We start from the raw sequence: 115,343 nt of genomic DNA on the forward strand, positions 1-115,343 counted from the left end.
CCGGGGTTATTCCGGTCTTACAGGTAGGTTGCCCACGTGTTACTCACCCGTCCGCCGCTCGTTCCACGAGCGTCCGCCCCGAAGGGCTTCAGCTCGCTTCCCGCGCTCGACTTGCATGTATTAGGCACGCCGCCAGCGTTCGTCCTGAGCCAGGATCAAACTCTCCATAAGAGTATTGATTAGCTCAATAGTAATTTTAAAAAAATTGACGCATGGCATAAAACATTGTTCAGTTTTCAAAGATCTACCGTGTCGCTCTCAAAACAGCGACTTAATTAATATATCATGTTGGCGGGCTTTCCGTCAACAACTTTTTATATTCTTTTTCGCTTTCGGTTTGCCGTGAATGGCTTTCCTTAACGCGACAAATAATAATATACCATCCTCATAAATATATTGCAAGGGATAAAACGAAAAAAATAAAAAAACTGCAAAAAACGCAGTTTTTCTGTTAGATCACCCAAGCTTGTATAGCGATGAGAGTTGCCAACCCGGGGATGCCGAGTAGCGCCGTCACCGTTGTAGTGAAAAGGTTGATCGGCACGTGCAATCCGAAAGAGCCTCCGAATAAGTTTACAAAGAACAAGAACAATACGGCAATAATACCTTTTGTAAGTACATGACCTGTCCACTTGGCAGGCGTCGTCTTCTTCGCAAACAGAAACATCGGTATCACCAAAAGTAGAAAAAGAAGTGCGAGACCGGGATCCATCCTCGTCCCTCCTCTAAACGTTTACTCATTTATATGCGGAAGGGAGATAGTTTATGAAAGAGCATGGATTCCCCGGATACGCGCTTCTCTTAACAAATAGAAGTATTTCGCTTTGGCCACCGTCAGTTCCCTGTATCCTTCTTCGCTCGGATCAATGCTTTGGCTCATGATTCTCTCGAGCGTTCTCCATTCTTCATGAGCCCGGCGAATGCTTTCGACGAGTCGTTCTTCTTCTCTTCTTTTTCTCTTTTTCTTCCTATTGAACATAAGACCTTCTCACCCTTACAGTTCTCTTCTTCCTTCAAGTGCTTTAGAAAGAGTCACTTCATCTGCGTATTCAAGGTCCCCGCCAACAGGAAGACCATGAGCAATACGGGTAATGCGGATACCGGCCGGTTTCACGAGACGTGAGATATACATCGCCGTCGCTTCCCCTTCGACGTTAGGGTTCGTAGCAAGAATCAATTCTTCCACCCCTTCATCCTTCAACCGTTTAATAAGACTTTCTACATTAATATCCTCCGGTCCAATTCCGTCCATCGGTGAAATAGCACCGTGCAACACATGATACTTTCCACTGAATTCCTTCATCTTTTCCATAGCGATGACATCCTTCGGATCCTGCACCACACAGATCAGTGTCCCGTTCCGTGATTCATCCTGACAGATGCTGCAGGGATCCCGGTCCGTAATATGACCGCAATTGGAACAATGAGTGAGTTCGCGTTTGGCATTCACCAATGCTTTCCCGAACTCAAGCACATCATCTTCCTCCATCTCTAAAACATAAAAAGCCAGACGGACCGCCGTTTTCGGACCGATCCCTGGCAATTTAGTAAAGCTGTCGATCAGCTTTGAAATCGGTTCTGGATAGTACACTAGAACATTCCTCCACCAGGCATGCCTTTCGTAAATTCACCCATAGTATCGTTCGTCTTATCATCGATCTGTTTCAATACATCGTTCGTCGCTGCGATGATCAGATCCTGAAGCATCTCTACGTCATCAGGGTCTACCGCTTCTTCATCTATCTGAACATCCGTGATCTCTTTTTTCCCGTTCGCGATCACTTTGATCATTCCGCCACCGGCTGTAGCTTCAAAGCTCATTTCATATAGTTCTTCCTGAGCTTTCATCATTTTCTTCTGCATTTTCTGCATCTGTTTCATCATATTGTTCATGTTTCCACCGCCACGCATAGGGATTCCTCCTTAAAATTAATCGTGAATTTCAATTATATCATCACCGGCGAGTTTTTTCGCTTCTGAAATGAAATCTTCTTCTTCCTCTTCGGCTTTCTCTTCTTCCGGCGCTTCATCTTTCTGTTTCTGAACGTACTCTTCGCGGAGCTTCTGCCACTTCGGTTCCGGTACAGGGATAACGGTAAGTGTCTTCCCTGTAAATTCCTCGAGTAATGGTTCAATGGTCGTCTTATGGTCAAGAGCAAGGGAACAGTGAATATCATAACGGAAAGCAAGGACCAGAGCACTGTCGGAAGCCGCCCTCGGTTTACTGTTCAACAATGTTGCGTGAGCCGGGGCATTTCTCTGCTTCAATGCTTCCATGAAATCAGCCCATACCCGCTGCACTCCCGTAATCGCTTCTTTCGATGCTTCCTGGAGTGTACGATGAATCCTTTCGTGCGGGACCTGGTAGTTGTTCTTCGCTCCTTTGGAAGGTGTGCGCTTCTGAGGAGCTGCCTGCTGCGCGTTTCCGCCAGCAGGGGGCTGTTCTTCCAGTTTCGCCAGTTTCTTCTCAAGAACGTCTATCTTTTTGGATAGACGCTCCACCGCCTCCGTATCGGCTGAAGCAGCAGGAGCCTTCTTCTGATCAGCGATCGTCAGCAGGGCTATTTCAATGAAGACTTTCGGACTCGTCGTCCACTTCATCTCCTGCTGGCACTGATTCAATGCACGGATCGATTCCTGGATCCAAGAAGCCTCAAGGTTCTCTGAAAGATCCCGAAAGCTGTCATCCACTACAGCCCGCTCTAAATGCTGCTCGAGAGCCGGGGCACTTTGATACATAAGCACATCCCGCAAATAATAGATGAAATCGAAAACGAACCGCCCCGGGTCTTTTCCTTCTTGGATCAGATGATCGACGGTTTCAAGCGCTTCTTTTACCGCTCCCTCATGCAAATACTTCAAAAGGGAAGCGAGCTGCCTCTGGGAGATCGATCCGGTGACTGCCAGTACGTCCTCAGAGCTTACGCTGTCTTCACTGTAGGAAATCGCCTGATCCAACAGACTCAAGGCATCCCTCATTCCACCCTCGGCACTGAGAGCGACAATATCGAGCGCCTCTTTTTCTACAGCGATTCCTTCTTCTTCTACAATGGAAGACATCCGGTCCACCATAGCTTTCTGCGAGATGCGCTTGAAGTCGAAGCGTTGGCAACGGGAAATGATGGTAAGAGGGATTTTATGAGGTTCCGTCGTAGCCAGAATGAAGATCACATGCGACGGAGGTTCCTCAAGTGTTTTCAATAGGGCGTTGAAAGCTCCTATCGAAAGCATGTGCACCTCATCGATGATGTAAACCTTGTAGGGAACGGAAGTCGGAGCATACTTCACCTTGTCCCGGATATCCCTGATCTGTTCCACTCCGTTGTTGGAAGCAGCATCGATTTCAATTACATCCGATATCGACCCGTCCTGAATACCAAGGCAGGCATCACAGGCGTTGCAGGGCTCTTTGGTCGGTGATTGTTCACAGTTCACCGTTTTCGCAAAAATCTTCGCTGCACTTGTCTTCCCTGTACCACGAGGCCCGGAAAACAAATAAGCATGAGAAAATTTCTGCTGGACAATAGCATTTTGTAACGTACGTGTTATATGTGTCTGGCCTACCACATCCTCGAATAAGGAAGGACGCCATACCCGGTACAGGGCTTGATAGCTCATAGTCATTGTTCCCCTTTTTCAGTCTTGTCCCTATTATATCGAATCTTCACCCTTCCTGTGAAGCTTCCGAGATATTTAAAAAAAGCCGCTATGGCAGATTTGCCACAACGACTTCTGTAAGTTATGTAATGCCGTGCACCTGCTGTCGATGACACAGCCCCAAGCGTTACTCACAATTACAGCTCGATCCAGGCACTCCCGCGGCACACGAGAGGTACAGCTTACTGCTGCTTCCTTCCGGACCTGACAGGGTTCACTGCTTCTCGTTGCGCAGGACCTGGATGTCAACACTGCTTTCGTGAGGCAGACCTTGAAACCGTATCACCTCGAGCAAGAATTCGGCCTCGCTATAGCGGATTGCGAGTACAGGGCACCGCTACCTCCCCGCTTAGCACGACAGCCTTAAGTATATCTGTTCACTCCGAAAAATGCAATAGAAAGCTATTTCTTCTTTTTCTTTTCCCGTAAGTTTCTGAAAAAAGACGAAAGCATTTCTCTGCACTCTTCTTCCATGACGCCGGATTGAATAGAAGTCCGATGATTGAAACGTTCATCATCGAGAAGGTTCATAAGCGTACCCGCACATCCCGCTTTCGGATCATACGCCCCGTACACAAGATGTGGAATTCTGGATTGCAAAATCGCTCCGGCACACATCGGGCAAGGTTCAAGGGTCACGTACAGCGTACACTCTTCCAGACGCCAACTTCCTATTTTTTCATTTGCCTGATCGATGACGATACACTCTGCATGAGATGTGGTTTTCTGGGTCGTCTCCCGGAGATTATGTCCTCGGGCGATAACCTCACCCTTATGGACAAGGACAGCACCTATAGGGACTTCTCCCAGCTCCTGCGCTTTCTCCGCTTCTTCTATCGCCACCTTCATGAAATGACGCTCTTCTTCCATGTCTTCACATCCTAATCAAAAGTTACGAAGTAATCCCGTTCCTCCGCTTCCTGATAAGCTTCCGCCAAGCCGATTTCCCCGATCCTTGCTTTAGTCACGAAACGATAAGGTACGGAAGCCGTCCACTCTCCGGCAAATGGAAAAGGGGTCAGGATTACAGATGATTCATTTTTCCAATAGGACTGGATGCCTCCGGGAGCGATGTCGAAGCGCTGAGGAAACCCATCCTTGAACCAGGGAATTTCTCTTTCCTTGGAAGCACCCGGCTCGTTCATGCATATGTACAAAGACAAGTTGTCACAGAACTGAAGGCGATCGAAGTGCAACTGCCGCAATTCCATAGGAACCTCCACTTTCATCCGGGAAAGGTAGTCTTCCTGGACCCGGGTCTGCTCTTCATAAAAATCCTTCATACGTGTATCGTCCTGATTATTTTCGAAAAAAGACTGATAATGCATACTCGTAAGAATACCTGCGTACAAGGATTCTTTCGCGGTTGCTTCAATACCGTTGCGATAAGCCTGTAACTTTTCTTCCAGAGGATAATCGACAAACGTATAGGGCCGTTGCTGTTCTTCATTCCACAGCGGTTCCTGATCAAGAGGGATCCACGCCCGGTCGTGCACCTCGACCGCCCAATCCGCTTCTGACCTGATCCGCGATGTCAACAAAAAGTCTTTCTTCCAGTTACGCGCCATCTCCCCGGAAATGACAGCATGATCATGTTGCCTGATCATGACAAACCCTTCTTCATACTCCCGAACAATCATCTTCCACCCCTCCACTCCCTATTCTTTCGTATCTTTAATCATAGCAATATTTTGAAAACAATAAAAGTGCAAGCACCTCGCTCATCTTCTCTAAGTATAAGCCTGGATTCTCAATGAGGGGCAGTTTCCTTATTAGAATACAGGCTTATATCTTACGGGAAGATAGGTGCTGGAACCGGATATGATAAAAGTGCAAGCATCTCGTTCATATTCACATAAAAAACCTCCCGCTATCGCTAACGGGAGGTTCTCCTTTGTTTATTTGCTCAGAATACGAGTCATTTCTTTATTGAAAGCAGGAATGTCATCCGGCTGACGACTTGTTACAAGCTGGTCGTGACACACGACAACTTCTTCGTCTTTCACTTTCGCGCCGGCATATTCCATATCCACCTGGATGGATTTGAATCCTGTAGCCTGACGACCTTCGAGCGTCTTCGCAGTAATCAGGAGCTGCGGCCCATGACAAATTGCAAATACAGGCTTGTCGTTGTCCATGAAGTGCTTAGCGAATTTCACGAACTTTTCATCGCCACGAAGCTGGTCCGGAGAAAAGCCGCCGGGAATAAACAAAGCATCGAAGTCTTCAGCGTTCACATCATCGATCGATTTATCGATGGTAACCGTGGCTTCTCCCTGTTTCCCGGTCACTTCTTTGCCAGCTTCCCATTCGATATTGGTAACCTCATGACCATCTTTTTTCAGATCGTTGACCGGTTGAGTGAATTCCACATCTTCAAACATATCGGTAAGTACACATGCTACTTTACTCATTGTGTTCTCATCTCCTTCGTAAGATTGTTTCCACTGTAAATGTTTCCCGGTCTTTGATTTGTTAAACCTATCCATTCAGAGATCCTTCACCGAAAACGTCTGGAACGCAGGGTTCTCCTGGTTCCGATAAACTTCCTTACCGGCAATCGCATTCAGGATGTGTACATTTCTGTGCACCGCCAGCCCAAGGTTGGTTGCACCCGTACCATGGGAATGGGTAAGCCCTGTCGCAGTGAAGAATTGATGAGAACGCTCTTCTTTGAAAACCAGCTTATAATCTCTCGTTACTTTGTACTGCTTTTCTTCCTCCCATTCGATTTTATCCTCGAAGTTCTGCAGGAACCAGTCGGGGAAACTGGGTTCATAACCGGTGGCCAGCACAACCTTCTTCGTCGAATGAACATATGGTTCTTCTTCCTGCCACTGGTAGCAATCCAGATGATACCTTCCATTTTCAAAAGCTATGTTATTCACTTCGGTCATGGGCTGGATGAACACATTGCTGTCCTCTCCACCTGCCGTCCGGTGATACAACTTCCTATATAAACGCGTCAACGTATCAGGATCGATTCCTTTCCTTAAAGGTTTCAACGTGCCCAATGCTTCCGTACGTTTCTCTTCACTCAGGGCATGAAAATAATCGATATACTCAGGAGTGAACATTTCCTGGGCGAATTTGGCCTGGTCAAGCTGAAAGAGACCCCCTGATCTCGTAAGCAGTGTCAGATTCATATCCTGACGTTCCTGCTCTTCAAGAAGATCCAGAAATATCTCCAAAGCACTCTGCCCGGAACCGACGACTGTCACATCCTTCGATTTAAGTAGCTGCTCCTTTTCAAAGAGATAGCGACTCGAGTGGAGAACATCCTCATTCGGAAAATGCTCCATACCATCCAATACCAGCGGTTCCGTACCGGTAGCCATTACGATATGCTTAGTATCGTAATCTGTGATTTCTCCTGTCATTTTATCTTCCACCCTAACGGTATAATACTCTTCTTCTTTGCGATCCAAAACATCTACAACCGTAGAACCGAAAGAAAGATTGTCCAGAAGACCGGCGACCCACTGAAGGTAATCATTATATTCCTGACGTGGTATTTTGACATTCTGATAAAGGTAAAAAGCGAACATTCTATTGTTTTCATATAAGTAATTCATAAACGTGTATGGACTTTTAGGATCGGCAAAGGTAGCCAAATCAGCCATAAAAGGAACCTGTAAGTCCATTTTTTCTACAAGCATCCCTGGATGCCATTCGAACTTCGGCGTATCGTCGAAGAATATCCCGTCCACTTCATCCGTCTGATCTATAAGTCCGGCCAGCCCAAGATTATAAGGACCGATCCCGATTCCAATCACATCATACATATCTCTTCCCCCTTCTCATCTACAGAATCATTCCCATTTTTCTCCTCCCCTAACCCTTCGACCGGAAACCAAACTTCTACAAATCACTACCTGATTCGGAATGTTTCACGTGGAACAAAGAAAAACGGAGGCATCCTGCTTAGAGCAAGAGCACCCTTCCCCATATAAAAACCCCTCCGTCCTGAAGACGAAGGGGAATGATTATTGTTATTCTTCAAGCGTGGAAGTATCTCCTGTAGGAAGACCAAGCTCCCAGGATTTAAGAAGACGGCGCATAATCTTACCACTTCTCGTTTTCGGGATCGTATCTTTCACTTCGATTTCACGAGGGGCAGCGTGAGCGCTCAAGCCTTTCTTCACAAACTGACGGATGTCTTCAAGCAAGTCATCAGACTCGGAGTATCCATCATTAAGCGTGATGAAGGCTTTGATGATTTCTCCGCGTTCAGGGTCCGGTTTCCCGATGACACCCGCTTCCGCTACTGCCTCATGTTCGATCAGTTTACTTTCCACTTCGAACGGTCCGACACGTTCCCCGGATGTATTGATGACATCATCCAGACGTCCCTGGAACCAGAAGTACCCGTCTTCATCACGGTACGCACTATCTCCGGATACATACCATCCATTGATGAAGTAGCTCTCGAACTTACCAGGGTTCTTCCAAATCGCACGCATCTGCGATGGCCATCCTTCTTTGATCGCCAGATTCCCCATCTGGTTCGGTGGAAGTTCATTCCCTTCATTATCTACGATGGAAGCTTCGACACCCGGAATCGGTTTACCCATCGATCCTGGACGGATTTCCATGGATGGATAGTTACAGATCAGCTGTGCTCCTGTCTCGGTCATCCACCACGTATCATGGATACGAAGATCGAATGCTTTCAGCCCCCATGTAATAACCTCAGGGTTCAATGGTTCCCCTACGCTCAATACGTGACGAAGGGAAGACATGTCGTGTTTCTTCGCTACGTCCGCTCCCGCGCTCATCAGCTTACGGAAGGCCGTAGGAGCCGAGTACCATACGCTGATATCTTTCTCACCGATCATGGCGTACCAGTCGTCCGCACTGAAGCGTCCTCCACGAATTACGTTCGTGACGCCATTCAACCATGGAGCGAAGATACCGTAACTTGTACCTGTTACCCAGCCCGGATCGGCTGTACACCAGTACACGTCACCCTCCTGCAGGTCAAGCACCCATTTTCCTGTCTGGTAATGCTGGATCATGGCGTTATGCACATGATAGACACCTTTAGGTTTTCCGGTAGAACCGGATGTATAGTGAAGCAGCATGCCGTCTTCGAGGTCGACCCATTCGATGTCGAAATCCTCGGAAGCACCTTTCATTTCTTCTTCATAGCTGATGTAATCACCAGAACCTTCCCCACCTACAAGCACCACTTGCTTAAGATCAGGAAGATCATTCTCAGGAACACGCTCCAGAAGTTCTGGAGTCGTGATCAGCATTTTCGCTTCACTATCCTCCAGACGATCGCGTACCGCCTGTTCCATGAACGCTTCAAAAAGAGGTCCCGCAATAGCTCCGGTTTTCAGGATTCCAAGGAACGCCGCGTAAAATTCCGGACTTCTCGGAAGGAACAAAAACACACGGTCTCCTTTTTCTATATTATGTTTTTTCAATACGTTCGCGAATTTATCACTTTCACGCTTCAAGTCAGCGAACGTCAGGGTCTCTTCGCGTTCAGGAGCTGAGTAGATAAGCGCGGCCTGGTCCTTCTTATTCGGGTCTTCCGCATGCTTATCGATGGTTTCATAAGCAATGTTCACTTTACCTGTATCATTCCAGGTAAAATTCTTTTTCGCTTCATCCCAATCGAAGGAATTGTAGACTTTTTCGTAGTTTTCAAGATTGTGAGATCCTGATTGTGCTGGAATTGGTTTCATATCCATGCTTATTTCACACTCCTTATCAAAATTAACTCACTGTATTGAACAGAGGTTCCTTAGATGTATGTACATCTTTCAAAAAATTCCGTTAATTACATTGTATGCGATTTCAAAATAATTTTAAAGTAATATAAGTAAATTATCTTCCTTACTTTGGTAACTGCACGTTTGATTCAACTATCTCCCCTCTATATAATATATTTTAGAAAGGTGAGGAATTATGACTAAAGAAAATAAGCTTTTTTGGATTCTAGGAATCATTGGTATCACGAACATCATCGTCTCTATCGTGCTTTTAGCCACCATCAATAATACGATGATTTCTCTTATGATCTTCACTTCCGGAATCTTCCTCATCATCGGAGGAATTGCAGACCGGAAAGAAAAAGACAGACGACGTCACCGGGATTCCTGAGGAGGAGTCCTGGGGCGTTTTTTTACTTTCGTCGTGAAGTAAATACCCGTTAAGACAATCAATCCTCCTATAATTTGCGAAACCGTAATGATTTCCTGAAGAAATAGCAGAGAAAGAATAGCAGTCGCAAACGGCATGAAATTCATGAATACGGTCGCTTTCGCCGGTCCTATCTCCGCCACAGCCATGTTCCAGGATAAAAGCGCGAGGAAGGAAGGGAACACACCGGTATAAAGAATGCTGAACACAATAGGGCCTGACCATTCAGATACGAAGCGCCCCTGGGACCATTCAAAAAGAAAGGCCGCAAACATAATGATGAAATTTCCGATCAACAACATAGCGAACAGGCTCCCATATAAAGGGATGCGGTAGCCAAACTTATTGACGAACGTAGAATAAGTCGCCCAGCAGATGACGGCTCCCATCATAATCAGATCCCCACTATTGAAACTGAGCGAAAGAAGCGTCTCCAAAGAACCGTCACTTATAATGTACATAACTCCGACTAATGAAAGGCCAACCCCGGCAATTTGACGTTTCCCATATGTTTCCCTCAAAAAGAAAAAACCCAGAATAATGGTTACAGCCGGAGTAAGAGACTCCATGATCGAAGCATTGATGGTGGACGTATAATGAAGAGCTAAATAAGAAAGAGAAGGGAAAAAGGCGATACCCGTAACCGCCATCCCAAGGATTGGACGCCACTCTTTTATCAGCTGGCGCCGAACGAGCATGATTTTCTTCCGGTAAAAGGCGAAAACGAGGATAAGACCAAGGAGCGTACGCATCCATGTCAACGTAAGCGGCGGAACCACATCAGCTGCTACTTTACCTACAATATAATTTCCTGCAAATAAAAAAACAGTAACCATGACAAGAGCATAGGCGCGCATTCCACCTCTCCTCCTTTCTCCAGTAAAAAAAGACCCTCCTTTATAGAGGCTCTTTTTACCATTCGAGAATGTATCCTTTCACCCCGATCGGTTCCTTATCCGGCGCCTGCTGGGTAGCAGTGAAATAAGGATCTTCATGGTCGAGATGATATTCGATAGAATCCGGATCCAGATACAGTTTGTATTCCAAGTCCGTCACTTTGTGAAGACTTATATTCGATACCGTCTCCTGGTTCTTCTCGTCATCAATAAGAAAAATATCAATGTTATCAAAACCATAGGTGAGCAAACGATCTTTCAGTTCCATACCTATCCCCCTTTTCTTCGTTGTTTATTTGATTCAGCCTTTCCCTATCTCTACATACGTAGTCTTAGACAGAAAAAAAGAGAACTATTCTTTTTCTTACTATGGTAGGAATGGACAGTCGGCTTTACTTATCTGTAATACTATGTAACATACCCCACAATCCTCTCCGGAAAACAGGTGCAATTATTTTCGTAGGAAAAGAATTCTCTTTCTGCTATCCTTGTAGATAGAAAAAATAGGAAAGGACGGATCGAAATGAAGAAATGGACAGCTTTGCTGCTCACCCTTATGTTGACACTGATCGCCTTCCCTCTTTCCGCAGAGGAGAATACTCACAAAGAAATCCTCTCTAAGATTGTAGAGGTTGCTAATGAGAATGAGATACCTGCAGAAATCATGATCGCAATCGCCTCTAAAGAATCAGGTGCGAAAGGAGAGTACTTTCGCCATTACGACGAAAACGGTGATGTGATCGAAACAGACGACGGTGGTATTGGTCTAATGCAGATTACCGAACTGAAAGAAACTAGTTATAGCAAAAAGGAACTCGAAGATATCGAAAACAATATCCGCGCTGCAGCTGAAGTTTTGAATGCGAAATGGGGCTACATAGGCAAACGCATCCCCGAAATGAAAACTTGGAGTTACGAGGCTGGTAAGGTATCCTACAAAAACGATGAAGAAGACCCGAAACAGGTAATTGAAAACTGGTACTTCCCTGTGATGGCTTACAACGGGCTTGTTGAACAAAACATTCCGAAACACAGTGAAGAAACTGCTTACCAAGACGAGGTATTCAAGTCTATGGCAGATCAAGGACAACTGTTCACTGCGTCTCATGCCGAACAGATTGAAAGCGAATTGAGCGAGTATTTCGTTAAGGGAGATACTTATAACACGGATGGTGTGAAAGGAATTGTTAGTTTTCCTTCTGACGACGATTCTGGAGAAGAGATTGAACCGGTAAAACTCGAAATGGAAGGAACATACACCCGCATGAATCAGTTTGAAGAAGAGCAGTTAATCACTTTCAATCGTAACTCCCCTTCTTTCTCATACGTCAACGTTTATGATTCTGATCAACTCACTAATCACAGTGATACTATTGGTTTCTACAACAATTTTTCGTTAACTTCCCAGCCTTTTCTCTTCAACGACAATGATGCCAGTCACTACGGATATTATACAGTGAATAGAAATGGAGAAGAAGAGTTCATTGCATCTTCGAACCTGATCTCCACGTCCCACCCTTATGCCAACAGTGACTTCTCAGAATTCGGTTCCGACCAAGAAGATGAGAACGGTGTCGTAACGACTGAGAACGGATATGTCACAGTGAAATTTGATGAGAAAATCGCGGATGACTACGTCAGCGAGCGTAATTTTTATTTAAAAGATGAGAACGACACAGGTATAGAAGCAAGCTTAATGAAAGAAGGAGTAGAAGTGCGGGTCACCCCGAGTACAGTGGAAAAAGGTGAAGTATACACCCTTTACGTCCACAAAGTCCGGGACGAAGAAGGTAACATGGCGAAACCCGTAAAGCAAAAAGTGAAATTCGAATAATGATTTGCCCCCGCTTTCTTAAAGGGAGAGCGGGGTTTTTTATCTTCGAAATCAAAACTACGGACTAAGCACTCTTCTTTCAAAGTGACTCAGGTATAAAGAATTAGGTCGTATTAAGGATTTTAGAATGAGGACGTGTGATTAGATATTCCGCTGAAAAAGTTGGCACATCAATGGATATCAGTATCTTTTCGCCTTGTTAACAACAAGATTCGTCAAAAAATCTTCTTGAAAGCTTCTTCGCCTGTGGTATCATGAAAAACAATTAAAGAAACCGCTTTCTAAATATTCTGTCTACATAGTCATCACGAGCATCCATATTTTTTTACGCATTTACGAAACCGGTTTCCTTAAATTAAATTCCTGCTAGGAGGACCTTTGTACATGAGAAAACTATTGGTGGTTTGTCTGGTTCTGATCTTCTCATTTGTCGGAACGTCTCTTGTTTTTGGTGAGAAAAAAGAAGAAGAAACTCCTGCATGGCTTGAGGAGAAATCGTTCCATCCCCCTCAGTCCAATGCAGCGATGTCGAAGCTGGCTTTTGTTGATTTTATGAACCAATGGATTGGTGTAACTGGTGAAGACGCGATGGAGACTGCTGAGTCCATCGGTTACTTGCCTGACTTTAAAGCCAATGAAAGATCTGCCATAAAGAAGGAAGAGGCTGAAGCTATTCTTTCTCACCTGTTCCCGATGGCAGATTGGCCGGAAGCATCGAATGGAAACAAACCTGTGAAGTTGAAAGATGCCATTCAGTATGTGGAGTCTTTAGCAGACCAAACATACACAACCGGAACCTACAGCAATCAAACGGTTGAGGGCAATGCTTTGATCAACCAGCCGGGAGTCACGCTTGAAGATACAACGATTGAAGGAGACTTGTATATTACGCGTGGAATCGGGACAGAGCAAACGATTCTTGATTCTGTCACGGTCCATGGGACGGTCTATGTAGAGAAATCTGTACAAAATGCAGTAAAACTCAAGGATTCCGACATCGGACTCGTGTCCGTGTATACCCTTGGTGGCGAAAAGTCTGACTGGTCCCTCGTTTGGGGAGATGAATTTCTTACAGAAGAAATCGACTCCAGCAAATGGAAGCATGATATCGGAAACTGGATCGTAGACGAAGATGGTGAAGGTATTTCACCTGGATGGGGAAACAATGAACTGGAGTACTATACGGACTCCGAGGAAAACTCTTATATTGAAGACGGGAATCTTGTAATCAAAGCGAAAGAAGAACAGAAATCCGATGAGTTCGGTTCTTATGACTATACGTCTGCGAAGCTGAAAACGGAATGATTATTCAGCAAGAAATACGGGAAGTTCGAAGCACGTATGAAACTTCCTGAAGGACAAGGGTACTGGCCGGCATTCTGGATGATGCCTGAAGATAGTGTTTACGGAGACTGGCCGGCATCCGGGGAAATCGACATCATGGAAGCGGCCGGTAAAGATACGAACACGATCGGCGGTACGATTCACTACGGAGAAGAATACCCGAATAACACCTATCGCGGAACAGAATACCACTTTCCGGAGGATAGTGATTATAAAGGATACCACACCTACTCCATCGAATGGGAGCCTGGGGAAATCCGCTGGTATGTCGATGGTGAACTTTATCAGACACTGAATAACTGGTTCAGTCAAGGGCCGAACGAAGCGGCGAACTATACCTTCCCTGCCCCGTTCGATCAGGAATTCCATCTGATTCTGAACCTGGCAGTCGGTGGCTGGTACGGCGGTGATCCGGATGAGACGACAGAATTTCCTGGTCAAATGGAAGTCGATTACGTAAGGGTTTATGAATTGACAGGCCGCGATTACCAGGAGCCGGTGGAACCGACGCAGGAACTCGAAACATTGCCTGAAGATGCTAAGCAACCTTTGGAAGACGGAAACCTGATTTATGATCAGGATTATGAGCAAGGGTTTACGATCGTTGATGAAAACAGTGACACCCCTGATGACACGTACTGGAACTTCCTAACACTACCTGACTTTGCAGGTGAAGGAAGCATTTCCACTGACACGATTGATGGCACGACTTATGCCAAAACCGATATTACGAATGCCGGAAACGCGCTATGGTCTCTGCAACTGATCCAGCACCTGGCAATCGTGGAAGGCCATACGTATGAAGTTACGTTTGATGCGAAGTCGAACACGAGCCGTTCATTGATGACGAAAGTATCCGGAGGTGCTGAGCGTGGCTACGCCAACTATTCCGGTGAGAAGACGTTCGACCTGACGAGTGATGCACAATCGTATTCCTACACGTTCACACATAATCAGGAAACGGACCTTGCTGCGCGTCTTGAATTCAACATGGGTACTGATGCAAACCCTGTGTGGATCGGGAATGTCCGTGTAGAGGATATCACCGGCCAGCAAGAAGGGTCGACTCAGAAAGAACCTTTGGCAGATGGAAACCACGTCTATAATGGGACATTTGACCAGGGCGACTTCTCCCGCCTCGTATACTGGGACACGCTGGTTCAAAATGGTGCTGAAGCAGAAGCAGTAGTCAATGCGGACGACCGCGTGATGCACATGGACATTACCGAACAAGGTTCCGCTCCAGAAGATATCCAACTGAAGCAAACAGGCATTCAGTTGCTGAAAGGAAACACTTACGAGCTGACATTCGCTGCCCGTGCCGATGAAGCCAGTGATATCTCTGTCGGATTCGCCGGGGAGGATGGAGTGAGCTACGCCGATGCGAAACCGGTTTCCCTGGACGAAGAATGGAACACATACACCGTACCATTCGAAATGACGACGGAAACCTCCGATCTTGAAAGCCAGCTTATCTTCTACATGGGTGAAGCCAATGCAGATGTCTATATGGATAATGTGAAACTGATGCAGACTTCCAACTATGTGGATTATGATGATATCGATCTCAACCCTCTTTCGGAAGACTTCTCCGAGGGTATGGCTGACTGGGCACCGTACATTCACTTCGATGCGAATGCTACCGTTGATGTACAAAATGAAGCACTGACCGTTGATATTACACAAGGTGGGAATGAAGCATGGAGTGTGTTGCCGGAATATCCTGGTCTTGAGCTGGCGAAAGGTGTGACGTATCAGCTTTCGTTTGATGCTAAGTCTTCCGTCGCTCGTGATATAGAAGTGACAATGGAAAACGCAAGCTATCAACGTTTCCTTGGCGAAACCGCATCGTTGACGAATGAATTCGAGACCTTCACGTATGAATTCGAAATGCCGCAAAATGATACGGTTTCCCTGAAATATCTGATGGGTAACTTTGCTGATGCTCATATGATTACGTTGGACAATGTACAATTAGAAGTGAAGCAGGATTAATCAAAAGAAGGCTGTCCGAATGGGCAGCCTTCTTTGCTTTTGCGAAGAACTTGAATAGGCGGCTCCGCTTTTCTTTCATGATCCAGCTGCACCACCCAGAAACCCGAGCCATAAGCAGCCTCGCCTTTTTTGGGAAAAGTTACCTAAAATAAGCCAAGGCTGCTTATGACTGAGGTTTCTAAGCGGGGTGGTTCCGCTTTTCATTCAAAACACACGTTTCCAAGCCTGGATCGCGAAGTAGAACGCCTGGAGGAAGAAGCCGGTCCCCCACACGAGTGCAGGAATTTTCGTCGCTCTTGCCAGGTTTGCGGCATCCCCCGCCTGTCCAGGGGCAATAACACTCAACCACATGATATTGAAGGCACTGATCACAGACTCTACTAGCACAAGTGCAGCGATAAAGGTCAGGGAATAAACGATGAGCGTCTGATGTCCTGAACGGATAAGCCAAATAAATAGAGCTCCGAACGTAACAATCCAGAACACCCCATACAGATTACGTACCCAGAACAATAAATTGATGGAAAGAAGTCCCATTAATAAAACCACGATCCACGTGTACTTTCCTTTGGATAACAAATAGAAAAGAAAGAAAGCGAACCAGGAGGCGAAAATATAGCCTGATAAGCTCGTCAGTACATGACTGAACCACGACGTGTGACCGGTCATGGTGACTCCTGAGGTGTTAGGAAAAAGGGAAATGTTACGTACTTCCCCGCCTGTCACGAGCGCCATCAAGGAGTGTCCGGTCTCATGTACCATCGTATTGATCATAGCGAAATACTTTCCGACAAGCGGCATCTGCGTCAGCAGAAGTGCCACGACAAGACTGATAATAATTTGTGTTTTCATTGAGGCTCCTCCCCCACTTTCCCAGTTGTTCTATCTTTACGAATGGGCACGTGGAAATGTTTCACGCATAATGTCCTCCTACCTTCTTGCTTCGTTCCAACGTAATGCCGCCCCGTTTATAGCTGCTTGCCCTCAATAATGAGGTAGACCCGTGTCGTCCTCTTATATCATCCATCGCTCGACTCAACTGACGCTGTTTTTCCCGTTGGTCAAAGAAATCGAGTTGCAGCGCCCCATCGTACTCCAGATTCGTCAGGGACACATAGACACGACGGATCGAATTGTTTTTTTCATAATGACGATGAAAGAGAGAAACGACTGCTTTGTACATATCCATCGTCAGATTCGTCGGCAAATGCAGAGACGTGGATCTCGAGAATCCACCTCCCGTTTCTTTTGTATACCCGATTCCGATATGAACAGTCCTGCCGACATGGTAGGATTCACGTGCTCGGCGACATACTTCCTCACATAAATCCAGAATACAGGGATATATATCTTTCTCCTCATAATCCTGCAACAACGTGATCCCATGCCCGAAGCTTTTCTGTTCGGACCTGGTGAAATCACCATAGACCGGACTCAAATCGATTCCCCTGGAATGCCAATAGAGCTGCTCCCCCATAATTCCGAAACGTTTTTTCAGGAAACGAAGCGGATGAGTAGCAAGGTCTCCCAACTTGATGATACCCATATTATTCAAGCGACGCATCATCCTTTTCCCGATTCCCCAGATATCTTCGACCGGGACAGGCCACAACAAACGCTCCACGTCTTCATAATGACAAACCGCTATTCCATCTTTCTGTTTTTTAGCGTGGATATCGAGGACCACTTTCGCCAAAAATTTATTATCTCCTATCCCGATGGCACACTCAATGCCGAACTGATCCATAATTCTTTTCTGAAAAAGCTCAGCTATTGCCCGGGGAGATCCATACAGGGAAGTGAGTCCATCCACGGTCACCCAAAGCTCATCTACGGAATAGACATGAATCGCTTCCATAGGAGCGTACTGATGAATCAGTTTCGTTATTTCCACCGAAACATCCAAGTAATCCTGCATGCTTGCTTTCGCTATAATAATTTCCGGGTCTTCCGGTAGTTCGAAAAAACGCGAAACATTGCTTATTCCATGTTTTTTCTTCAGAGCTGGGGAAGCGGCCAAAACGATACTCCCCTTCCGTTCAGGGTCACCGACGACGGCCATCAGGGTCCGAGAAGGATCGAGTCCACGCTTTATACACTCAACACTTGCATAAAACGATCGCATATCCAAACAAAGAACATCATGTCTCGGATACTGATCATACTCCATTTTCATCACCTCATTTCCCGGGAAATAGTAAAACGAAAAGTGGCAGCCTCCCGCTTAGAAGCTTTATCATAAGTGGGCAGACTTGGCTTCGGATGCTCTTCTCCGAAACACGGCTGACCGCTTATGATACCAGCTTCTGGAGGCTGGAACTAGACAAAACGAAAAGCGGAGAAGAACGTTTAGAAGCTATAATATAAGCAGACGAGCCTGATTTCGGGTAGCTCTTTCCCGAAACAGGATTGGCTGCTTATATTACGGGCTTCTGTTCTTCGCAGCTAGACCGTAAAGAGAAAAGCGGAGAAGCCCTGTTTAGAACCCTTACTCATGTTATTCGTATATCGCCAGGCAATACGCAATCAGCATCAGTGGTTATGGGATACTTTTTCAAAATTGAACCGTTACTATATCGCTTAAACACTTATATCCGATACGATTTCGTTCCAATCAATCAGGAATAGTTGGATAATACCTTCTTGCGATAGGATTCCTGATATCCGACTTGAAAGCATCTCATAAACGAAGCCCCTTCCTTGAAAATCATAGCTTCTTCCCTTTGTTGAGTTTTCCTCTACAAGTATACATTATACGAACATTTGTTCTTATAATACCCCATCCACCCTCATTTGTAAACAAAAGAGGCGCTTGTCCCCGGACAACCGTTCAGACGAGTCCGATATTTCTACATAAGATGACAGTACAAAGGAGGTGAGCATATGTCGTGCTATGACAAATATAAAGCCATTCAGGACCTAGAAGCGGAAGTTGAGAACTTACAGAAGCAGTTACAAAAGCAGAAACAGAAACAGCAACAAAGGCAGCATCAACACCAGGATGCCGATCAGTCCCAGTTCGAATTCGAAACAACAGAGTTCAAAAATAACGGTAACCCGGTCATCAACATCCACAACAGCCAGGACATCTGGATTGTTCTAGTTCTGGTTCTTGTCCTCGTTTCTGATGAAGAAAACAACGCTCCAGTCGCTGATCTGCTATCAAGCCTCATGAACAACAACACTACAGAAGCATAATCAACGAAAAAAGCCGCTTCGCTTAATGCGAAGCGGCTCTTCTATTTCATAAATTACGAACTCGGCAAATGACTGGCTCTCCATTTACGCGCCTGTTGTATAAAATGACCGATTTTCTCCAGAATAGGTTCCACACTATCTTCATCATTCAAAAGATCATAGTCGGCGATATTCAGACGAAGGACCGGACAAGCATTGAAATCATCGATCCAGTCTTCATAACGGTTGTACATTTCCTCCCAGTACTCGATCGGGGTTTCCTGTTCCATCGGACGGCCCCGCTCCTTGATACGACCGACGACATCGTCGAAAGATCCTTCCAGATAAATCAGAAGATCCGGATGAGGGAAATAGGGAGTCATGACCATCGCATCGAAAAGACTCGTGTACGTGTCATAGTCCGTCGGAGACATCGTCCCTTTATCGTAGTGCATTTTTGCGAAAATGCCTGTGTCTTCATAGATGGACCGGTCCTGAATGAACCCGCCTCCATATTCGAATATTTTCTTTTGCTCCTTGAACCGCTCTGCCAGGAAATAGATCTGAAGATGGAAACTCCACCGTTCGAAATTTTTATAAAAACTGTCCAGATAAGGATTCTTCTCCACTTTTTCAAAAGACGTGCGGAAATTGAGGGCCTGGGACAGAGAGTTGGTCATTGTCGACTTGCCGACTCCCACTGTACCGGCTATAGTGATGACACTATCATGCGGGATTCCGAACTTTTCCCGTGCGTTCATTTGATCACTTCTCCTTTGTTGAGGTAAGCATTGACTTCACTGATGATATAATCAAGGTCGCTCTGGTGTTTAACAAAATCGATATGATCTCCATTCAGACGAATGACTGGAATATCAGGGTGGGTCGTTTCAAAATGATCCATAAACGTCTCATAATCATCCGATAGCTGCTTCAAATACTCGGGCTGGATATTCGCTTCCACGTCACGGTTCCGCATACGAATGCGTTCGAGCAGTGTATCCAGACCTGCATGCAGGTAGATGACCATGTTCGGGCGAGGCATATCGCCGGTAAGAATATCGAAAATACGGGAATACTTGCGGAACTGATCTTCTTTCAGTGTCCGCTGAGCAAAAATCATGTTTTTGGAGATATGATAATCGGCGACTACGGGCTTTCCTTCCTGCAAGAACTTCTTATCGATATCTTCAAGCTGCTTGTACCGATTGCAAAGGAAAAACATCTCCGTCTGAAAACTCCACTCTTCGATATCATCGTAGAACTTGCCGAGAAACGGGTTTTCTTCCACGATTTCCTTCAACAGGTGAAATTCGAAATGAGCGGCTAATTTTTTGGACAGAGAGGTTTTTCCCACTCCAATCGGTCCTTCTACAGCGATAAAGGGTAGTTGGGACATTGGTGTTCCTCCTTCGTTTACATCCGTTCGGACAGACAAACTACATTTTATCACAGACGCCTTTTAGAAGTCATGGGGTGAATCATTTTGTCTTTGCAGAATTAAAAAAGAATAGTATAATAGCGATTGTGCCCCCGTAGCTCAGGGGATAGAGCATTGGTTTCCTAAACCATGTGTCGCAGGTTCGAATCCTGCCGGGGGCGTTCGAAAAAATTTGTATAAAATCACAAGAAAGAACGAATTCTCTCAATCGAATTCGTTCTTTTTGTTTTGGCCTCCCTTAATATAAGTACCCTTACTTCATCCTCTCCTTTAAGAATCACTAAGAAATTGTGGTAAAATATAAGTAAAAGATTGATAAGTAGCGAGGGATGGTGTGAGATGAGAATACGAAAACGCAATAACGTACAAATATACGGAAATGGAACGACTCCCATCATGTTCGCCCACGGCTTCGGTTGTGACCAGCAAGTATGGGAATACGTGATACCGGAATTCTTCGATACGTATCAGGTTATTCTATTCGACTATGTAGGCTCAGGTCGTGCCAGTGTGGATGCCTATTCCAGGGACAGGTACGGTTTTCTCGACGGATACGCTCAGGATGTTATCGAAATTCTCGATGAACTGAATATCAGTGATTGCATTTTTGTAGGACATTCCGTAAGCGGGATGATTGGGCTCGAAGTCGCTCTCAAACGCCCTGATCTCCTTAGCTCCACTATTATGATCAGCTCTTCTCCTCACTTTCTTAACGATGGTTCCTATCAAGGAGGTTACGAAGAGAAAGACATCCAGGAACTGCTCTGCATGATCGATCGGGATTACCGCGAATGGACTAACTACATGGCACCGATTTCCATGAAGAATATAAACGATCCTAAATTGACGGAGGAACTGGAAGAAATGTATGCCGATCAGAATCCCGAAGTCATCCGCCAGTTCGCAGAAGTAACGTTTTTCCTCGATATGCGGGACAAATTAGAGAAGAATACAATCCCTTCTCTCCTTCTCCAGACAAAGGAAGATAACTTTGTTACGAAAGAAGCGGAAATCTATCTCCATGAACATCTCCCGTACAGTGAATACGTCGAACTGGATGCAGAAGGACATAACCCCCATATCAGCAACCCAGATGAGGTGACAGAACAAATCATGGGTTATTTACAAGCGAAATTATGGAAGAGCAGTTGAATTATATTCCATCAAGGTAAGAGTTTTTCTATGAAAATAATTTTGTCCATAAAAAAATCGTTACGGCTGACGTAACGATTTCTTTTCGGACTTCTCCGAATATATATGCGCGAGTTGTTTAAATAATATGGCGGAGGAGGAGGGATTCGAACCCCCGCGGGGCGTAAACCCCCTGGCGGTTTTCAAGACCGCTCCCTTCAGCCGGACTTGGGTACTCCTCCGTGTGACCGACAATTAGTAATATACCACGCCCACAAAAATCCGTCAATAGAATGCAGCATTTTTTATTAAGAAAAGTGGAACCCCCATTCAGAAACACGCATCATAGGTTCTCCGAAATCTCTCCCCAGTCTCTTTACAGCAAAAAAGAATGGCTACCGCAGCATCGCAGTAGCCACTCCTATTCTCATTAGTTGATGACTTCTTTGCCACCCATATAAGGACGCAGTACTTCAGGAACCACAATCGTTCCGTCTTCCTGCTGGTAATTCTCCAAAATCGCTGCTACCGTACGTCCGATAGCAAGTCCGGATCCATTCAACGTATGCACATATTCAGGCTTCCCGTTCTTCTCTCTGCGGAAGCGGATGCCGGAACGGCGGGCCTGGAACGCTTCGAAGTTAGAGCAGGAGCTGATTTCCCGATATGTTTCGTAGCTCGGGATCCATACTTCAATGTCATACTTTTTAGCAGCTGTGAAGCCGAGGTCTCCCGTACACATGCTCATGACACGGTATGGAAGTTCCAGAAGCTGCAGAATCTTTTCGGCATGACCGGTCAATTCCTCAAGCTTTTCGTAAGATTCTTCTGGCTTCGCCAGTTGTACGAGCTCGACTTTGTTGAACTGGTGCTGGCGAATGAGTCCACGTGTGTCGCGACCCGCAGATCCTGCCTCAGACCGGAAGTTTGTGCTGAAAGCTACCATCCGTTTCGGAAGGTCCTCAGCAGACAGGATTTCGTCACGATGATAGTTCGTCACCGGAACTTCTGCCGTCGGGATCATGAAGTAATCCCAGTCTTCCACTTTGAATGCGTCCTCTTCGAACTTTGGAAGCTGACCCGTACCAGTCATGGAATCACGGTTCACCATTTGCGGTGGCAGCACTTCTTCATAACCATGATAATCTGCGTGATAGTCCATCATAAGATTCAAAAGGGCGCGCTCGAGGCGGGCACCCGCGCCTTTATAAAACACGAAGCGGCTTCCAGTAACTTTGGCCGCCCTTTCGAAATCCAAAATCCCGAGCTCATCTGCAAGGTCCCAGTGGGCTTTCGGATCGAAATCGAAGTCTTTGACGTCTCCCCATTCCCGTACGGTCACGTTGTCGTCTTCGTCACTGCCGACTGGTGTGCTGTCATGAGGAATGTTCGGAATGGACAACAATAATGTCTGCAGACGTTCCTCTGTCGCTTTCAGTTCCGTATCCAGCGTTTTGACACGCTCCCCGACCTCTCTCATCTCTTTGATTTTATCGTCCGCGTCCTGCTTGTCTTTCTTCAGCTGAGAGATTTCTTTCGATACTTCATTCCTCTTTGCCTTGAGCTCTTCACTTTCCTGGATGAGCTTCCTGCGATTCTCATCCAGCTCTTCGAAAGAATCAAGTTCGGAGAGATCTTCCCCTCTATCTTTCAACTTCTCTCTCACTTCCTGAAAGTTCTGTCTTACGTATTTCAAATCAAGCATATGTCTTCCTCCTTTTCAAAATTTAACTCGGTTCTATGAACTCATTTCCCGGGAAATCGTAAGGAAAAGTTTCCCTAAGTCCGAAATTATCTTCCTGAGGTCCGCAAATACTAGGTCGAACCTGCCGAACGTCCGCAAAAATCGTCTAAAGGTCCGCATATAACTTCAGTAAGTCCGTATATAGATCCATCCGGCTGACCAATAGAAAAACTCCCGCCCCTAAAGAAGGGACGAGAGTCTAATTCCCGCGATACCACCCAGATTGAAGAGTACCTACTCTTCCGGCTCGACCTCCATAACGGGGAGGAACCGTGCTGATTCATCATCAGCCGCTCCGGGATGGATTCTCATAAAGCCCCCGTCAGTTTCCACCAGCCACTGACTCTCTAAGGGTGGGCTTCCATGATACTAGTTCCGTTCGTCGCGTTTTTCTTTTCACTTATCTTTAAGATTAGCCGATTCTCACTCAGGATGCAAGCGTCCGTTTCGACTTTTCCACCATTTTCACGAAATGTGCCGTCAATCGATGATCATCCGTAAGTTCCGGATGGAAGGAACAGGTGAGAAGATGGTCCTGCTGAGCAGCCACGATATGCCCATCATACCGTGCGAGGACTTGTACATCTTCTCCTACACGTTCGATATAAGGAGCGCGGATAAACACAGCATTGTATCCTTCCGCAACCCCTTCGATATCAAGGTCCGCTTCGAAGCTTTCCCGCTGGCGACCGAACGCGTTTCTCCTTACACTCATGTCCATGACTCCGAGGTGCACATCATAAGAACCGTCAATTTCAGAAGCCAATAGAATCAGACCGGCACAGGTACCGAAAACGGGCTTTCCGGCTTGGGCGAAAGCACGGATCGGTTCAAGGAACTCATACTTATCGATGAGTCGTCGAATCGTCGTACTTTCTCCCCCAGGAATAATCAGACCATCAATCGTCTCTAGCTGTTCTTTACGTTTCACTGTCACTGCCGTTGCTCCAGAAGCTTCTACCGAGCGGATATGCTCCCGGAAAGCTCCCTGCAGCGCCAGCACACCGATAGTAGTCATGATGCATGTCTCCTTTGTTTATTCGCTGCGCTCCTGCATGCGGTCTGTCTCTTCGTTCATCTCTTCGCCTTTCATGGCTGTACCGAGACCTTTCGACAGTTCCCCTATCAATTTATGATCGTCGTAATGCGTCGTCGCTTCAACGATCGAGCGTGCGAATTCTTTCGGGTTGTTCGATTTGAAAATACCGGAACCTACGAATACGCCGTCTGCGCCGAGCTGCATCATAAGTGCAGCATCTGCCGGTGTCGCAATACCACCTGCTGCGAAGTTTACGACCGGAAGACGTCCTTCTTCACGGATCTGAAGCAGAAGCTCATATGGAGCTCCATTTTCTTTGGCATATACCATGACTTCATCTTCCTGCATGGACTGAAGACGACGGATCTGGCTTTGTACTTCACGCATGTGACGGACCGCTTCTACGATGTTCCCTGTACCAGGTTCGCCTTTCGTACGTAGCATGGAAGCACCTTCACCGATACGACGAGTCGCTTCCCCGATGTTACGGCAGCCGCATACGAATGGAACCGTGTAATCATCTTTTTTGATGTGGAATACTTCGTCCGCTGGTGTCAGAACTTCACTTTCATCAATATAATCCACGCCCATCGCTTCGAGCACGCGAGCTTCTGAGATATGACCGATTCTCGCTTTTGCCATGACCGGAATAGAAACAGCATTCATTACTTCCTCAACGATTGTCGGATCCGCCATACGTGCAACTCCACCCGCCGCACGGATATCCGCTGGAACACGTTCGAGTGCCATAACGGCTACTGCTCCCGCTTCCTCAGCGATCTTCGCCTGTTCTGCATTCACAACGTCCATGATGACGCCGCCCTTCTGCATTTCTGCCATTCCACGTTTTACGCGCTCTGTACCTGTTTGAGCCATCATAATTCCTCCCTGTCCTCTATCTATATACCTAGATTGATCTAATTTTCTTTTACTATTCTAACGCATTTTCACGGTAAATCCTATCCTCAACCTCACTGTTTTCTGAAAAATTGATCAGAACCAGCCTTTCACCATATCGACAGCACCTGTAAATATATTTCCGAAGAAGCTTCCGATGTTACCAAGCGTCAACATGAACCAGTTGGATTTCTCCACGGCCGAAGCTGCGACTACCGGTACCGTATGCGGATTCTCCTTCACTATATTTTCCTGAGGTACTTCCCCTTCATAGACAAGGGTAGCTTCTCCGACCTGTTGTCCGGCCTCGACCGGTGCCGTAAGTTCTTCTTCCTTCAACTTGTATTCGATGGAATAGGCTTCTTCCTCGCCTTGTTTGATCATTCTCGAGAGAGCTTCTCCGGTTTCGATCGCAACTTGATCTTCTTTTCCTTTGGTTACCGGAAGCGTTTCTTTATCTTCCATCTGATAGCCGCTCCCGAAGAGTTCCTGCTTCTCGAACTGCTCGAATCCATAGTTGAACAATTTACGCGTCTCTTCAAAGCGTTGTTCCCGGCTTGAGGTCTTCATGACGACGGAGATGAGACGTTGGCCGTCCCTTTCCACTGTACCGGTGAAAGTGTTACCGGCAAGTTCTGTATAACCGGTTTTCAGACCGTCGACGCCTTCATATCCGAAATCGGATAAATACCCCGGCATCCCCGGAATCATCCAGTTCCAGTTCTGGATGGTCTGTCCATCGAACTCTGTCGTAGGCGTACCTGAAATCTCCAGCGCCTCCGGATAATCATTCACAAGGTGATAAGCGAGTGTCGCCGCTGCACGTGCCGACATCAGGTTCGTATCTTCTGCGCTCGTCCCCTCCGGAACATTACCTCCAAGGTCACTGTTCGAAAGCCCCGTACTGTTTACGAACTTATAATCTTCCATACCGAGTTCCGCAGCTTTTTCGTTCATCATTTTCACGAATTCGCCTTCCGATCCTGCGATCAGTTCTGCGAGCGCAATGGAAGTCGCGTTATCTGAGTTGATCGCCATCGCTTCATACAGGGAACGGACGGTATAATCCTGGTTCTGCGTCAAACCCACTCCTGAAAAAGAAGGGTTCGCTGAAATGCTGTAAGGATAATCAGAAATCTGAGTCGTCGTATCCCAGCTGATCTCTCCTTCTTCTATCGCTTCCATCACTAAGTATTCCGTCATCATCTTCGTCATACTCGCCGGTGGCAATGTCAGGTCCGCTTCTTTTTTGAAAAGAACATCCCCTGTATTGGCATCCACGAGTATCGCGGATTTCGCTTCCGTTTCCACTTCCTGTGCCAGACTGCTGACAGGAAAGAGTAGACTGCTTGCTATTAAAAGTACAGCGAGAATAATCGCTGATTTCCATCGTTCCATCAACTTTCTCAACCTCCACCCTTTATAATTCATGCCTTTAATATTTTACCATAGGCACCTGCAAAAAAATAGACAGGGAAAAGTCCCTGTCTCGAGTAGAAAGAAGCAGGTCAAACGGAGTAGTTCGGTGCTTCTTTCGTAATTTGTACGTCATGAGGATGGCTTTCACGAAGTCCCGCTCCGGTGATCTTCGTAAAGTAAGCATCATTTCTGAGTTCTTCTATGGTTTTCGTTCCGCAATATCCCATGCCTGAACGAAGACCTCCAAGAAGCTGGTGGATCGTATCAGCCAGTGGTCCTTTGAAAGGGATACGTCCTTCGATACCCTCCGGAACCAGTTTCTTCGCTTCGTTTCCGCTTTGGAAATAACGGTCTTTGGATCCTGCTTCCATCGCTCCGACGGATCCCATACCGCGATATACTTTGAACTGACGTCCCTGGAAGATTTCCGTGTCTCCCGGACTTTCTTTCACACCAGCGAGCATGCTGCCGAGCATAACGGCGGACCCTCCGGCTGCCAGAGCTTTGACGATTTCCCCGGAGTATTTGATTCCACCATCCGCGATGACGGAAATGCCATGCTTCTCCGCTTCTTCCGCACAATCGTACACAGCAGTGATTTGTGGAACACCTACACCGGCAACAACACGGGTCGTACAAATCGATCCCGGTCCGATACCGACTTTCACGACATCAACTCCGGCTTCGATAAGTTCGCGTGTCGCTTCTTTCGTCCCTACGTTACCAGCGATGATATTCACAGATGGGTATGCCTGACGGATTCGCTTGACTTGTTCGATGACACCCTGGGAATGTCCATGAGCAGTATCTACGACGAGCGCATCCACTCCTGCTTCTACAAGTTTATCGATACGGGTCATGGCATCTGCAGTAACTCCTACGGCAGCAGCCACAAGGAGACGCCCCTCAGCGTCTTTAGCTGCATGAGGGAATTCGATGACCTTTTCGATATCTTTGATAGTAATCAGGCCTTTGAGTACGTTGTCTTCATCCACGAGAGGAAGTTTTTCGATTTTATGCTTCTGAAGCGCGTGTTCCGCTTCTTCAAGCGTCGTCCCTACAGGAGCCGTAACGAGGTTTGTACTCGTCATTACTTCAGAAACACGAAGAGAATAGTTCTCTATAAAACGGAGGTCACGGTTCGTAATGATCCCCACGAGCTTGCGGGAATCTTCATTATCAACGATCGGCACTCCTGAGATTCTATATTTACCCATCAGGTGCTCGGCATCGTAGACCTGGTTCTCCGGTGTAAGGAAGAATGGATTCGTGATGACTCCACGTTCAGAACGTTTAACCATGTCGACCTGTTCCGCCTGATCTTCGATAGACATGTTTTTATGGACGACACCCAGTCCTCCCTGACGCGCCATTGCGATGGCCATGGATGCTTCTGTCACTGTATCCATCCCTGCACTTATAATCGGTACGTTCAATTTCAAGCTAGGGGTGAGGTCTACAGACAGTGATACGTCCCTTGGAAGTACCTCTGATTTTCGGGGCATGAGCAGTACATCATCGAACGTCAGTGATTCTTTTTGAAATTTATCTGTTCTCAACGTTTTTCTCTCCTTTTCCGTAGATGAATACTTTATATTATATTGTTATTTACAATAAGACATCTAACGACGTTTTTCAACCGGAAAATAGCGGAGAACTTAATATACTTCTTTTACATTCAACCCTTCGTCTTTCAGAGAAATCAGGACATCACTGTGATGTAAGCGCACCATCGGATGCGTCGGCGTGGCCGAATCGATAAAAACGATATCGGCGAATTCATCATTGGACAGTTTGACCGTTGTACCTATCGAAATGTTAGTCAGATCATTGGTCAGTACTTTCGTGACTCTTAAGTCGTATTTGCCGAATTGTTCTTTCTGGATTTCTTCGATCACTTTAAAAGGAGACTGCTTCTTGCGATAAGGTCGTTCTGAGGTCATCGCGTGATACACGTCACTGACAGCGATGATCTGACTGTAGAATTGGATCTTATCCTGACGTACACCCAGAGGGTATCCTGATCCGTCCAGACGCTCATGGTGCTGCAGGACCGCGAGTTTCACTTTTTTGTTCATCGCAGTCAAATCCTCGACCATTCGATAAGAATAGACCGGATGCTGATAGATTTCCTTCAATTCCCTTTCCGTAAGCGCACCTGTCTTATGGAGAGTATCCCACGGAAGCGAAGACATACCACAATCACTCAGCAGTCCCCCAAGAGCTACCTGAATCCATTCTCCCTGCTGCAACCCGAGGCGTTGCCCGAGATACCCTGCTATCAACCCCATGGAAACGCTATGGTGATGCATGTATTCATCCTGGCGGGTGTAGTGATGGAGACGGAGAATTTCCTGTTTGGTAGCTGTAGCCTTGAATAGTAAAGGCAGGAACCATTCCCTTATAGCTGGAAGGTCGATACCGAAGCCGTTCCTCCAGCGCTTGAACATCTGCTGATGCTTGTAGACCCCGTCCAGGTATTGTTCACGGAATTCATCATCGATCCGCACTTCCACTTGTTCCTGCTCGTATTCTTTCGCCGCTTCTTCCACGTTTTCTCCGTTCGCCATCTTACTTGAAATATGTACCTCTTTGACTCGAAATGCCTGGAGCACGTCGATATGCGTCCGATAAATAACAGTATCCTTCGGGATGATCGGACGAGACGTTTTCCCTTCTACATCCTTTGTAAGAATACACCCCGGTATCAGTTCATTCACATTGATCTGCACTACCTTCTTCCCCCTATCTTCCTTTGAACGTAAGTACACTTCTATTATCGTCGTGAAGTGCCAGAAGTTTCAGTGACCCTCTCCATCGACTAGCGGTTCTTTTGATTCGAAAAAAAGGTGTCATCCGACCACCGCATCGTTTCCAGAAGACGTCGCGGTTCTTCTGCAAAGATAGTGTCAGATAACACCTTACATATTTTCATTCTATTTTAAATAACGTCACTCTTCTTCCGGTACAGGAGCTTCTATGGTCACTTCTTCGTTCTCCTCTGCTTCTACCTCAAGGCGCGCTACCGTGGATACCTCTTCGCCTTCCTGAAGACGGATGAGGCGCACTCCCTGGGTGTTACGTCCCGTCAGAGAAATACTTCCTGCTGCCATTCGGATAAGGACGCCGCTGGCTGTCATAATCATCAGATCCTCTTCACCTGTGACGGCTTTCGTCGAAACGACCTTGCCGTTCCGCTCGGTGAGATTACAGGTAAGAATCCCTTTTCCGCCACGGTTGGTGATCCGGTATTCGGATGCAGGTGTACGTTTTCCGAATCCTTTATCCGTCACGGTGAGCACCTCTCTCGTATCATCTATGATTTCCATCGATACGACACGATCGTCTCCGCGAAGAGAAATACCTTTCACACCAGCCGCGGATCGTCCCATGGAGCGGATCTGATCTTCAGGGAAACGGATGAGATATCCGTTCTGCGTTCCGATCATAACGTCTTGCTCTCCATCGGTCAGACGTACGGAGATCAGTTCATCGTCTTCACGCAGGGTAAGCGCGATAAGACCGCCTCTTCGGATATTCGCAAACTTCGAAAGACTCGTCCGCTTCGTAATGCCGTGTTTGGTCGTAAAGATGAAGTACCAGTCTTCGACGAATTCTTCTACGGCAATCACATCATTGATCCACTCGTCGTTCTCGATATTGAGGAGGTTGATGATCGGGAGACCCTTAGCCGTACGGCTGAATTCAGGGATTTCATACCCTTTGATCTTGTAAACTTTCCCTTTGTTCGAGAAGAATAGGAGCGTGCTATGCGTGGAAGTGGAAAGTAGATGCTCGACGAAGTCTTCATCATTGGTTCCCATCCCCTGGATACCACGACCGCCTCTACGCTGGGCACGGTACGTATCTGCCGGAAGGCGCTTCACGTATCCCTGGTGCGTCAGTGTGATGACGACTGTTTCTTCAGGAATCAGATCTTCATCCTCGATCATATCGATGCCGCCCATGACGATTTCCGTACGACGCTCATCGTTATAGCGCTCTTTCAAATCAAGCAGCTCCTCACGGATGATTTCGAGAACACGTTCTTCATCTGCAAGAATAGCCTTCAGTTCGGCGATTTTTTTGATGAGTTCGTCATATTCTGAATCGATCTTCTCCCGTTCGAGTCCTGTGAGACGCTGGAGACGCATGTCCAAAATCGCCTGGGACTGCTTCTCTGACAGATCGAAACGGCTCATCAATTCATCTCTTGCGATATCCGTAGTCTGAGACTGACGGATGAGCGTGATCACTTCATCGAGATGATCAAGGGCAACTTTCAACCCTTCTAAAATATGAGCTCTCGCTTCCGCTTTCTTCAGCTCGTAAGCGGTACGGCGACGGATAACCACTTTCTGGTGTTCGAGATAATGTTCGAGACACTGCTTCAGGTTCAACACCTTGGGACGTCCATCGACCAGGGCGAGCATGTTGATGCCGAAGGATGTTTGCAGAGCCGTCATTTTGTACAGATTGTTCAAGACGACATTCGCATTCACATCTTTCCGCAGTTCAATGACGATACGCATACCTTCCCTGTCCGATTCATCACGAAGGTCCGTGATCCCGTCGATTTTCTTATCACGGGCAAGGTCGGCGATTTTTTCGACGAGACGAGCCTTGTTCACCTGATAAGGAAGTTCGGTGACGATGATGTCATTCTTGCCATTCGCCCGTTCTTCAATATTGACGCGTGAACGGATCAGGATGGAACCTTTTCCGGTTTCGTATGCTTTACGGATTCCACTCAGTCCGAGAATTTGGCCGGACGTAGGGAAGTCAGGCCCGAAAATATAATCATCCATCAGTTCCTGGATAGTGATATCTTTATCTTTACTGACGGCAAGTACCGCATCGATGACTTCACCGAGCTGGTGAGGGGGAACGTTCGTCGCCATCCCGACTGCAATCCCCGACCCTCCATTCACGAGGAAGTTAGGGAAGCGAGCCGGAAGTACAACCGGTTCCTTCTCCGTCCCGTCATAGTTCTCCTGGTAATCGATTGTATCTTTCTGGATGTCTCTAAGCATCTCCATAGAAATCTTGGACATCCGTGCTTCCGTGTAACGCATAGCTGCCGCAGAATCACCATCTACCGATCCGAAGTTCCCGTGTCCATCCACGAGCTCGTAGCGATAACTGAAATCCTGTGCCATCCTTACCATAGCTTCATACACAGCTGAATCCCCGTGCGGGTGATATTTACCGATAACATCCCCGACGATACGGGCGGATTTCTTATAAGCTTTGTCTGCAGTTATTCCGAGGTCATTCATGGCATAAAGAATACGTCTGTGTACCGGTTTCAGTCCGTCCCGGACATCCGGCAGAGCACGTGCCACGATGACACTCATCGCATAATCCAAAAATGAGGTCCGCATTTCGTTGCTGATATTTATTTCGTGAACGCGCGAACTGTCTGGTTGATCCACCATATTGTAAACCTCCTAGAGAAAACGAACTCTTATCCTTGCCTACTATTACACATCCAAGTTTTGGACGTAATGCGCATTTTCCTGTATGAAATTTCTTCGTGGTTCGACGGCATCGCCCATAAGCATACTGAACGTCTCATCCGCTCCGATCGCATCTTCAAGACTGACTTGAAGCATCGTCCGACCTTCCGGATTCATCGTCGTCTCCCATAGCTGTTCCGGATTCATTTCTCCGAGACCTTTGTAACGCTGAATGCCGGGCTTCGGCGAATCAGGAAGCTCCTGCAGTTTCGCATCAAGCTCCCGGTCGGAGAAGGTGTAATATACTTTTTTCCCCTGCTTGATCTGATAGAGCGGAGGCTGGGCGATATAGACATAGCCATGATCAAGAAGCGGCCTCATATAGCGATAAAAGAACGTGAGTAGAAGGGTCCGGATATGGGCACCATCTACGTCGGCATCGGTCATGATTACCACTTTATGATAACGGGCTTTGGAAATATCGAATTCCTCTCCGATCCCCGTACCGAGGGCTGTAATCATCGAGCGTACTTCGTTGTTGGATAGAATCTTATCCAGACGTGCTTTCTCTACGTTGATGATTTTCCCGCGCAGCGGCAAAATCGCCTGGAAATGTCGGTCCCGGCCCTGCTTGGCGGAGCCTCCTGCTGAATCACCCTCCACGATATAAAGCTCAGAGATCGAAGGGTCTTTTGAAGAACAATCCGAAAGTTTCCCGGGAAGATTGGAAACTTCAAGCGCACTTTTTCTTCTCGTAAGTTCCCGGGCCTTTTTCGCAGCCATTCTTGCTCTGGAAGCCATAAGCCCTTTCTCTACGATGATCTTGGCCACATTCGGGTTCTCCAGCAGAAACTTGCCGAAATGCTCGGAGAATAACGCATCTGTGACCGTACGGGCTTCACTGTTCCCGAGCTTCGTCTTCGTCTGTCCTTCAAACTGAGGATCCGGATGTTTGATGGAAATGATGACGGTCAATCCTTCACGTACATCATCACCCGTCAGGTTCGGATCATTCTCACGAAACATATTATTCTTACGGGCATAGTCGTTGATGACACGCGTCAGACCGGTCTTGAACCCGGACTCATGCGTTCCGCCTTCATACGTATGGATGTTGTTCGCATAGGAATAAATATTGCTTGCGAACCCGTCGTTATACTGAAGAGCCAGTTCAATGGAGATCCCATCCTGCTCCGCTTCCGCATAAATAGCTTCATGAAGCACTCCCCGACTGCTATTCAAGTGTTCGACATAGGATACAATGCCACCTTCATAGTAGAATTCCTTTTTATCATTCTCAGAATCCGTCCGCTTGTCTTCAATCGTAATCGTCAGTCCCCGGTTAAGAAACGCAAGTTCACGCAGACGATTGGCAAGCGTATCGAAGTTATATTCCTGTGTTTCATTGAAAATCTCATGATCCGGGCGGAAGTGGATTCTCGTCCCGTTCTTATCCGTCGTTCCTATTTCTTCGACGTCTTTCTGCGGCACCCCGTGTCTGTAATCCTGATGATACAATTTTCCATCCCGATGCACGTACACTTCGAGGTAATCGGATAGAGCATTCACTACCGATGCTCCGACACCATGAAGTCCACCGGAGACTTTATATCCGCCTCCTCCGAACTTACCACCTGCGTGCAGAACGGTCATGATCACCTCGACGGCCGGGCGTCCTGTTTTCTCCTGAATACCGACAGGAATACCGCGTCCGTTGTCGGTGACGGTAATACTATTATCCTCTTCAATGATCACCTGGATTTGGTCACAATGACCGGCCATCGCTTCATCGATACTGTTATCGACGATTTCCCAGACGAGGTGATGCAATCCTTTCTCATTCGTAGAACCGATGTACATTCCCGGACGTTTCCGAACCGCTTCAAGCCCTTCTAAGACCTGTATCTGATTCTCATCATAAGCCTGTTCTTTCCCTCTTTGAATTTCATCACTCATAGTTTCACCCACAGTCCTTGTTTCTTTTGATTATTCATCCAGCGTGCTTTCCATTTCATCAGAAAAGTCATCGAGCTTATTAAGTGTCGTCTGCATGTTCCCACGTTTCTTCAGCGTTGCAACAGATAACGGGCTGAAATAAATCGCCTCTTCCGTGATAATCATAGCTTTCGGCTCATATTCTTCTGTCTCCACGACCTGCTTTTCCTTGCGACGGTTAAAAACCATTTCTTCTGTGATAGACGAAGAGCTGATCAGGTCGCAATCAATGATTGCAATGACTTCATCCGATTTCACTACGTTTCCTTCTCCGATATGAATGAACAAAAGGACACCTCATTTCTTTCTCATTCCTTCTTCGATATAAAAGAGTTCTGCGTTTCTCAATGCTTCGTGTTCTATTCCATCTATACTCGTCGTCGATACGAACGTCTGCACCTTTCCACGAATCGTATGCAACAGATGCGACTGCCGGTGGTCATCAAGTTCACTGAGTACATCATCAAGCAACAATACCGGATATTCGCCGGTTTCTTTATGGATCAATTCTATCTCTGCGAGTTTCAAAGATAGAGCCGTTGTCCGCTGCTGACCTTGCGAACCATAGGTCTGTACATCTTTACCGTTCACATAAAAGACGAGATCGTCTCGATGAGGACCGGCAAGAGTCGTGCCCCGTTCTATCTCTTTCGTTTCGATCTCGTTAAATTTCGTAACGTATCTGTCTTTAATTGTGGTCAAATCCATAGATTCTGATACATCGAGACTCGGACGGTAAAAGATCTCAAGCTTCTCAAGCTCTCTGCTGATCCCTTCATGTATCACAGAGGCCCATCCACGAAGCAATTTCAGGAATTGAAAACGTCTTTCGACAATGATGGAAGCATGTTCCACCAGCTGATCCGTCAATACCTGAAGCATCGTTACGTCCTCTGTTCTCCGACGCTGCAAATCTTTCAACAGATGATTCCGCTGCCTGAGAACTTTCTGATACTGGCCGAGATGATAAATATACTTCGGTTGGATCTGTCCGATTTCCATGTCAATAAACCTACGACGCACCTGAGGATTCCCTTTCACCAGATTCAGATCCTCAGGTGCAAACATAACAACATTCAAGGCTCCGATATAATCACTGAGCCGTTTTTGTTCTATGTGATTGAGTTTTGCTTTCTTCCCTTTTTTGGAAAGTACAATCTCCATCGGGTAACGATTCGTCCTTTTTTCAATCGTACCTTTTATTTTAGCATACTCTCGCTCCCATTGGATTAATTCTTTATCCCTCGGGGTACGATGCGATTTCGTGAAAGCGAGTAGATAAATAGCTTCCATGAGATTGGTCTTTCCTTGTGCATTCTCTCCGATGATGACATTTATCGTGTCATCGAACTGAAGAGACAGCTTATCGTAATTTCTATACGTAGTCAGGGCTATGTCTTTTATGTGCATCAGATCGCTTCTCCATTTTACTGTTCGGAGACGACTTCATATGCTCCGAATTCTTCGATTTCCACTACATCACCAAGGTGAAGTTTACGTCCACGTCTCGTTTCCGGTTCTCCGTTCACCATCACTTCAAATTCAGCCAGAAATACTTTCACCATTCCGCCTGATTCCACAACGTTCGCCAGTTTCAAAAACTGACCCAACTGGATTTGCTCTGTCGCAATTTCTATTTTTTCGCTCATGTACGTCCCCTTATTTCCTAAAAGTATTGTGTACTTATTATTTTACTAAAGATAACCGTTTATGAAAAGCAAAGGGGGACGGATTCATCAAGGTACAATTTTCCCTGTGGCTCAGCAGATCAGGAATCTGAGAATCATCTTCTCAAGTTCTTCGTGATCTGACTCATCCCGATCAAAAATTCCTGAACAGGCTATAACGAAAAAAAGAGTTATCCACAGTGGATAACTCTTTAGTAGGTCCGTACCGGTAGAATCAGCTGTAAAATCGAGTCGTCTTCAACGGGAGTGATCAGAAACGGTCTCATAGCCCCAGTAAATTCGATTTTTACTTGAGTCTCATCAATCGCTCTCAGGGCATCCATCATATATTTCGCACTGAAAGAAATTTTCAGCTCTTCGCCTTCGATACTTTCAGCTGTCACTTCTTCCGTAACGTTTCCTACCTCAGGAGAATTCCCGTGGATTTCGATTTGGTTATTTCCTTTCGTCAAGAGGCGGACGACGTTGTTACGATTTTCTTTCGCGAGAAGAGAAGCGCGGTCGACGGACTGCAACAGTTCCCGGGAATCGATAAGAACGGTCGTTTTACTCTCATTCGGAATCAGCCGGGACGTTTCAGGGTAGTTGCCGTCGAGTAAGCGTGAGAGAAAGTACAGATGTTTGGTACGGAAAAGGATTTGGTTATCCGTAACACTGATCTGTACGGGATCTTCGGTATCATCCAGGATTTTGTTCAACTCACTCAAGCTCTTCCCTGGAATGACTACAGAAGGTAAAGCTATGGATTCCTCTGTTTCGAGTTTGATTTTCCTTGAAGCAAGCCGGTGACTATCAGTGGCCACGAACTGGAGTGTTTCTTCTTCTGTACTGACATGGACTCCGGTGAGAATCGGTCGTGTTTCAGAAGTTGAAACAGCGAAGCCGGTCTGTTTGATCAGTCTCTTAAGTAAATCCGTCGGTAAGTCGAAGCTGTTTTCCGTTCTAAGCTGAGGGAGTTCAGGATACTCTTCTGCATCTTGTCCATTCAGGTGGAATTCGGCACTTCCGGAGCGGATCGTTACATTTTTCGTATGATCACTTTCGATTTCCACCGTTTTCTGAGGCACTTTCCGTACGATATCAGGAAAATATTTCGCCTGGAGTACGATACTTCCCGGTTCAATGTTCTCGATATAAACGATTCCATCTTCTTCTGCAGGAATAAATGATTCGATGGATATATCAGAATCACTTCCTGTCAGTTTCACCCCTTCTTCTGTTGCTTCTAACTTCATTCCGGTCAAAATCGGAATTGCCGCTCGTGAAGAGATGGCTTTCATAACGTTTTGTACACTTTCCATCAGTTGATCACGCTGAATCGTGAATTTCATTCCTGACTCCTCCTAAGTGAATATATATATTAATTATTATTAAAAAAATCGTAGTAACAGTAATAGGGCGTGTGGATTTGTGGATAAGTGGAGTTAGCGTATAACTGGTGTCTTATCCACATGTGAATAAATTGTTTGTAAGAGTGCTCCTTCTATCCACACTATTCCCAGGGCCTACGTTTTTAATTGTTCCCTGATTTCGTCGAGCTCCTGCTGAAGCTGCTGATCCTTATCGAGCATGTTGGTGATTTTTTCATGGGCATGAATCACTGTCGTATGATCACGTCCCCCAAATTCTTCTCCTATTTTCGGGAGAGAGAAGTCCGTCAGTTCTCTAGAAAGGTACATGGCGATCTGCCTGGGGAAGGCGACGGATTTCGTCCGTTTTTTAGCCGGGAAGTCTTCGAGACGAATATTGAATCTCTCTGCCACAGCTTCCTGAATATCTTCAATAGTAATGACTTTCGGTTTCTGATTCGGAATGATGTCTTTTAGTGCTTCTGCTGCAAGCGATGCGTTGATATCACGATTGATCAGCGAAGAATAAGCGACGACGCGGATCAGGGCCCCTTCGAGCTCACGGATGTTCGTATCGATCTGATTGGCGATATAGAGCATGACCTCATTAGGTATGTCGAGTCCTTCCGCTTTCGCTTTCTTTCTCAGAATGGCGATTCTCGTCTCTAGATCAGGCGGTGTGATATCCGTGATGAGTCCCCATTCGAAGCGTGACCGAAGTCGATCTTCCAGTGTCGGGATCTCTTTTGGAGGCCGATCACTAGAGATGACGATCTGTTTGCTTTCTTCATGCAGTGTGTTGAACGTATGGAAGAATTCCTCCTGGGTCTGTTCTTTTCCTGCCAGAAACTGAATATCATCAATCAGAAGCACGTCGACATTGCGGTACTTATTACGAAAGTTAACGGCTTTATTGTCACGGATGGAATTGATGAATTCGTTCGTGAACTTCTCGGAAGTGATATAAACGACTTTTGCATTCGGGTTATGGTCGAGAACGTAATGGCCGATTGCATGCATAAGGTGTGTCTTTCCAAGGCCGACCCCTCCGTAAATGAAAAGCGGGTTATAAGCTTTTGCAGGAGCTTCTGCTACTGCGAGGGATGCGGCATGGGCGAATCGGTTCCCGCTACCGATGACAAATGTATCGAATGTATACTTTGAGTTCAGCATGCTTGTCGGCGATTCTTCTCCATCTTTCGTGTCAGGAACTTTAGATGAAAGTTTGACGTCCTCAAGCGACTCCTCTTTCGTTTCCGGGATGATGAATTTCGTTTTCAATTCAGATCCTGTCACTTCGACAAGCGTTTCTTTGATTAGTGTCTGGTACTGGTTTTCAAGCCAGTCCCTGGCAAATTCGTTCGGAGCTATAATGGTAAGCGTATCTTCATCAAGCGAATGGGCTTTCGTCGCTTTCAGCCAGGTTTCGAAACTCGGCTTACTGATCTTCTCCTTCATTTGATCCAATGTAGCATTCCATAGCTCATGGATATTTTCCAACCCTTTCACCTCTTTCCTGTAACAATAAAGAAAAGCTTTTTGTTCGTTTTACCTAACAAAAAGCTATGTTTTTTCTCTTTGATGTAAAAAATACTTTTATATCAATGTGGATGTGCGATAAAGTGTGTTGTAAGTGTTTCATAGATTTTTACCCATTATCCACATTCCTGTGAATAAGTTCGTCTACACCCTTGTGAAAAACTATCCACAAATTACCCACATTGTGTGGATAACGTGAAATGGCTTTCGATATTTTTCACGGTTAAACACAAATATAATATCAAATAAATCACCGTATTGCAATGAATCACAGAAACTTATCCACAATCTCTACAGCTTGAGGATAGATTTTATCCACACCACTATATTTTGTGGTCAACTTGTCGATAATTGTTGTGGACGGTAAAAACGGGAAGAAATGTTATGCACACTGGAGGTGGACATTCTCGATGGAGAATTTGTTATAGTACAGTCCCTGTTATAATACAAAGAAGTGATCAGGCCCATAAAGAAGTGATCAGGCCCATCTAGTTTTTATGAAAATAGTGATTGACATGTTTTTTTGAGTATGAGTATAATAATTAAGAATGCCTATGACATGAATAAAAGCATGCAAATTCCTTCAGGAGGTGTATATATAATGAAACGCACATTTCAACCAAATAATCGTAAGCGTAAAAAAGTACACGGCTTCCGCGCACGCATGAGCACGAAGAACGGTCGTAAAGTTCTTGCGCGTCGTCGTCGTAAAGGAAGAAAAACGTTATCCGCATAGGCCACTGATCGCGTCAGTGGTCTTTTTTCTGGGTTTTAGCTTTTGTGCCGGGGAGTTCAGTTCCCGGCATTTCAGTTAGAACCTTTTTCAATGTGGTAAGAGGTTGTGAATGAAATGAAAAAAGCTTATCGAATCAAGAAGAATAAGGAATTTCAAAACGTTTTCAAAAACGGGAAGTCTTTTGCTAACCGGCAGCTTGTCCTGTATTATCTTCAAAAAGACCAACCTCATTTCAGGATCGGTCTATCTGTAAGCAAGCGCATAGGCAACGCCGTAATGAGGAACCAGGTGAAACGATATCTGAGACAAGCTTTCCACGAGCTGGAGGAAGACGTGAAGGCCGATTACGACTTAGTGGTGATCGCCAGAAAACCGGTGAACACGATGGATTATCATGAAATTAAGAAGAGCCTGCAGCACGTATTGAAACGATCCGGGGTCATGAAAAAGAAATCAAAATGAAACGTTCATTAAATTGTTCATGGAATGATTCCTTAATAAGTGCTAGTATGAATAAGGAATATGGAGTTTTAGTAAGGAGGAAGGAACGTTGCGAAAAAAGCTGAGCTTATTGCTCGCAATGGCAGGGGTACTGATGTTCCTTTCCGGTTGTACGCAGATCAATCAGGATGTTTCTGCTGAGAGTACCGGTTTTTGGAATGAATTCGTAGTATGGCCTCTATCTCAAACGTTGTTGTTTTTCGCTGACTTTTTCAGCGGAAGTTATGGAATGGCGATTATTGTAGTTACCATCATTATTCGCCTTGTATTATTGCCACTGAACGTCAAACAATTGAAAAGTTCGAAATCGATGCAGGAGATTCAACCTCAACTGCAGGAATTAAGAGAAAAATATAGTTCGAAAGATGCGCAGACTCAGCAGAAGCTGCAGCAGGAAACGATGAATCTTTTCCAGAAAAACGGTGTCAATCCGCTGGCCGGTTGTTTGCCGATCATCGTGCAAATGCCGATACTGATCGGATTCTATCACGCTATTATGCGGACACCTGAAATCCAGACGCACAATTTCATGTGGCTCGAGCTCGGTTCTCCGGATCCGTTTCTTGCAATATTGACAGCCGCTACCACATTCCTTCAGCAGAAACTGATGATGGCAGGGATGTCAGGAGCAGCGGGAGCGAACCCGCAGATGCAGATGATGCTTTATATCATGCCACTCATGATCGGGACATTTGCATTCTTCTTCCCGTCCGCACTGGCGGTTTACTGGATTGTAGGTAACATCTTCATGATTTTACAGACGATTTTCATTCGTAAACCAATGATGAAGGAATCGACAGGAGGCGCAGATAAGTGAATCAACTGACTGCTACGGGAGCGACAGTGGAAGAAGCTGTTCAATCCGCATTATCAGATCTTCAAACGACAGAAGATAAAGTTGATGTGGATGTATTGGATGAAGGTAAAAAAGGATTTTTAGGTTTTGGCGCAAAACCCGCTATCGTCAAAGTGACGAAGAAGAAAGATCTGGAACAGGAAACAGCCACATACATCCAGGAAGTAGCAGCGCAGATGGGGCTTACTGTGAACGTCGAAACGAAAAGGAAAAGCCGCGATATCTATGCAGATATCTCCGGAGATGATATAGCGAGGCTCATCGGTAAAAGGGGACAAACGTTGAATGCCCTTCAATATTTGACCCAGGTAGCGATCAATAAAGAAACCGATCAGTTCATCAGCGTCATGCTTGATGCTGAAGGATATCGCGACCGTCGAAAAGACACATTGAAGCAGCTGGCAGAACGTAAGGCGATACAGGCGTTGAAGCAAAGCCGTCAGGTTAAGCTCGAACCGATGCCGTCTTACGAACGCAAAGTCATCCATTCCGCCCTTCAGACGGATGGACGAGTGGAAACGGATTCGGCAGGAAAAGAACCGAACCGTTCCGTCGTGATCCGACCGGCAGAATAATAGAATATCATCATCACCCGTCAGCCCCGGCTGGCGGGTTTTTGTGTAGAAAAGCGGAGACACCTTGCTCAGCCCTTCTCGCATAAGTGAAAATCAGCCTAAAGAAGCGCTTTTCTTCTTTATGGATGGTTTTCGCTTATGTCGCTAAGGGCTAGGTGTCGCAGCTAGACAAGAAAAGCGGAGAAGCCCCGCTTAGAAACCTCAGTGATAAGTAGAACTGTCAGACAAAAGTGCTTGTTCTTTTTTCTGATCTGTTCTACTTATCGCTCGGGGTTTCTGGACTTTGTAGCTAGACAAGAAAAGCGGAGAAGAACGCTTAGAAGCTCTGGCATAAGTGAAAGGTCTTTCCGCGACGTTCACGAAGGCAAATAATGCGCGAGCGTACCGCAAAATGATTTGCCATGCACTCACGAACCTCTCGAGACTCTGAATGGACCGCTACGAAATTAACGGACCGTTCACGCGAGTAAACGGACTCTGGACGTACCGCAAAACAGATGTCCCCTCACGTTTACACTTCGAAAATCAAAAATCTTACCTTTCCCCGTTACCACAAAAGAAACTTGATATTTATCCCCAATCCGTGCTAATCTAAACTGTTAGTAATTACAGAAGAACTTATCCACATGTGGATAGTTTCAATAGAGAAGGAGGTGCGGGCGTATGGATACCGATACGATTGCGGCTATTTCGACCCCGACAGGAGAAGGAGCGATTGCGATCGTCCGCCTGAGCGGCGATGATGCAGTGGCAAAAGCGAACGAACTGTTCCGGGGGAAAGACCTGACGGCTGTCGATTCTCATACGATGCACTATGGAAAACTGATAGATCCGGAGACGGATGAAATAGCGGAAGAAGTGATGGCTTCGGTTATGCGCGCACCGAAAACCTTCACCCGCGAAGATATTGTAGAAATCAATTGCCACGGCGGGCTCGTGTCCGTAAACCGGGTCCTTGAAATTGTTCTGGCTCAGGGAGCGCGTCTCGCTGAACCCGGAGAATTCACGAAGCGTGCTTTTCTGAACGGACGGATCGATTTGTCCCAGGCGGAAGCGGTCATGGACCTCATCCGTGCCAAAACGGACAGGGCGATGAACGTGGCGTTGAAGCAGATGGACGGACGTCTTTCGAAATTGATCCAGGACCTTCGTCAAAAGCTTTTAGAAACGCTTGCGCACGTAGAAGTGAACATCGACTACCCGGAGTATGATGACGTAGAAGAAATGACGAATGACGTCATGGAAGAGAAGACGGCAGAAGTCAGGGATGAAATTGCGCAGCTACTCCAGACCGCGAAACAGGGGAAAATTTTACGCGAAGGACTTGCGACAGCGATCATCGGACGTCCTAACGTAGGAAAATCCTCACTCATGAACACGCTTGTCCATGAAAATAAAGCGATCGTCACGGAAATCCCGGGTACGACCCGTGATGTCATCGAAGAGTATGTGAACGTCCGAGGTGTACCGCTCCGGCTCGTGGATACAGCCGGCATCAGGGAAACCGAAGACATCGTCGAACGGATCGGCGTCGAGCGATCGAGACAGGTGCTAACGGAAGCAGACCTCATCCTTCTTGTGTTAAACTATGGAGATGAGCTCACAGAAGAAGACGTGAAACTCTTCGAAGCGGCTCGTGATATGAACATGATTGTTCTTTTGAATAAGACTGATCTCGATCAGAAAATAGATATAGAACGTGTGAAAGAACTCGCAGGAGACAATCCTGTCATTTCCACTTCCCTTATTCAGGAAGAGGGGATCGATCAGCTAGAGACTGCGATTTCCTCTACATTCTTCGAAGGCGAACTTGATAGCGGAGATATGACGTACGTTTCGAACGTAAGGCACGTCCAACTGCTCAAACAGGCGAAACAGGCTTTGGAAGACGCGCGGGAAGGTATGGAAATGGGCGTACCGATCGATGTCGTTCAGATCGACGTCACGAGAACGTGGGAGATTCTTGGTGAAATCGTCGGAGATACCGTTGGAGAGAGTCTTATTGATGAATTGTTCTCGCAGTTTTGCTTAGGGAAATAACTAATTAAAGGAGAGATCTCAGGTGACTTATGATGCAGGTCATTACGACGTTATAGTTATAGGTGCCGGCCATGCAGGTGTGGAAGCAGCAGCTGCTTCTGCGAGACGCGGAGCGAAGACACTCATGCTCAGTCTGAATCTGGACATGATCGCTTTCATGCCATGCAACCCTTCCATCGGTGGACCCGCGAAAGGAATCGTCGTACGTGAAGTCGATGCCCTCGGTGGTCTGATGGGACGCGTGATTGATAAAACGCATATCCAGATGCGTCTATTGAATACAAGAAAAGGGCCTGCTGTACGCGCATTGCGGGCGCAGGCAGATAAGCCTCTGTATCTGAAAGAAATGAAACGTCTTCTGGAAAATCAGGAGAACTTGACGCTACGTCAGGGAATGGTAGAAAAAATCCTCGTAGAAGACGATCAGGTGAAAGGTGTCGTGACGGAAACGAAAGCGGCTTATTATGCACCGAGCGTTATCGTTACGACAGGTACGTTCATGCGCGGACGCGTTATTATCGGTGATCTTTCCTACGAAAGCGGACCGAACAACCAGCGTCCAAGTGTCTCACTTTCCGAGCAGCTCGAAGAACTCGGAATCGAAATGGTCCGTTTCAAGACGGGTACGCCGATGCGTGTGAACAGCCATACCATCGACTATTCCAAAACGGAAATCCAGCCAGGGGAAACAGAGCCCCGTTCATTCTCTTATGAAACGACGGAGTTCATCACCGATCAGATTCCGTGCTGGCTGACGTATACGAATGAAACGACGCACCAGGTAATCAACGATAATCTTGGATTGTCCCCGATGTATTCCGGGATGATCAAAGGGACAGGGCCGCGTTATTGCCCATCCATCGAAGACAAAGTGGTCCGTTTCAACGACAAACCACGCCACCAGATCTTCCTGGAGCCGGAAGGCCGCGATACGGAAGAAGTATACGTTCAGGGTCTTTCCACGTCTCTGCCTGAATACGTTCAGAAGCAGATGATGGAGACGGTTCCGGGACTCGAAAAAGCAGAAATCATGCGCGCCGGTTATGCGATCGAATACGATTCCGTCGTACCGACGCAATTGTGGCCGACCCTTGAAACGAAACAAATCAGCGGACTGTTCACCGCAGGTCAGATCAACGGAACGTCCGGTTATGAAGAAGCAGCCGGACAGGGACTGCTTGCCGGTACGAACGCCGCTGCGAAGACGCTTGATCTTGACCCACTCATCCTCGACCGTTCCGAAGGGTACATGGGCGTTATGATCGATGATCTCGTAACGAAGGGTACCAAAGAACCGTACCGCCTCCTTACTTCTCGTGCAGAGTTCCGTCTGATGCTTCGTCATGACAACGCCGATATTCGTCTTACGGAGAAAGGCTATGAACTTGGTCTGATTTCTGAGGAGCGTTACAACCGTTTCGTAGAGAAGCGCCGTAAGATCGAAGAAGAGAAGGCCCGTCTCGAAAAAGAAATCATCAAAGCGACGGACGAGGTGCAACAGGTTATCGAAGAATCCGGTAGTGCGCGTCTGAAGGATGCGGTACGTGCCAGTGACCTGCTTCGTCGACCGGAAATCGACTACAGTCATATTGAGCGTCTGACACCTTCTGATGTCGCTCTGACCTCAGATGAGAAAGAACAGGTCGAAATTCAGATCAAATATTCCGGTTATATTAAGAAATCACTGGAACAGATCGATAAAATGAAGAAGATGGAGTCGAAGAAAATTCCGGAAGACATCGATTATGATGCCATCCAGGGATTGGCATCGGAAGCAGCTGATCGTTTGAAATCCGTTCAGCCGCTTTCCGTCGGTCAGGCTTCAAGAGTTTCCGGAGTGAACCCGGCAGATATTTCGATTCTGCTCGTCTATATCGAGCAGGGCAATGTCGCTCGCGTTTCCGGATAAGGGAGGACGCAGGAGATGGATATTCCGACATTTCAACAAAAGCTTGAAGAACAAGGGATCGAGCTGACCGACGAACAGCTCGATCAGTTCGAGAAATATTGGGAAATTCTCGTCGAATGGAATGAGAAGATGAATCTGACGGCAATCACTGATAAGGAAGAAGTGTATGAGAAGCATTTCTATGACTCGCTGACTGCTGCTTTCTATCATGATTTCCGTGAACCGCTCCGCATCTGTGATGTCGGAGCGGGAGCAGGTTTTCCGAGTATTCCTCTGAAAATCGTGTTTCCTGAATTGAAAGTGACGATCGTCGATTCCTTGAAAAAGCGGATTTCCTTTCTGAACCATCTCGCTACAGAGCTTGGTCTCAGTGACGTCGCTTTTTACCATGATCGCGCCGAGAATTTCGGGAAGAACGGCAAGTTCCGTGAGAAATATGACCTGGTTCTTGGACGCGCGGTCGCTCGTATGTCTGTCTTGAGCGAGTTATGTCTGCCACTCGTGAAAAAAGGTGGCGTGCTCATGGCAATGAAAGGACCGAACGTCGAGGAAGAGATGGAGACAGCGGAATCTGCCATTTCTATTCTTGGAGGAGAAGTGAAGGAGACCCATACCTTCTACCTTCCCGGCGATCAGGCCGAGCGGAACATCGTATTAATCGATAAACGGAGAAAAACACCAGGCAAATATCCGAGAAAAGCAGGAACTCCTAATAAGTCTCCGCTTTCCTGATGAAGAAGCGGGACAAACGAAAGAGCGGCATCCTTTTAACGAAGGATGCCGCTCTTTTTATTAATTATAAGGATTGGCAGTAAGGACAATAGTAAAGACGCCGATTTCCGGCTTCAATCTTCTCGATTTTGGTTCCGCAGATGTGACAGGGTTGGAGAGCACGACGGAAGACCCAGTGTCGGTACTGGTTCCGAGTCTTTCCTTCTGATTTCATTCGTTCGGCTATGTCCAAATCCACGGTAATTCCTTTATGGTGGTAGGATTGCTGTATGAGAGCAATCGTCTGCCGGGCTGCCTCTTCTACTTTGTCTTCTTCTGTATCTCCTGGCCTCAAAGAAGGATGGATGCCCGAAGCGAAAAGGATTTCACTTCGTAAATAATTGCCGAGGCCGGCTACGAAACTCTGATCCAGCAGGAGAGAGGTCCATTTCCTTCTGGAGAATCGTTTGCTTTTGAATCGTTCGATCATTTCTTCTTCGGTCACCTGCTCTGAAAGGATATCCGGACCTATCTTCCGGATGAAAGGATGATCAGGCACTTCTTCGTCTTTCAGTACTTCGATATCGGACGCACTGTATAAAAGAGCGGACTTTTTTTCGTTGTGGATGGCCAGCCTCAGTTGGCGGTTCGTGTTCGGGTAGTTGTAAGCATTCCTGACCATCCATTTCCCATAAAGCTGGTTGTGGGAGTAGATGGTATAGCCATTATCGAAGCGAGTCAGCATGGCTTTTCCTTTCGTATCGACACGGGTGACGTCAGCACCTCGGAGGAGGTCTTCATACCCCTGGAGAGCTTCGAAAGCGAAAGAGATGTCGAGTACCTTTCTGTTTTGCAGAGCTTTTTCTACGGCATCTGCTGCTTTTCTAATTTCGGGTCCTTCTGGCATGAGGCCCTCCTTTCTAAGCGGTGTTTCTGTCGTCTTATGCGATAGATTTTGAGCGTAAATGCGTCGCAAAAAAGTTAGTATGCGACGGTTTTAGACTAATAGGGACGAAAAAGTGTTGAATATCATTTATTATGAGGTGCTTTTATCGCTTCATTTTGAAAAAGCACCTCATAAAAGGGAGAACCGGTTGTACTCCGGAAATTGCTAATATTTGAGCTTCTAAACGGCCTCCTCCGCTTTTCTAATCAGCTCGACATGTACAACCCACCATTGATATGAATGAACTGGCCGGTAATGTAGGTGGAGTCGTCCGATGCTAGCAATACGTAGCTGCCGACGTGCTCGACCGGCTGTCCCGGACGTCCCATTGGTGTATTGGTGCCGAATTGTTCCACTTTGTCTTCTGAGAAGGTGGAAGGGATCAGCGGAGTCCAGATCGGGCCGGGTGCTACGCCGTTCACTCGTATGCCTTTATCTACTAGCTGCTGGGCCATGGAACGGGTGAAGGCGACGACTGCCCCTTTGGAGGCCGTGTAATCTACGAGTTCGGGATTCCCGGTATAAGGGTTGATAGAAGCAGTGTTGATGATCGAACTTCCTTTTTCCATGTGGGGAATGGCTGCTTTCGTCAAATGGAACATAGAAAAAATGTTCGTCCGGAATGTCTGCTCCAACTGTTCTGCGGAAATATTAAGCAGATCATCGGTCGGGTGTTGTTCCGCCGCGTTGTTCACCAAAATGTCGAGCTTGCCGAATTCACTCATCGTCTTATCGACGAGATCCTGGCAGTGCTTTTCATCACCTACATCGCCTGGAAGGAGGAGAGCTTTTTTTCCTTCCTCTTCGACCAGTCTTGCCGTTTCTTCCGCATCTTCGTTTTCTTCAAGGTAGGAGATGGCGACATCCGCACCTTCTTTGGCGTAGCCGATAGCTACAGATCGTCCTATACCACTGTCGCCTCCTGTGATAAGTGCAACTTTCCCTTGTAATTTATTTCCGCTCTGGTAATCCTGATCGGCGTGCAGCGGTTTCGGGTCCATTTTTCCTTCGACTCCCGGCTGATGTGACTGTTCCTGTTTCGGCTGTCCTTCTGTCTGACGATCAAAACGATCCATTTATATTCATCCTCCCAGTTTCTATTAACGAATACTTCATTGTTCTCTTTGATAGTTATTCCACTTGTAAAAAAAATCAAACAACCCTTCCAAAATCTTTCCAGCTGATGTATGATGAACAGAACTTTTCAGAAGAGGGAGGAAGAGAAATGGAATTGGAAACGAAACGATTAACATTACGTCCTTACACAATTGCGGATGCAGCAGAAGTTTCTGCTCTTGCGGATGACAAGGAAATTGCAGACAGAACATTCGTCCCGCATCCTTATACGGTAGAAGACGCAAAAGCATGGATTTCCACCCATGAGGAAGCGATACAGGAAGGATCTGCTTACCCGCTTGCCATGATAGATAAGGAGAGCGGAAAGTTGACGGGGACGATGACGCTCCGTGTAAATGTAAAACATAAAAACGGCGAGCTCGCTTATTGGGTCGGCCAACCGTACTGGGGGAAAGGATTGGCCAGTGAAGCAGCTCAACGCATCACGGATTTCGCCTTCGATGATCTCGGGCTTGAACGTATCTGGGGAAGAGCGTTATCAGACAATGAACCATCACAGAAAGTCATGAAGAATGTAGGGTTGTTATATGAAGGGGTAATGCGTCATGAAATCCTTCATGACGGGAAATTCAAGGATACATACATGTACGGAATGATCCGCTCCGATCGGTGAACGGAAAAAAATACAGGAACCGAAAACTTTTCCTTTCCATTCTATGTAGTAATAGGTAGAACAGTGGAAAGGAAAGGTGAGAGGTATGTGCGGATTTGTTGGTATGGTAGGCGGGAATGTGGAGCGAATTATTGGTGAGGGAGCGACGATTGCTCACAGAGGACCGGACGAAGAAGGGTATTACGAAGACGATCAGGCAGCTTTCCTCTTCCGGCGCCTTCGGATTATTGATCTTAAAAAAGGCCATCAACCGATGCCTATCGGCGATCGTTATATATTTCTGATGAACGGAGAAATCTATAATTATCTTTCCCTCAAAGAAGAACTTCAGGAGAAAGGATATACGTTCCATACCGATACGGATACCGAGGTGGCAGGTGTCCTCTTTCAGGAAGAAGGAGTTCATGCATTTGAAAGATTCCGTGGGATGTTTGCGATTCTCGTGTGGGATAAAGAAGAATCGACTCTCTACGGTGCGAGGGATCCATTCGGTATCAAGCCTTTCTACTATAGCGAAAAGAATGGTAATATGGCGGTCGCTTCTGAGATGAAGGGGATTGCCTGTGAGGAAAAAGAGATGAACATAGAAGCACTGACTCATTATTTCAGTTTCCAGTACGTTCCGGAGCCTTTTACGATGTTCGAAGATATAAAAAAACTGGAGCCCGGTCAATATTTTGTGAAAAAGAGCGAGGAAGAAGAAGCAGTCTTCCATCAATATTTCAAACCTGAATTCAAGCCGACAGACCGTAACGAAGATAGGGTTCATCGGCTTCGGCGTGTTCTTGATGAATCCGTTCGTCTGCATATGCAGAGCGATGTCCCTGTAGGAGCATTTCTCTCCGGTGGAATCGATTCAAGTGCCATCGTGTCTTTAGCGAGCAGGTACCACTCTGATTTGCAGACGTTTTCTGTAGGATTTGAACAAGATGGATACTCTGAGGTCGATCTTGCTGAAGAGACAGCAGAGACCCTTGGAGTATCCCATCATAAGTACGTCGTCACTCCCTGGGAATTCGTCGAGAAGCTTCCGGAAATCGTTAAGCATTTGGATGATCCCCTTGCCGATGCTTCTGCGATCCCCTTGTATTTCGTCGCCCGGGAAGCAAGGAAGAAGGTGACCGTCGTTCTATCCGGGGAAGGAGCGGATGAACTGTTCGGGGGATATAACATTTACCGGGAATCCTATGATCTACGTATGTTCGGATACGTCCCGCGTACGTTGAAGAATATATTGAGGAAATTGGCTGCCAGAGTTCCGGAGGGAGTGAAAGGAAGGAGCTTCATCCTTAGGGGAACAACACCTCTGCAGGAGCGTTATATCGGGAATGCCAAGATATTCGAAGAGGAAGAGAAAGAGATATTTTTAAGGAAAGGATCTTCCGCGACCTATAAAGATTTACTGGCTGATTATTATGAAGATGTGGAGACACTCTCACCGATGAGACAAATGCAGTACATTGATATGTGTACGTGGTTGAGAGGGGATATCCTTCTGAAAGCCGACAAAATGACCATGGCGAACTCTCTGGAGTTGCGCGTCCCGTTTTTGGACCGTGAAGTTTTTGAAGAAGCACGGACCCTTCGGGAAGAGGAGATGATCACTCGAACGGCCACAAAAGATACTCTCCGGAAAGCGATGCAGGGGATTGTTCCGGATTCGGTTCTGCACCGGAAAAAACTTGGATTCCCGGTGCCGCTCGCTCACTGGTTGAGACATGAACTCTACGGCTGGGCTAAACAGATGATTGCGGAAAGCGGTACGGAAGAGTGGATTGATAAGCAGGCAGTTGCTGACATGCTGGAGAGACATAGAACGGGCGGGAAAGACTACTCGAGAAAACTTTGGACGATTCTTATGTTCATGATGTGGCACAGGGTATTTGTAGAAGAACGGAGCAGACAGAAGCGGATCGTTTCTGCTTAAATGAATGAAGCAAAAAGCCGGACTAAGTAAGCGGAGTCCGGCTTTTCGTTTATTTCAGTTGCAGGGATTCGATGATATGATCGGCGACTTCTTCTTCGCTCCATCCATCTGTCATGAACTTTTTATGATGGGCCTGGTATAAAGATTTCCTTTCTTCGAACAGTTCCCTGATTTCTTCTACTGTTTTGTTCCGGAGCACAGGCCTATCTTCCATCAGTTCATCGAGGCGCTCTCTCCAGTTCTCCCAGGAGATATCGAGAAACAGGACGAGACACTCTTCCATACATATGGTTTTGATATCTTCCTGAAGGAATGCTCCTCCTCCAAGCGAAAGGATCGTTCCCTCCTGTTTGGCGTAATGCGTGATGAACTTCTTTTCTTCTTCTCTGAACATGCTCTCTCCGTATGTAGCGAACATATCACGGATCTTCATTCCGTGATGACGTTCAATTTCTTTGTCGACGTCGATGAACGGACGGGATAACTTCTCACTGAGAAGAGATCCTACCGTCGTTTTACCGACGCCCATGAATCCGATAAGGGCGATTGGTTGTTCCATCATAGATTCTCCTTACTTATTGGTACTTGCGGATGTGTGCAATCGTTTTTTCCAGATCTTCGATAGGGATCTGTCCCGGAGCAGAAGGGTGTCCGCCTACAGCGAATGTAACGATGGAACCGAAGTACCATCCGAACATTCTCGTCACGGTACCGAGTCCGCCCATTGCCATCGTGATGACCGGAATCCCGAGCGTGCGTTCCGCTTCTTCTGTCACGGTGAGCAGGGAGAGCACGTCCTGTTTCGTTTCCGGGGTCACAGAAAGTTTTGCATAATCCGCTCCCTTGGTCTTCGCTGCCTCGAGGGTCGACATCATTTCCTCTTTCGAAGGCGTTGAGGAGAAATCGTGATAAGACAAAATGAGCTGTTTGTTATTGGCGACAGCCGCTTCTTTGACACGGTGGAGGTCCTCCTCCGACTGTTTGACTTCGAAATCGATGAGCGAGACGTGCGAATTAGCAGCTACCCGTTCGATCAGGTCTATCTTATGAGAAGAATCTATATCAAGGGATTCTCCCCCTTCATTCTGATCACGAATCGTGAATAGAAGCGGGATGTCCTTTTTGACGTCACCGATTGTCTCCAGTACGGCCAGCACTTGTTCTGTATCCGCAAGATTGCGGAAGTTATCCGCTCTCCATTCAAGAAGATCGGGTTCTTTCGGGACAATGGTGCGCAATTCTTCTTTCACTTCGTCGATTGTACGACCGACGATTGGGGTACAAATATTTACGTCGTTCTTTTTCAGCATGATGAACCTCCTCGGTGAGAATATGTATTACATTGTACTCGAATAGGAAATCAAACGACAAGAAAAAAAGACGAAAAATTATGACTCTTCCCTGACACTAAACGAAGTTATTGAAGAAATTCTTCGTCATGGACTGGCGGGAGAGTGTATAATCGAAAGAGAATGAACGAACAGATGGAGTGATTAACTATGAGTGGAAAAAAACGAGTTGGAATCGTGTTCGGAGGTAAATCGGCAGAACATGAAGTATCGTTGCAGTCGGCAAAGAACGTCGTAGATGCGATTGATAAAGACAAATATGACGTGACCCTGATCGGAATCGATAAAGCAGGGAACTGGCATGTGAACGATACGGGGAACTACCTTGAGAATGAGAATGATCCCTCGAACATACGCCTGCACCATTCTGATGAATCTGTTGCAGTGGTGCCGGGAAGAGAAGAACAACAATTCCTTCAAGTCACGGAAAGAGAGGCGTTGGAACAGCTGGATGCGATTTTCCCTATTCTTCACGGGACGCTTGGGGAAGATGGAAGCATCCAGGGCATGATGAGGATTGCGAACATCCCTTACGTCGGTCCTGATATTCTTGGATCTGCTGTCTGTATGGATAAAGATGTAGCAAAACGTCTGTTGCGGGAAGCCGGAATTGATGTAGCGAAATCACTGACGGTCCGCAAACGAAACAAAGATGACGTCACATTTACGAAGGCAGCGCGCACGCTCGGGACTCCTTTCTTTATCAAGCCTGCAAGCCAGGGGTCGTCCGTAGGTGTAAGCAAAGTGAACACGGAAGAAGAATTCGATAAAGCACTCGACGAAGCTTTTCTTTACGATAAAAAAGTACTTATCGAAGAAAACGTGGAAGGTCGTGAGCTCGAATGTGCAGTACTCGGCAATGAAGAACCGAAAGCTTCGCACGTCGGTGAGATCCTTCCGGCCGGGGATTTCTATTCCTATGAGTCGAAATATATTGATGAAAGTGGAGCCGGACTGCAACTGCCGGCGGACCTTAAAGAAGAAGAGGAAGAACGTATCAGAAAAGAAGCCGTCCGTGCTTTTGAAGTTCTTGAGTGTGAAGGGATGGCACGCGTCGATTTCTTCCTTACGAATAGCGGAAAACTCGTAATCAATGAAGTGAATACGATTCCGGGATTCACGAAAATCAGTATGTATCCGAAACTATGGGATATAAGCGGACTCCCTTATCCGAAGCTGATTGATGAACTGATTGAACTCGGTATTCAGAGACATGAGCGTGACAGCCAGTTGAAAAATACGGTTGAATGATAGACGTATCAGAAACATAAGAACCCCCGGGGCCTCCGGGGGTTCTTACTGTATTCAGTCCTTCCATGTGTTCTCCAGCACACGGACCCAATTTTTATAAGCTATCTTCTCCAGTTCTTCTTCCGTGAAACCATCTTCTGAAAGAGCCTGCATCACTTTCCTTGTTCCACTTACGTCCTGCAGGATATCGGGGATGCTCGTCCCGTCGAAATCAGATCCGAAAGCGACGTGGTCCACCCCTACAAAATCAGCGATGTATCGGAAATGGGCGATGATTTCGTCCATGGAGACGTCCGTTTCCATTTTTCCATCGGCCCTGAGCATATTCACGGCGAAATTTATGCCGATGACCCCGCCGGAATCGGCGATTTCCTGAATCTGTTCATCCGTCAGATTCCTTGAAATCGGACATATGGCGTGGACGTTCGAATGAGTGGCTACAATCGGAGCCGTCGTCGCGTGCGCCACATCCCAGAACCCTTTTTCGTTCAGATGGGTCGTATCAATCATGATACCGAGATGGTTGCAGTGTTGGATCAGTTCGATTCCCTTGTCGGTCAAACCGCCCCCCGTATCAGGCGTGGAAGGATAACAGAAAGGCACACCTTCTCCGAAATCGTTGGATCTGCTCCATACCGGACCTATAGAACGAAGTCCTGCTTCATAAAGGACATAAAGCGAATCGAAGGAAAGATCGATGCACTCCGCACCTTCTATATGAAAGATGCCTGCCATCGTTCCCTGGTCGATCGAATCTTTCAGTTCCTTCACGTTTCGTACGACACGGAACTTATCCGGATTTTCCGTTTCTATCCGGAAAAGCTGTGCTGCGAGTTTATGGGTGAATCCGAGAGCTTCCTCTTTGGTGATCCGATCCGGGAGTGGGAATTTGTAGCCATTTTCATTCATGTAATTATATCTATCCTCTTCCTGCTCCCGGCTCGGGGTATAGGCTGCAAAAAAACCTCCTGCGAACCCTGCTTCTTTTGCTCTATAATAATCTATATGTGTGTCTTTGAGTGATTCATAGAAAGAAGTCACTCCATCCTGCAAGTGCAGCAATGTATCGTTATGTCCATCAAAAACCGGAATATCTTTCTTCATCGTTATCTCCTCCTCACTGTCTTCTCTTCCCGTTAAAGAATACAATTAACTCATACTTTTCCATTTGAAATTGTGATAAAATAGAAAAAGACTCTAAAACATGCGCAACTATATCATACGTGAAAAGAGAGAATCATAGAACGTTTCACGTGGAACAACGTATGTTGGATCGCAAAAAGGTGGTGTCTGATTTTGTTACATCCATTCAGCCGCTTGTTCGGATTAGGTGACAAACCCGAATCGGAAGATAATCAGGAGGAGGACGTGGAATCTTACAATCCTGACGAAGTTATTCAAGTTCCGGTTTCTCGCATATATCCGAACCGGTATCAGCCGCGGACGATTTTCAGTGCAGAGAAGATAGCCGAGCTGGCTCAGACGATACATACGCACGGGATGATTCAGCCGATCGTTGTGCGTCAATCAGAAGAAGGAAACTACGAACTGATCGCCGGTGAACGAAGGTGGCGGGCCGTCCAGTCGCTGGAGTGGGAAACGGTTCCGGCTATCATACGAAACATGACCGATACACAGACAGCTTCTGTCGCACTTATTGAAAACCTCCAAAGGGAAGAGCTTTCCGTCATTGAAGAAGCGACGGCTTATCAGAAGCTGATAGAAATGCATGAATTGACGCAGGAAGCGCTTGCTCAACGTCTCGGGAAAAGCCAGTCGACGATAGCGAATAAGATTCGTCTGTTGAAGCTCCCGGAATCCGTGCAGCAGGCAGTACTCGATAAAAAAATCACAGAACGTCACGCCAGGGCTCTCATTGCGTTGAAAGAACCGGAAGCCATTGAGAATCTTCTCGCGGAAATTCTTGAAGAAGATTTGAACGTCAAACAGACAGAAGAGCGTATCGTTCAGATGAAGAATCCGAAAGAACCCGATACTCCTAAGAAGAAGCCGAAGATAAAGGGGATCAGCAAAGATATGAGAATCGCTATGAACACGATTCGTCAATCTTTGGATATGGTGAAAGAAACAGGATTTGAAGTGGAAACAGACGAAGAAGACTACGAGGATTACTATCAGGTGACAATCAAGATTCCGAAGAAAAAACAATAGCTGCCTGTCTTCTGCCCATCTTTATAGCCAAAAAGGTGGGTTTTTACGAAGGTGGGAGAACTTTTTAGAACGGCAGGTGTTCAAGGAATGGGAAAGGTCATTTCTATTGCTAATCAGAAAGGCGGCGTCGGAAAAACGACGACGTCTGTGAACCTGAGTGCCGCTCTGGCGCATTTGGGTCATAGCGTTCTGCTTGTTGATATCGATCCTCAGGGCAATGCGACGAGTGGCGTCGGTATTGAAAAAGGGGACGTGGATGAATGTATCTACGACGTTCTGATTGAAGATGCGAGCATTCAGGATGTATGCCGGTCGACGAATACGGAGCGGCTGGACGTGATCCCGGCGACGATCCAACTTGCCGGTGCAGAGATTGAGTTGGTGCCGACCATTTCAAGAGAAGTCCGTCTGAAAAATGCTGTCGATGAAATCAAGCAGAAATACGATTATGTCATCATCGACTGTCCTCCTTCCCTCGGTTTGCTGACGATCAATTCTCTTACGGCTTCTGACGCTGTCATCATCCCTGTCCAGTGCGAATATTATGCGCTCGAGGGGCTGAGTCAGCTTCTGAACACGGTACGGCTCGTCCAGAAACATCTGAATAAGCAACTGGTCATCGAAGGGGTATTGCTCACGATGCTTGATGCACGGACGAACCTTGGTCTTCAAGTCATCGAAGAAGTGAAGAAATACTTTCAGGACCGTGTGTATAAATCGATTGTTCCGCGAAACGTACGCCTCGGCGAAGCACCGAGTCACGGAGAACCGATCATCACCTATGATTCCCGTTCACGTGGGGCAGAAGTTTACTTAGAACTTGCAAAGGAAGTGGTTGCTAATGGCGAAAGGGTTAGGTAAAGGGCTGAATGCTTTCTTTTCGGAGGCGGAAGCAACAGAGGAAGAACAGATTCAGGAACTGTCTGTGAAGAAATGCCGTCCCAATCCTTATCAACCGAGAAAAGAATTCTCCGAGGAAGCGATCGAGGAGCTGAAATCGTCCATCGAGGAGTATGGGATTCTTCAGCCTCTCATTGTTCGGAAGAGCATCAAAGGGTATGAGATCGTTGTAGGGGAACGTCGTTTCCGTGCAGCCAAAAAGGCAGGACTAGAGAAAGTCCCTGCCGTCGTGAGAGAGATGACGGATCAGCAGATGATGGAACTCGCTCTGCTCGAAAACCTTCAGCGTGAAGATTTGAGTCCACTCGAAGAAGGGGCGGCCTATCGCAACTTGATGAAAGAGTTGCATCTTACGCAACAGGCACTCGCCGATCGTCTCGGGAAAAGTCGTTCTCATATCGCGAATCTGGTCCGACTTCTGTCTCTGCCTGCAGAGATTACACAGAAAGTGAATGACGAGGAACTATCAATGGGGCATGCCCGGGCCCTTCTTAGTCTGGAAGATGAAAGCAAGCTACTTTCCGTAGCGACCCGCATTGAAAATGAAGGGTTGAATGTAAGACAGACGGAGCAACTCGTGGCTCGTCTGAATTCTCCTGAACAGGAAGAGAAGCCGAAGCAGAAAAAGGACATTTTCCTTCAGGAGCGGGAAGACGTATTAAAGGAGCGTCTCGGAACCGGAGTAAGAATAAAAAAAGGGAAGAAGAAAGGCAAAATCGAAATCGAGTTCAGTACCAACGAAGATTTGGAGCGCCTCCTTCACTGGTTTGAGAAATAACGGCTTCTGAAACTGTCGCTCTCTTCTGCCCGTCCGGCAGAGAAGAGGGACAGTCTTTTTTACATAAGGATTTGGTTGGATAGAAGGGGAGGTAGCTATGGCGCTGTTAGGGACGTTAGTCAATGGAGCTTGTATTGTGGCCGGTACGCTGATCGGTCTTTTTTTTACGAAAATACCTGAACGATTCAAGGAAACGGTTATGAGCGGCGTGGGCTTGGCGGTTATACTCATCGGCCTGCAGATGGCGTTTGAAGTGAATAGTATCGTCATCGTTCTGCTCAGTCTGTTGTCCGGGGCTCTGGTCGGGGAGGCTTTGTATCTCGAAGATCGGCTGGAAGCGGCTGGTCACTGGATCGAAAGGAAATTTGCGAAACCGGAAGAGTCCTCAGGGATCGCCGAAGGATTCATTACAGCTTCCCTCATCTTCGTCATCGGGGCCCTATCTGTCATCGGCGCTCTCGACGGAGGACTTCGAAACGATCACGAAGTGTTGATTACAAAAGGGATCATCGATGGCTTCGTCGCCATGGTTCTCACTTCCACACTTGGGATAGGGGTCATCTTCTCCGTTATACCGGTTGTTCTTTATCAGGGGAGCATCGCGCTTTTGGCAACCCAAATCAACCGGTGGGTACCGGAAGATATGCTCGATTTATTCATCACGGAGATGACGGCAACCGGAGGTCTGATGATCGTTGCCATCGGATTGAACATATTGAATCTCACCAAAATTCGGGTGGCGAATCTGCTGCCAGCGCTTATCATGGTGGGCGTATTGCTTTATCTGCAACAATTACTTGGCTGGTTCTGAGATAAGAAAAGCCGGGGTGTGAGGGATGTCTGGGATAGACATTCTGTTACATCCCGGTTTTTATGTTTTGACCTATTTTTCTATGCGTCATTGGCCAGGCGAGTACGTTGAGCTTTTCTGATGTGAGAGAAAGCTCTGGATGGAAATGCAACCGAACGATTCTGCTTCCACTTCTCTTCAAGTCCGTGCAGAGCGGACACGGTAGCGGAAGAAAGGTCGATGACCGTTTTCAGGCGTGTATTCTGCAGAACGGCGAACTCCATGAATCCCTGGACATTCACGATTCCATTGATATGAACATCCCCCACTTTCGGTAAGTCCTTTTTGAGGGCAGCTCCTGGAGCCAGCGGACCTTTGGCGAGTGTCAGCGATCCGATATGAGAAACACTTCCGAGACAGGCATCAACGGCAATGATAAACGGATTACGGTATTTCATTTTCACTTCTTTTATTCTCTCTTCCAGGTTCACGGCATGAAGTGGTTCTTCGATCGTACCGAGTACGTGAAAGGACCCTTCCCCCTGTTCCTCGAGCATCGATCCAACAAAAGGACCGTAGGAATCTCCGGTCGAACGGTCGGTGCCGACACAAGCGATGACAATCTCACGGTTCTTCGGAAGCCACTCGTAGAGGGTGGTGATGAAGTCCTCCTGGAACAGAGGATCTCCGATATTGAAATTCTTTTCTTTGATAGGTGTTACATCAGGGGTGTTCATAGGTTCTCCTCCTCAAACATAGTAGTAAAAGTATACAAATCAGACGTCGGTTTTATACGTGAAGGGGTGGGACAGGCATGTGGAAGTCCGGGTTTCGCTGGATCGCACTTATTGTCGGGACGATGATTGGAGCAGGCTATGCCTCCGGGCGTGAGCTGTGGCAATTTTTCGGTCCGGACAGCAGTCTGGCAATATTGTTGTTTGCACTGATGTTTACGGTATCTTGTTATTCCCTTATGCATATGAGTTACGCACAAAAATCGAAACATTATGTTCCTGTCCTTGAAAAGGTAGTAGGAAGGACGTTCGTACGTATCTATGACGTTATGATCATCATTTATTTATTTACGACCACCGTGATCATGCTTGCCGGCAGTGGAGCCTCTTTTGAAGCTTTTCACCAGTCTTACCGGCTTGGTGTTGTTGTGATGGTGATCTGTCTCGTTTTCAGTTTTTTCTGGAATGTTCAGGGCATTGTAAAGGTGACGAGTATACTCTTTCCTCTGCTTCTTTCAGGGCTTGCTCTCTTGCTATTCACTTTCTTGTATGATCAGCGTATCGATCTTTTGGACGGGGTCACTGATATGGATAATTGGATGGCTGCTTTTCCGTTCACGGCGTTGAATGTTCTTCCGCTGCTCGCTGTCATAGGGGCTGTCGGATATAAGATAGAATCACGGGCTGAGATAGGCATTGCCAGTATCGGCAGCGGGGTCGTTCTGGGATCGCTTTCCTTTTTATACAACAGAAGTCTCGTCCATATAGAGAGTGAGGTACTGGTATACGAGATCCCTCTGTTCGCTATTTTGAAAGATTACCCGTATGCGATGCTTCTGTTGATGGCAGTGATTCTCTGGGCCGCAATCTTTACGACAGCGGTTACCGGTACGCTTGGACTGGCCGTCAGGTTCCAGGATAATCTTCAGCAGCCGTTGTGGGTGACTGCCTTCCTTCTGATCGCTCTCATGCTGCCTCTGACTTCCATCGGATTCTCTACGCTTATTGAGCACCTTTACCCGCTTTATGGTATATTGAATCTTTACGTGCTTATTTCTTTACTTCTATACCCGATTTTCTTACATTTAAAATAGACGACTATTGAATCGGCGAGGGAGGGTTGTTTTTGAGCGGATATGGAAGAGTGCTATTGAGTTCAAGTACAGAAGAAGCTACAAAGGAAGCTATAGGAATGTTCGAGGAGTGGAAGGACGCGGTGCTTGGTCCGGAACTCTGGAGTCAAATCGGTCTCGTCGCTTTTAAAATCTTTTTCATCCTGATATTAGCTGGTGTCATCATAAAGGTCGGGAATAAAGTGATAGACAGATTTTATTCCAGGAGAGTGAAAGGCCCCTTCCGCATTTCTGAGCGGCGGGAGACGACCCTTACGAAGCTGACGAAAAATACTTTGACCTATATCGTTTATTTCACAGCGTTCGTTATGATTTTAGAAGCTTTCGACATTAATATCGGCGCATTACTTGCAGGTGCCGGAATTGCTGGACTTGCCATCGGTTTCGGGGCGCAGAACCTGGTACGTGATATCATCAGCGGGTTTTTCATTATTTTTGAGGACCAGTTTTCTGTCGGAGATTTCATCGGTACGGCAGGCGTCGAAGGTTTCGTCATTGAAATCGGTCTGAGAACGAGCAAAGTGAAGAGTTGGGGTGGAGAAATACACATTATCCCTAACGGAAATATTACACAGGTGACGAACTATTCCGTAGATAACAGTGCCGCTATTGTGGACGTAAGCGTCGCTTATGAAAGTGATATCGAGAAAGCGGAACAGGTAATACTGGAGCTGCTCAAGGAACTCGAGGAGCGCTATGAAGAGATTGTAGCGCCACCAGAGCTTCTCGGTATCGTGAGTCTTGGTGCTTCTGATATATCTATGCGTATTTTCGCTGAAACGTTGCCGATGGAACACTGGAATATCGGCAGAGTGATAAGGAAAGAAGTGAAATTACGTCTGGATCAGGAAGGTATCGAGATTCCGTTCCCTCGTATCGTTATGTATTCCAGGGAAGAAGCAGGAGGTGCTGAGAATGGAGAAGGAATACGAACTGAATGACATTGTAGAAATGAAAAAACCCCACCCGTGCGGAGAGAACCGCTGGAAGATCATTCGTCTGGGTGCCGATATCCGCATCAAATGCGAAGGGTGTGGGCATAGCGTGATGATCCCCCGTCGCGAATTCAACAAGAAAATGAAAAAAGTTCTGGTGAAAGCGGAAAATTGAGCGTTTCACGTGGAACAATATTGAAATTTCGCGTAGCGGAATGAATGTTTTGACCGGTAGAGAGGGAAGCGTTTTTCCTTTTCTATCGGTTGTTATTTTGGATTACAATATCTATAATTGGTATGACATATGCGCTAAAGTCTCTAAGGAGGAAAACCTAAATGGCATTAACAGCAGGAATCGTAGGTTTGCCGAACGTCGGAAAATCTACGCTATTTAACGCAATAACACAAGCAGGAGCTCTCTCTGCGAACTACCCATTCGCAACGATTGACCCTAACGTCGGCATCGTCGAAGTTCCGGATTATCGTCTGGAGAAGCTGACAGAGCTTGTGAACCCGAAGAAAACAATCCCTACAGCTTTCGAATTTACGGATATCGCAGGAATCGTGGAGGGCGCGAGTAAAGGGGAAGGACTCGGCAACCAGTTTCTCTCCCATATCCGTCAGGTGGACGCAATCTGTCACGTCGTCCGTGCTTTTGACGACGATGAAGTCACGCACGTATCCGGAAAAGTCGATCCGATTTCAGACATTGAAACGATCAACCTGGAACTGATTCTCGCAGACCTCGAAACAATCAACAAGCGCCTCGAGCGTGTAGAGAAGATGGCGAGACAGAAAGACAAGGATGCCCTGGCTGAGAAGGATGTTCTTACTCGTCTGAAAGAAGCGCTTGAATCGGAACAGCCGGCCCGTACCCTTGAACTTACGAAGGAAGAGGAAAAGTACCGCAAAGGTCTTCACCTGTTGACGGCGAAACCGATTCTGTATGTAGCGAACGTCGGAGAAGATGAAATCGGCGAGCCGGATAACGATAACGTGAAGCGGATCCGCGAGTTTGCGGAAAAAGAGGGAGCAGAAGTGATCGTCGTCTGTGCCAAAATCGAATCCGAAATCGCTGAACTCGAAGGCGAAGAGAAAGCGGAGTTCCTCGAAGATCTCGGAATTGAGGAGTCCGGACTCGACCAGCTCATCAAAGCGACGTATAACCTGCTCGGTCTTGCTACGTATTTCACAGCAGGGGAACAGGAAGTGCGTGCCTGGACGTTCCGCAAAGGCATGACTGCCCCGCAGGCAGCCGGAATCATCCACACGGATTTCGAAAAAGGATTCATCAAAGCGGAAACGGTATCGTATGAGGACCTCGTCGAAGGCGGATCGATGGCCAAAGCGAAAGAGAACGGAAAAGTTCGTTTAGAAGGAAAAGAGTACATCGTCAAAGATGGGGACGTCATCCATTTCCGATTTAATGTCTAAAGAGTGGTTGTAAACAATCAGGATCTATGGTATTATACTAAGTTGTGAGTAATGATATACGATTACTCCTTGCCTTTTGATCAGCAAAAGGCCGCTAAGTCCATAAGGAGGTGAACACGGATGAGAAACTACGAAATCATGTACATCATCCGCCCGGATATCGAGGAGGACCAGAAAACGTCTGTAAAAGAGCGTTTCGACGGCATCCTTACAAATAACGGTGCGGAGATTGATGAAACAAAAGAAGTCGGTAAGCGTCGTCTTGCATACGAAATCAAAGACTATCGCGACGGCATCTACGTAACAATCAACTTCAAAGGAACAGTTGACGCGATCAACGAATTCGATCGCCAGGCTAAGTACTCTGATGACATCATTCGTCATATCGCTGTACGCGAAGACGATCAATAAGGGGTGGTCTGATGTTAAATCGTGTCGTTTTAGTCGGCAGGTTAACGAAGGATCCTGATTTACGCTATACACCGAATGGAGTAGCTGTCGCCAACTTCACGGTAGCTGTGAACCGTCCTTTCTCCAACAACCAGGGCAATAATGATGCAGACTTCATTAACTGCGTGGTATGGAGAAGAGCAGCCGAGAATCTGGCCAACTTTATGAGTAAAGGTAGTCAGGTCGGTGTAGATGGACGTTTGCAGACACGGAGCTTCGAAAACAAAGAAGGTCGCCGTGTATTTATCACGGAAGTCGTGGCAGACAGTGTGCAGTTCCTTGAATCAAAAGGTGGCTCAGGCGGTGGACAAGGTCCCCGTAATGACCAGTCTTCAGGATTCCAGGGAAATCAGAACCAACCATCTCAGGATAATTTTGGACAATCAAAAAGTAATGACCCGTTCGCAGATGACGGGGAACCTATTGATATATCGGATGACGATTTACCATTCTAAGAGTACGGTAACTCTTGGATACATTCTAAACGAAAAGGAGTGAACGCATATGGCACGTCGTGGACGTAGACGTAAGAAGGTTTGCTATTTCACTGCAAATGGCATCACTCATATCGATTACAAAGACACTGAATTGCTTAAACGTTTCATCTCTGAGCGTGGAAAGATTCTTCCTCGCCGAGTAACAGGAACTTCTGCGAAGTATCAGCGTAAATTGACGAAGGCGATTAAGCGCTCCCGTCAAATGGCTCTACTTCCTTACTCTGCTGAATAATCGGCAGGTGAATCCCCGGCTTTTATGCCGGGGATTTTTGTATAGAAAAGGAGGAGAAACGATGCCGGTTTGTGATCATTGCGGGTATGAGTGGAGACGGAGAGATGTATGGAAAAAGTTATCGGTCCAGGCCCGGGGGACTTGCCCTTCGTGTGGCCAGATGCAGTATGTAACGGCAAAATCACGGAAGCGCGGTAGTATGTATATGCTGCTTGTTTTTCTTATTCTTATCGTACAGGCTGTATTCGAGATTCCACTATGGGGTTCGATTGCGATGCTTTTTGCCCTGGCCTTTGTTCTGATGACGTTTGTTATTCCGAAAGTGTATGAACTGACAAGTGAACAGGAAGCTTTGTATTGAAACGGAGGGTGTTCCCTCCGTTTATTTTTAATTTAAATATCTTGATTTTGAGATATTTGTGTATTATAATTATCTCAGATTCAAAATACAGGAGGAATACATTATGACGACATTGGCTTTAGACAAAGTGCACAGTACACTCGATTTTCAGATCAAACACATGATGGTCTCGAAAGCGAAAGGTTCTTTCACGAACTTCGATGTGGATTTCAAAGGGGATATCGAGGATCTTCAGAATGCTTCCATTACCGTGACGATTCCGGTGACATCGATAGAGACAGGTAATGAAGATCGTGACAATCACTTGAGAACAGGTGATTTCTTCGATGCAGAGAACCATCCGAACCTTGTGTTCGACAGCAAGCAGATCGAAAAGGTTTCGGATGATGAATATAAAGTGACGGGAGACTTCACCATCAAAGGAGTAACGAACGAAGAAACGTTCACCGTAGAATACAACGGTACGTCGAAGAGTCCCATGGATGGCAGTATCGTGGCAGGTTTTGACGTGGAAGGGAAAATCAACCGCGAAGCATACGGCGTCAGTTTCAACGCGCCACTTGAAACAGGTGGGGTACTGTTAGGACGCGATGTGAAATTTACGGGTAACTTCGAGTTTACCGTAGATTAAAGAGGGGCTTGTGTTCAGCACTTTCCAGGAAGGTTTTTGTGGACGTTTAAGCTTGGAGTATATCCGCGAGCGTCCCGCAAAAATATTTGCAACCCACTCGAGGACGGAAATGTCCTCTGAACGTACCGATTTCAAAAAAATGGTACACTCAAGTGAGATTCTTTTCTCTGAGTGTACCGCAAATCAATAGAAAACAGGCACCAGGGAAACCCCCTTGAGTGCCTGTTTTTTATCGAAAAGTCTTTTTCGTCTTTTCTGTTGTGATGATGGAGTGATCGAAACGCTGCACCCATCCCATGAAATACTGGATAAAAGCTCCGCTCAAAGCCATGATGATAAGTGTTCCTATTCCTACGGCTCCGTTGAAAAACAGAGCAAGAAGGACGAGGACGACACTGATCGCAGCCCGGGAAATGGTCACGTTCCACCCCGTGAGATTCCGTATGACGAGCATCATCCGGTCGAAAGGAATCGGAGCGAAGTTGGCTTGCAGATTAATCGAAATTCCGAGAGCGGAAATGACCATGCCGAGGAAGAAAACGATACTCTCTTCCCAAATAGCAACAGGGGTCACCCATCCTTCCAGGGTGAACACCCAGAAGTCGATGCCGAGTCCGGTGATGAGGGAAGTGACAATCGCAATCATCTCAGGCCGGCGTTTTTCAGCGACGGCGTTGAAAATGATCATTGATATTCCGACCACGATTTCCCAACTTCCGATAGTCAGACCGAACGTCCGGTATAATCCTACGAGCAATGCGTCGAAAGGGGAGGTTCCGAGACCACCAAGCACGGTAAGTGCTATTCCAAGAGTTAAAATCAATAGCCCTGAAAAATAATAGCCTGCTCGTTGATAGATTCTCTTCATCGCCTGCTCCCCCTTCCTTTGCCATCCTGTTACTATACAAAAGATAAGTCTTTATTTCAATGAAAATGCGCGGTGGTATAATAAGAGAAGAGGTGATAGGATGCAGAAAATCATGATCGTGGAAGATGATCCGAAAATCGCTGAACATTTACATACATATTTGGACAAGTACGGGTATGAGGTAGCAGAAGCGACAGAATGGGAAGATATTACGGCTGAATTTCAGAAGTATCAGCCGGACCTTGTCCTTCTGGATATCAACCTTCCTAAGTTCGACGGCTTCTACTGGTGTCGACAGATCCGAAATCTGTCCCTTTGTCCGATTATTTTTCTATCTGCACGGACGGGAGGGATGGACCAGGTCATGGCCATTGAAAATGGGGGAGATGACTATATCACGAAACCTTTTGCTCCGGAAGTCGTAGTCGCGAAAGTGAGAGGGCAGCTCCGTCGTGCTTACGGGGAATACGCTGTCACCCGTGAAAAAGTGTGGGACCAGGGAGGAGTCGAGCTTTTTCCGGAGCGTATGGAACTTCATTTTGAGGGAGAGCAGGTGACGCTGACAAAGAAAGAGACGGATGTCCTCGAGGTTCTGTTCGACAGGTACCCGCGCGTTGCGGGGAGAGAAGATTTGCTGGAGAAGCTATGGGAAGAGCAGGCCTTCGTCGATGAAAATACGCTTAATGTGAACATCACCAGAGCCCGGAAGAAGCTGCAGCAGCTGGGTATTGAACATGCTATCGAAACTGTGCGAGGTGCCGGATACCGACTTGTGGCGACATGGGAGCACGGGGAATGAGTCTATTTTTCAAAGAGCACGCGTTTTTAATTTTTATTCAGATGATCCAGTTCGGAAGTATCGCCTTTCTATTGTATATGGATGGCTATTCCGATGTAAAAATGCTGGCGTACCTGCTTAGTCTCGGCTTCTTTTTTCTTGGAATCTACCTTACCTATCATTACGTCACGCGGAGAAACGTTTATCGGCGCCTGGAACGTCCGATGAATCATCTTGATGAAGCAATGGAAACAACAGGTAACACTCCGGTCGGAGAAGCGTTGGATGACTTGTTGAAGCAGCAATTCCATAAATTCCAGCAGGAAATCATGGAAACACATAGGCAGAAAGAAGAACACATGACGTTCATGGAGCGGTGGGTCCATCAGATGAAAACACCGCTCTCGGTGATCGAATTGACTGCCAAAGAGGTCGAGGAACCGGCATCTTCGAATATCAGGGAAGAGACGGACAGGATGAAAAACGGCTTGCAGAACGTGCTCTATATGGCACGTATGCGTTCCATCGAAGATGATTTCAAAATAGAGCCCGTGTCTCTCGAAGAAGGGATCCAGGAAGTGGTGGCAGAGAATAAGCGGTATTTTATACGCAGTCGTGTCTATCCCAAACTCGAGACGAGTGAGCTGTTTGTAGAAACGGATAGGAAATGGCTGGTGTTCCTGGTTCATCAGCTTCTTCAGAATGCAGTGAAGTACTCGGAAGGAAAAGCTGATCAAGTGATCGTCAGAAACTACACGAGGGAGCACCGACATATTCTTGAAGTGGAGGATTTCGGTATCGGTATTCCTCCGGAAGATGAAAAGAGAGTGTTTGATCCTTTCTTCACAGGAGTGCATGGCCGGGAATACAGAGAATCGACAGGAATGGGACTATACCTTGCAAAAGAAATAGCCGATTATCTGGAACATGACATCGATTTGGATACCGTCGCCGGGGAAGGGACGAGGGTTCGTATTGTGTTCTCAGAGCCACAATCGCTTCTTTTGTAATTGTAGACGGAGAGCCACAATTCTTTCTTTTGCGGTACACTCAGGATGAAGTTTCATGCGTGAGTGTACCGTTTTTATGAGATTGGTACATTCAGAGTTCGTTTCCGTGCTTGAGTGGATGGCAAATCATTTTGCGGTACGCTCGCGCATTACTTGCTTTCGTGAACGTCGCGGAAAGACCTTTCACTTATGCCAGAGCTTCTAAGCGGGGTGTCTCCGCTTTTCACTTTCATGATCTAGCTACACCATCCAGAAGCACATGTCATAAGTAATGATTTCTTTTTCAGGAGAGAGCACCTGAAAAGAGAAACCCTTACTTATGCCAGAGCTTCTAAGCGGGATGGCTCCGCTTTTCATTTATTACAAGAATGTAAGGTTCATGAAAGGAAAATCGATCGTTCGTAGTGGGAGTGTCCGGTATGATTTGGATAGAAGCAAGGAAAGGGGAAGAGATTATGTTAGAAATCAAAAACGCAGGCAAAGTATATGAAGGCAAAATCGCGCACCGGGCGCTTACGGATGTGAGCCTCAAGGTGGAAAATGGTGAATTTGTAGGGATCATGGGACCTTCCGGAAGCGGGAAAACGACGCTTTTGAACATGATTTCAACCATTGATCAACCTACGAGTGGGGAGATTGTCATCGATGGAGAACGTCCTCACCAGCTGAAGAAGCAGAAACTGGCGGAATTCCGCCGTCAGTCGCTCGGGTTCGTTTTCCAGGAATTCAATCTTCTCCCTACGCTGACCATCGAAGAAAATATCGTTCTCCCGCTTACGCTCGACGGGACAAAAGTGAGAGAGATGGAAACAAGGGCACTCGCTATTGCCCGGAAGCTCGGAATCGAAGACATTTTGAATAAACGGATTACAGAAGTCTCTGGAGGACAGGCACAGCGGGCGGCTATAGCCAGGGCCATGATTCACGAACCGCGCCTGTTACTTGCTGATGAACCGACAGGGAACCTTGATTCCAAGTCTTCGAAAGACGTCATGGAGATGCTCGAAACGATGAATAAAGAAGAAGGAGCGACGACACTTCTCGTCACACATGACCCTCAGGCTGCCAGCTACTGTGATCGTGTCGTTTTCATCCGGGACGGGAAACTGTATTCAGAGATTCATAAAGGGGAAAAGCGTCAGCCGTTCTTCCAGCAGATCATGGACACGTTGTCTTTTTTAGGAGGCGAGCACGATGACCTTTCGTCAGTTCGTCATTCGTAACGTCTTCCGGAACAGGCGCCTGTATGCTGCGTATTTTCTAAGCAGCATGTTCACGGTGATGGTGTTCTTTACGTTCGCCAACTTCGCTTTTCACCCCGTCTTTTATGACGGCTCGATCAACAGTAATGCCTTGAGGGGGATGGGAGTCGCCGGAGGTCTTATTTACGTGTTCTCTTTCTTTTTTGTCCTCTATTCGATGAGTGTCTTTTTGCAGTCACGGAAAAAAGAATTCGGAGTGCTGATGATCCACGGAATGTCTACAAGACAAATCCGCTCCATGGTGTTCCTTGAAAATCTGCTGATCGGCGTGGTAGCAACGATGCTCGGGATCGGTCTCGGCTTGCTGTTCTCCAAAGCGGTTCTGCTTATTGCAGAAAATGTACTGATCATCAGTGAATCTCTCTCTTTTTACATGCCGTGGAATGCCGTGGCCGTTACATTCCTCTCGTTCACTCTGTTGTTCTTCTTCATATCGCTGTTCGTCGCCTTTTTGCTGCGCACGAAGAAACTGACAAGTCTGATCAAGAGCGATCAATCTTCGAAGGGCGAACCGAAAGCTTCCAAGCTGCTCGTGGCTTTCTCTGTTCTTCTGCTGACGATCGGATATGGTCTTGCGTTGACGGCCGAAGGACTGGATGTGATCAGATTTTTCCTTCCGGTAGCAATCCTCGTCACGATAGGCACTTATTTTCTTTTCACCCAGCTGAATGTTTTCCTCGTTCACCGGTTGAAAAAAAGGAAGACTCTTTACTGGAAGAAGACGAATATGATCCTTCTGTCAGACTTGGCCTTCCGGATGAAGGATAACGCACGGGCTTTTTTCATGGTGGCGATCATTTCGACGGTTGCTTTCAGTGCCATAGGATCTCTGTACGGTGCCCAATCTTATCTGACGAAAGGCCTGATTCAGGCGAATCCTTATGATTTCACCTATAATCCTGTCGGAGAGGAAGCGGCAGATAAAAGAAAAGTTGAAAAGGTGAGCGGCGCCCTTGAAGAAGAAGGGGTGGAGTACCAAACGGAACGTGTAACGATGAGCGCCTACAATGGTATTCTTCCGGAAGAAAGTGTCTGGATCATCCCTGATTCTCTCTATAACACACTTGCTTCGATGACAGACAGTCAAAAAGTAGAGGTGGGTCAACGGGAAGCTGTCGTAATCTATGGCAATCTTCTTCAAATAAATACAGTCAATCAGAGCCGTGGTCTGATGGAGGAAGAAATCCCTCTTGTTTCAGGGGAAACGATTTCTCCTTCGTCCTCTGTCACTTCAAACGTCCTTCCTGGAGTCACGGACTACTACGTGGTAAGTGAGGAAACCTACGAATCTCTGCCGGAACCTGAGACCTCCACTACACAATATGTATGGCAGGTGGAATCCTCGGGAGACGAAGTAGTCGAGGTCGGTCTGGAATTGGCCGAATCCTTCCCTCCGGGGTCATTGACGGCGATTGATGCGGTTTTATACCAGATCAATAAGAGTTATGGTCCTGTCCTGTTCATAGGGTTATTCATCGGGATCGTCTTCTTCCTTTCCGCTGGAAGCTTCCTGTACTTCCGTCTCTATACGGATTTTGAGGAAGACCGCAAAAAATTCTCTGCCATCCGGAAAATGGGGCTGACGGATAAAGAAATGAATCGTGTCGTGACCAAGCAGACGGGATTGCTGTTCTTTGCGCCGATCATCGTAGCACTCGTCCACGGGGCTGTGGCCCTTAGTGCTCTCTCCAGCTTCTTCGATTACAATCTTGTACAGGAAGCGGCTTACGTATTGGGCGGGTTTGCTGTCATTCAGGTTGTCTACTTTGTGGTGGCACGGACGCTTTACACCCGCCAGCTCGTCAGGCAGTTATCGAGATAAAAAAAGAGGGCGACTACTCGTCGTCCTCTTCTTTGTGATGGATCTTATTTTTGTAGCGCTGGATGTCCTGGAAGTCTTTGTGGAACTCCTTGGCGAACCGGTATGGCTTACTGACAATGCGTACCGGAAGACCGAAAAGAAAGCTGGATAAGTGTTTGCGGTATTCTTCGTTGAACTGCTTCGGTTTGTTGGCGAGGTTATAGTACATGTGTTTTCCATACTCGTGAAGGATGTCTGTCTGGAATTCCATCGTACGATCGCATTCGAGACAGCGGATGTGAGAGATTTTGTCCCGTACGTAAATGATTTCGTGCGGAGACTCCTCGTGACAATTGATACAGTAAAGATCGGCCTCTACTTCGTTGATGATCAATCGGGCCACCCCCTGGTTTAGATTTGCTCGGTAACTCCTTCATCCACATGAGACATAAGTGCTGTCGCCGTTTCGTCATCCGTGATGAATGTGTTTATGATACCACTTTTCAACCCGGCATGGATACTCTTCACTTTGTTGAGTCCTTCTGCGATTGCAACGGTTTCCGGAACGTTTCTCAAGTCTTCCATCCCGAGCCCGATGACTCGTTCATTCAATGGATGGTTCAACGGCTCTCCGTTCACGTCGTAGAACTGGGAGTTCAGGTCTCCGATGGCATTCGATCGTTTCAGAGAAGCCACGTCTTCCGAGGATAAATATCCGATTTCCTCCATCGTAGAATTCTGAACCGGGTTCCCGAGACCTACGACGGCGATATCTACATTTTTCCCTTCTTCTAATACGCCGAAGATATCAAGCGAAGAAAGCAAGCGTTCTTTAAGCTCGGAGTTATCCATCATGGCAGGGGCGTACAAATAGCTGCAGGACGAGTTGATCTTTTGTGCCAACCGGAGAGAAAGGATGTTCGAATGGAGATCGAGGTGACTCTGTCCCATGCCACCGATCAATGGAACGATATGGAGGTGATCCTCCCGGCGGTAGGGGTATTCCTCCACAAAGCTGTACACGGATTTCCCCCAGCTGATTCCGATTTTCGAAATATGAGGAACCTTCTTGGAAATGTGGGACGCAGCCGCTTTCCCTAACATCTTACGCACCATTTCCGGCTGATAGTCGGATTTCGGTAAGACGATTACTTCGCGTACCCCGTAATGGCGCTCAATCTGCATCTCCAGGTCCACCGTATGCGCGCTTTCATCTTTGATGTAGATTTCTACCACATTCTCTTCCCGTGCCTGAGCGAGGAGTTTCGAGATGATGGGTCTCGATACGCCGATGATTTTTGCGATTTGTGCCTGTGTGTGTCCTTCGAAGTAATAGAGTTTCGCAACTTTCACCATGATGCGTCGGTCTTCGCCGGATTTGTACATAAGAGGACCACCTCCTTTTGAAAATTTACGTAGACAAAACTGGTACTAGTGATGGATGCCCATGTTCAGCCAGTTATTCGCTGCTTCGAACATCGCTTCGGAGAGGGTAGGGTGAGGGTGGACGGTTTGAGCCAGTTCTTCCACGGTACCTTCGAGGTTCATGAAGGCTACGCTTTCGCTGATCATCTCCGTCACATGACTGCCGACCATCGTCACTCCGAGAATCTCTCCGAATTGTTCTTCTGCTACTATTTTAACAAACCCTTCTGTGTTTCCGGAAGAAAGAGCCTTCCCGTTAGAGGAATATGGAATTTTCGAAACTTTTACGTCTTTGTAAGAAGAGCGTGCTTCCTCCTCAGTCAAGCCTACGCTCGCGATTTCCGGAAGGGTGTACACGCATTTAGGAACGGTGTGATAATCGATGGTCTGCACCGGTTTTCCTGAAGCATTGTTGACGGCAACCAACCCTTCTGCGCTGGCGGTATGAGCCAACTGGATTTTTCCGTTCACATCTCCGATTGCATACACACCAGGAAGAGATGTTTCGAGCTTCCCGTTGGTTTTTATATATCCTTTCTGTAAATCGATGGAGGTGTTCTGGATGACTTCCGTGTTCGGGTGCCGTCCGGTTGCTACCAGCAGCATATCTGTCTCCAGACTCGACTCATCGGAGAGGAGAACACGCGTACTTTTGCCGGATGCCTCTTTTGCTACAGAAGCTACAGATAGATTGACTCTTACGTCGACTCCTGATTTTTTCAGTTTATCGCGGATCACGCTGGCTGCTTCCTCATCCTCTGTTGGAATCAGACGTTCTCCGAGTTCAACAATGGTGACATGTACCCCGAGAGAAGAAAATATGGTTGCGAATTCGACGCCTATGATTCCTCCACCTACGATGACAATGGAAGAGGGAAGCTCCTCGATGGAGAAAATGGAATCCGACGTGTGGACATCGACATCATCCAGTCCTTCTATAGGAGGGAGGGACGGTTTCGATCCGGTAGCGATGATCACTTTGGCAGCTTCGATTTTTTCTTCTTCCTTGTCGGAAATAACGTTGATGGTGTGCCCCTCAGGAGCATTCTGCGGCTCGAGATATCCTTTCCCGCGAAGGACGGTCACTTTATGTTTTTTCATCAGTCCTTCGACGCCGGAGCGCAGCGTACGCACCACTTTATTCTGACGGGAGGCCATTTTGCTCCAGTCCAGCTTCAGGTCTCCAGTCTCGATCCCCCAGTCCTTCGCCTGTTTCATATCTTCAAGGATTTCAGAATGGCGGAGAAGGGTTTTGGAAGGGATGCATCCTGTGTTCAGACAAGTCCCTCCCATGTGCCCGGATTCGATCAATGCTACTTTTTTGCCGAAAGAAGAAGCGCGGATGGCCGCTTCATATCCACCCGGTCCTCCTCCAATAATTGCTATATCAAAAGTTTTCATCTCAGTCTCTCCTTTTACACCAGTAATTCATACGGTTCCTCGAGCAGATTTTTCAGTGTCGTACAGAATGCGGCTGCAGGAGCCCCGTTGATCACCCGGTGATCGAAAGAAAGACTGAACGTAGTGACGCTCGAGACTTTTACTTCTCCTTCTTTCACGACAGGCACCTCTTTCATGCGGCTGATGCCGAGAATCGCTCCCTGCGGCTTATTGATGATCGGGGTAAAGGAATCGATTGCAAACATGCCGAGGTTGCTGATGGTGAACGTACCCCCTTGCATCGAAGCGGAATCTATCCTGCCCTCTCTCGTATTGAAGATCAGTGGTTTTAGTTCGTCAGCAAGCATACTGAGAGACTTCCGTTCTGTGTTCTTCAGTACAGGGACGTAAAGATTCTCTTCTACTGCCACGGCTACGCCTACATTCACCTCATTATGATACGTGATGGTTTCTTTATCATAAGTGATGTTTATATCAGGATGCCGCTGTAGAGCTTTGCTTACAGCCAGTACAAAGATTTCGTTGTAGGAAAGTTTCTGACCGGTCGCTTTTTCGACGGAAGACTTCAATGCTTCCCGGAGCCGGATGACCTGCTCCATATCCACCTCGAAATCCATCGTGACGTGCGGGATGGTGGAGGAACTATCGGCCATACGCTCGGCTGTCACTTTGCGCACCCCTCTGAGTGATTCCGTCACATTTTCGGGTCTGTTCTCGGAAGACTCTGCAAGAAGAGCGTTGATATCATTTTTCATAACCTTGCCACCCGCTCCTGTGCCTTCCACGTTCTTTGTATCGATTCCATGGTGAGAAGCCATTTTTTCAGCAAGCGGAGTGCTTTTGCCTTGGGATCCGGAAGAGAGGACGTCCGCTTTGTGGATGCGGCCTTTCGGACCGCTTCCGGAGACGTTATGCAAAGATACGTTTTTCTCGCGGGCCGCTGCTCTTGCTGCAGGCGTAGCACGTACCTTCTCTGTAGAAACCTCTGTTTCCGGTTCCTGTGCCGGAGCAGCTGTTTCCTGCTCAGGGGAAGAGGATTCATCCGCAGAAGATTCTTCATCTGACGCCGGAGGAGTGTCCGGAACTTCTTCGCCCTGTTCACCGATGAACCCGATGACGTGGTTGACCGGGACCGTATCGTCTTTATGGAAATATTTCTTCAGCAAGATGCCATCGTGATAAGACTCCACTTCGATGTTGATTTTATCGGTCATAATTTCGAAAATGGGTTCTCCTGTTTCGATCTCGTCGCCTTCTTCTTTGAACCAGTCGAGGATGACCCCTTCTTCCATTGTACTGCTCAGTTTCGGCATGAAGATTTCGTTAGCCATGGTTCTCCCTCCACGTGTCGTAATGCACCATTTGTTTGACGCTATCGATCATATCTTCGACGGAAGGGACCGTAGCTTTTTCGAGGTTCGGATTGTACGGAATCGGAACCTCTGCTCCGCCAAGTCTCATAATCGGTGCATCGAGGAAGTCGAACGCTTCACTTTCCGCTATGGTGGAAGCTATTTCTCCGCCGAAACCACCGCGCTTCACCGCTTCATGCGCTACCAGCAGTCTTCCGGTCTTTTTCACGGATTCCACAATCGTCTCTTTATCCAAAGGAACGAGGGTGCGGGGATCGACGACCTCTGTTTCGATTCCTTCTTCAGCGAGCTTCGAGGCCGCTTCGAGGGCTTTCGGCACCATAGCGGCAGTCGCTACAATCGTGGCATCCGTCCCTTCCCGTTTGATGTCCGCTTTTCCGAGGGGAATGCTGTACGCTTCTTCAGGGACATGATCCGAAGTCTTGTACAACGTTTTATGTTCATAGAAAACGACCGGGTTATTATCATCGATCGCCGCTTTCAGAAGTCCTTTCGCATCACTGCCGCAGGAAGGCTGCACGACTTTTAGTCCGGGAACGTGGGCGACCCACGCTTCGAGGCTCTGGGAATGCTGAGCCGCTGCCCCTGTACCGGAACCGGATGGAGTACGAAGTACCATTGGGACAGACCCTTTCCCTCCATACATATAGCGGATTTTCGCTGCCTGGTTCACGAGGTTGTCCATGGCGATCGTGATGAAATCTGAGAACTGCAGCTCAAGGACCGGACGCATACCGGTGAGAGCAGCACCTACCGCTGTACCGGAGATCGCCGCTTCTGAAATAGGGGTGTTACGGATGCGTTCCGAACCGAATTCTTCGAGCATCCCCCTGGATACACCGAAAGCACCTCCGTATACGCCGATATCTTCCCCAAGCATGAATACATCTTCGTTCTCACGCATTTCCTGACTTAAAGCTTCGCGTACCGCTTCTAAATAAGTGATTTCTCTCATTTGTTTTCTCTCCTTCCGTTAATCAGCATAGACATCTGTCAAAAGCGTGGACAGGTCCGGTTCCGGGCTTTCTTTCGAGAACTCGACCGATTCTTCGATCTTCCGTTTCGCCTGTTGCTTAATTTCTTCCACTTCTTCTTCTGTCACGATTTCTTTTTCGAGCATCGCTTCTTTCATCCGTTTGATCGGATCTTTGTCGCGCCATTCTTTCTCTTCTTCGCGCGTACGGTATTTTTTCGCATCGCTCTTGGAGTGTCCCTTCCATCTGTACGTTTTACACTCGACAAGACTTGGGCCGTTCCCTTCCCGTGCATGCTCGACAGCTTCCCCTACAGCATTCATCACGTCGAAAACATCATTCCCATCTACGACTTTTCCGGGTATTCCATAGCTTCCGGATCGGCTTGCGATATGCTCGATATTGATCATGTCTTTGACAGGACCACTCATTCCGTACTGGTTGTTCTCACAAATGAAGACAACCGGCAAATCCCATATAGAAGCGAGGTTCAATGCTTCATGAAAACTTCCTTCATTAGATGCTCCGTCTCCGAAGAAGCAGAGAACGACGTATCCGAGATCTTTCATTCTTGAAGTGAGCCCGGCTCCGTTGGCAATGGCGAACCCGCCACCGACGATGCCGTTCGCGCCGAGGTTCCCTTTATCCAGATCGGCGATATGCATCGATCCGCCTTTCCCTTTGCAGTAGCCTGTTTCTCTTCCGAAGAGTTCCGCCATCATCTTATTGATATCGGCTCCTTTGGCAATGCAGTGGCCGTGACCTCTATGAGTACTCGTTATTTTGTCCTCTTCCTTTAGTACGGCACATGAACCGACGGCAGAGGCTTCCTGACCGACAGCCAGGTGGGTCGTTCCGTGGATCATCCCTTTTGCGAAGAATTCATCCACTTTTTCATCGAAGTATCTGATCAACCACATTTGTTCATAAAGGTCGAGAAGTCTTTCCTTGGATAGGTGTTCTGGAATTTGAATCATTCTATTTCCTCCTTTACATATGTTCTTTTGAATAACATTTGTTACAAGCTTAATCCAGAGATAAGGAACTGTCAACAGTTTTAACCTCTGTTTTATAAGGTTTTATGGAAATAAATGAAATTTTCAGAATAATGTTGACAAGTCGGTGAAAGCGTTTTATTATTTACATAAGTTAAGTGTTTGAACAAATGTAAAAGGGAGGGGAAGGAATGGCGACGTGGGGATTATTCTTTTTGCTGTTCGCTTTCATATGGGTTTTACAGTTCTACATGGCTCACTTTCAGATGAAGAATTACCGAAAGACAATCAGAGAAATGAGTCAGAAAGATTCCGGTTATCTCGGAGTCGGAGTGGAGAAGAAGAAATTCGGCAAGGGGGTTGTAACGGTTGTTGTATGTAATGAAGAAGGAATCATCCTTGACGCTAAGAAGATGTCCGGCGTAACCGTGTTTTCACGCTTTGAAGATTTCAGCGAGGTTCTCGGACGAAACATCCACGAGACTGCAGATCTTATTAAGGATAAACAGGTGGTCGAATCGCTCCAGAGTGCGATAGCAAAAATCGAAGAACAGAAACCGGCAACATCAATTTCATAGAAAGAGGTGGAGAGTATGGATTTTATCGTAGGTCTTGCAGAAGGTTTTATAGGAATGTTCCAGGCAGGCGGCGAAACATTCGTCGGGCTTGTAACAGGGATCATTCCCTTGCTCATTGTTCTGATTACGGCAGTCAACTCCGTCATTAAGTTTGTAGGGGAAGAAAGGATAACGATTTTCGCACAGAAACTTACGAAGAACATCATTTTGAGGTACACCTTATTTCCGGTCGTCGCAGTATTCTTCCTTACGAACCCGATGGCGTACACGTTCGGTAAGTTTCTTCCGGAGAGACAGAAACCGGCCTTTTATGATTCAGCTGTATCTTTCGTACACCCGATCACCGGACTCTTCCCGCATGCGAACCCGGCGGAGCTTTTCGTTTATACCGGGGTTGCTGCTGGACTGACAACGCTCGGAATGTCACTTGGGCCACTGGCGGTCATGTACTTCATCACAGGTATCGTAGTCATCCTCATCAGAGGAATCGTGACGGAACTGATTACCGTTAACATGATGAAAAAACAGGGGATGCTCGACTCCGATTCGAAATAACTACTACTAGTGAGGTGGGAATATGAGTAACTATAAATCGGTCAAAATCACAAAAGGATCCGGAGGTTGGGGAGGTCCCCTGACGATTCAGCCGGATGATAAAAAGAAATATGTCGTATCCGTTACCGGAGGCGGTATTCACCCGGTAGCTCAGGATATCGCTGATAAGACAGGAGCAGAGGCAGTTGATGGTTTTTCCACGTCTGTTCCCTATGATGAAATGGCTTGTGCAGTCATCGACTGTGGCGGAACGGCCAGGTGCGGGATTTATCCGAAGAATGACGTAATGACCGTCAATTTGCACGGAACGAGCCCTGCTGGACCTCTCATGCAGTTCATCAAAGAAGATAACTTCGTTTCAGGTGTCCGGGAGAAGGATGTCCACCCGCTTGATGGGAATGCGGATGTAACGAATCCTGAGGATGAATCGATCATGGAAAGTGCCGGAGAAAAGACAGCCAAAGAAGTCAAAGAAGAAGCGAAACAGAAAGCCAAAGAAAACTACCAGGAACCGAAGAAACAGAACATCATCGAGAAATTCGGCCGCGCTATGGGCGGAGTCGTCGGTGTATTCTACCAGGCGGGTCGTGAAACGATTGATCAGGTCATCAAGAACATTCTACCGTTCATGGCATTCGTTTCGATGCTGATCGGTATCATCAACTATACAGGCATCGGTGATTTGCTCGCAGAAGTAGCGACGCCGTTAGCCGGTAACATTTTCGGACTTCTCATTCTATCCCTTATTGTAGCGCTTCCTATTCTTTCCCCATTACTCGGGCCGGGTGCCGTTATTGCGCAGGTTGTCGGGGTACTTGTCGGGGTGGAAATCGGAAAAGGGAACATTCCTCCGGAGATGGCACTACCAGCACTATTCGCAATCAACCCTCAGGTAGGGGCGGACTTCGTACCGGTAGGTCTGACGCTCGGAGAAGCGAAACCGGAAACTATCGAAGTCGGAGTTCCGGCTGTACTATTTTCACGTGTGATCACCGGACCTTTGGCCGTTGTTATCGCATATCTATTCAGTTTTACCATTTATTAAAGATTGAAGGAGTTGGACTATGGTGACGAAACTATCATCCAAAGTGACAAGTGTAGGAGCAGAAAGCGGATTGATGCGGGCAGAGAACATGCTCGTACTCTTCCATGAAGACGTACCGAATGAGCTGAAAGAATTCGCAATCGTCCATGACAACAAAGAAATCAAAAAGGATGTTCAGGCAGGAGACCGCTTCATCATCAATGATGAAACATTCGAGATTCTATTTGTAGGTGGCAAAGCTAACGAAACATTGAAAGAAATGGGCCATGCAACGTTCCAGTTTAATGGAGAAAGCAACTCGGACCTTCCGGGAACGATTTGTCTTGAAGCGAAAGAGATTCCTGAAATCGAAGAAAGTCACAGTATCCAAATCATCGGTGAATAGAAAGGGTTGTAGCTATGTTAGGAGTAAACAGACAATTAGAAGAGCTGGAGAGTGAAGGAAAATATATTTCTGTCGGATTAATTGGTGCCGGGCAGATGGGGAGAGGGATGATTTCCCAGATCGAAGGTATGAAAGGCATGAAAACAGTTGTTGTCGCTGATATCAACGTAGATAACGTACTGCACGGATTTCATGCGGCAGGAATTGATGAGGGGAGTATCAGGGAAGCTTCGAGTACGGAAGAAGTGGATCGTTTCGTGAAGGATGGAAAATACGTTGCCGTCAAGGATGCGAAGCTCGTTTATGAAAATGAGAAAGTCGATGTCGTCGTAGATGCGACCGGCGTTCCTGAAATAGGGGCAGATATAGCCTGGAACTCCATCCAGAATCATAAACATATCGTGATGCTCAACGTGGAAGCGGACGTGACCGTCGGTGCCTACCTTTACGAAGAAGCGAAAAAGAAAGGGGTGACCTATACCGGGTCTGCCGGAGATGAGCCGGGGGCGATCATGGAGCTGCATGACTTCGCTGATGCTCTGGGCTTTGATATCGTAGCTCTCGGTAAAGGGAAGAACAACCCTTTGAATCAATATTCGAACCCTGACGTGACGAAAGAGGAAGCGGAGAGAAAAGGCGCCAGTCCTAAAATGCTGGCTTCTTTCCAGGATGGTACGAAGACGATGGTGGAAATGAACGCTGTAGCTAATGCGACGGGATTCACTCCGGATACACCGGGGATGCACGGGTATAGCGGCAGCGTCCAGGAACTTCCGTCCATTTTCCGTAAAGAAGAAGACGGTGGAAAGATCAAGAAGCATAAAATCGTCGATTATATCAATGGAGTAGCTCCGGGTGTGTTTGCAATCATCACTTCTGATAAAGAAGAAGTCCGGGAAGAAATGAAATACTTAAGCATGGGAGAAGGGCCCCACTATGTGCTATATCGCCCGTATCACCTGACAAGCCTTGAGACTCCGCTTTCCATAGCAAGAGCTTACCTCGACAATAAACCGACGATCGCTCCTTACCGGGGAATGGTTGCGGAAACGGTAGCTGTAGCCAAGAAGGACCTGAAAGCGGGAGACTATCTTGATGGCATAGGTGGCCACACCGTGTATGGAAAAGTAGATGAATACGAGAGTGCCAAAAGAGACAACGCATTACCGATCGGACTGGTCAGTGGGAATATTAAAATTAAGAGAGATATCGCGCAGGATCAGATTCTCACGTATGATGATGTGGAACTCGAAGGGGAATCCTTCCTGTGGGATTTGAGAAAAGCTCAGGACAATATGTGAGGGTAGAAACGGCCGGAAGATTCCGGTCGTTTTTTTCTATAGAAAAAAACCTTGCAGGGCATACCTGCAAGGTTTGAATCTTTTACTCGACGCTCGCCCATTTGAATTCGAAGTTAGGTCCCGTAGCTGTCGGGAACACGCCTTTGATGTTAGAGCGGAGCAATTGGGATTTTGCATCCTGATAAAGTGGGGCAACGGCTGCATCTTCTTCAAGAAGAAGGCGCTCTGCCTCTAAGAACGTTTCGTAACGTTGCTCAGGTTTACGTGCGAGTTCTGTATTCGCTTTGTTGATCAGACTGTCGTACTCTTCACTGGAGTAGCCCATGTTGTTGTTCTGTCCATCTGTCAGGTACATGTTCAGATACGTATTCGCATCCGCGTAGTCCGGTCCCCAGGTTGCTGCTTCGATTTCGAATTCACCTTCCTGGTCACGACGTACACGTTCTTTGAATGGTACTTCTACAACGTTGATCGTAAGGCCTTCAAGGTTCGATTCCAGCTGCTCTTTGTAGTAAGCCAAAGCGTTCTTGGAAGAACCGGTGTCATCTCCCATCAGTTCGATGGTAACGGAGTCTGTGCCGAGCTCTTCGAGAGCTGTCTGCCAGTGTTCCTGTGCTTGCTCTACGTTATGTTCTACAAGTGGTCCCTGAACTTCACGGAAGTCTTTTCCGTCTGTACCCGGAACAGTTACAAAGTTGGATGGAACGTAACCTTCTGCCGGTACAGAACCGTCATTCAGAATAACATCCGTCAGAGATTGGCGATCGATCGCCATAGAGATGGCTTTTCTTGCATTTACGTTTGCGAGTGCTTCATTCGTTTCCTGGTTGAACTTGAAGAAGTAAAGGTATGGATTTTCTACAACCTGGAAGTGGTCGGAAGAACGGTATTCGTCTACGAATTCAGCGTTCAGTTCCGCCTGGTCGAGTTCACCGGTCTGGAATAGGTTCACGGCTGTCGATGTCTCTTTGATGACTTTCACATCGATTTCTTCCAGCTGTACGGATTCCGCATCCCAGTAAGTTTCGTTCTTCTCTACTTTCCATCCTTCTCCGTGTGTCCATTCCGTCAATTTGAAAGGACCGTTTGCCATTGTATTGTCAGCTTCCGTGGAGAAATCGTCTCCCTGCTCTTCTACGTAACTCTGGTTCAGCGGCATGAACGTAATGAATACAGTCATGCTGTCGAAATAAGGAACGGGTTGTTCGAGGTTCACTTCGAACGTATAGTCATCTACCGCTTTCACACCAAGTTCGGAAGGTTCCATTTCACCTTCAGCGACGGCAGTAGCATTTTTAACAACGCCACCGAGGAAGTAAGGCCCGTACTCAGAACCTGTTTCCGGTGTTACAGCGCGCTGCCACGCGTAAACGAAGTCGTGGGCTGTGACAGGGTCACCGTTTTCCCATTGAGCGTCTTCGCGAAGGTTGAATGTCCATGTCGTCCCATCTTCGGATACTTCGTGGTCTTTGGCGATCCCTTCAGCGAGTTCGCCGTTTTCATCGAGGCGATAAAGCCCTTCGTAGGTCTCTCCCGCCCATTGGAAGGCCACAGAGTCCGTAATCAGACTCGGGTCCATGCTTGGCAGTTCACTTTTTGCCGTGAAAGAAATGGACTGATCACTTCCGGAATCGGAGTTCTCAGAAGATTGTTCGTTGGACTCCTCATTTGAAGAATCCCCTTCATCTGATGATTCGTTGCCACCGCAAGCTGCGAGAACGAACATCAAAGCGATTGATAAGATAAGGCCGAAAAATAATTTTTTGTTCAACCTCTTTTCCCCCTTTTAATTATGTAGTGATTATTCAGAAAACTGTTACTTTTTCGAGTATACAGACTTCCTTTAACAATTTCAAGTACCGAAATACTTTAATCGATTGACAATATCCGCGTGTCTGATAGGATAATGAATTATATATTTGAAAGAACTAGAGGTCTTTTCTATTTACATACTCTCGTTGAAGAGAGGCACCTATCCAAAAGGAGGAATGGAATCATGCATCGAGTACTAATCAGTGACCCATTGAGTGAAGACGGAATCAAGCCGCTCCTGGAAGCGGCAGACACAGAGGTGATCCAAAAGCCTTCTATGTCGGAAGATGAGCTTTTGGAAGAAGTGGCCAAGGCGGATGCGCTTATCGTCCGCAGTCAGACTCAAGTGACCAAGGAACTGCTGGAGCATGGGGAGAACCTGAAGATCGTCGGTCGTGCCGGCGTCGGTGTCGATAACATCGACCTGGACGCTGCTACGGATAACGGTGTTGTGGTAGTCAACGCCCCGGATGGAAATACGATTTCCACTGCCGAACACACGATGGCGATGCTTATGTCTCTCGCCCGTAACATTCCTCAGGCGTACCATTCCCTTCAGGAAGGCCGCTGGGACCGTAAGAAGTATGTCGGTGTCGAGCTGAAGAATAAGACGCTCGGTGTCGTAGGGTTTGGACGTATCGGAAGAGTCGTTTCCCGTCGTGCCAAGGGCCACCGTATGAACGTCATCGCTTATGATCCGTTTTTGACGAAAGAAAAAGCGGAAAAAGCCGGAGTCGACCATGGTTCTCTGGATGAAGTACTGGCTCAGGCCGACTTTTTGACGGTTCACACGCCTTTGATCGATGCGACGCATCACCTCATCAATAAAGAAGCGATTGCGAAGATGAAAGATGGAGCGCGCCTGCTCAACTGTGCCCGTGGCGGAATCATCGAAGAGGAAGCTCTGTATGAAGCACTGCAATCCGGGAAAATCGCCGGAGCCGCGCTGGACGTATATGAAGAAGAACCTGCGGTAGGGAACAAATTGCTCGATCTCCCACAGGTGGTCGGGACCCCACACCTCGGTGCAAGCACCATCGAAGCTCAGGAAAACGTAGCGACAGATGTCAGCTACGATGTAATGGAAGTGTTGCGTGGAGGGAATGCCAAACAGCCGGTCAACATTCCTTCGATTCCGGAAGAAATGCAGGACAAACTCACACCTTACATCACGCTTTCCGAAAAACTCGGTGCGTTCCTCGGCAGTGTCGTTCGGGGAGGACTGAATAATATCAATGTGTATTATTCCGGAGAACTGACGGATGTAGACCCTACCCCGTTAACGAGAAAAGTAGTGAAAAGCGTCCTTCAGTTATTCGTAGGAAACCGTGTCAATGACGTCAATTCCTATAAGATTGCGAAAGATAAAGGAATCGAGATCAACGAACAGAAGTCGACCTCGACGAAAGGATTCACGAATCTGCTGACTGTCGAACTGGAAACGGATGAAGAAACAAGAAGTATTGCCGGAACATTGCTGAACGGACTTGGAGCGAGAGTAGTCCGTCTTGATGGATATTCTGTGGACGTCATCCCGGAAGGTCATCTCATCAGCATCCACCACAAAGACCAACCGGGTGCCATCGGTCGTGTAGGAAGTCTGCTTGCTGAGCATGACGTCAACATCGCAACGATGCAGGTAGGTCGTACGGATATCGGTGGAGCTGCGATCATGATTCTTACTGTAGATAAAGAAGTGGAGCCTGCTTGTCAGGAGCATCTGGCTCATGTTCAGGATATTAATCGCGTTCAGTATTTGAAGTTATAAATAATGAAGAAAAGCCTTTGGACCGGTGAGATCGGCCCAAAGGCTTTTCAATTGGATGAATTCTTTTGGGGTTGGTGCTATGAGGTGTTTTTCGGTGATGGAATTGTGAAAAGTGTCTCATATGTTATGGAATGCTATAGTTTAGCTCCGAGTGTAGTTGAAAATGCTTCATTCTATAAATGATGCGGTGCTTTCTCGTGAAAAGATTGAATAACTATCGCATAAAGATCGAAAAAAAGAACCGCTTCTGCCAGGCTAAGGGCAGAGAGCGGTTCCTTGATTTCTAAGCGTTCTTCTTCGCTTTTCCTTGTCTAGCTACGAAGCCCAGAAACCCCGAGCGATAAGTAGAACAGATCAGAAAAAAGAAAAAGCACTTTTGTCTGACAGTTCTACTTATCACTGAGGTTTCTAAGCGGGGCTCCTCCGCTTTTCTTTGTCTAGCTGCGACACCTAGCCCTTAGCGACATAAGTGAAAACCATCCATAAAGAAGGAGAGCACTTCTTTAGGCTGATTTTCACTTATGCGAGAAGGGCTAAGCAAGGTGTCTCCGCTTTTCCTATGTCTAGCTATGCCATCCAGAAGCCCGTGTCATAAGCAGTGATTTCTTTTTCAGGAAAGAACACCTGAAAAGAGAAACCCCTGCTTATGCCAGACCTTCTAAGCGGGATGGCTCCGCTTTTCTATGTCAGAGGATGAGCCTGTTTCTCACGTTTCGTGAACGTGTGGACTTCGTCGTAGCCGATCGATTTTGCGAACTCTACGGCTTCATCGTAACGATAACCAAGGTGGTCCGGTTTGTGGGCATCGGAACAGAGGGTGATGCCGACTCCGTACTCTTTACACGTTTTCAGGAAATCCGGTTCCGGATAGATTTTGCCGACCGGCTTGCGCAGACCTGCTGTACTGATCTCGATCAACGTACCTGTCTTCGCAAGGGCTTTGGCCGCACGTTCGTACTGTTTCTGCAGGAACTCTTTGTCGTCCGGTTCGTAACCGAAGACTTTGATGACGTCGATATGACCGACGAAATCGAACAATCCTGATTCTGCCAGCGTTACGACACGGTCGAAATACTGCTCGTAGACTTCGTAGATATCGCGCTTTTCATATTCTTCCCGGTAAATGGCGAGATCGATGCCCCATTCGTCGATCCAGTGCACCGATCCGATGACGTAATCGAAAGGGTGCTCCTTGATGAAGGTTTCCATTTCTTTCTCTTTGCCCGGCATGTAATCCATTTCGATCCCCATTTTGATTGAAAGGTTCTCTTTTTCCGCCTCATCGAAGAGTGTCTGGTACTCACTGAAATCGAGCGTTCTTCGATTCTCTACCCATGGGTTGGACAGAATCGGGCGCGTCTCCTGGAAGAAGTAAGCGTGCTCGGAAATGCCGAGGTCTTCGATTCCTTCGTCTTTCGCTTTCTGGATGTATTCTTTCAGATACTCCACGGAAAGTTCTCCTGTTTCCGCCATATGTACGTGATAGTCTGTGCGCATGCGTCTTTCCCTCCATTCAAGCTTCTGGTTGGAATCATCATACCAACATTCAAGGAGATAAGCAAAGCGCTTCCGCTTTATTATGTGTTAAAATGGGAAGGATTATTCAAGTAGATGAAGTGAGGTTTCCAGATGAAAAATACAAAACAGATTACGGAAGGGGCACTGCTGACGGGGATTTATCTCGTCATGCTTCTCGTTATCCTTTTCTTACCGATCCCGATTCTCGGGACTTTCTTAATGTTTGCACTACCGATTCCCTTTGTGATCTACAGTTATCACTTCGGGTATAAATCAGGGTTCATCATGCTGTTCGGCGCTGTCGTACTTGCATCTGTCATTGCAACGGTCTTTTCTTTTCCGGTGACGCTACTTACAGGTATCGGAGGTGTAGCTCTCGGTGGGGCCATGCATAGAAAGCGGAACGCCTACGAGACCTGGGTCATCGGTTCTCTCGGTTTCATAGGTGGACTCGTGGCTGTATACGTTTTGACTCAAGCCCTGTTCGGGGTCAACTGGATGGAAGAAATACAGGTCGCCATCGATGAGTCGATCAACCTGACAGAGAATATGCTCAGTTCTGTCGGCGGGGAAGAAACAGAAGCGACGATTGAAATGCTGAGACAGCAGATGGAAAGTATTCCGGACTATTTACCGAGCATCCTCGCTGCGACAGGAATCGTGATGGCCCTCATCAGTCAGTGGCTCAGCTATAAGCTCATCAATCGTCTCGAGAGAGCGGGTTTTTCCTTCCCTCCCGTCCGCGAGATGAGATTGCCGACATCGATTTTATGGTATTACTTCATTGCCATGCTGCTTAATTTCATATTTATGGAGCAGGGTGGAATATGGTATATTGCGACCGTAAACGTTTTTACACTGACGGGGATGCTACTCATCCTGCAGGGCTTCTCGTTCGTGTTCTTTTACAGTCAGCAAAAGAAATGGCCGAAAGCGGCCCCGATTATGGTGATCATCCTGTCGGTTCTTTTGCCGCAAATCTTTCTTTATCTTGTCCGAATCTTAGGTATAATTGATATAGGTTTCCCACTAAGGGAAAAGATACAGGAAAAGAAATAGCTCATAGATTAAAACCGGGAGCTGAAGTGAATGGCGAATATGAAAAAGAAATCAACGATGAGTGGGCATTTGTGGCTCATTTATGTACTGTCGGTCATCCTGCTTGCTTTTATCTGGTATTACCAGTGGATGTTCGGCCTGGTGATGACACTCCTGCTTATCGGCTCGATCTTTTACAGCATCCGTACGGAGAAACGGGTCATCAATGACACCGAAGAGTATATCTCGACCCTCTCGTACCGGGTGAAGAAAGTAGGGGAAGAAGCGCTTCTTGAAATGCCGATCGGTATTATCCTCTACAGTGAGGATTACAAGATCGAATGGGCGAATCCTTACATGAACAGGTTCGTCGATGAAAATTCGGTAGTAGGCACTTCTCTTAATGAACTGTCGGAAAAGTTGATTCCGAACATCAAGGAAAATAAAGAGGAAGCCTGGATCGACCTTGATGGGAGTCAGATGCAGACGATCATGAAACAGGAAGACCGTCTGCTTTATCTTTTCGACCGGACGAAACAGACAGAAATCGAAAAACGATATCAGAATGAACAGTCTGTCCTTGCAGTGATTTTTCTTGATAACTATGAAGAAATCACCCAGGGGATGGATGATACGTCCAAGAGTCACATCAACTCGCAAGTTACTTCCATCCTTAATCGTTGGGCCGAAGATAATGGAATCTATTTGAAACGCACGTCTCAGGAACGGTTTCTTGCCGTTTTGACCAAAGAAATTCTGCACAGCCTCGAAAAGACGAAATTCGAAATTCTCGACGAAGTAAGAGAACTCATCACGGACCAGAACATGCCGCTTACACTGAGCTTCGGTATCGGGGTCGGACCGATGACACTCCCTGAAATGGGGGATCTTGCCCAGTCGAGTCTCGACCTTGCTCTCGGACGCGGCGGTGACCAGGTAGCGATCAAGGACGAAACGGGGAAAGTCCGCTTCTACGGAGGTAAGACGAATCCGATGGAGAAACGGACCAGAGTCCGCGCCCGTGTCATTTCTCATGCGATGAAAGATCTTGTTCAGGATAGTGAGAAAGTTCTCGTCATGGGACACAAATCCCCGGACATGGATTCCGTCGGAGCGGCGATCGGTATTCTGAAAATCGCCCAGGCCAACCAGAAACAGGCGGCTATCGTGCTGGATCCGGATGATATCGACACCGGTGTGAAGCGGATGGTAGAGGAGATCAAGAAAGACTCTGAGCTTTGGAGTTATTTCATTTCACCTGAGGACGCGATGGAGATGGTGACGAATGAGACCCTTCTCGTCGTAGTGGATACTCATAAACCGAAGCTGGTGGCGGAAGAGAAATTGCTCAATAAAACGGAACATGTCGTCGTTATCGATCACCACAGGAGAGCCGAGGAATTCATTGCTGATCCGACCCTTGTATATATGGAGCCTTATGCTTCTTCTACAGCGGAACTCGTTACAGAACTTCTGGAGTACCAACCGAAGAAACTGAAGCTGTCGATGCTTGAAGCGACTTCTCTCCTTTCAGGGATTATTGTGGATACGAAGAGCTTTACGCTCCGTACAGGTTCCCGGACGTTTGATGCCGCATCCTATTTACGCGGGAAAGGGGCCGATACGGTTCTCGTACAGAAATTCCTGAAAGAAGACCTCGATATTTATGTGCGCCGCAGTCGTCTGATTGAACGGGCAGATGTTTATAGAGAAGGGATCGCAATCTCTGCTGCGGACAAAGGTGATATCTTCGGTCCTGTAGTCATCGCTCAGGCGGCCGATACACTGCTTACGATGAGTGGCATCGAAGCATCCTTCGTCATTTCCGATAGAAAAGACGGACGTGTCGGCATCAGTGCCCGTTCTCTCGGCGATGTGAACGTTCAAGTGATCATGGAGCAGATGAACGGGGGAGGCCACCTGACCAATGCTGCGACCCAGCTCGAAGACACAACGATTGAAGATGCGAAAGGATTATTGCAAGATATAATCGACGAGTATTTTGAAGGGGGAGAAGAAGAATGAAGGTAATATTCAACCAGGACGTCAAAGGAAAAGGCAAGAAAGGCGAAATCAAAAACGTATCAGATGGTTACGCACGCAACTATCTACTGAAACACAACCTTGCCGTCGAAGCGACCAAGGCGAACATGGATGCTCAAAAAGCCAAAGATAAAAAAGAAGAACAGAAAGCACAGCAGGAAGTAGAGGAAGCGAAACAGCTGAAAGAAGATCTGAAGAACCTCGAAGTGAAACTTACAGCGAAATCAGGAGACAAAGGACGTCTTTTCGGTTCCATTACGAGCAAACAGATTTCTGAAGAGCTCAAAAAAGCGCATAATATTTCGATCGATAAGCGGAAGATCGACATGGATGATCCGATCCGCAACCTTGGTTACACCGAAGTGCCTGTGAAACTTCATCCGGAAGTGAATGGAACGATTCGCGTTCACGTGGCGGAGAAGTAAGGCCAATGATCAGAGGAGGCAAAGCTTGTGAATGATTTTTTTCAGGACCGGACACCGCCGCATAACATTGAAGCGGAACAGGCGGTGCTCGGTGCCGTTTTCCTGGAGCCCTCAGCCATGACGACAGCAGCTGAGCATTTGCTTCCTGAAGATTTCTATCGCGCCAGTCATCAGCGTATTTTCGAAGTGATGCTCGGTCTATCGAATCGCGGAGAGCCGATCGATCTCGTGACCGTGACAACGGCTTTGTCGAACAACAAAACGCTCGAAGAAGTGGGCGGGGTATCGTACCTCAGCGACATCGCGAACTCGGTTCCGACAGCAGCGAATATCGGATACTACACGGAAATCGTCAATGAAAAGTCCACGCTCCGTCAGCTGATCCGTACAGCTACAGAAATCGTGACGAACGGATACTCGGAAGATGATGATCTCGAAGACATCCTCAACCAGGCGGAGAAAGAGATTCTGGACGTTTCCCAGCGGAAGAACTCCCAGGCCTTCAAAAACATCAAGGATGTCCTGATCGATGTCTATGACAACATCGAACAGTTGCATCAGAGTGATGGAAACGTTACGGGCATTCCGACCGGCTACCGTGATCTCGATACGATCACTTCCGGTTTCCAGAGGAACGACCTTATCATCATCGCTGCCCGTCCATCGATGGGTAAGACGGCATTTGCGCTTAATATTGCACAGAATATCGCCGGTCAGACGGATGAGAATGTGGCGATCTTCAGTTTGGAGATGGGTGCCGATCAGCTCGTTTCCCGTATGCTTTGTGCAGAAGGAAACATCGATGCGCAGCGCTTACGTACGGGTAAGATGGAGTCGGATGACTGGAACAAACTGACGATGGCTATGGGAAGTCTTTCGAATGCAGGCATTTACATCGACGACACGCCTGGCGTGCGCGTGAGTGAAATCCGTTCGAAATGCCGCCGTCTGAAGCAGGAGCATGGTATAGGTATGATTCTCATCGACTACCTGCAGCTGATTCAGGGAAGCGGGAATTCCAAAGAAAACCGTCAGCAGGAAGTTTCGGAAATCTCCCGGTCTTTGAAAGGACTCGCCCGTGAGCTGAACGTACCGCTCATTGCACTTTCACAGCTTTCCCGTGGTGTCGAATCACGTCAGGACAAACGACCGATGATGTCCGATCTGCGTGAATCCGGTTCGATTGAGCAGGATGCGGACATTGTCGGTTTCCTGTACCGGGATGATTACTATGACCAGGAATCAGAGAACCAGAATATCATTGAAATAATAATAGCCAAGCAGCGTAACGGACCGATCGGCAACGTAGAACTTGCATTCGTCAAAGAATACAACAAGTTCGTCGATCTCGATCATCGTTACAGCGATTCAGATATCCCCCCTGCCTAGCGCAGAGGGGATTTTTTGTAAGTTTGTTTTTGACGAATAATAAATGATTTTTAATGATTAATGTTCGGTTTTTGTTGACTGGAAGAGGGATGATTGTTAAACTGGAAAGGAATTAATGTAGGAGGTGCCTTTATGTCATCAGTAGTTGTAGTCGGAACCCAGTGGGGCGACGAAGGAAAAGGCAAAATAACGGATTATTTATCTCAGCACGCAGAAGTGGTTGCCCGTTACCAGGGTGGTAACAATGCAGGCCATACGATCAAATTTGATAATGCTACATATAAATTGCATCTGATTCCTTCAGGGATTTTCTTTGAGGATAAGATTTGTGTTCTCGGAAATGGAATGGTCATCGACCCGAAGGCGCTTGTCAAGGAGCTTGCGTATCTTCATGAGCGCGGAGTCTCGACCGATAACCTCCGTATCAGTAACCGGGCGCATGTCATCCTTCCTTATCACTTGAAACTCGACGAGCTTCAGGAAGAGGATAAAGGAGAGAACAAGATCGGTACGACGAAGAAAGGGATCGGACCCGCTTATATGGATAAGGCGGCACGTATGGGAATCCGTATCGCTGATCTTCTCGATAAAGAGAGTTTCCGCGAGAAGCTTGAGCAGAATCTTGCGGAGAAGAACCGTCTGTTTGAAAAAGTATACGGACATAAGCCGTTCCACATTGACGATATTCTCGACGAATATTACGAATACGGGCAGCAGGTGGAGAAGTACGTCTGCGATACATCTGTCGTGCTCGATAACAAACTGGATGAAGGCCGCCGTGTCCTTTTCGAAGGAGCTCAGGGCGTCATGCTCGACATCGATCAGGGTACGTATCCATTTGTTACATCCTCGAACCCGATCGCCGGTGGAGTTACCATCGGAGCAGGCGTGGGTCCATCTAAAATCAAGAACGTTGTCGGCGTATCGAAAGCTTACACAACGAGGGTAGGAGACGGACCTTTCCCGACAGAGCTGACGGATGAAATCGGTGAAAGAATCCGTGAGACAGGGAATGAGTACGGTACTACGACTGGTCGTCCACGCCGCGTAGGATGGTTCGACAGTGTAGTCGTACGTCACGCCCGTCGTGTTAGTGGTATTACGGACTTGTCATTGAACTCTTTGGACGTCCTGACCGGTATCGAAACGCTCAAAATTTGTACTGCATACAAGTACAAAGGGGAGATCATCGAAGAATTCCCGGCAAGCCTGAAGAAACTCGCTGAATGTGAGCCGGTTTATGAAGAGCTTCCCGGCTGGACGGAAGATATTACAGGAGCGAAAAGCCTGGATGACTTGCCTGCGAACGCTCGTCACTACCTTGAACGTGTGGCGCAGCTGACAGGCATTCCATTCTCGATTTTCTCTGTCGGACCGGATCGTACGCAGACCAATGTCGTACGTAGTGTATACCGCGAATCCTGAATAATCATAGATAGGGGATCTTTTGTTTAAGACAAAAGGTCTCCTTTTTGTTTGGTGGTTTGTCCACGGTACATAAAGGAAGAGATTATGGCATAATGAAAAGAATAGAGAAAGATATCAGGTGTAAGGAGTGAGAAAGATGAGAGTATGCATTTTTGCGGGATCAAGAAAAGGCACGAACCCTGCCTATGAACAACAAGCTTATGAACTCGGAAAGACACTTGCAGCAAAAGGGATGGCGGTCGTTTACGGCGGGTCAAGCGGTGGACTGATGGGAGCGCTTGCCAACGGTGCCATCGAAAAGGGCGGAGAAGTGATTGGAGTCATGCCGCACCAGCTTGATGGGATAGAAATATCTCATAGCAAATTAAGTGAATTGATTCAGGTGGAGACCATGCATGAGCGGAAAGCGAAAATGGCAGAGCTCGCTGATGCTTACATCGCCTTGCCGGGAGGGTTCGGCACGCTCGAGGAGCTGACGGAAACGGTGACGTGGGCTCAGATCGGGTTACACCACAAACCGATTGGACTGTTGAACGTGGCCGGGTACTACACACCGTTCATGACCATGGTCGATCACGCTATTGAATCCGGGTTCGTGGATGCAGTTCAGCGGAATATTCTTAAGCTTGAGGAGAATCCGGAGCATCTGGTGGAGGCACTTCTCAAAGAGAAAGCCTAAATTTTTTCTGAATGGTATTGCTAGGGGGAGATGGCTGTGGTAAGATAGATTTCGTTGCAGCAAAAGGTCCGGTAGTTCAGTTGGTTAGAATGCCTGCCTGTCACGCAGGAGGTCGCGGGTTCGAGTCCCGTCCGGACCGCCATCTTCATAATAACGGCTCGGTAGCTCAGTCGGTAGAGCAACGGACTGAAAATCCGTGTGTCGGCGGTTCGATTCCGTCCCGAGCCACTTCAAAGCTAAGCACTCTGTATTCAGGGTGCTTTTTTTCGTGCATAATTTCAGAGGAAAAAGTGCATCGTAAGCTTCCAGAAAGAAATATGGGTAAAATTCACAAAACAAATACATTACCCCTTTTTTACAACACGTAAACAAAAGATTATAAGTTGATTACAAATTCCTATACCTGTTTCCTTTCGATTTTTAGAATGATAAATTGAAAAAGGTTAAAAAATAACGAAATCGAGATAGATAGATACAGGAGGAAGTCATTTTGCACAGAACGGGAACAAAGTGGATGAGAAACCTGTCACTTGCAGCATTGCTTGGTCTGGGAGTGACAGCGGGAGCGACATACGTAGAGGGAAGCATGGCTCCTGTTCACCACGTATACGTTGATGGCGAGGAAGTCGGGACAGTTAGCAGCAAGGAAATCGTGAAGGAATCGATTGATGAACGTCTCCAGAAGGCGCAGGACGCTTATGGCGTGGAGACGATCGTAGAGGAGTCCGTGACGTTTGAATCCGAACGTCTGATGAATCCGCAATACGATAATGAAGAAACGGTCGAAACGGTTCAGGAAGATCTGACGGTAAAAACAGAAGCGACAGCCATCGCTTTTGACGGGCATACGACCGGCTATGTAGCAAGTGCAGCCAAGGCAAAGGAAGTAATGGATGAGTTCAAACAGCAGTTTGCGGACAATGATCTGCTTACAGCTTTTGAGAACCGGGAGAATAAAACGATCGGAGTCGGCGAAGGGAAACTTACCGGTTTTTCTTTGACGACACAACCACAACAAAAGACAGAAGCGGTCCACCCTCGCAAGGTAAGCGATGTGGATGAAATTGTCAGACGTCTGAATGAAGGCGGCATGGAAACCAAACAGTATGAAGTGAAAGACAAAGAGAATCTTTCTTCTATCCTGGATGCTTACCAGATGACAGAGGAACGTTTCCGTGAGTTGAACCCGCAGGTAAGTGGAATCACGGCCGGCCAGAATATTCAGGTGGAGCAAGAGGTTGATTATACAGACGTTGAAATAGAGAAAGAAAAAGTGGTGACGGAATCCGTTCCTTTTGAAACACAGACCGAAAAAACGAATGATCTTCTGATCGGGGAAACGAAGGTGAAACAGGAAGGAAGCGAAGGACAGAAGAAAGTCCGTTATTCCTATCAGAAAGAAAACACGGAGATCCTGAGTCAGGAAAAACTCGGCGAGAAAATCATCGAAAGTCCGACGCCGAAAATTATACTAGAAGGTACGAAAACACCTTCGGTCGGCAGCGGTGAGTTCACGTGGCCGGCTGTCGGTGGCGTGCTGACGAGTAAACAGGGAGAACGCTGGGGCTCGTTCCATGCAGGAATCGATATCGCCGGAGTCTCCGATCGCACAATCAAGTCCGCGGACCACGGAGTCGTGGCTTCTGCCGGAAAATCCGGAGCGTATGGCAACAAAGTGGTCGTCAATCACCGCAATGGGTACAAAACGACATACGCACACCTGTCTTCTATAGACGTGAATGTCGGAGATAAAGTGCAAAAAGGGGACAAGCTCGGCGTCATGGGTACAACCGGGCGTTCAACAGGCATTCATCTTCACTTCGAGATCCATGAAAACGGAAACCTGAAGAATCCATTGTCCTACGTGAGTCAGTAAGAGAGTGAGCGCTATAGCTCCTCTCTTTTTTTCTTATCTTGCGGTCTTCGTTCGATGGTTTTGCGATGTTTTTGAAATGTTCGGGAGGAAAAGTGTCGCAAATAAAAAGGTATGCGACGTTTTTTGAACGGGTCTATGCTGAAAATCGGGCATAGGTGATTTAATGCGGTAGTATGAGGAAGTTTTGAGTAGGGAAATGTCGCATATCTGTTAATCTGCTTCTTCTCAGCTTTTCCAGATCCAGAGCTTCTAAGCGGGATGTCTCCGCTTTTCGTGTCTAGCTACGAAGCCCAGAAACCCCGAGCCATAAGTGGAACAGATCAGAAAAAAGAAAGAGCACTTTTTGTCTGACAGTTCCACTTATGACTGAGGTTTCTAAACAGGGCTTCTCCGCTTTTCCTTTTTGTCTAGCTGCGACATCCAGAAGCCCGTGTCCTAAGTAGACCGGATCAGAAAAAAGAAAGAGCACTTTTGTCTGACCGGTCTACTTAGGCCAGAGCTTCTAAGCGGGATGTCTCCGCTTTTCTTTTACCATAAGACAAGTTTATAAAAATGAGTTAGAATAGAGAAAGAGCAAGTAAGTTCGAGAGAAAGGGATGAGAACGTTATGGCTCATAAAATATTAGTGGTAGATGATGAAAAACCGATTGCAGATATACTTAAATTCAACCTTGAAAAGGAAGGATATCAGGTGGTGTGTGCCTATGATGGGGACGAGGCGATAGCCACGGCCAAAGAAGAAGACCCGGACCTTATTCTTCTTGATATCATGCTTCCAGGAAAAGACGGGAATGAAGTGTGCCGCGAGATCCGTAAAACACACGTCATGCCGATCATTATGTTGACGGCCAAAGATGCGGAAATCGATAAAGTACTCGGGCTTGAAATGGGCGCGGATGACTACGTGACGAAGCCGTTCAGTAACCGTGAACTGATCGCCCGTGTGAAAGCGAATCTCCGTCGCCAGCAGCAGGAACCTCAGGAGGGAAATCAGCGCTCCAAAGAAATCGAAATCGGGCGTCTGACGATTCAACCGGATGCCTACACCGTTAAACGCGACGGGGAATATATCGAACTAACACATCGTGAGTTCGAACTACTCTATTATCTGGCCCGCCATATGGGACAGGTCATGACGAGGGAACATCTTCTTGAAACGGTGTGGGGCTATGATTATTACGGAGATGTCCGTACTGTCGATGTGACCGTAAGAAGGTTACGCGAAAAAATCGAGGAGAATCCGAGTACGCCAGCCTGGATTGTTACCAGACGCGGAGTCGGTTATTATTTAAGAAATCCTGAGCAGGAGTAGGCGTGTATGAGCAAGGTTGGTTTTTTCCAGTCGGTACGGCTGAAGCTGATTATTGTATACATCCTGCTTATCTTACTCGGTCTTCAGGTAATCGGAGCTTATTTCGTAGATCGCCTGAAAGACCAGCTTGAAAATAACTTCACGGAATCCGTAGAAGGAAGACTGGATGCCCTCGCTTTCAACATTCAGCAGGCATTCGAAGAAGAACGGGAAGAAGGCGATCCGTCGCTTCAAAGTGACGTGCAGGGGATTCTGAACTCTTTCAACGAAGGATACGTCCGGAATGAAATCAGGGAACTGCAGGTCATCGAAGAAGGGTCGAATGTCGTAATCGCCGCCTATGCCAGTGGAGGGGCAAGCCCTCAGTCGAACGTCGGGAAAAAGACGACAAATCCGGACGTTCTTTCGGCTTTTCTGCTTCAGGAACAATCGAGTCCGGAGACACGGCTGGATGCAGAAACGGGGCAACGGCTCTGGGTAGGTACGAGGACAATCGAAAATAATCTGGACGAAACCGTGGCTGCCATCTATTTTGAGGCGGATATGAGTTCCGTGTACGAGCAGTTGCAGGATATCAACCGGATTTTCGCGAATGGTACGGCTTTATCTATCTTCATTACAGCGATTCTCGGGATTATCGTAGCCGGCACCATCACGAAACCGCTTATTGAAATGAGGCGGCAGGCCCAAATCATGGCGACCGGTGACTTTTCCCAGAAAGTGAATGTGCATGGGAATGATGAAATCGGCCAGCTCGGTCATACGTTCAATGACCTGAACGACAAATTGAAGATTTCACAGGCTACGACGGAAGGAGAACGTCGGAAACTTAGTTCGGTCCTTTCCAACATGTCGGATGGCGTGATTGCCACGGACCGGCTGGGAGCCATTACGCTTATGAATGTACCAGCTTCCCACCTGATTGACCAAAGGTTCGAGGAAGTTCAGGGGAAATCGCTGATTGAAATTCTCGGTCTCGAAGATCAGGTCGCCAATCTGAAAGAGATGGAAGACCTTGATTCCGTCATCGTCGATATGAGCAGTAGTGATCAGCACCTGCTTCTGAAAGCGAACTTTTCCGTCGTACAGGACGAAAATTATGAAATGAACGGCTTCATTACGGTGATCAGTGATGTTACGGAACAACAGCGTGCGGATCAGGAGCGGAGAGAATTCGTTTCGAATGTGTCTCATGAACTTCGTACACCTCTGACTACGATGAGGAGTTATCTCGAAGCTTTGAATGAGGGTGCCTGGAGAGATGAGGAAATTGCACCGCGCTTTCTTGATGTGACTCAAAATGAAACGGACCGTATGATTCGTCTCGTCAACGACTTGCTGCAGCTGACGAAGATGGATCATAAGGAATCCAATTTCTACAAAGAGAAAGTGGAATTCGTTTCTTACCTGGAACAGATCATCGAACGTTTTGAAATGAATAAAGTGGAAGGCATCACGTTTACGAAACAACTTCCGAATGAAAGCATCTATGTGTGGCTTGATAAAGACAAACTGACCCAGGTGCTCGATAATGTCATTTCAAATGCGATCAAGTATTCTCCGGAAGGCGGGGCCGTCCATTTTCACGTAAAACGGATGCGCCACAAACTTCAGGTGAGTATCAAAGACGAAGGCCTCGGGATGCCATCACACACGGTGGAGAAGATATTCGACCGTTTCTATAGGGTAGATAAGGCCAGAACCCGCGAAATGGGCGGAACGGGACTCGGTCTCGCTATTGCCCGGGAAATAATCGACGCCCACCACGGGGAAATATGGGCAGAAAGCCAAGAAGGTAAAGGAACGACCGTTTTCTTTACGCTTCCGCTAATGAATCAGAAGCGGAGGGGGAGCAGATGAACAAAGAATCGATCAAAACCATCATTTTAGTGATTTTAGTTGCTTTCAGTTTGTTTTTGACCCTTGCGCTCTGGAATTATCAGCCGAATCTTGAAACAGTGAATCAGGAGGAGGGGTTGATAGAGGAAACTAATATCGGTGGCACCGAAGAGGATATCCGTGCGCTTTTGACACCGGAGAAGGTCATTTACCATGATGGCGGAACCCATTACGGGTACAACAACCGGGAATATATCGAAGAGACGTATAGACGCATGCAGACATGGTCGCTATTCAACATCAGTGTCTCTGAAAAAGTGATCCCCTCGGAAGGTGACGTGCTTGAGATCGTCTTTCCGACTACGCTCACTTCTGCAACGATACAGAATATTTTTCCTATCGAGAGTCAGAATCTGACGTTGCCGCCTCTCTCTTTCGACCGTGCTTTCGTTCAGTTGAGCGGTGAAGAAGCAGGGATCCGCTTTATGTCTCCGGAGGGAGACCGGATGTTGCAGGCTTCCATCAACTCCGAGAGCCTCACCCAGCTTCAGTCGGAAATCGGAAATGCTTCGATGTGGCAGGAATATCTGATGTTCGATGAGGATGAAGAACGTCGGATCTATCTGCCGCAGGATACAGTGGAGGTAACTAAGGATGTTATCGTTACTGAAACCATTCCGTTGAAACCGTTGAAGAACGTATTGTTCAGTGATCCTACTGTCGTAAAACAATTCCGCCTCTCAAACGGAGACCTCAGAAACTCCGATAGTCTCAGTCGGATGGATCTCGTTGCCGGAGGGAAGAAAATGCAGTATCTGAACCCTGTCACCGAACAGTCGGAAGTCACTACAACAACGTTCAATACGAGAGAAATATTGATGGAAAGTGTAACCTTCATCAACAACCATTACGGATTCACGGATCCGTTCCGCGTTCATAACATCCGTTCGACTTACGGAGACATACAATTCAGCATGTACTTCAATGAACGGCCTATTCTTCAGGATCCGGAGGACTTTACAAGCATGTCCGTCCGTTTCGAGACAGGAGTGTTGCAGGAATATATCCGACCTATGGTTACCGTGGATCCTTATCAGTCCTATCCGAACGTTTCTGAAGAAAATCAGATTACGGAACTCGCTTCCGGAGAAACGATCGAAACCGTCATCGAGAATTCCCCGAGGTACAACAAGGATGAAATCACGGATATCATGATCGGTTATAAACTTATATCTCAGGGTGGGGGTTTCAGTAATTACTACGACCTCATTCCGGCCTGGTTCGTCCAGCAGAACGGAGCATGGAAGGAAATAACTGATATTGATTCGGTCGTCCAGACAGGAGGAGGAGCATAATGCAGTGGGGACAAATCAAAACACTCTTCATTATAAGTTTTCTCCTTCTCGATCTGTTTCTGCTTATGCAGCTGTGGGCGAACCGGGAAAGTGAAGTGATTCAGGAAGTATCCGAGACGACTCTGGAAGAAGAGCTGAATACGCAGAATATCGATATTTCAGAAGTTCCGACAGAAGCGCCGAATGTGTCCTTCCTGACTGCGAATCCCGGAGGCTTTTCCGATCAGCAATTGGAAGGGTTTCAGGATAAAGGGAATCAGCAAGTGAATGTATTCAACGACCGGCTATTGGTATCGACGCTTGACGATCCAGTGGAAATAGACAAAGAGAACATCCAGGAAGAAATATCGGAGATTGTTCCCTTCAGCAATCGTTACTCCTATTGGGGCTGGGATGAAGAAGAATCGACAGCGTTATTTTTCCAGAAGGCGAATAATCGTACGATTTACTACAATCGTGGCGGTCTCCTTATGATCCGTACGGAAAACGGAGAAATCACCGGATATACAGCGACACTGCTTGAAATTCCTGACCAGGAATCGGAAGAAATGCAGCAGGACCTCATCTCACCGATGGATATCGTTTCTCTTCTTTACAACAACGGATATTTGGAGGAGAATGATAAAATTGAAGACATGACTGTCGGATATTACTCTCTCGTAAATCTTGAACCCGGTCAGGAAAACGGTTCCCAGGTGTTTGCACCGACGTGGCGGGTTAGAGTCGGAGGAGACTTCTATTTCGTCCATGCAACAAACGGACAGATTCTTACGAATGATGCAGGAGATTTTATTGAAAGAGTTACGGAAGCCTATGCGAGTCAGCTGAGCTCAAGTACACCTGAGCCGGTCGAACAACAGGAAGAGGAGACGGAGGAATAAATGAGTCTACGTTTTAGTGTATTAGCTTCAGGAAGTACAGGAAACGCGTTTTATATCGAATCAGGAGATGAAAAGATTCTGGTGGATGCCGGTCTGTCGGGGAAGAAGATTGAAAATCTTCTCGATCAAGTACACGTAGATCCGAAGGAACTCTCACGGATTCTTGTGACCCATGAACATAGTGATCATATCAAGGGGCTCGGGATCATGGCCCGTCGTTATAACCTCCCTATTTATGCGAATGAGAAGACGTGGGAAGCGATGGATTCTCAGATCGGAAAGGTACCTCTTGATCAGAAGTTCCACTTTCCAACAGAGAGTGTCCAGACGTTCGGAGGCATCGACGTAGAGTCGTTCGCCGTCTCCCATGATGCAGCGGATCCGATGTTTTTCACCTTTCATCAGAACGGGAAGAAAGCTGCACTCGTTACGGATCTAGGGTACGTATCCGATAAAATCAAAAAAACGGTAGAGAAAGCAGATGCTTATATATTCGAGGCCAACCATGATGTACACATGTTGCGCATGGGAAAATATCCATGGAGCGTAAAACGCCGGATTCTCGGAGATTCCGGACACGTCTCCAATGAGGATTGCGCTCTGGCGCTTACAGATATACTCGATACCAACACGAAACGTGTATACCTTGCTCACTTAAGCCTGGATAACAACATGATCGATCTTGCTAATATGTCGGTAACGAACGTGTTGAAAGAACGAGGATTCGAAGTGGGTAAGAAGCTGGATGTACTCGATACGTTTCCAGAAGCGGCAACACCGCTCTATGACGTTTAATCGGGGGCTTAAAAAGGAAAGAATAAAAGAAAAAAGAAAGAAGGTGACAGTGCGTGGGGTACTATGATGACCACTCACCGAAAAAGCGTGAGAAGAAAAGGCGCTGGGCTGTTCCTACGCTTGTAGGGCTGGTGCTTGGAGCTGTACTTGTACTTTTGGCTCTCCCGGCGCTCGTTCAGACAGAAATGCTTCCTTATGACATTACCATTCCGGAAGATGAAAGTGGTCTTACCGAAGGGGACCAGGGGCTCACCGGCAATACGACCAGAAAGGTGGATGTCGATGTGACGACCCAAATCACCGAGGTGGTAGATAAAGTGAAGCCCTCTGTCGTCGGTGTCGTGAACATGCAGTCTCAGACGAATTTCTGGGAGCAACCCTCCGACCCTCAACAGGCAGGTATCGGTTCAGGGGTCATATATAAACAGGAAGAAGGCTCTGCTTACGTGGTAACGAATCATCACGTAATCGAAGGAGCATCAGAGATCGAGGTCGTACTATCGGATGAAACGAGAGTATCGGCCCAACTCGTCGGAAGTGATGTATTTACAGACCTTGCTGTACTTAAAATGTCGGCAGATAGTGTAGAACATACCATAGAACTTGGCAACTCCGATAACCTGAAAGCAGGAGAACCGGCCATCGCCATCGGAAACCCGCTCAGCCTGAATTTCTCCGGTTCTGTAACCAAAGGAATCATCAGCGGCACACAGCGTGCGATTCCTCAGGACTTGAATGGAGATGGGATGGAAGACTGGCAGGCTGAAGTGATTCAGACCGATGCAGCAATCAACCCGGGTAATAGTGGTGGGGCTCTGATCAATATCGAAGGACAACTCGTCGGTATCAACTCCATGAAGATCGCCCAGTCGGCTGTCGAGGGCATCGGATTCGCTATTCCTATCAATACAGCAACACCGATCATCGAAGAATTGGAACAATACGGTCAGGTGAACCGTGCTTTCCTCGGTGTCGAAGCTTATGGATTGAACGAAGTTCCTTCTTCCGAGTGGCAGGAGACGCTGAATTTACCGGAGGAAGTGGAAGGCGGTCTATATCTTCGCAGGGTCAGTCAAATGTCTCCGGCGGCGAAAGCTGGACTGGAACCGATGGATGTCATTACGGAACTCGATGGAAATGCTGTGACGGACATCATTGAACTGAGAAAGTATCTGTACCGTGAAAAGGATCCTGGAGAAGAGATGGAAATCACTTATTATAGGGACGGGGAAGAGAATACCGTCACCGTCACCCTGGCTTCTCAACAATAGTACTATCGAATTTGGAGAAAAACGTGTGTATGTGGATAACATGCATGCGTTTTTTTATGGATTTCACTATCCACAAGGTGTGAATAAGGTTATGGATAACTTCTATATATAGTAGGGAACAACCGGTCTGATACCATATACAACTATATGTAATCATGTTTTTGTGGATAAACTGTGGATGTTTCTGTATAACTTGTGAACAACAGACAGTTCACATGGGTTGTGTATAACCCTGTGGATAAATGTGAGTAACTTGTTCCGTTATACATAATTTTGCAAATAATGATAAGAAAGGAGTTTTTCTTTCTTCTTTCTATAGTGAAAACTTTTCGGCGGGGACGCAGGTAGTTAAGGGTGAAAGGAGGGCTTGTTGATGTTCGATAAAGAAGGACGCTTGCTCCGTAAAGCGAAAAAAGGAGACCAGCGAGCTTTTAAAAAAATATACGATAAATATGCAGGCTATGCTCTACGTACAGCCTATGCCATCACCAAAAATGATAGTGACGCGTCGGACGTCGTTCAGGAAACATTCATCAAAGTATATCGTCATCTCGATTCTTATGATCCGGGGCGTGAGTTCAAACCGTGGTTTTACCGGATTCTTTTGAATGAAAGCAGGAGACTATTGGCGAAAAGGAAGAAACGGGAGATTCCGGCAGAAGACGAATTATTTGAAAGGGCGGCTGAAACCTCAGGGGACACGGGAGTCCGGGAAATACTTGATGAACTCGATGAACATCATAGAACCGTTTTAACTCTGAAGTATCTGGAAGGTTTTTCGGAAAAAGAGATCGCGGACCTTCTGGAGCTGAATGTGAATACGGTGAAATCGAGGCTCTTCAAGGCAAGAAAAAAGATGCGTGAGCGGATAGGAGGGGCAGATGATGAGTGAAAAATTCGAGCGGAAACTAGAGAAACGTCTGAAAGAAGAAACGGACAACATGGAAAAGCAGAAACAGGAGACGTGGAGCCGGATCGAATCTGAACTTTTCACCGGAGAAACGAAAAAGAAACGGACCCCGTGGGTGGCTACAGCTGTGGCTGCTACCCTTATTCTTCTGATTGTTGCTGCATCTATTCCGGATCTCAGGCAGCCGGTGGTGAATAGTGTGAAAGAATTGTTTGTGGAAGAAAAAGAACAGAATATAAATATCGAAGGACAGGAAGAAGAAACGGATGTTCAGCGGAATGCTGATGAAGAATGGAACTATGTCATTTACGTCGATGAAGACAGGTACCGTCTTGAAGAAGGGGAAGGCGTCGACCGGATCATTCCTGCCACAGAACTCGGGGAAGCGTACCCGGAGGTTTCCATGATGATAACTGAAACGGAAGCGACGCCGGGGGAAATTGAAAGTGAAATGACAGAGACATACCCGGATTACTCGATCGAGTCGGAACAAGTGACAACGCCGCAGGAGGCTACAGAACTTCGAGCGGTGCCGCAGGGAGCTACGGAGTGGAATACACCGATTTACCGATGGTACGTCATCGAGGGAGAAACGACCTATGTCGTGAAACAGAATTACTTTCTCGAAGCAGCGGAAGGGCACGGGGCGAGATTCGATGCCATGCTTGAAACGTTTGAAATAGTCGAAGAAGAATAACGAGGACCGAAGTGAGTCAGTTTTCAGGAAAGAAGCTGACTCGCTTCTTTTTGTCGGGAGTTGGAAGGAGCCCATTTTTCATGAATATCCCCTGATTTGTATAGTATGATAATAGTAACCAAAGGGGGACTCGCGCGTGAAAAAAAGATTTCTGTTTTGGACAGGTGCTGGCTACATCATTTATGCGGCTCTTGTTTTTCTATATCTTTTCGTATGGACAGACCCCGGAGTTCCGGCTGCCTTCCAGGGAAGTGCCGCTGATCCTTCAACATTCATGACCCAGCGGGAACAGCTTCTCAGCCAGGAATATTCGAGGTATCAGAACCTATTGTATCTTCTCTCGCTGCCGATAGACTGGATCATTTACGCCGTGATTCTCGTTTTCGGTCTGTCTTATAGTCTGAAGAAAGCGTCCCTGGGCAAATTGCCGCTCTACGTGTTGTTTTTATCGGCGATCACATGGCTGTTAACTCTCCCTATCAGCTATATCTCCCGTCGCCTCTCGCTCGATTACGGCGTATCCATCGAACCGTTTTCGAAATGGATGAGGGACAACCTTGTAAGCTTCTGGATCGACACGCTGATGATGGTGCTTGTCGTCTTCGTCCTGTACTGGCTGATCCGCCGCTTCCCTAAAAGATGGTGGCTGTATGCCTGGCTTATGCTCGTTCCATTCATGGCTTTTCTGATGTATATCCAGCCGGTAGTCATCGATCCGCTTTACAATGACTTCAACCGGCTCACGAACCCTGAGCTCGAGGAGAGTATCCTTCAGTTGGCAGATCAGGCAGGGGTTCCTGCAGAACGGGTGTTTGAAGTGAACAAATCCCAGGAGACGAATGCGCTCAATGCTTACGTGAACGGCATCGGAGATAACTTGAGAATCGTACTGTGGGATACGACCTTGAACAAATTATCGGAAGAAGAAGTGCTTTTCATCATGGCTCATGAAATCGGTCATTATGTGAAAAATCATCTGATGAAGTCGCTTCTCGGCGTCCTTGGGGGAAGCCTCCTGGGATTGTATGCGGTATACCGGCTGCTTCCGGTTGTGCTTAGAAAATGGGGGGAAGCATGGAAAATCGAAGGTCCTTCCGATTTCGCTTCTCTGCCTGCTGTGCTCCTATTGCTGTCTCTATTCACTTTTATCGCTCAGCCGGTGGAAATGGCTGTGTCACGTCAGGCAGAAGAAGCGGCGGATGCATATGCTATCGATCTGCAACCGGATACAGAGGCGGCGATCGGCGCTTTCCAGCAACTGACGGTGAGCGGACTCTCCGATGTGAATCCGCCGACGCTCATCAAATACTTGCGTTATGGACATCCGACGATGCTTGAGAGACTCTCGATGCTTATCGATGAAAAAGGGTCATGATCCAGGCTTTCTCCCTGCGCATCAGCTCCCTTCTTTTCACCTTGGGAATCTTCTGTTTGCGGGTCGGGACGCTTCTTGCCAGGTTTAGTTCGCCTCAGGAAAAGGAAAATAGAGGAACAGAAACTGTGGAGGAGGCGAAACCATTGAGTAATGTGAACGTATTATTTCTGAATGCGTCCTTGAAAGGGTCCGATCAGGATTCGAACACGAAGGTACTGATAGAAGAAGTCTCAGAAATCATGGAAAAAGAAGGAGCGTCCGTCGAAGAACTTCGTCTGGCCGATTACAACATCAAGTTCGGCATGCAGCCGGACATGGGCAACGGTGATGAGTGGCCCAAGATTTTTGCAAAAGTGAAAGAGGCGGATGTGCTGATTGTCGGAACACCACTTTGGATCGGAGAGAAGAGTAGTGTGGCCAATCTGGCGATGGAACGTTTGTATGCCTCCAGCAGTGAAACCGAGGAGAATGGCCAGTCCATCTACTACAATAAGGTCGGCGGAGCGGTTATCACCGGTAACGAAGATGGTGCGAAACATGCAGCGGCATCCATTCTTTACGGCTTATCACACATCGGCTTTGTCGTTCCGCCTAACGTGGACGCTTACTGGGTCGGTGAAGCGGGACCGGGACCATCCTATATGGATACGGATCGTGACAATGAGTTCACCAGGTCCCATGTGAAGATGCTCGCGTACAATACGCTTCATCTGGCGCGTATATTGAAAGAGAATCCTATTCCGCCGGAAGGAAACGTGATGGAATAAGGGTATGAGGCCGGCCGTGGGTGCCGGTCTTTTTTTGTCTGTGGAAGTGTGTTGATGGTTTTCGGACCTGGAGCGGTTTTTTACGGACGTTCGACAGGATTCGACAGTCATTTGCGGACTAGCATGAGGTTTCTGAGGACCTGAAGATAAATTTCGCGGAGAGACGTAGGATTTCTTCTGTTCCAATTTCCGACCTCCTATGATAAAGTATGTTCAACGAGGTGAGCAGCATGTCTATATCAATCTGCACACAACTCCATCACCATATCGACTAGTCTTGCTATCCGTTTTTGAAAAAACGCACATAGGAAGGCTATTTATAATGAACCGCATTTGATGATTTCCATACCCTTTCATCAGGTGCGGTTTTTTGTTTATCAAATTTCAGAGGAGGAAAAAATGATGCGAAATGTAAAAGGGACACGTGATTATCTGCCACAGGATGAGATGCTGAAGAGAAAGGTGAAACAGACGCTGGAGGAGACGTTCCGCCGCTACGGCTGCAAACCGATGGAGACACCGATATTGAATGAAACGGAGCTTCTCGCTTCTAAATATGCAGGCGGCGACGAAATTCTGGAGGAGATGTACAGGCTGACGGACAGAGGGGAAAGGGATCTGGCGCTCCGCTATGATCTGACCATTCCTTTTGCGAAAGTGATCGCTATGAACCCGACACTTCCGATGCCTTTGAAACGATACGAAATCGGCAAAGTGTTCCGCGACGGACCTATCAAAACCGGGCGCCTGCGCGAATTCACCCAGTGCGATGTCGATATCGCAGGCGTAGAATCCGTGATAGCCGAAGCGGAATTGATGGCAATGGCCGTCGATGCTTTTGAAAAACTCGGGCTTTCCGTAACGGTAGTGTACAACAATCGAAAAGTACTGACAGGCGTTCTTGAAGCTTGTGGAATAGGCAAAGAAAAGATGACGACAGTAATTCAGACAATCGATAAACTTGAAAAACTGGGATCCGGCAATGTGAGAAACGAATTGAAACGAAAAGGAATAGAGGAAGAAGTCATTACTCGTATCTTCACGACTCTTGAACAAGGGATCGGTGAGTATAACGGGGAAGGAACCGGGGAACTACGTGACTTGAAGGAGTATCTCGACTACCTGGGAGTAGCCGATAATTGCCGCTTCGAGTTATCGCTGGCGAGAGGGCTAGACATTTATACAGGAACGGTCTACGAGATCTTCCTCAATGAAGGGGCGATTGCTTCGAGCATCGGAAGTGGCGGACGCTATGATAATGCGGTCGCCGGTCTTGTCGGGACGGAGGACGCGTTTCCGACAGTCGGGATTTCCTTCGGTCTTGACGTTATTTTTGCAGCTATGGAAAATCAGGCAGAGCAAAAGAGTGATATCGACTACTGGATCGTTCCCATGAACCAGGAAAAGGAAGCGTTGAAGGTCGCCCAACAATTGCGGCAGGAAGGGAATAATGTCGAGGTGGACTTCTCCGGACGTAAAATCGGAAAAGCGATGAAACGGGCTGATAAAGAAGGAGCGCAGTATGTCATTGTTGTCGGGGAAGAAGAAGTGGAAAGCAGAATGGTGCAAGTAAAAAATATGAGGGACGGAGAAACGATAGAAAAAAAGATTTGAAATGAAAGTATGCATCCTTTAGGAAATTCACGTCTCTTATAGTAAATAGTCGTATGAAAAAGGAATTAGTTCATTTTTAACATTTTCCGACCTTTTCTACTTACTTTTGACTTTAAATGACCAAATTCCCTTCTTTATGAAAGCCGTATTTTATTTACATGTTTCACTTTAATGAAAAGAGGCTAAGTACCCGATAATTGGACCTCTGGGAATATTTTTCATGTTTGTGTAAGCGGGCTTACATAGAACAGTCCCCCCGGTTCAAAATAGAGGAGGGATTTATTTGAAGATGAAGTCGGCCTTTGTTGTGTTTTTATGTGTAATGCTTATGATTCCGGCGGCCGGAAGCGTATGGGCGGATAGTCACGAATCACCGTCTGTGGATACGGAAGCGGCAGAACTTAGAGCAACTCTGGATCAATTGTTTTCGGAGCACGCGTATCTTGCTATTACGGCAATGAGGAAAGGGTATAACGGTGATGGTGATTTCGATCAGACGGTGGCAGCTCTGAATAATAACACCGATGATCTTACAACGAATATTGAGAATTTATTCGGAGAGAGCGCCGGAAATATGTTCAATGAAACTTGGAGTGCTCACATCGGTTATTTTGTCGATTACGTTACGGCAACAGCAGAAGATGATGCAGAGGGAAAAATGGAGGCTCTTGCTAATTTGGCGCAGTACAAAGAAGACTTTTCCGCTTTCCTTTCAGGAGCAACGAATATTCCACAGGAAACGCTCGCTTCTAACCTGCAGACGCACATCGATCAGTTGATCGGAGCGTTCGATGCGTATGTGGATGAAGATTATAATGAAGCCTATATGATGCAGAGTGACGCGATGCAGCATATGTATGGAGTGAGTAAAGCTCTGTCCCAGGCCATTGCGACGGAATACCCGGAGAAAGTGAATGAAACAGAAGCAGTAACGCCTGCGATCGATCTCCGTTCCGATCTTAATTTCCTGCTTTCCGAGCACTTCGGTCTTGCTCTTCAGGCTATGCAGAATGGTTATGATGGAGCAGAAGAATTTGATGCGAATGCAGCAGTCCTGGGTGAAAACACAGAAGAATTGGCCGCTGCTATTGAAGAAGTGTACGGAGAAGAAGGTGGAGAGCAGTTCGAAACTCTGTGGAGTAACCATATCGGTTATTTCGTAGATTATGTACAAGCTACGGCTATGGACAATGAAGATGGACGTCAGGCAGCACTTGATGAGCTCGATGAATATCGTCAGGACTTCTCTACCTTTATGGAAAATGCTTCTGGGGAACGAATTCCCGCGGATACGCTTGCTGCAGGTCTCCAAACACATGTCGATCAACTAGTTACAGCATTTGATAGCTATGTGAATGAGGATTATGGTATAGCCTGGATGACGGCACGTGAAGGTTATATGCATATGTTCACCCCTGCGAAAATCTTCAGTAGCGCGATTGTTAACCAGTTCCCTGAAGCGTTCATGGAAATGGATAACAGTCCTATGTTTGAAGACGTACCTGAAGATTACTGGGGAGCCCAGTACATTTATCCGCTTGTAGAGCAGGGAGTCATCAACGGTTTTTCAGACACAATGTTCAAGCCTGGAGAACACGTAACCCGCGCTCAATTCACAGCTTTCGTCGTCCGTTCGATGGATCTTGATACGGATAATGATATGCCATTTACGGATGTATCGTCCACATTCTATGACGAAGTAGCAGCCGCGTATGACGCTGGCATCACAAACGGGGTTTCTGAAACGGAATTCTACCCGAACGCTCAAATCACGCGTGAACAGATGGCAGCTATGATTATGAGAGCCTATGAATATTGGACAGATGAAGATTATATGATAGAAGAAGATTATATGTACGCTGACGAAGATCACATAAGCCCGCTTTTCGATGAATATGTAGATGAAACCAGAGAGCTTGGAATCATGGTCGGTAACAACAACAATGAATTCAATCCTAAGATGAACGCAACAAGAGCAGAAGCAGCGAAGGTCGTATTCATGCTTCAAGAATCAGCAGAATAAATGGATGATTAAAAACCCGCCGTCGTGGCGGGTTTTTTGTGTGAATAGGGTTAAACCGCTTTCGCTTTGAGCTCTACATTCATATTTCCACGTGTGGCTTTAGAGTAAGGGCATAGCTGGTGGGCTTTCTCGACAAGCTCTTCAGCTTCCTCCTGGGTGACCCCTTCGATTTCTACATGAAGCTTCGCAGAAAGACCGAGACCATCTGATTGTTTGCCAATGCTTACTTCCGAAGAGACGCGGGATGTGATTTCTTTCTTCCCTTGGGAAGCAGCCAATTGAAGAGCGCTATCGAAGCACGCAGCATAGCCGGCTGCGAACAATTCTTCCGGGTTTGTCGCTCCCTCTTTGTCCTCTCCACCAAGAGAAGACGGCATAGCGAGATCAAGATTCAGCGTTTCGCTGTCCGTTTTGACAGAACCTTCGCGCCCGCCTTCCGCTGTAGCTTTTGCTGTATAAAGAATTTTACTCATCGTTCATCCGCTCCTTCTTCTAATTTTAATTGTGCACAATTAAATAGTATACAACCAAAATATAAGTTGCAAATTATATGCATGAGGAACGGGGATGGCTTTGCTATAATAGCTTTAGGAGGAATGAATGATGGCCGAAGATAAAATGAAACTCGAAAATCAGATATGTTTTTCTTTATATGCGACGACGCGTGAAATGACGAAGCTGTATCGCCCGCTTCTTGCGGATTTGAATATCACCTATCCTCAGTATCTGGTGCTTCTAGCTTTGTGGGAGACGAGTCCGCTCAGCGTAAAAGAACTGGGGGAACGTCTATACCTTGATTCCGGGACCCTTACGCCGATGCTGAAGCGTATGGAAAAAGAAAATCTCATCGAACGCTACCGTTCAAAGGAAGATGAGCGGAGGGTGCTGGTAGGACTTACGGAAGAAGGACGCAAGGCAGAAGAGAAGGCGGCCTGTATCCCAGATTTGTTACTCGACAATATTGATATGAACGAAGAAGAAATCCTTAATCTGAAACATACCCTCAACCGGATGCTTGAAGGGGCCAGGCAGAAAGGAGAACATCAATGAAAATATCCATCATCAGCGTCGGAAAACTGAAGGAAAAATATTTGAAACAGGGCATTGAGGAGTATACGAAGCGGCTTGGTCCGTACGCCAAGACGGAAATCATTGAAGTGGCGGATGAGAAAGCACCTGAGAATCTGAGTGAAGCACAGATGGAAGAGGTGAAGCAAAAGGAAGGCGAACGTATCCTTTCGAAAATTTCCCAGGATGCGTATGTCATAACGCTAGAGATCGAAGGGAAACTCCTTACCTCGGAGAAACTCGCCTCCCACATTGATAACTTGATGACCTATGGATCCAGCAAAATCGTCTTTGTCATTGGCGGGTCTCTCGGCATCAGTAAAGAAGTGCAGGAGCGGAGCGACTATGCTCTCTCTTTTTCTAAAATGACGTTTCCGCACCAGATGATGCGTCTGATGTTGCTTGAACAGGTATATCGGGCGTTCAGAATCATTAAAAATGAACCGTATCACAAGTGATGGTAAACAGAAAAATCGAGATAAATATTGAGGAGAGTAAGCTTAATAAAAGTTAATTAATAGGTTATAATTTGATTGTGCAAATTGTCACTTCCTTTCTAAGGTAGTTGTGTGTGATAACCTCAATTATCCTTAGATTTCAGGGAGGCAATTTTTTGCTTACAAAGCCCTCAACAATAAAATTCTATAACTTATCTCTTATAAAAGTTTTGACAATAAGAGAATGATAATGGGAGGGAGAATATGAATACAAGGAAAGATATTTTAGATGCTTGGATTACTATAGAGCAGCTGTCTGAAGGTTCTATTAAAAAGAGCGATAAATCACTAAAGCCTTTACGTACAGAAGAGGGGGACTGGAATCATTTTTTTTTAGACTTCTTAACTAAACAAAAAGAACAACAAAATGTATCCGATTATTTTTTTAAGAAGTCGGGGTTAGTTTTATATTTTGATATTTTCAACTTTCAAGAAGTTGTTGAAATCTTGAGGGAGAAATACAATATTTCTAAAACATACGAAGAAGTTAGCAACTCAGACAAGTTCACCTTTTCTTTATATTTTGATAACCAATTAAATTTTATAGCAGACAGATTCTTCTATACGGTGAGTGGTTATATTCACCAACATGGTAATTTTCCGAAAGATTTCTTAAAGGTTGAAAATTCCTTTAGAGACGAGTTGAATAGGAAATTTGATGAAGATTTTAATACCGCAATTTCTGAACTATTACAAAAGCATAATGTTTCAACAGAGAACTTTCGCTATGCATTTGTGAAAAACTTGGATAATGGAGATGTGAATTTTCATTCCTTCTTTATTGAAGATTTGAACAGAGCAAAGACAACCACTAATAAAAATTTAAATCGATATTTTAATGGTTTTTCTGGGAATAGAAAAAATCTAGATGGCAACAAAGAGTCAATTCAATTTAATTCTAAAATTTTCGAAGGATTAATTTTACAACCAAAATATTATCCGTTGGGACGGTTCCCAAGTAATCCTGATTATGCACTTTCATTCATGCAGCAGGTTTCAGTAAATCTAGCTTTAAATGATGGAAATGATATTCGGAGTGTCAATGGGCCGCCGGGCACAGGGAAAACAACACTGTTGAAAGATATTTTTGCTGATTTAGTAGTACAACAGGCAGCAGAAATTTCACAGCTTTCTGATAAGAGGATTAAAGGTAGTTTAACTTATTGGAAAAATGCTAAAATTGGCGTTTTACCGCATTCCATTTCTAATAAAAATATTATTGTAGCAAGTTCAAACAATGGCGCAGTCCAAAACATTGTGAAGGAGCTGCCAAAGAAAGAAAAGGTTGCTGACGATTTTCAAAAGCAACTCGCGGAAGTAGACTATTTTAAAGATATTTCTAATTCAAAATTAACCGGTGAAGGTTTCGGAAAGAAACGTGAGATTAACAGTGAGATCTTAAACGAGGAAAATTGGGGTGCATTCTCGTTAGAAGGTGGAGCATCAACAAACATTAGCAAGTTACTTTTAAACATTGAATTCATTGAAAATGAGTTAGAAGAAAATTATAAAGCGAATACAGATGTATATCAAGAATTCTCTCGTCTCTATGATGAGTTAAAAATAGAAAGAGAAAAAATCCAAGAATGTAGTGAGAAAATGTGTTCTCTTCAAAAATTAAAAGCTAAACATAAGGAGCAATCCATTGCTTTTGAACAAGAAGAAAAGAAGAAACGAACAAATTTAAATTCACAAGAAAAAGAAGTAAAGCGTGAACTTGAAAGACTGAAACAAGAAAGTATACATATGCAAAAAGATTTAGCGGGCGTTTCCAATGAAATAAAAAATGTAACGGATGTACAAGCTCAGACTGAAAGGAATTATGATGTAGTTACTTCACAGAAGCCAAGTTTTTTATGGCTTCAGAAAGTATTCAATAAAACTAAAGTAGAGCATTATTTCAAAGATCTCAATAATATAAATGATCAATTGAATCATCTTTCTCAACAAAAAACTAAATGGTTAAATGACCGTAAGCAGCTCGAAAAGGGGTTAAAGGAAAGTGCTGCAAAAAGTGAGTATTCTCAAAAGCAAATTCAGGATACAAAAGCTGAGTTCGACCGATGGATGACTGATCAACAAAATAATTTCAAGAAATTAAAACAAGAAATTGCGAAATTGGAACATCTCAAATCTCAAAGTGGCATTAAGGAACTGGATTTTTCACTTTCCTATAATGAACTCCAAAAGTCCAATCCATGGTTTACAAAGAGGTTCCGTATTTTACAATCAGAGTTATTTATCTCAGCCTTAAGAGTTAGAAAGCAATTCCTATATGAAAACAGAAAAAGTTTAAAAGCGGCCAGGATTATTTGGAGTAAACAAACTGAATATATTGCAAAAGAGAATGGAGATCAGTTAATTTCAGAATCATGGCAGTGGTTGAATTTCACTATCCCTGTTGTCAGCACTACTTTTGCTAGTTTCGGTAGAATGTTTAAAAATCTTAATGAAAATTCAATAGGCAATCTTTTCATAGATGAGGCTGGCCAAGCACTACCTCAAGCTAGTGTGGGTGCAATTTTTAGAAGTAAAAAGGTGATGGTTGTGGGGGATCCATCACAAATAAAACCAGTAGTAACGTTAGATTCAAATGTTCTGGCCTTGATCGGCAGAAATTACAATGTTGATGAAAAGTTTGTCTCTGCTGATGCGTCTACTCAAACTATTGTGGATGACGCAAGTCAGTATGGTTTCAAAAAGAAGGATGATGAATGGATTGGTATACCGCTTTGGGTCCATAGGCGTTCGAACTATCCGATGTTTACGATTGCAAATGAAATTTCATATAATGGGTTAATGGTACAAGGTAAGTTAGAAGAAGAGTCAAAAGGAATATCAAAATGGTACCATTCAACTGGTAAAGCAAATGACAAATTTGTTAAAGAACAAGCTGACTTACTGAAAAATCTAATTGATCAACGTTTACAGGAAAATCCAGATTTAGCGGATGATATTTATGTTATATCACCTTTTAAAAATGTGGCTTATCAACTTGCTCGAGTTTTAGATGAAATTAACTTCACGAAACGAGAAAATGGGAAAGTGTCGAATGTTGGAACGGTACATACTTTTCAAGGGAAAGAAGCAAAAATTGTCTATTTTGTTCTTGGATCGGACTCTAATAGCAGTGGTGCAGCGAGGTGGGCTGTTTCTGAACCAAATATGATGAATGTTGCAGCTACAAGAGCAAAAGAAGAGTTTTATATAATTGGCAATAAGAAATTGTATGGAGCACTTGGCAGTGAAGTGGCGAATAAAACGATTTCGATTATTGACGACTATAATAGGTAATCAAATGAATATATAGTGTATTGGATTTGCAAATCAACCCTGGTGAGCCGTACCACAAATAAGTACAGAGGTCAGCGATCATAGATGCTGATTATTCAAAAAGCCGCCGCTAATCGAGGCGGCTTTTTCTACTATTCAGAATAGGAAGTAGAAATACACTGTATCGCCTGGCGATACAACAAGTGTAAATTTCTTGTATCGTGTGACGATATACTCTTGAAAAAGCGCTTCAAAGGGTGCATATTTAAGGGAGGAGGTACGATATGCGAAACGATATACAACCCAACGAACGTGCTTATTCAACGAAAGAAGTCGCTGAAGAGCTTAACATTGCCACTCCGACCGTCAGGAAGTATGGACAGGTATTAGAAAGAAGCGGGTATGAGTTCTTTAAGAACGGCACACGCCGAGTGTTCGTTCAATCCGATATCGAAGCGCTACAAACGATACGCGATACGGAAAAGTCTCTGGAAGTAATCGCCATAGAACTCGTCAAACAGCAAAAAAACCGCTTAACCTCCGACTCCACCGATATAGCGACCGCCGATACATACGATATGCCGATCGAAGATCCTCACAAAATGCGTGAACTGCTTGTCTACATTTCCCAAGAGCTTGCCGCTTCCCGAGAAATGAACGCCAAGCTCGCGACCGATATGGAAGAAATGAAAGAAACGGTGGGTCGCCTGCGTCAGGATCACCATGCCATCAGCTCAGGCATCGGGAACTCGACCCAGAAAATGAACAAGTTGATTGACCAGCAGCAAAAACAATACGAGGAAATGCTGGAAGAAGAAAAAGAAAAGAACGATCAGTTGCAAAAAGAGATTGAAGATATGAGGAGAGAACAGCAGGAAGTGTGGCATGCCCAGGAGGAATTCAATTCACGTCTGGAATCTAAGATGACAGAACAAAGAAGCGGGTTTCAAAAGTTCATGGCATTCTTCACTCGTAAATAAATCAATCGTATTTATGATGAGATGAACATTTTGTAGGTTGATTATTTCCCGGGAAATGCTGCATGTTTACATGAACATTAATAAAGCTGAATCACCTGTATCGTGATTCAGCTTTTTTGCGATTGTCCTTAGGTCTGACCGAGGATGGGCATTCGATAGTGGATCATTTATCGTTATCAGATGATGATCGTATCGCCATCAAAGGTTGTAAGAGAGAATCCGTTGAATTTCTCATGATACGTCTCTTTGTAATCGCGCAAAATGCCAATGGCGACTTGTTCTCCGAGCTTCAGGCCATTGATACCATCGGAACGATAGTGTACCCCTGCGGCGTCACGTCCAATGGCGATATTTGCTGCAAGTTTGTTCAACTCTCCACCGACGGTCAGATCGGGTCCTTCATAGCGGACTAATGAACGACCGTCGCTGCTTGCAAGGACGGGGTCCGGAATGACGAATGATTCATCGAAAAATGCCTTCAACATGGTAACCATAGCACCGATGAATGTGGCGTGGCCTGCCGGGTAGGCTGGATGGGTAGGGGACCCTTCAGGGTAAGCCTGTGGCAGCAGGTACGTACCGTATTCATCAAAGGTTCTTTGTA

At 46.6% G+C, this 115,343-nt stretch carries 108 protein-coding genes, 4 tRNA genes, 1 rRNA gene, 1 other RNA gene, 1 pseudogene and 1 other annotated feature (1 of these 116 running past the window's edge); of the genes and pseudogenes, 66 read left to right on the forward strand and 49 right to left on the reverse strand.

Going from position 1 to position 115,343, the window contains the following annotated elements:
* The 12 genes from BLQ44_RS11235 to acsA all read right to left on the reverse strand — a co-directional run.
* Positions 1–171, reverse strand: a 16S ribosomal RNA gene (locus BLQ44_RS11235); the annotation flags it as partial.
* A 280-nt stretch (positions 172–451) separates the two neighbouring features.
* Positions 452–712, reverse strand: a complete 261-nt coding sequence (locus BLQ44_RS11240) for a pro-sigmaK processing inhibitor BofA family protein (protein ID WP_093194000.1) — start codon at positions 710–712, stop codon at positions 452–454.
* A gap of 51 nt (positions 713–763) precedes the next feature.
* Positions 764–979, reverse strand: coding sequence for a YaaL family protein (locus BLQ44_RS11245; protein ID WP_093194001.1), 216 nt, complete (start codon positions 977–979; stop codon positions 764–766).
* A 15-nt stretch (positions 980–994) separates the two neighbouring features.
* Positions 995–1,591 (reverse strand): recombination mediator RecR, encoded by a 597-nt coding sequence (gene recR / locus BLQ44_RS11250; protein WP_093194002.1) that lies wholly within the window; start codon positions 1,589–1,591, stop codon positions 995–997.
* The gene (locus tag BLQ44_RS11255; protein WP_093194003.1) at positions 1,591–1,911 is read right to left on the reverse strand and encodes a YbaB/EbfC family nucleoid-associated protein; all 321 of its coding nucleotides are present in this window, start codon (positions 1,909–1,911) and stop codon (positions 1,591–1,593) included. The genes recR and BLQ44_RS11255 overlap by 1 nt, the downstream gene beginning before the upstream one ends.
* A gap of 18 nt (positions 1,912–1,929) precedes the next feature.
* Entirely contained in the window at positions 1,930–3,618 is a 1,689-nt protein-coding gene (gene dnaX / locus BLQ44_RS11260) for a DNA polymerase III subunit gamma/tau (RefSeq protein WP_093194004.1), read from the reverse strand.
* A gap of 131 nt (positions 3,619–3,749) precedes the next feature.
* Positions 3,750–4,015: signal recognition particle sRNA large type (gene ffs / locus BLQ44_RS11265), an RNA gene on the reverse strand.
* Positions 4,016–4,059: 44 nt separating this feature from the next.
* On the reverse strand, positions 4,060–4,527 hold the full coding sequence (gene tadA / locus BLQ44_RS11270) for a tRNA adenosine(34) deaminase TadA (protein WP_093194005.1): 468 nt from the start codon (positions 4,525–4,527) through the stop codon (positions 4,060–4,062).
* A gap of 11 nt (positions 4,528–4,538) precedes the next feature.
* Entirely contained in the window at positions 4,539–5,297 is a 759-nt protein-coding gene (locus BLQ44_RS11275; protein ID WP_093194006.1) for a DUF3891 family protein, read from the reverse strand.
* Between the two features lie 258 nt (positions 5,298–5,555).
* On the reverse strand, positions 5,556–6,071 hold the full coding sequence (locus BLQ44_RS11280; protein ID WP_093194007.1) for a type 1 glutamine amidotransferase domain-containing protein: 516 nt from the start codon (positions 6,069–6,071) through the stop codon (positions 5,556–5,558).
* A gap of 75 nt (positions 6,072–6,146) precedes the next feature.
* Positions 6,147–7,442 carry a lysine N(6)-hydroxylase/L-ornithine N(5)-oxygenase family protein gene (locus BLQ44_RS11285; RefSeq protein ID WP_093194008.1) on the reverse strand — a complete coding sequence of 432 codons (1,296 nt, stop codon included), beginning with the start codon at positions 7,440–7,442 and terminating at the stop codon, positions 6,147–6,149.
* A 207-nt stretch (positions 7,443–7,649) separates the two neighbouring features.
* A complete protein-coding gene (acsA, locus tag BLQ44_RS11290; RefSeq protein WP_093194009.1) occupies positions 7,650–9,359 on the reverse strand; it encodes an acetate--CoA ligase in 1,710 nt (569 codons plus the stop codon).
* Positions 9,360–9,576: 217 nt separating this feature from the next.
* Here acsA and BLQ44_RS11295 point away from each other — a divergent pair, with 217 nt between their 5' ends.
* A complete protein-coding gene (locus BLQ44_RS11295) occupies positions 9,577–9,771 on the forward strand; it encodes a hypothetical protein (protein WP_093194010.1) in 195 nt (64 codons plus the stop codon).
* On the opposite strand, the gene BLQ44_RS11300 is transcribed toward BLQ44_RS11295, so the two are convergent.
* Both BLQ44_RS11300 and BLQ44_RS11305 read right to left on the reverse strand, forming a co-directional pair.
* Positions 9,756–10,667, reverse strand: a complete 912-nt coding sequence (locus tag BLQ44_RS11300) for a DMT family transporter (protein WP_093194011.1) — start codon at positions 10,665–10,667, stop codon at positions 9,756–9,758. The genes BLQ44_RS11295 and BLQ44_RS11300 overlap by 16 nt on opposite strands.
* A gap of 55 nt (positions 10,668–10,722) precedes the next feature.
* Entirely contained in the window at positions 10,723–10,974 is a 252-nt protein-coding gene (locus BLQ44_RS11305; protein ID WP_093194012.1) for a hypothetical protein, read from the reverse strand.
* A gap of 255 nt (positions 10,975–11,229) precedes the next feature.
* On the opposite strand from BLQ44_RS11305, the gene BLQ44_RS11310 reads away from it, so the two are divergent.
* The 4 genes and pseudogenes from BLQ44_RS11310 to BLQ44_RS16865 all read left to right on the forward strand — a co-directional run bounded on the left by BLQ44_RS11310 (position 11,230) and on the right by BLQ44_RS16865 (position 15,879).
* The gene (locus tag BLQ44_RS11310; RefSeq protein ID WP_093194013.1) at positions 11,230–12,540 is read left to right on the forward strand and encodes a transglycosylase SLT domain-containing protein; all 1,311 of its coding nucleotides are present in this window, start codon (positions 11,230–11,232) and stop codon (positions 12,538–12,540) included.
* Between the two features lie 384 nt (positions 12,541–12,924).
* Positions 12,925–13,845 (forward strand): glycoside hydrolase family 16 protein, encoded by a 921-nt coding sequence (locus tag BLQ44_RS16725; protein ID WP_245688159.1) that lies wholly within the window; start codon positions 12,925–12,927, stop codon positions 13,843–13,845.
* A 21-nt stretch (positions 13,846–13,866) separates the two neighbouring features.
* Positions 13,867–14,331 (forward strand): annotated as a pseudogene (locus tag BLQ44_RS16860) (glycoside hydrolase family 16 protein); the annotation flags it as partial.
* Positions 14,326–15,879, forward strand: coding sequence for a carbohydrate binding domain-containing protein (locus tag BLQ44_RS16865; RefSeq protein ID WP_407690375.1), 1,554 nt, complete (start codon positions 14,326–14,328; stop codon positions 15,877–15,879). The pseudogene BLQ44_RS16860 and the gene BLQ44_RS16865, both read left to right, overlap by 6 nt.
* Before the next feature lie 204 nt (positions 15,880–16,083).
* On the opposite strand, the gene BLQ44_RS11320 is transcribed toward BLQ44_RS16865, so the two are convergent.
* The gene (locus tag BLQ44_RS11320) at positions 16,084–16,731 is read right to left on the reverse strand and encodes a M50 family metallopeptidase (protein ID WP_093194014.1); all 648 of its coding nucleotides are present in this window, start codon (positions 16,729–16,731) and stop codon (positions 16,084–16,086) included.
* Between the two features lie 61 nt (positions 16,732–16,792).
* Positions 16,793–18,049, reverse strand: a complete 1,257-nt coding sequence (locus BLQ44_RS11325; RefSeq protein WP_093194015.1) for a DNA polymerase IV — start codon at positions 18,047–18,049, stop codon at positions 16,793–16,795.
* A 713-nt stretch (positions 18,050–18,762) separates the two neighbouring features.
* Here BLQ44_RS11325 and BLQ44_RS11330 point away from each other — a divergent pair.
* The gene (locus BLQ44_RS11330; RefSeq protein ID WP_093194016.1) at positions 18,763–19,077 is read left to right on the forward strand and encodes a hypothetical protein; all 315 of its coding nucleotides are present in this window, start codon (positions 18,763–18,765) and stop codon (positions 19,075–19,077) included.
* A gap of 53 nt (positions 19,078–19,130) precedes the next feature.
* On the opposite strand, the gene BLQ44_RS11335 is transcribed toward BLQ44_RS11330, so the two are convergent.
* Entirely contained in the window at positions 19,131–19,817 is a 687-nt protein-coding gene (locus BLQ44_RS11335; RefSeq protein ID WP_093194017.1) for a deoxynucleoside kinase, read from the reverse strand.
* On the reverse strand, positions 19,814–20,455 hold the full coding sequence (locus BLQ44_RS11340; RefSeq protein WP_093194018.1) for a deoxynucleoside kinase: 642 nt from the start codon (positions 20,453–20,455) through the stop codon (positions 19,814–19,816). Before BLQ44_RS11340 ends, BLQ44_RS11335 begins: the two co-directional genes overlap by 4 nt.
* A 130-nt stretch (positions 20,456–20,585) precedes the next feature.
* On the opposite strand from BLQ44_RS11340, the gene BLQ44_RS11345 reads away from it, so the two are divergent.
* Positions 20,586–20,658, forward strand: a tRNA-Arg gene (locus BLQ44_RS11345).
* A gap of 178 nt (positions 20,659–20,836) precedes the next feature.
* Positions 20,837–21,649 carry an alpha/beta fold hydrolase gene (locus BLQ44_RS11350; RefSeq protein ID WP_093194019.1) on the forward strand — a complete coding sequence of 271 codons (813 nt, stop codon included), beginning with the start codon at positions 20,837–20,839 and terminating at the stop codon, positions 21,647–21,649.
* 128 nt (positions 21,650–21,777) lie between these two features.
* Here BLQ44_RS11350 and BLQ44_RS11355 read toward each other — a convergent pair.
* The 14 genes from BLQ44_RS11355 to dnaA all read right to left on the reverse strand — a co-directional run bounded on the left by BLQ44_RS11355 (position 21,778) and on the right by dnaA (position 38,718).
* Positions 21,778–21,870 (reverse strand) — tRNA-Ser (locus BLQ44_RS11355).
* Between the two features lie 188 nt (positions 21,871–22,058).
* Positions 22,059–23,333: a serine--tRNA ligase gene (gene serS, locus BLQ44_RS11360; protein WP_093194020.1), complete on the reverse strand. Its 1,275-nt coding sequence runs from the start codon at positions 23,331–23,333 to the stop codon at positions 22,059–22,061.
* A 223-nt stretch (positions 23,334–23,556) separates the two neighbouring features.
* Positions 23,557–23,764, reverse strand: a binding site (T-box leader).
* 35 nt (positions 23,765–23,799) lie between these two features.
* Positions 23,800–24,390 carry a pyridoxal 5'-phosphate synthase glutaminase subunit PdxT gene (gene pdxT / locus BLQ44_RS11365; protein ID WP_093194021.1) on the reverse strand — a complete coding sequence of 197 codons (591 nt, stop codon included), beginning with the start codon at positions 24,388–24,390 and terminating at the stop codon, positions 23,800–23,802.
* Between the two features lie 18 nt (positions 24,391–24,408).
* Complete coding sequence (gene pdxS / locus BLQ44_RS11370; protein ID WP_093194022.1) at positions 24,409–25,287, reverse strand: pyridoxal 5'-phosphate synthase lyase subunit PdxS; 879 nt, start codon at positions 25,285–25,287, stop codon at positions 24,409–24,411.
* 117 nt (positions 25,288–25,404) lie between these two features.
* On the reverse strand, positions 25,405–26,706 hold the full coding sequence (locus tag BLQ44_RS11375; RefSeq protein WP_093194023.1) for a serine hydrolase: 1,302 nt from the start codon (positions 26,704–26,706) through the stop codon (positions 25,405–25,407).
* Positions 26,707–26,816: 110 nt separating this feature from the next.
* Complete coding sequence (gene guaB / locus BLQ44_RS11380) at positions 26,817–28,286, reverse strand: IMP dehydrogenase (RefSeq protein WP_093194024.1); 1,470 nt, start codon at positions 28,284–28,286, stop codon at positions 26,817–26,819.
* 99 nt (positions 28,287–28,385) lie between these two features.
* Positions 28,386–29,459, reverse strand: coding sequence for an HD-GYP domain-containing protein (locus tag BLQ44_RS11385; protein WP_093194025.1), 1,074 nt, complete (start codon positions 29,457–29,459; stop codon positions 28,386–28,388).
* 219 nt (positions 29,460–29,678) lie between these two features.
* Entirely contained in the window at positions 29,679–32,165 is a 2,487-nt protein-coding gene (gene gyrA, locus BLQ44_RS11390) for a DNA gyrase subunit A (RefSeq protein WP_093194026.1), read from the reverse strand.
* A gap of 45 nt (positions 32,166–32,210) precedes the next feature.
* A complete protein-coding gene (gene gyrB, locus BLQ44_RS11395) occupies positions 32,211–34,142 on the reverse strand; it encodes a DNA topoisomerase (ATP-hydrolyzing) subunit B (protein ID WP_093194159.1) in 1,932 nt (643 codons plus the stop codon).
* Between the two features lie 30 nt (positions 34,143–34,172).
* The gene (gene remB / locus BLQ44_RS11400) at positions 34,173–34,469 is read right to left on the reverse strand and encodes an extracellular matrix regulator RemB (RefSeq protein ID WP_093194027.1); all 297 of its coding nucleotides are present in this window, start codon (positions 34,467–34,469) and stop codon (positions 34,173–34,175) included.
* 9 nt (positions 34,470–34,478) lie between these two features.
* On the reverse strand, positions 34,479–35,591 hold the full coding sequence (recF, locus tag BLQ44_RS11405; RefSeq protein ID WP_093194028.1) for a DNA replication/repair protein RecF: 1,113 nt from the start codon (positions 35,589–35,591) through the stop codon (positions 34,479–34,481).
* A 17-nt stretch (positions 35,592–35,608) separates the two neighbouring features.
* On the reverse strand, positions 35,609–35,830 hold the full coding sequence (yaaA, locus tag BLQ44_RS11410; RefSeq protein WP_093194029.1) for a S4 domain-containing protein YaaA: 222 nt from the start codon (positions 35,828–35,830) through the stop codon (positions 35,609–35,611).
* A gap of 230 nt (positions 35,831–36,060) precedes the next feature.
* Complete coding sequence (gene dnaN / locus BLQ44_RS11415; protein WP_093194030.1) at positions 36,061–37,200, reverse strand: DNA polymerase III subunit beta; 1,140 nt, start codon at positions 37,198–37,200, stop codon at positions 36,061–36,063.
* Positions 37,201–37,374: 174 nt separating this feature from the next.
* The gene (dnaA, locus tag BLQ44_RS11420) at positions 37,375–38,718 is read right to left on the reverse strand and encodes a chromosomal replication initiator protein DnaA (protein ID WP_093194031.1); all 1,344 of its coding nucleotides are present in this window, start codon (positions 38,716–38,718) and stop codon (positions 37,375–37,377) included.
* A gap of 640 nt (positions 38,719–39,358) precedes the next feature.
* Between dnaA and rpmH the strand changes: the two genes are divergently transcribed.
* The 7 genes from rpmH (at position 39,359) to rsmG (ending at position 46,106) form a co-directional block, all read left to right on the forward strand.
* Entirely contained in the window at positions 39,359–39,493 is a 135-nt protein-coding gene (gene rpmH, locus BLQ44_RS11425; RefSeq protein ID WP_093194032.1) for a 50S ribosomal protein L34, read from the forward strand.
* Between the two features lie 114 nt (positions 39,494–39,607).
* Positions 39,608–39,955, forward strand: coding sequence for a ribonuclease P protein component (gene rnpA, locus BLQ44_RS11430; RefSeq protein WP_093194033.1), 348 nt, complete (start codon positions 39,608–39,610; stop codon positions 39,953–39,955).
* An 88-nt stretch (positions 39,956–40,043) separates the two neighbouring features.
* Positions 40,044–40,811, forward strand: coding sequence for a YidC family membrane integrase SpoIIIJ (spoIIIJ, locus tag BLQ44_RS11435; protein WP_093194034.1), 768 nt, complete (start codon positions 40,044–40,046; stop codon positions 40,809–40,811).
* Positions 40,808–41,425 carry an RNA-binding cell elongation regulator Jag/EloR gene (gene jag, locus BLQ44_RS11440; RefSeq protein ID WP_093194035.1) on the forward strand — a complete coding sequence of 206 codons (618 nt, stop codon included), beginning with the start codon at positions 40,808–40,810 and terminating at the stop codon, positions 41,423–41,425. Before spoIIIJ ends, jag begins: the two co-directional genes overlap by 4 nt.
* 663 nt (positions 41,426–42,088) lie before the next feature.
* Positions 42,089–43,465, forward strand: a complete 1,377-nt coding sequence (mnmE, locus tag BLQ44_RS11445) for a tRNA uridine-5-carboxymethylaminomethyl(34) synthesis GTPase MnmE (RefSeq protein ID WP_093194036.1) — start codon at positions 42,089–42,091, stop codon at positions 43,463–43,465.
* 22 nt (positions 43,466–43,487) lie between these two features.
* The gene (gene mnmG / locus BLQ44_RS11450; RefSeq protein WP_093194037.1) at positions 43,488–45,374 is read left to right on the forward strand and encodes a tRNA uridine-5-carboxymethylaminomethyl(34) synthesis enzyme MnmG; all 1,887 of its coding nucleotides are present in this window, start codon (positions 43,488–43,490) and stop codon (positions 45,372–45,374) included.
* 15 nt (positions 45,375–45,389) lie between these two features.
* Positions 45,390–46,106 (forward strand): 16S rRNA (guanine(527)-N(7))-methyltransferase RsmG, encoded by a 717-nt coding sequence (gene rsmG, locus BLQ44_RS11455; protein WP_093194038.1) that lies wholly within the window; start codon positions 45,390–45,392, stop codon positions 46,104–46,106.
* 64 nt (positions 46,107–46,170) lie between these two features.
* Here rsmG and nei read toward each other — a convergent pair whose 3' ends face one another.
* Both nei and BLQ44_RS11465 read right to left on the reverse strand, forming a co-directional pair.
* Positions 46,171–46,992 carry an endonuclease VIII gene (gene nei, locus BLQ44_RS11460; RefSeq protein WP_093194039.1) on the reverse strand — a complete coding sequence of 274 codons (822 nt, stop codon included), beginning with the start codon at positions 46,990–46,992 and terminating at the stop codon, positions 46,171–46,173.
* A gap of 245 nt (positions 46,993–47,237) precedes the next feature.
* Positions 47,238–48,107, reverse strand: a complete 870-nt coding sequence (locus BLQ44_RS11465) for an SDR family oxidoreductase (RefSeq protein WP_093194040.1) — start codon at positions 48,105–48,107, stop codon at positions 47,238–47,240.
* Positions 48,108–48,256: 149 nt separating this feature from the next.
* Between BLQ44_RS11465 and BLQ44_RS11470 the strand changes: the two genes are divergently transcribed.
* Positions 48,257–48,781 carry a GNAT family N-acetyltransferase gene (locus BLQ44_RS11470; protein ID WP_093194041.1) on the forward strand — a complete coding sequence of 175 codons (525 nt, stop codon included), beginning with the start codon at positions 48,257–48,259 and terminating at the stop codon, positions 48,779–48,781.
* An 85-nt stretch (positions 48,782–48,866) separates the two neighbouring features.
* Complete coding sequence (gene asnB / locus BLQ44_RS11475; protein WP_093194042.1) at positions 48,867–50,708, forward strand: asparagine synthase (glutamine-hydrolyzing); 1,842 nt, start codon at positions 48,867–48,869, stop codon at positions 50,706–50,708.
* Between the two features lie 49 nt (positions 50,709–50,757).
* On the opposite strand, the gene BLQ44_RS11480 is transcribed toward asnB, so the two are convergent.
* Positions 50,758–51,267, reverse strand: a complete 510-nt coding sequence (locus BLQ44_RS11480) for a shikimate kinase (RefSeq protein ID WP_093194043.1) — start codon at positions 51,265–51,267, stop codon at positions 50,758–50,760.
* A 16-nt stretch (positions 51,268–51,283) separates the two neighbouring features.
* Positions 51,284–52,018 carry a type I 3-dehydroquinate dehydratase gene (gene aroD, locus BLQ44_RS11485; RefSeq protein WP_093194044.1) on the reverse strand — a complete coding sequence of 245 codons (735 nt, stop codon included), beginning with the start codon at positions 52,016–52,018 and terminating at the stop codon, positions 51,284–51,286.
* Between the two features lie 189 nt (positions 52,019–52,207).
* Between aroD and ddlA the strand changes: the two genes are divergently transcribed.
* Positions 52,208–53,308, forward strand: coding sequence for a D-alanine--D-alanine ligase (gene ddlA, locus BLQ44_RS11490; RefSeq protein ID WP_093194045.1), 1,101 nt, complete (start codon positions 52,208–52,210; stop codon positions 53,306–53,308).
* 54 nt (positions 53,309–53,362) lie between these two features.
* Here ddlA and BLQ44_RS11495 read toward each other — a convergent pair whose 3' ends face one another.
* Entirely contained in the window at positions 53,363–54,412 is a 1,050-nt protein-coding gene (locus BLQ44_RS11495; RefSeq protein WP_093194046.1) for a dipeptidase, read from the reverse strand.
* Between the two features lie 192 nt (positions 54,413–54,604).
* On the opposite strand from BLQ44_RS11495, the gene noc reads away from it, so the two are divergent.
* From noc to BLQ44_RS11515, 4 genes are all read left to right on the forward strand, one after another.
* Positions 54,605–55,480 (forward strand): nucleoid occlusion protein, encoded by an 876-nt coding sequence (noc, locus tag BLQ44_RS11500; RefSeq protein ID WP_093194047.1) that lies wholly within the window; start codon positions 54,605–54,607, stop codon positions 55,478–55,480.
* Between the two features lie 87 nt (positions 55,481–55,567).
* Positions 55,568–56,341, forward strand: coding sequence for a ParA family protein (locus BLQ44_RS11505; RefSeq protein ID WP_093194160.1), 774 nt, complete (start codon positions 55,568–55,570; stop codon positions 56,339–56,341).
* A complete protein-coding gene (locus tag BLQ44_RS11510) occupies positions 56,322–57,158 on the forward strand; it encodes a ParB/RepB/Spo0J family partition protein (protein WP_093194048.1) in 837 nt (278 codons plus the stop codon). Before BLQ44_RS11505 ends, BLQ44_RS11510 begins: the two co-directional genes overlap by 20 nt.
* A 97-nt stretch (positions 57,159–57,255) precedes the next feature.
* The gene (locus BLQ44_RS11515; protein WP_093194049.1) at positions 57,256–57,969 is read left to right on the forward strand and encodes a DUF554 domain-containing protein; all 714 of its coding nucleotides are present in this window, start codon (positions 57,256–57,258) and stop codon (positions 57,967–57,969) included.
* 80 nt (positions 57,970–58,049) lie between these two features.
* On the opposite strand, the gene yyaC is transcribed toward BLQ44_RS11515, so the two are convergent.
* On the reverse strand, positions 58,050–58,685 hold the full coding sequence (gene yyaC / locus BLQ44_RS11520) for a spore protease YyaC (protein ID WP_093194050.1): 636 nt from the start codon (positions 58,683–58,685) through the stop codon (positions 58,050–58,052).
* A gap of 77 nt (positions 58,686–58,762) precedes the next feature.
* Between yyaC and BLQ44_RS11525 the strand changes: the two genes are divergently transcribed.
* The 9 genes from BLQ44_RS11525 (at position 58,763) to BLQ44_RS11565 (ending at position 64,355) form a co-directional block, all read left to right on the forward strand.
* The gene (locus BLQ44_RS11525) at positions 58,763–59,776 is read left to right on the forward strand and encodes a YkvI family membrane protein (protein ID WP_093194051.1); all 1,014 of its coding nucleotides are present in this window, start codon (positions 58,763–58,765) and stop codon (positions 59,774–59,776) included.
* Between the two features lie 98 nt (positions 59,777–59,874).
* Positions 59,875–60,756 (forward strand): mechanosensitive ion channel family protein, encoded by an 882-nt coding sequence (locus BLQ44_RS11530; protein ID WP_093194161.1) that lies wholly within the window; start codon positions 59,875–59,877, stop codon positions 60,754–60,756.
* Entirely contained in the window at positions 60,731–60,925 is a 195-nt protein-coding gene (locus BLQ44_RS11535; RefSeq protein WP_093194052.1) for a DUF951 domain-containing protein, read from the forward strand. The genes BLQ44_RS11530 and BLQ44_RS11535 overlap by 26 nt, the downstream gene beginning before the upstream one ends.
* 161 nt (positions 60,926–61,086) lie before the next feature.
* The gene (gene ychF / locus BLQ44_RS11540) at positions 61,087–62,184 is read left to right on the forward strand and encodes a redox-regulated ATPase YchF (protein WP_093194053.1); all 1,098 of its coding nucleotides are present in this window, start codon (positions 61,087–61,089) and stop codon (positions 62,182–62,184) included.
* A 120-nt stretch (positions 62,185–62,304) separates the two neighbouring features.
* On the forward strand, positions 62,305–62,595 hold the full coding sequence (gene rpsF / locus BLQ44_RS11545; RefSeq protein ID WP_093194054.1) for a 30S ribosomal protein S6: 291 nt from the start codon (positions 62,305–62,307) through the stop codon (positions 62,593–62,595).
* A gap of 11 nt (positions 62,596–62,606) precedes the next feature.
* Complete coding sequence (ssb, locus tag BLQ44_RS11550; RefSeq protein WP_093194055.1) at positions 62,607–63,089, forward strand: single-stranded DNA-binding protein; 483 nt, start codon at positions 62,607–62,609, stop codon at positions 63,087–63,089.
* 49 nt (positions 63,090–63,138) lie between these two features.
* Positions 63,139–63,363 (forward strand): 30S ribosomal protein S18, encoded by a 225-nt coding sequence (gene rpsR, locus BLQ44_RS11555; protein WP_093194056.1) that lies wholly within the window; start codon positions 63,139–63,141, stop codon positions 63,361–63,363.
* 61 nt (positions 63,364–63,424) lie between these two features.
* On the forward strand, positions 63,425–63,724 hold the full coding sequence (locus BLQ44_RS11560; protein WP_093194057.1) for a TIGR04104 family putative zinc finger protein: 300 nt from the start codon (positions 63,425–63,427) through the stop codon (positions 63,722–63,724).
* 103 nt (positions 63,725–63,827) lie between these two features.
* Positions 63,828–64,355 carry a YceI family protein gene (locus BLQ44_RS11565; RefSeq protein ID WP_093194058.1) on the forward strand — a complete coding sequence of 176 codons (528 nt, stop codon included), beginning with the start codon at positions 63,828–63,830 and terminating at the stop codon, positions 64,353–64,355.
* A gap of 229 nt (positions 64,356–64,584) precedes the next feature.
* Here BLQ44_RS11565 and BLQ44_RS11570 read toward each other — a convergent pair whose 3' ends face one another.
* Positions 64,585–65,223: a YczE/YyaS/YitT family protein gene (locus BLQ44_RS11570; RefSeq protein ID WP_093194059.1), complete on the reverse strand. Its 639-nt coding sequence runs from the start codon at positions 65,221–65,223 to the stop codon at positions 64,585–64,587.
* Positions 65,224–65,323: 100 nt separating this feature from the next.
* Here BLQ44_RS11570 and BLQ44_RS11575 point away from each other — a divergent pair, with 100 nt between their 5' ends.
* The 4 genes from BLQ44_RS11575 (at position 65,324) to BLQ44_RS11590 (ending at position 70,095) form a co-directional block, all read left to right on the forward strand.
* On the forward strand, positions 65,324–66,022 hold the full coding sequence (locus BLQ44_RS11575; protein WP_093194060.1) for a response regulator transcription factor: 699 nt from the start codon (positions 65,324–65,326) through the stop codon (positions 66,020–66,022).
* Positions 66,019–67,011, forward strand: coding sequence for a sensor histidine kinase (locus tag BLQ44_RS11580; RefSeq protein ID WP_093194061.1), 993 nt, complete (start codon positions 66,019–66,021; stop codon positions 67,009–67,011). Before BLQ44_RS11575 ends, BLQ44_RS11580 begins: the two co-directional genes overlap by 4 nt.
* A 455-nt stretch (positions 67,012–67,466) precedes the next feature.
* Positions 67,467–68,234 (forward strand): ABC transporter ATP-binding protein, encoded by a 768-nt coding sequence (locus BLQ44_RS11585; RefSeq protein ID WP_093194162.1) that lies wholly within the window; start codon positions 67,467–67,469, stop codon positions 68,232–68,234.
* Entirely contained in the window at positions 68,206–70,095 is a 1,890-nt protein-coding gene (locus BLQ44_RS11590) for an ABC transporter permease (protein WP_093194062.1), read from the forward strand. The genes BLQ44_RS11585 and BLQ44_RS11590 overlap by 29 nt, the downstream gene beginning before the upstream one ends.
* Positions 70,096–70,108: 13 nt before the next feature.
* Here BLQ44_RS11590 and BLQ44_RS11595 read toward each other — a convergent pair whose 3' ends face one another.
* Genes BLQ44_RS11595 through BLQ44_RS11620 form a run of 6 tightly spaced genes read right to left on the reverse strand, consistent with a single transcriptional unit; the run spans position 70,109 to position 76,224 of the window.
* The gene (locus BLQ44_RS11595) at positions 70,109–70,468 is read right to left on the reverse strand and encodes a hypothetical protein (protein WP_093194063.1); all 360 of its coding nucleotides are present in this window, start codon (positions 70,466–70,468) and stop codon (positions 70,109–70,111) included.
* Between the two features lie 17 nt (positions 70,469–70,485).
* Positions 70,486–71,460 carry a sugar-binding transcriptional regulator gene (locus BLQ44_RS11600; RefSeq protein ID WP_093194064.1) on the reverse strand — a complete coding sequence of 325 codons (975 nt, stop codon included), beginning with the start codon at positions 71,458–71,460 and terminating at the stop codon, positions 70,486–70,488.
* Between the two features lie 45 nt (positions 71,461–71,505).
* The gene (lpdA, locus tag BLQ44_RS11605) at positions 71,506–72,900 is read right to left on the reverse strand and encodes a dihydrolipoyl dehydrogenase (protein ID WP_093194065.1); all 1,395 of its coding nucleotides are present in this window, start codon (positions 72,898–72,900) and stop codon (positions 71,506–71,508) included.
* A 14-nt stretch (positions 72,901–72,914) separates the two neighbouring features.
* The gene (locus BLQ44_RS11610; protein ID WP_093194066.1) at positions 72,915–74,231 is read right to left on the reverse strand and encodes a dihydrolipoamide acetyltransferase family protein; all 1,317 of its coding nucleotides are present in this window, start codon (positions 74,229–74,231) and stop codon (positions 72,915–72,917) included.
* Positions 74,224–75,228 (reverse strand): alpha-ketoacid dehydrogenase subunit beta, encoded by a 1,005-nt coding sequence (locus tag BLQ44_RS11615; RefSeq protein ID WP_093194067.1) that lies wholly within the window; start codon positions 75,226–75,228, stop codon positions 74,224–74,226. The genes BLQ44_RS11610 and BLQ44_RS11615 overlap by 8 nt, the downstream gene beginning before the upstream one ends.
* Positions 75,229–75,246: 18 nt before the next feature.
* Positions 75,247–76,224: a thiamine pyrophosphate-dependent dehydrogenase E1 component subunit alpha gene (locus BLQ44_RS11620; protein WP_093194068.1), complete on the reverse strand. Its 978-nt coding sequence runs from the start codon at positions 76,222–76,224 to the stop codon at positions 75,247–75,249.
* A 209-nt stretch (positions 76,225–76,433) separates the two neighbouring features.
* Between BLQ44_RS11620 and BLQ44_RS11625 the strand changes: the two genes are divergently transcribed.
* From BLQ44_RS11625 to BLQ44_RS11645, 5 genes are read left to right on the forward strand one after another with little or no spacing between them, the layout of a single operon-like run.
* Entirely contained in the window at positions 76,434–76,820 is a 387-nt protein-coding gene (locus BLQ44_RS11625; RefSeq protein ID WP_093194069.1) for a transcriptional regulator GutM, read from the forward strand.
* Positions 76,821–76,835: 15 nt separating this feature from the next.
* A complete protein-coding gene (gene srlA, locus BLQ44_RS11630) occupies positions 76,836–77,375 on the forward strand; it encodes a PTS glucitol/sorbitol transporter subunit IIC (protein WP_093194070.1) in 540 nt (179 codons plus the stop codon).
* A 22-nt stretch (positions 77,376–77,397) separates the two neighbouring features.
* Positions 77,398–78,420 (forward strand): PTS glucitol/sorbitol transporter subunit IIB, encoded by a 1,023-nt coding sequence (gene srlE / locus BLQ44_RS11635; protein ID WP_093194071.1) that lies wholly within the window; start codon positions 77,398–77,400, stop codon positions 78,418–78,420.
* Between the two features lie 19 nt (positions 78,421–78,439).
* Complete coding sequence (locus BLQ44_RS11640) at positions 78,440–78,805, forward strand: PTS glucitol/sorbitol transporter subunit IIA (protein ID WP_245688161.1); 366 nt, start codon at positions 78,440–78,442, stop codon at positions 78,803–78,805.
* A 14-nt stretch (positions 78,806–78,819) separates the two neighbouring features.
* Positions 78,820–80,106, forward strand: a complete 1,287-nt coding sequence (locus tag BLQ44_RS11645; RefSeq protein ID WP_093194072.1) for an NAD(P)H-dependent oxidoreductase — start codon at positions 78,820–78,822, stop codon at positions 80,104–80,106.
* Positions 80,107–80,188: 82 nt separating this feature from the next.
* On the opposite strand, the gene BLQ44_RS11650 is transcribed toward BLQ44_RS11645, so the two are convergent.
* Positions 80,189–81,877, reverse strand: coding sequence for a peptide ABC transporter substrate-binding protein (locus BLQ44_RS11650; RefSeq protein ID WP_093194073.1), 1,689 nt, complete (start codon positions 81,875–81,877; stop codon positions 80,189–80,191).
* A gap of 225 nt (positions 81,878–82,102) precedes the next feature.
* On the opposite strand from BLQ44_RS11650, the gene serA reads away from it, so the two are divergent.
* Positions 82,103–83,686, forward strand: a complete 1,584-nt coding sequence (serA, locus tag BLQ44_RS11655) for a phosphoglycerate dehydrogenase (protein WP_176757507.1) — start codon at positions 82,103–82,105, stop codon at positions 83,684–83,686.
* A 681-nt stretch (positions 83,687–84,367) separates the two neighbouring features.
* Here serA and BLQ44_RS11665 read toward each other — a convergent pair.
* Positions 84,368–85,183: a histidinol-phosphatase HisJ family protein gene (locus BLQ44_RS11665; protein WP_093194075.1), complete on the reverse strand. Its 816-nt coding sequence runs from the start codon at positions 85,181–85,183 to the stop codon at positions 84,368–84,370.
* Between the two features lie 132 nt (positions 85,184–85,315).
* Between BLQ44_RS11665 and BLQ44_RS11670 the strand changes: the two genes are divergently transcribed.
* The 21 genes from BLQ44_RS11670 (at position 85,316) to BLQ44_RS11770 (ending at position 108,921) form a co-directional block, all read left to right on the forward strand.
* Positions 85,316–86,263 (forward strand): YybS family protein, encoded by a 948-nt coding sequence (locus tag BLQ44_RS11670; protein ID WP_093194076.1) that lies wholly within the window; start codon positions 85,316–85,318, stop codon positions 86,261–86,263.
* Between the two features lie 30 nt (positions 86,264–86,293).
* The gene (locus BLQ44_RS11675) at positions 86,294–88,267 is read left to right on the forward strand and encodes a DHH family phosphoesterase (RefSeq protein ID WP_093194077.1); all 1,974 of its coding nucleotides are present in this window, start codon (positions 86,294–86,296) and stop codon (positions 88,265–88,267) included.
* A complete protein-coding gene (rplI, locus tag BLQ44_RS11680) occupies positions 88,264–88,710 on the forward strand; it encodes a 50S ribosomal protein L9 (protein WP_093194078.1) in 447 nt (148 codons plus the stop codon). The genes BLQ44_RS11675 and rplI overlap by 4 nt, the downstream gene beginning before the upstream one ends.
* Positions 88,711–88,737: 27 nt before the next feature.
* The gene (gene dnaB, locus BLQ44_RS11685; protein WP_093194079.1) at positions 88,738–90,099 is read left to right on the forward strand and encodes a replicative DNA helicase; all 1,362 of its coding nucleotides are present in this window, start codon (positions 88,738–88,740) and stop codon (positions 90,097–90,099) included.
* 132 nt (positions 90,100–90,231) lie between these two features.
* Positions 90,232–91,524 (forward strand): adenylosuccinate synthase, encoded by a 1,293-nt coding sequence (locus tag BLQ44_RS11690; RefSeq protein ID WP_093194080.1) that lies wholly within the window; start codon positions 90,232–90,234, stop codon positions 91,522–91,524.
* Between the two features lie 139 nt (positions 91,525–91,663).
* Complete coding sequence (locus tag BLQ44_RS11695; RefSeq protein WP_093194081.1) at positions 91,664–92,206, forward strand: LOG family protein; 543 nt, start codon at positions 91,664–91,666, stop codon at positions 92,204–92,206.
* Positions 92,207–92,271: 65 nt separating this feature from the next.
* Positions 92,272–92,348, forward strand: a tRNA-Asp gene (locus BLQ44_RS11700).
* Positions 92,349–92,361: 13 nt separating this feature from the next.
* Positions 92,362–92,434, forward strand: a tRNA-Phe gene (locus BLQ44_RS11705).
* 262 nt (positions 92,435–92,696) lie between these two features.
* The gene (locus BLQ44_RS11710; protein WP_093194082.1) at positions 92,697–94,082 is read left to right on the forward strand and encodes a LysM peptidoglycan-binding domain-containing M23 family metallopeptidase; all 1,386 of its coding nucleotides are present in this window, start codon (positions 92,697–92,699) and stop codon (positions 94,080–94,082) included.
* Between the two features lie 607 nt (positions 94,083–94,689).
* Positions 94,690–95,394 carry a response regulator YycF gene (gene yycF / locus BLQ44_RS11715; RefSeq protein WP_093194083.1) on the forward strand — a complete coding sequence of 235 codons (705 nt, stop codon included), beginning with the start codon at positions 94,690–94,692 and terminating at the stop codon, positions 95,392–95,394.
* A gap of 6 nt (positions 95,395–95,400) precedes the next feature.
* Entirely contained in the window at positions 95,401–97,254 is a 1,854-nt protein-coding gene (gene walK, locus BLQ44_RS11720) for a cell wall metabolism sensor histidine kinase WalK (RefSeq protein WP_093194084.1), read from the forward strand.
* The gene (locus BLQ44_RS11725; RefSeq protein ID WP_093194085.1) at positions 97,251–98,588 is read left to right on the forward strand and encodes a YycH family regulatory protein; all 1,338 of its coding nucleotides are present in this window, start codon (positions 97,251–97,253) and stop codon (positions 98,586–98,588) included. The genes walK and BLQ44_RS11725 overlap by 4 nt, the downstream gene beginning before the upstream one ends.
* Entirely contained in the window at positions 98,588–99,469 is an 882-nt protein-coding gene (locus BLQ44_RS11730) for a two-component system regulatory protein YycI (protein WP_093194086.1), read from the forward strand. The genes BLQ44_RS11725 and BLQ44_RS11730 overlap by 1 nt, the downstream gene beginning before the upstream one ends.
* Positions 99,470–100,264 (forward strand): MBL fold metallo-hydrolase, encoded by a 795-nt coding sequence (locus BLQ44_RS11735; protein ID WP_093194087.1) that lies wholly within the window; start codon positions 99,470–99,472, stop codon positions 100,262–100,264.
* A 53-nt stretch (positions 100,265–100,317) separates the two neighbouring features.
* Complete coding sequence (locus BLQ44_RS11740; protein ID WP_093194088.1) at positions 100,318–101,535, forward strand: S1C family serine protease; 1,218 nt, start codon at positions 100,318–100,320, stop codon at positions 101,533–101,535.
* A gap of 373 nt (positions 101,536–101,908) precedes the next feature.
* Positions 101,909–102,427, forward strand: coding sequence for an RNA polymerase sigma factor (locus tag BLQ44_RS11745; protein WP_093194089.1), 519 nt, complete (start codon positions 101,909–101,911; stop codon positions 102,425–102,427).
* Complete coding sequence (locus BLQ44_RS11750) at positions 102,420–103,142, forward strand: hypothetical protein (RefSeq protein WP_093194090.1); 723 nt, start codon at positions 102,420–102,422, stop codon at positions 103,140–103,142. The genes BLQ44_RS11745 and BLQ44_RS11750 overlap by 8 nt, the downstream gene beginning before the upstream one ends.
* Positions 103,143–103,278: 136 nt before the next feature.
* Positions 103,279–104,517, forward strand: coding sequence for a M48 family metallopeptidase (locus BLQ44_RS11755; protein ID WP_176757508.1), 1,239 nt, complete (start codon positions 103,279–103,281; stop codon positions 104,515–104,517).
* 143 nt (positions 104,518–104,660) lie between these two features.
* On the forward strand, positions 104,661–105,284 hold the full coding sequence (locus BLQ44_RS11760; RefSeq protein WP_281241409.1) for a flavodoxin family protein: 624 nt from the start codon (positions 104,661–104,663) through the stop codon (positions 105,282–105,284).
* Positions 105,285–105,686: 402 nt separating this feature from the next.
* Positions 105,687–106,898, forward strand: coding sequence for a histidine--tRNA ligase (locus BLQ44_RS11765; RefSeq protein ID WP_281241410.1), 1,212 nt, complete (start codon positions 105,687–105,689; stop codon positions 106,896–106,898).
* A 289-nt stretch (positions 106,899–107,187) separates the two neighbouring features.
* Positions 107,188–108,921, forward strand: a complete 1,734-nt coding sequence (locus tag BLQ44_RS11770; RefSeq protein WP_245688164.1) for an S-layer homology domain-containing protein — start codon at positions 107,188–107,190, stop codon at positions 108,919–108,921.
* A 50-nt stretch (positions 108,922–108,971) separates the two neighbouring features.
* Here the strand turns inward: BLQ44_RS11770 and BLQ44_RS11775 are convergent, their stop codons facing one another.
* Complete coding sequence (locus tag BLQ44_RS11775; RefSeq protein WP_093194094.1) at positions 108,972–109,394, reverse strand: organic hydroperoxide resistance protein; 423 nt, start codon at positions 109,392–109,394, stop codon at positions 108,972–108,974.
* Between the two features lie 130 nt (positions 109,395–109,524).
* Here BLQ44_RS11775 and BLQ44_RS11780 point away from each other — a divergent pair, with 130 nt between their 5' ends.
* The 4 genes from BLQ44_RS11780 to BLQ44_RS11795 all read left to right on the forward strand — a co-directional run bounded on the left by BLQ44_RS11780 (position 109,525) and on the right by BLQ44_RS11795 (position 114,739).
* Positions 109,525–109,971 (forward strand): MarR family winged helix-turn-helix transcriptional regulator, encoded by a 447-nt coding sequence (locus tag BLQ44_RS11780; RefSeq protein WP_093194095.1) that lies wholly within the window; start codon positions 109,525–109,527, stop codon positions 109,969–109,971.
* A complete protein-coding gene (gene rlmH / locus BLQ44_RS11785; RefSeq protein WP_093194096.1) occupies positions 109,968–110,447 on the forward strand; it encodes a 23S rRNA (pseudouridine(1915)-N(3))-methyltransferase RlmH in 480 nt (159 codons plus the stop codon). Before BLQ44_RS11780 ends, rlmH begins: the two co-directional genes overlap by 4 nt.
* 243 nt (positions 110,448–110,690) lie before the next feature.
* On the forward strand, positions 110,691–113,780 hold the full coding sequence (locus tag BLQ44_RS11790; protein WP_093194097.1) for an AAA domain-containing protein: 3,090 nt from the start codon (positions 110,691–110,693) through the stop codon (positions 113,778–113,780).
* 263 nt (positions 113,781–114,043) lie between these two features.
* Positions 114,044–114,739, forward strand: a complete 696-nt coding sequence (locus BLQ44_RS11795; protein ID WP_093194098.1) for a MerR family transcriptional regulator — start codon at positions 114,044–114,046, stop codon at positions 114,737–114,739.
* Positions 114,740–114,915: 176 nt separating this feature from the next.
* Here the strand turns inward: BLQ44_RS11795 and BLQ44_RS11800 are convergent, their stop codons facing one another.
* Positions 114,916–115,343: the final stretch of a vanadium-dependent haloperoxidase gene (locus BLQ44_RS11800; protein WP_093194099.1), read on the reverse strand. The gene runs 1,093 nt beyond the window's last position; 428 of the gene's 1,521 nt are visible here — the last part of the coding sequence; its start codon lies off the right edge, out of view — the gene reads right to left on this strand; it ends in the stop codon at positions 114,916–114,918.

The sequence above is a fragment of the Salimicrobium halophilum genome (assembly GCF_900100295.1).
Taxonomy (GTDB): Bacteria; Bacillota; Bacilli; order Bacillales; family Halobacillaceae; genus Salimicrobium; species Salimicrobium halophilum.

Coding starts and splice junctions, on each gene's coding strand:
- rplI (WP_093194078.1), top strand. CDS start 88,264: ATGAAGGTAATATTCAACCAGGACGTCAAAGGAAAAGGCAAGAAAGGC.
- BLQ44_RS11515 (WP_093194049.1), top strand. CDS start 57,256: ATGGCGCTGTTAGGGACGTTAGTCAATGGAGCTTGTATTGTGGCCGGT.
- mnmE (WP_093194036.1), top strand. CDS start 42,089: ATGGATACCGATACGATTGCGGCTATTTCGACCCCGACAGGAGAAGGA.
- BLQ44_RS11645 (WP_093194072.1), top strand. CDS start 78,820: ATGTTAGGAGTAAACAGACAATTAGAAGAGCTGGAGAGTGAAGGAAAA.
- BLQ44_RS11665 (WP_093194075.1), bottom strand. CDS start 85,183: ATGCGCACAGACTATCACGTACATATGGCGGAAACAGGAGAACTTTCC.
- BLQ44_RS16865 (WP_407690375.1), top strand. CDS start 14,326: ATGGAAGTCGATTACGTAAGGGTTTATGAATTGACAGGCCGCGATTAC.
- BLQ44_RS11690 (WP_093194080.1), top strand. CDS start 90,232: ATGTCATCAGTAGTTGTAGTCGGAACCCAGTGGGGCGACGAAGGAAAA.
- serA (WP_176757507.1), top strand. CDS start 82,103: ATGCATCGAGTACTAATCAGTGACCCATTGAGTGAAGACGGAATCAAG.
- dnaN (WP_093194030.1), bottom strand. CDS start 37,200: ATGAAATTCACGATTCAGCGTGATCAACTGATGGAAAGTGTACAAAAC.
- nei (WP_093194039.1), bottom strand. CDS start 46,992: ATGCCAGAAGGACCCGAAATTAGAAAAGCAGCAGATGCCGTAGAAAAA.
- BLQ44_RS11340 (WP_093194018.1), bottom strand. CDS start 20,455: ATGTCCCAACTACCCTTTATCGCTGTAGAAGGACCGATTGGAGTGGGA.
- BLQ44_RS11480 (WP_093194043.1), bottom strand. CDS start 51,267: ATGGAACAACCAATCGCCCTTATCGGATTCATGGGCGTCGGTAAAACG.
- BLQ44_RS11530 (WP_093194161.1), top strand. CDS start 59,875: ATGTTCGAGGAGTGGAAGGACGCGGTGCTTGGTCCGGAACTCTGGAGT.
- pdxS (WP_093194022.1), bottom strand. CDS start 25,287: ATGGCTCAAACAGGTACAGAGCGCGTAAAACGTGGAATGGCAGAAATG.
- BLQ44_RS11730 (WP_093194086.1), top strand. CDS start 98,588: ATGCAGTGGGGACAAATCAAAACACTCTTCATTATAAGTTTTCTCCTT.
- BLQ44_RS11725 (WP_093194085.1), top strand. CDS start 97,251: ATGAACAAAGAATCGATCAAAACCATCATTTTAGTGATTTTAGTTGCT.
- rpsR (WP_093194056.1), top strand. CDS start 63,139: ATGGCACGTCGTGGACGTAGACGTAAGAAGGTTTGCTATTTCACTGCA.
- BLQ44_RS11790 (WP_093194097.1), top strand. CDS start 110,691: ATGAATACAAGGAAAGATATTTTAGATGCTTGGATTACTATAGAGCAG.
- srlA (WP_093194070.1), top strand. CDS start 76,836: ATGGATTTTATCGTAGGTCTTGCAGAAGGTTTTATAGGAATGTTCCAG.
- BLQ44_RS11770 (WP_245688164.1), top strand. CDS start 107,188: ATGAAGTCGGCCTTTGTTGTGTTTTTATGTGTAATGCTTATGATTCCG.
- BLQ44_RS11610 (WP_093194066.1), bottom strand. CDS start 74,231: ATGGCTAACGAAATCTTCATGCCGAAACTGAGCAGTACAATGGAAGAA.
- BLQ44_RS11795 (WP_093194098.1), top strand. CDS start 114,044: ATGCGAAACGATATACAACCCAACGAACGTGCTTATTCAACGAAAGAA.
- ssb (WP_093194055.1), top strand. CDS start 62,607: ATGTTAAATCGTGTCGTTTTAGTCGGCAGGTTAACGAAGGATCCTGAT.
- BLQ44_RS11695 (WP_093194081.1), top strand. CDS start 91,664: ATGAGAGTATGCATTTTTGCGGGATCAAGAAAAGGCACGAACCCTGCC.
- BLQ44_RS11775 (WP_093194094.1), bottom strand. CDS start 109,394: ATGAGTAAAATTCTTTATACAGCAAAAGCTACAGCGGAAGGCGGGCGC.
- rpmH (WP_093194032.1), top strand. CDS start 39,359: ATGAAACGCACATTTCAACCAAATAATCGTAAGCGTAAAAAAGTACAC.
- BLQ44_RS11565 (WP_093194058.1), top strand. CDS start 63,828: ATGACGACATTGGCTTTAGACAAAGTGCACAGTACACTCGATTTTCAG.
- BLQ44_RS11330 (WP_093194016.1), top strand. CDS start 18,763: ATGTCGTGCTATGACAAATATAAAGCCATTCAGGACCTAGAAGCGGAA.
- BLQ44_RS11580 (WP_093194061.1), top strand. CDS start 66,019: ATGAGTCTATTTTTCAAAGAGCACGCGTTTTTAATTTTTATTCAGATG.
- rlmH (WP_093194096.1), top strand. CDS start 109,968: ATGAAAATATCCATCATCAGCGTCGGAAAACTGAAGGAAAAATATTTG.
- BLQ44_RS11320 (WP_093194014.1), bottom strand. CDS start 16,731: ATGAAAACACAAATTATTATCAGTCTTGTCGTGGCACTTCTGCTGACG.
- BLQ44_RS11505 (WP_093194160.1), top strand. CDS start 55,568: ATGGGAAAGGTCATTTCTATTGCTAATCAGAAAGGCGGCGTCGGAAAA.
- ychF (WP_093194053.1), top strand. CDS start 61,087: ATGGCATTAACAGCAGGAATCGTAGGTTTGCCGAACGTCGGAAAATCT.
- BLQ44_RS11745 (WP_093194089.1), top strand. CDS start 101,909: ATGTTCGATAAAGAAGGACGCTTGCTCCGTAAAGCGAAAAAAGGAGAC.
- BLQ44_RS11495 (WP_093194046.1), bottom strand. CDS start 54,412: ATGAAGAAAGATATTCCGGTTTTTGATGGACATAACGATACATTGCTG.
- BLQ44_RS11510 (WP_093194048.1), top strand. CDS start 56,322: ATGGCGAAAGGGTTAGGTAAAGGGCTGAATGCTTTCTTTTCGGAGGCG.
- srlE (WP_093194071.1), top strand. CDS start 77,398: ATGAGTAACTATAAATCGGTCAAAATCACAAAAGGATCCGGAGGTTGG.
- gyrB (WP_093194159.1), bottom strand. CDS start 34,142: ATGAGTGATGAAATTCAAAGAGGGAAAGAACAGGCTTATGATGAGAAT.
- BLQ44_RS11575 (WP_093194060.1), top strand. CDS start 65,324: ATGCAGAAAATCATGATCGTGGAAGATGATCCGAAAATCGCTGAACAT.
- BLQ44_RS11305 (WP_093194012.1), bottom strand. CDS start 10,974: ATGGAACTGAAAGATCGTTTGCTCACCTATGGTTTTGATAACATTGAT.
- BLQ44_RS16725 (WP_245688159.1), top strand. CDS start 12,925: ATGAGAAAACTATTGGTGGTTTGTCTGGTTCTGATCTTCTCATTTGTC.
- BLQ44_RS11295 (WP_093194010.1), top strand. CDS start 9,577: ATGACTAAAGAAAATAAGCTTTTTTGGATTCTAGGAATCATTGGTATC.
- BLQ44_RS11675 (WP_093194077.1), top strand. CDS start 86,294: ATGGCGAATATGAAAAAGAAATCAACGATGAGTGGGCATTTGTGGCTC.
- BLQ44_RS11255 (WP_093194003.1), bottom strand. CDS start 1,911: ATGCGTGGCGGTGGAAACATGAACAATATGATGAAACAGATGCAGAAA.
- BLQ44_RS11570 (WP_093194059.1), bottom strand. CDS start 65,223: ATGAAGAGAATCTATCAACGAGCAGGCTATTATTTTTCAGGGCTATTG.
- tadA (WP_093194005.1), bottom strand. CDS start 4,527: ATGGAAGAAGAGCGTCATTTCATGAAGGTGGCGATAGAAGAAGCGGAG.
- yyaC (WP_093194050.1), bottom strand. CDS start 58,685: ATGAACACCCCTGATGTAACACCTATCAAAGAAAAGAATTTCAATATC.
- BLQ44_RS11280 (WP_093194007.1), bottom strand. CDS start 6,071: ATGAGTAAAGTAGCATGTGTACTTACCGATATGTTTGAAGATGTGGAA.
- BLQ44_RS11590 (WP_093194062.1), top strand. CDS start 68,206: ATGACCTTTCGTCAGTTCGTCATTCGTAACGTCTTCCGGAACAGGCGC.
- BLQ44_RS11620 (WP_093194068.1), bottom strand. CDS start 76,224: ATGATTCAAATTCCAGAACACCTATCCAAGGAAAGACTTCTCGACCTT.
- BLQ44_RS11350 (WP_093194019.1), top strand. CDS start 20,837: ATGAGAATACGAAAACGCAATAACGTACAAATATACGGAAATGGAACG.
- BLQ44_RS11300 (WP_093194011.1), bottom strand. CDS start 10,667: ATGCGCGCCTATGCTCTTGTCATGGTTACTGTTTTTTTATTTGCAGGA.
- acsA (WP_093194009.1), bottom strand. CDS start 9,359: ATGGATATGAAACCAATTCCAGCACAATCAGGATCTCACAATCTTGAA.
- BLQ44_RS11525 (WP_093194051.1), top strand. CDS start 58,763: ATGTGGAAGTCCGGGTTTCGCTGGATCGCACTTATTGTCGGGACGATG.
- aroD (WP_093194044.1), bottom strand. CDS start 52,018: ATGCTGAAAAAGAACGACGTAAATATTTGTACCCCAATCGTCGGTCGT.
- BLQ44_RS11780 (WP_093194095.1), top strand. CDS start 109,525: ATGGCCGAAGATAAAATGAAACTCGAAAATCAGATATGTTTTTCTTTA.
- BLQ44_RS11310 (WP_093194013.1), top strand. CDS start 11,230: ATGAAGAAATGGACAGCTTTGCTGCTCACCCTTATGTTGACACTGATC.
- BLQ44_RS11560 (WP_093194057.1), top strand. CDS start 63,425: ATGCCGGTTTGTGATCATTGCGGGTATGAGTGGAGACGGAGAGATGTA.
- BLQ44_RS11335 (WP_093194017.1), bottom strand. CDS start 19,817: ATGAACGCACGGGAAAAGTTCGGAATCCCGCATGATAGTGTCATCACT.
- BLQ44_RS11240 (WP_093194000.1), bottom strand. CDS start 712: ATGGATCCCGGTCTCGCACTTCTTTTTCTACTTTTGGTGATACCGATG.
- rnpA (WP_093194033.1), top strand. CDS start 39,608: ATGAAAAAAGCTTATCGAATCAAGAAGAATAAGGAATTTCAAAACGTT.
- BLQ44_RS11670 (WP_093194076.1), top strand. CDS start 85,316: ATGAAAAATACAAAACAGATTACGGAAGGGGCACTGCTGACGGGGATT.
- yycF (WP_093194083.1), top strand. CDS start 94,690: ATGGCTCATAAAATATTAGTGGTAGATGATGAAAAACCGATTGCAGAT.
- BLQ44_RS11600 (WP_093194064.1), bottom strand. CDS start 71,460: ATGTACAAATCCGGCGAAGACCGACGCATCATGGTGAAAGTTGCGAAA.
- BLQ44_RS11325 (WP_093194015.1), bottom strand. CDS start 18,049: ATGGAGTATGATCAGTATCCGAGACATGATGTTCTTTGTTTGGATATG.
- BLQ44_RS11640 (WP_245688161.1), top strand. CDS start 78,440: ATGGTGACGAAACTATCATCCAAAGTGACAAGTGTAGGAGCAGAAAGC.
- BLQ44_RS11625 (WP_093194069.1), top strand. CDS start 76,434: ATGGCGACGTGGGGATTATTCTTTTTGCTGTTCGCTTTCATATGGGTT.
- BLQ44_RS11375 (WP_093194023.1), bottom strand. CDS start 26,706: ATGGAACGATGGAAATCAGCGATTATTCTCGCTGTACTTTTAATAGCA.
- BLQ44_RS11750 (WP_093194090.1), top strand. CDS start 102,420: ATGAGTGAAAAATTCGAGCGGAAACTAGAGAAACGTCTGAAAGAAGAA.
- BLQ44_RS11465 (WP_093194040.1), bottom strand. CDS start 48,107: ATGGATCGTTTTGATCGTCAGACAGAAGGACAGCCGAAACAGGAACAG.
- BLQ44_RS11735 (WP_093194087.1), top strand. CDS start 99,470: ATGAGTCTACGTTTTAGTGTATTAGCTTCAGGAAGTACAGGAAACGCG.
- BLQ44_RS11615 (WP_093194067.1), bottom strand. CDS start 75,228: ATGAGAGAAATCACTTATTTAGAAGCGGTACGCGAAGCTTTAAGTCAG.
- recF (WP_093194028.1), bottom strand. CDS start 35,591: ATGCACATAAAAGACATAGCCCTGACTACGTATAGAAATTACGATAAG.
- BLQ44_RS11585 (WP_093194162.1), top strand. CDS start 67,467: ATGTTAGAAATCAAAAACGCAGGCAAAGTATATGAAGGCAAAATCGCG.
- ddlA (WP_093194045.1), top strand. CDS start 52,208: ATGAGTGGAAAAAAACGAGTTGGAATCGTGTTCGGAGGTAAATCGGCA.
- lpdA (WP_093194065.1), bottom strand. CDS start 72,900: ATGAAAACTTTTGATATAGCAATTATTGGAGGAGGACCGGGTGGATAT.
- BLQ44_RS11275 (WP_093194006.1), bottom strand. CDS start 5,297: ATGATTGTTCGGGAGTATGAAGAAGGGTTTGTCATGATCAGGCAACAT.
- rpsF (WP_093194054.1), top strand. CDS start 62,305: ATGAGAAACTACGAAATCATGTACATCATCCGCCCGGATATCGAGGAG.
- yaaA (WP_093194029.1), bottom strand. CDS start 35,830: ATGAGCGAAAAAATAGAAATTGCGACAGAGCAAATCCAGTTGGGTCAG.
- asnB (WP_093194042.1), top strand. CDS start 48,867: ATGTGCGGATTTGTTGGTATGGTAGGCGGGAATGTGGAGCGAATTATT.
- rsmG (WP_093194038.1), top strand. CDS start 45,390: ATGGATATTCCGACATTTCAACAAAAGCTTGAAGAACAAGGGATCGAG.
- BLQ44_RS11765 (WP_281241410.1), top strand. CDS start 105,687: ATGCGAAATGTAAAAGGGACACGTGATTATCTGCCACAGGATGAGATG.
- gyrA (WP_093194026.1), bottom strand. CDS start 32,165: ATGGTGGATCAACCAGACAGTTCGCGCGTTCACGAAATAAATATCAGC.
- serS (WP_093194020.1), bottom strand. CDS start 23,333: ATGCTTGATTTGAAATACGTAAGACAGAACTTTCAGGAAGTGAGAGAG.
- BLQ44_RS11245 (WP_093194001.1), bottom strand. CDS start 979: ATGTTCAATAGGAAGAAAAAGAGAAAAAGAAGAGAAGAAGAACGACTC.
- pdxT (WP_093194021.1), bottom strand. CDS start 24,390: ATGACTACTATCGGTGTGCTGGCGCTGCAGGGAGCTTTCCGGGAGCAT.
- walK (WP_093194084.1), top strand. CDS start 95,401: ATGAGCAAGGTTGGTTTTTTCCAGTCGGTACGGCTGAAGCTGATTATT.
- BLQ44_RS11535 (WP_093194052.1), top strand. CDS start 60,731: ATGGAGAAGGAATACGAACTGAATGACATTGTAGAAATGAAAAAACCC.
- BLQ44_RS11470 (WP_093194041.1), top strand. CDS start 48,257: ATGGAATTGGAAACGAAACGATTAACATTACGTCCTTACACAATTGCG.
- dnaX (WP_093194004.1), bottom strand. CDS start 3,618: ATGAGCTATCAAGCCCTGTACCGGGTATGGCGTCCTTCCTTATTCGAG.
- BLQ44_RS11285 (WP_093194008.1), bottom strand. CDS start 7,442: ATGTATGATGTGATTGGAATCGGGATCGGTCCTTATAATCTTGGGCTG.